Genomic DNA, 97,843 nt, shown 5'->3' with positions numbered 1-97,843 from the left:
GCCAGATCCTGCACGCCCCGCGCACCGGCACGGTCGTGCGGTACGAGTCGATGGACACCATCGGCGGACCGTTCATGTTCGGCGTCCGCGTCTGATCCCAGGGGCCGCGCAGCCGGTCCTCGGTGACACCGTGCGGTCTCCGGGCACCGCGCCCGAGAGGGGCGGATGCCCGGGGACGATCGGTCCCGGGGCCGGCGTCGTCCGCCGGGCGTCCGTCACCGCGGCGGGCCGCCGGGAGGGCCCCACGAGGGGGCCGTCCCGGCGCGGGGGTCAGCGCAGCCAGGCGTGGTCGCGGACGACGGGGAGGCGGGCCCACAGCCTGCCGAGGCCCCAGGTGGTGCCCGCGCCCGCCGCGGCCACCGCGATCAGCGCCGACGCGTAGATCACGTGGTAGTCGGCGAACGGATTGGTCGACATGCTCGGCGACCCGTCCGACAGCCGCTTGGCCGGGGGCCACTCGGCCAGCCACATCAGCGCCATCATCGCCGACCCGGCCAGCGCGGCCGGCCGCAGCGCCACACCCGCCATGACGGCCGCCCCGATACCCAGCAGACCGAGCATGAACAGCCAGTCCGCCCAGCCCGCCCCGGCCCACGCGTGGAACGTCGACTCCATCGGCCCCGCGGCCACGGAACCGAGGAAGCCCTTCGTCGGTGACCCGCCGTCGGTCCAGCCCCGGCCGGAGGCGGTGGCGTAACCGAGCCCGAAGGTCTTGTCCAGGAACGCCCAGAGGAAGACGAACCCGGTGAGCAGCCGCAGCGAGGCCAGGGCGTGGTCCCGCGCGGTGTGCGTGACGAGGCCCGCCGGGGCGGCGACCGCAGGGCGGGTCCGGGGGCCGCGGGAGAACAGGTGGAAGCCCGCGGTGCGGTGAGAGTGCTCGTGCACGGCCATGACGGCGTTCCCTTCCGGGAGTTGAGGTCTTCGTCCGCTTGACGCCTCTCACTCTCGCGGCGTGCCTCGGCCCGCACCCGGTGCCGAAGGGCTCCGGCACCGGGGCTGAACGTCCCTGTCCCCCGGGCCTGTCGGCGGAAGGATGCCCCGGCCACCGTGCGCGGCCGGGGCACCGCCACCGCGTCAGCCGCCGGCGCGCTTCTGGCGGCCCGTCACCTGGGTGGCGATCACGGCGGCCTGGACGCGGCGCTCCACGCCGAGTTTGGCGAGCAGCCGGGAGATGTGGTTCTTCACCGTCTTCTCGGCGAGGTAGAGCCGCTGCCCGATCTGGCGGTTCGTCAGCCCTTCGCCGATCAGAGCCAGGATCTCCCGTTCGCGGTCGGTCAGGCCGGGCAGCTCGTCCGGCTCCTCCTCCGGCTCCTGGTCGCCCCGCAGCCGGGCCATCAGCCTGGCGGTGGCGCTCGGGTCGAGCAGCGACTGGCCGCGGGCCACGGTGCGTACGGCGGACACCAGGTCCGAGCCGCGGATCTGCTTGAGGACGTAGCCGGAGGCGCCCGCCATGATGGCGTCCAGCAGCGCCTCCTCGTCGTCGAACGAGGTCAGCATGAGGCAGGCCAGCTCGGGCATGCGCGAGCGCAGTTCCCGGCACACGCTCACGCCGTCACCGTCGGGCAGCCGGACGTCCAGCACCGCCACCCGGGGACGCAGGGCGGGGACCCGTACCAGGGCCTGCTCCGCCGTACCGGCCTCGCCGACGACCTCGATGTCCGGCTCGTCGTTCAGCAGGTCGCGCACACCGCGCCGTACCACCTCGTGGTCGTCCATCAGGAAGACCCGGATCGGGTCGCCGGGGCCCTGCCGCTCGCTGTCCGCCATCGATCGCCTCCTGTTGCCGCGCGGTAGCTCTTCCGTGCGGGCCGGAACCGGCAGGCCCTGACCCTCCCCCAGTCTCCCGCACCCGGCCCGGCCGAGGCGGCGACCCGCTTCTCCCGACCGAGGGGCGCGGGCGGGGCCGCCCGGAGGCCGAGAGGCCTTCGGCGCCCGGCGCGACCCCGACCGGGGACGCGTCACCGGAGGTCTCGGCCGGACGGGGATCCGGCCGTGCCGGCGGCGCGCGGCCGGCCGGCACAACGGCCCCGGCCCCGGGGTACCTCAGGGACGCGGTGGGTCCGGCAGGACGTACCGCCCGTCGCCGCGGTCCGGCACGGTCGGCCGGCGGTGCGCGGTGCCGGGCGGCCGGGTCAGCCCCCCTGGCCGGTGGCGTCGCGGGCCGGCAGCGGCACCGTCCACTCCAGGCGCGTACCGGCCGGGTCGCGGCGGGCGACGCCGAAGGTGCCGCCGAGTTCCTCGGCGCGGCTGCGCAGGTTCGCCAGGCCGCTGCGGCGGGTGACGGCCGGGTCGATGCCCCGGCCGTTGTCGGCGACGGTCAGCCGCAGCGTCCGGCCGGCGGCCTCGGCGGTCACCTCCACCGCGGTGGCCCCGGCGTGCCGGGCCGTGTTGGACAGGGCTTCGCGGAGCACGGCGAGGGCGTGACCGGCGTGCGTGCCGGGCACTTCGGTGTCCAGCAGACCGGTCATGCGCAGCGCCGGGGCGAAGCCGAGGCTCTGGGTGGCCTCGTCGGTGACGACCAGCAACTGGGCGCGCAGACCGCCGGTCCGCTGCTGCCGGTCGCGGTGCTGGAGGCCGAAGACGGTCGAGCGGATGATCTTGATGGTGTCGTCCAGGTCGTCGACGACCCGGGCGATGCGCTCGGACACGGTGGGCAGGTCGCGGACGTGGCCGAGCACCGCCTGCAGGGCCAGTCCGTCGGCGAACAGGCGCTGGATGACCTGGTCGTGGAGGTCACGGGCGATGCGGTCGCGGTCGCCGAAGAGGGTGAGCTGCTCGGTCTCCTGGCGGTGCTCGGCGATCTTCAGCGCCAGGGCCGCCTGGTCGGCGAAGGTGTAGACCATGTCGAGGACGGATTCGCCGAACGGCGGTCTGCCGGGCAGGTTGGCCACCTGAAGCACCCCGCGCACGCGTTCGCTGTCGCCCACGGGCACGAAGAAGGCGGGGCCCAGACGCACCACGGAGGCACTGCCGCCGGATCCCCGGGCGTCGTCGCTGAGGGCCTCGCTGGTGATGGGCTCGCCGGTGGCGAAGACCTTCGCCGCCAGGGCGGTCGTCGGCAGCGCCAGACCGAGCACCTTGTCGGCCGCCTCACCGGCCGCGGCCTCCACGATCAGGTCGGGTCCGGCCCCCACGGGCAGGGCCAGCGTGACGAGATCGGTGCCGGTCATCCGCCGTACGGTGTCGGCCAGTGAGCGCAGGATCTCCTCGGGCGGCTCTCCCGAGAGCAGGGAGCGGATGACGTCCGCGCCGGCGGACAGGCGGCGCTCGCGGTGCCGGCTGTCCCCGTACAGCCGGGCGTTGTCGATGGCCACGCCCGCGGCGGCGGCCAGGCTCCGCAGCACCACCTCGTCGTCGGCGTCGAACGGCTGCCCGTCGCGCTTGTCCGTCAGGTAGAGGTTGCCGAAGACCTTGTCGCGCACCTGCACCGGGGCACCGAGGAAGGTACGCATGGGCGGGTGACCGGGCGGGAACCCCACCGCGTCCGGGTGATCGCCCAGGTCGTCCGTGCGCAGCGGACGGGGGTCGCGGATGAGCAGACCGAGCATGCCCCGGCCCTGGGGGTGGTGCCCGATCCGCGCGATGGTCCCCTCGTCCATGCCGACGGTGATGAACTGACGGATCGTGCCCTCTTCGCCCAGCACGCCCAGGGCGCCGTAGCCGGCGTCCACCAGGTCGACGGCGGACTGCACGATACGGCGCAGCAGGTCCTCCAGGTCGAGGTCGCTGCCGATCGCCATCACCGCGTCGAGCAGCGTCTGCATGCGGTCCCGGCCGCCGCGCACCCGCTCCACGTGTTCCTGAAGCTCGCTCAGCAGCGCGTCCATGCGCAGCGGTACGACCGGGCCGGAACCCCCCTCCGCCGACCGCTCCTCCATGCCGGTGCCCCCGTCCTCTCCTGCGACCTCGGGAGACAGGATGCCCCAACGGCCCTGTCGGAGAACAGCGTGGCCTGATACGCGGGACCGCGTGGACGAGACGGCGCGACCCGGTGGCGGATCATTGCTTATGGGCGTGACATACCATTAGATTTCGGGCATTCGTTTTGAGATGCGACCGGCAGGACGGGGCCCAGGGGGCGATCCCGCACCACCCCTGACCCCGGGCCCCTGGCACCGGCCTCAGACACCGGGAAGGACCACCCCGTCGATGACCGATCTCACGACGGCCTCACGGACCGCGATCCGGGGCTTCCGCGCCGGCGACGGACCACCGCTGGTGGAGGCCTGGCGCCGGAGCGCGCCCGCCGACGCCGTCACCGCGGACCGCTTCCGCTCCCTGGTGCTGCTCGACCCCAACTTCGACCCCGAGGGCCTCCGGGTCGCCGTCGACGGCGGCCGTGTCGTGGGCGCCGCCTACGCGGTGCGCAGGCTGACGCCGCTGGCCGGCACCGACCTGGAGCCGGAGCAGGGCTGGATTCCGTTCTTCTTCACCGACCCGGACGCCCGCGGCCGGGGCCTGGGCCGCCGGCTGCTGACCGAGGCCCTGGACTGGCTGCACGGTCATGGCCGCACCCGGGTGGACTTCTCCTCGTACACCCCCGACTACGTCCTGCCCGGCCTGGACGCCGAGGCCTACCCGGAGGCCGCCGCACTGCTCGGGTCCCTGGGGTTCCGCACGCTGTACGAGGCGACGGCGATGCACCGCGGCCTGGTCGGCTACCGCCTCCCCGACGACGTCGCGCGCCGGCTGGGCGGACTGACCGCCCGCGGCCACCGGTTCACCACTCCGTCCGACGACGACCTGGTGGACCTCCTCGCGCTCGCCGGCGGCCACTTCGGCCCGGACTGGGCGTGCACCATCCGGGCGTGTCTGACCGCGGGCACACCGCTCGACCGGATCGTCGTCGTCCGGGACCCCGCGGGCCGCCTGTCCGGCTGGGCGATGCACGGGGCGTTCGACGGGGTGGACGAGCGTTTCGGCCCGATCGGGGTCCGGGAGGAGATGCGCGGCACCGGACTCGGCGAGGTCCTGCTGCACCTGGTCCTGGAGCGGATGCGGGCGCGGCGCGCGCACTCCGCGTGGTTCCTGTGGACCGGCGCCCGGTCCCCGGCGGGCCACATGTACCGCAAGGCCGGCTTCAGCGACACCCGGGTGTTCCGGGTGCTGCGCCGGGAGGCCGCTCTATGACACCCGGCCGCCGGCCCGGGGCGGCGGGCCGGCTGAGCCGCCGTCACTTCGCCCTCGCCCTGCCCTCGGCGCTGCTCGCCTCCGGGTGCGCCGCCCCGCACCGGGGCACCGGCCGGCCCGGGGACCCGATCGAGCTCACCCTGCTCTCCCACTACGCGAGCGGGGAGCTGAAGCAGGCCCTGCAGGGTCCGGTCGACGAGTGGAACGCCACGCACGACCGGGTCAAGATCCGTACGAAGGCGGTGGAGTTCACCGATCTGCTGACCACGTTCATGGTCCGGCAGGCGGCGGGCCAGGGCGCCGACATCCTGCACCCGTACTGCCTGTGGAACGGCCAGCTCGTCCGGGCCGGCGTCCTGCGGCCCGCGCCGCCCGAGCACGCCGAGGAGATCGGCCGGGGCTACGGCGCGGCGGCGGTCCGCGCGGCCTCCGTGGGCGGCCGGGTGTACGGCTATCCCACCGAGGCGCAGACCTACGCGCTCTACTACAACAAGCGGCTGCTGCGCGCGGCCGGCCTCGACGGACCGCCGCGCACCTGGCGGGAGCTGGAGGAGGCGGCCCGCCGCACCGCCCGGCGGGACCGGTACGGCAACACGCTGGTGCAGGGGTTCGGCCTGTCGGTCTACGACGACTCCACCACCGTCGGCCAGACCCTGGCCCTGCTCAACGCCGCCGGCGGCAGGTTCGTCTCCGCGGACGGCCGGCGCACCGCCATCGACTCGGCGGCCGGCCGGGCCGTGTTCGGCCTGGAGCACCGGCTGGTGGTGACCGGCGCCAGCGCGCCAGGCGTCAACGTCTACAAGGCGTTCCCGTCCGGGCAGGTGGCCATGGTGATCAGTGCCGGCTGGTGGACCGGGAGCCTGAAGGAGCTGATGGGCGCGGGCTACCGGGACGTCGGCGTCGCGCCGGTGCCGGTGCCCGAGGCGGACGGCAGGCGCGCCACCCTCTCCACCGGCTTCATGCTGGGGGTCAACGCGGCCAGCGAACACCCGCGCGAGGCATGGGAGTTCCTGCGCTGGCTCAACACCGAGAAGGTGGGCGTGAAGGGCGCCGGGCGGGGTGCGACGGCGACCCGGATGAGTGCCCTCCAGGTCTCGGTCGGCTCCCTGACCGGCCGGGCCGACGACATGCGGAACCTGCTGAGCGGGGGCGGCGATCCGAATCTGCGCCCGTTCCTGGACGCGCTGGCCTACGCGGTGCCCGAGCCGAACGTACCGGGCGCACAGCAGGCCAAGTCGCTGCTGCGCAAGAACATCGAGGCGCTGTGGACCGGTCAGCGGTCGGTCGACGAGGCGCTGCGCAGCACCCGCCGGCAGGTCGACCAGGAGGTGGCGCGCTCATGGTGAACACCCTGGCGCCGGAGACGGCCGGCCAGGCGGACCTGGGTACCCGGCACGCCGGTCCTCCCGCCGCCGGACGCCGCGGGCGGGCCCGCCGCCGCCAGACCGCCGTCGCCTATCTCTTCCTGGCCCCGACGCTGCTGTTCTTCGCGGTCTTCCTCCTCCTTCCTCTCGGTTTCGCGCTGCTGCTGTCGATGTCCCGCTGGACCGGGTTCGACCTCGGCGACATCGATCCGGTCGGCCTGGACAACTTCGCCGGCCTCCTCGCGGACGGGTCGACGTTCCTGACGCCGGTCCTCACCAACACGCTGCTGTACGCGCTGGGCACCGTGGCCCTCGCGCTCACCGGCTCCGTGCTCGTCGCCACCTGCATCGACAAGCTGCGGTTCCAGGGGCTGTGGCGCACCCTGTACTTCCTGCCGATCGTCACGACCGTGGTCGCCGTCGGCAACGTGTGGAAGTACATGTACGAGCCGGGCGGGCTGGTCAACGGCGTGCTCAACGCCATCGGGCTCGACTCGGTGGCGTTCCTGCAGGACCCCGGCACCGCGCTGCCGTCGGTCGTGGTCGTCCAGGCCTGGGCGTCGGTCGGTACCGCGATCCTCGTCCTGACCGCCGGCCTGAAGTCCGTCCCCGGGTCTTACTACGAGGCCGCGGCGCTCGACGGCGCCGGGCCCGTCACCGTATTCCTGCGGATCACCCTGCCGCTGCTGCGGCCGTCCCTGCTGTTCGTGTGCGTGACCCAGTTCCTGACCGGGCTGCAGTCGTTCGCGCTGATCATCGTGATGACGAAGGGCGGGCCGGGCGACGCGACCGCGGTCGCCGCGCTGGAGATGTACCGGCAGGCCTTCAGCTACGGCGACTGGGGCACCGCGAGCGCCGCCGCCTTCGTGCTGTTCCTGGTGGTCCTCGTGGTCACCCTGCTGCAGTTGCTGCTCTTCCGGCGCAAGGGGGAGGACGCGTGATCCGCCGCCGTTTCCCGTGGCTGTCGTACCTGCTGGTGGTGAGCGGCGCCGTGCTCACCATGGTGCCGTTCCTGGACATGGTGATGACGTCCTTCAAGGGACCGGGCGAGTCCGGCACCCTCCCGTACCGCTTCCTGCCGAAGGCGTTCGACCTGTCCAACTACCGGGCGGCCGTCGAGCAGCTCGACCTGCCGGTGCTCTTCCGCAACAGTGTGGTCGCCACCGCCGTGATCACCGCATCGGTGCTGGTGACCTCGTCGCTCGCCGGGTACGCGCTCGCCAAACTCCGCTTTCCCGGACGGGACTTCGTCTTCCGCCTGGTGCTGTCGACGATGATGTTCCCGCCGTTCCTCTTCTTCATCCCGCACTTCCTGATCCTGGTGCACTGGCCACTGGCGGGCGGGAACGACGTGTTCGGGCGCGGCGGCGCCGGCCTGACCGTCAGCATCGTGGCGCTCACCATGCCGTTCCTCGTGAACGGGTTCGGGATCTTCCTGATGCGCCAGTTCATGGTGTCGATCCCGGACGAGGTGCTGGAGGCCGCGCGCATCGACGGGGCCGGCGAGTTCGCCGTGTGGTGGCGGATCGTGGTGCCGCAGACCAAACCGGTCGTGGTGACGCTCGGGCTGCTGACCTTCGTGGACGCCTGGAACGAGTACATCTGGGCGCTGCTCGTCTCGACCGCCGACCCGGACGTGATGACCCTGCCCGTCGGCATCCAGCTCCTGCAGGACTACGTGGACCCGTCCCGCACGATGCCCATCGTCATGGCCGGCCTGGTGCTGAGCATCCTGCCGGTGCTGATCGTCTTCCTGCTGCTGCAGAAGTACTACATCCGCGGGGTCATGCTCAGCGGCCTCAAGTGACCGGTCTCCCGACAGGCCGTCCGCCGGGAGTGGGCACACACTGGATCCGTGCGGAGGCGGGCCGCCGGAGGCAGAGCCGCGCCCGCGTTCACGAGGGAGGCCGGAATCATGGTCCAGACATCTTGGACGACGCAGGGCGTCTTCACGGGGCCGGGAGGCGTCCGTACCGACGAGGCCGGGATCGTCACCGGCGACCTGACCGTGCACACCACCTGGGACGCCAGGCAGGCGGTCGTGCGGGTCCAGTACACCGGCACCTCCCTGTGGTACACGCTGACCGGCAGTCCCGTGCCCTGCTCCTCGCAGCCCGAGAGCCGGGACCTGCACCAGGCGGTGGTCGAGGCCGTCCGGGCCGGCGGCGGCGCCACGGTCCCGCGCTACGACCGGCAGTGGGCCCGTCCCTGACCGGCGGGGACCGTGCCCGCCGCACGGGTGTCCGCCGCCGGGAACCCCTGCGACGACCGGTCCGGCGGTCGCCTGCACCCGACCCCGAGTTAGTGGAATATTGAACTATCGCCTTCCGTTGTGGCCTCCCGAAGGAGGTCATCAGTGGAGACGCGAGTGGAGACCACGTACTACGACCAGGGCACCCCGGCCGAGCGCTGGGAGCGCGCGGGGCTGTTCTTCGACGCCGAGGACTACGCCGGCGCCGCGCGGGTGCTGGCGCGGCTGGTCGAGGAGGTGCCGGAGCAGACCGGGCCGCGGCTGCTGCTGGCCCGCGCCTACTACCACTCGGCCCAGCTGCGCCGCGCGGAGGCCGAGCTGCGGATCATCGTGGAGCGGGACCCGGTGGAGCACTACGCCCGGCTGATGCTGGGCCGTACGCTCCAGCGGCAGGCCCGGCACGACGAGGCGGCCCCGCACCTGCGGATCGCCGCGGCGCTCGCGGGCGACTTCCCCGAGGAGTGAGCAGCGCCGGTTTGGGGCCCGGTTCCGTACGGGAACCGGGCCCTTCGCGCTATCTCGCGCCGGGCGCGCTCCGGTACGTGCGCCGCCCCCGCCGGTACGCGATCTCACCGAGGACCACGTCCACGGCGACGAAGGCGGCCAGAGGGATGCCGAGCAGCGGCACGAACCAGCCGAGGACCGCGATCGCGGCCAGCGCGGGGACGACGACGTACGGCGACACCTGGGCCCAGGCGCCGCGCGGGACCGGGCGGCCGAACGCGGAGCCCCGGCCCCGCTGCCACCACATGCGGTAGCCCCACACGATCAGCAGGACCAGGGAGAGGGCGAGCAGGGCGAGCGCGATCTGGTTGGCGAGTCCGAAGAGGACCCCGGTGTGCAGGTCGATCCCCCAGCGGGTCAGCTTGGCGAGCACGGGGTAGTCGGCGAAGCGCAGTTCGCCGGTGATCTCACCGGTGGCCGGGTCGACGGCGACGGCGTCCTGCTTCCCGGGCCAGTCGCGCCGCACCTGCTTGACGACGTACGCGCCGCCTTCGCCGGCGGGCGGGACGATCTCCACCGGGCCGTCCAGTCCCTCGGTCCGGGCCGCCGCGAGCACCCGGTCCAGGCCCACGCCGTGCTCGGCGGTGCCCCCGGCGCCGGCCGCCGCGCCGTGGCCCGCGTGCTCGCCCCCGCTCACGGCCGCCGACAGCGTGGGCGTCGCCTGGCCGAGCGTGGTGCGCAGGTCGCCGATGTGGCCGCCGGCGTACGTCGACCAGGTGAGGCCGGTCGCCGAGAGGAACAGGAATCCCGCGGCGGTCCAGGCGCCGACCGTGCCGTGCAGGCCGAGGGTGCGGCGCCGGCCGCCGGTGCCGCGCAGCCTGCGCAGCGCCCGCCGCCGGGAGAACCACAGCGCCAGTCCGCCGCCCGCTGTCACCCACAGCCAGCTCGCCGCGAGTTCGCTGTAGAGCCGGCCGGTGTCGCCCAGGTGCAGGTCGCGGTGGAGCTCGTCGATCCAGGTGCGCAGCGGGAGGGCGCCGGTCGAGCCGTACTGTTCGAGCGCGCCGCGGATCTCCCCGGTGTACGGGTTCACGAACACGGCGAGGGTGTGATCGGCGTCCACTCCCTCGACGCCGGAGAGCAGCACCCGGGTGGTCGATCCCGCCCCGGGTGCGGGCCGGACGGCCGCGACGGTGCCCTCGGGATGGGCCACGCGGGCGGCGGCGACCTGGGCGGAGACGGGCAGTTCCCGCTCACCGGCCGGCACCGTCAGCTCATGGCGGTACACGATCTTCTCGGCCTGGAAGGAGCCCGCGTAGAGCAGTCCGGTGACGGCGGCGACCAGCAGGAACGGGGCGACGAGCAGTCCGGCGTAGAAGTGCAGGCGCAGGACGAGGGGACGCAGCGGGGCCCAGTGGCCCGGGGCGGGAGCCGGGGCGGGGGCCTCGTCCCGGGTGGGCGAGGGAGCGGTGGACATCGGCGGGCTTCTTTCGGGGAGCGGTTCTCCAGCGGTGACGGTCCAGTAGTCGGGCCGGAAGAGCGCCGAGTTCCCCGGGGTGTTGGTGACCTGTGCCACATGGAATCCGGGCGGGCGTGGCATTCTGACGCGATGGCACCTCCCAGTGATCAGGCACCGCTCGCCGAGCGTGTCGAGGAACTCCTCGCCGCCGGCGGCCCCTTGCCCATCGTCGCGGCCGGACGGCCGGTTCTCAGGCGCGGCACCGAGCCCTACGAGGGCCAGCTCGGGCCCGCCCTGCTGGCCCGCTTCGTCGAGGCGCTGCGCCTGACCATGCACGCGGCGCCCGGTGTGGGCCTGGCCGCCCCGCAGGTCGGGATCGCGCTGCGGATCGCCGTCATCGAGGATCCGGCGCCGGTGCCGGAGGAGGTGGCGCGGATCCGGGGCCGGGTGCCGCAGCCGTTCCGCGTCCTGGTCAACCCGTCGTACGAGCCCGTGGGCGCCGCCCGCGCCGCGTTCTTCGAGGGCTGCCTGAGTGTGCCGGGCTGGCAGGCCGTGGTGGCCCGGCACGCCGAGGTGCGGCTGCGCGGGGAGGACGAGCACGGCTCCGCGCTGGAGGAGGTGTTCACCGGCTGGCCCGCCCGCATCGTCCAGCACGAGACGGACCACCTCGACGGCGTCCTCTACCTCGACCGTGCGCAGCCGCGCTCGCTGTCCACGAACGAGGCGGTGGCGGCCCTGTGGGCCCAGCCGGCACCGCTGGCGGCGGCCGAGGCGCTCGGCTTCGAACTGCCGTAACGCGCCTCTCAGTTGTCCCGGTAGGCCTCCAGCAGCCGCAGCCACACCTCGCTCAGCGTCGGATACGACGGGACGGCGTGCCAGAGCCGGCCGACCGGGACCCGGCCGGCGACCGCGACGGTCGCGGAGTGGATGAGCTCGCCGACGCCGGGGCCGACGAAGGTGACCCCGCGCAGGATCTCCTCCTCCAGGTCGACGACCATGCGGGCGCGGCCCTTGTAGCCGTCGCCGTACAGGCCGGCGCCCGCGACCGAGGAGAACTCGACGTCGACCGCGCGGACCCGGTGCCCCGCCTGCTCGGCCTCGGCCAGGGACAGCCCGACGGCGGCGGCCTCCGGGTCGGTGAAGACGACCTGGGGTACGGCGTGGTGGTCGGCGGTGGCCGCGTGGGCGCCCCAGGGCTCGTCGGACGGTTCGGCGCCGGTGGCGCGCGCGGCGATCGCGGCACCCGCGATCCGGGCCTGGTACTTGCCCTGGTGGGTGAGGAGTGCGCGGTGGTTGACGTCACCGACCGCGTACAGCCAGTCGACGCCCTCGACCCGGAGGCTGTCGTCCACGTCGAGCCAGGAGCCGGGTTCCAGGCCGACGGTCTCCAGGCCGATGTCCCCGGTCCGCGGGGCCCGGCCGGTGGCGAAGAGGATCTCGTCGGCCTCGACGCGGTCCCCGGCGCCGGTGACGACCACGACGGTGCCGTTCTCCCGGGAGACGGACTCGACGGACGTCCCCGTGCGGACGTCCACGCCCGCCTCGGCGAGCGCGTCGGCGACCAGTTCCCCGGCGAACGGCTCCATGCGGCTCAGCAGGCCCTTGCCCCGCACCAGCAGGGTGACCCGGGAGCCGAGGGCCTGCCAGGCGGTGGCCATCTCGGTGGCGACGACCCCGCCGCCGACGACGACCAGCCGGCCGGGGGCCGCCTTGGCGCTGGTGGCCTCGCGGCTGGTCCAGGGCTTGACGCCGTTGAGGCCCGGCAGGCGGGGCAGCCGGGCGCTGGTGCCGGTGCAGACCGCGACGGCGTGCCGGGCGGTGAGGGTGGTGACCGTGCCGTCGGGGCCGGTCACGGTGACCGTGCGGGGACCGGCGAGCCGTCCCTGGCCGCGGTGGAGGTCGGCTCCGACGCCCTCCAGCCAGCCGACCTGGCCGTCGTCGTGCCAGTGCGAGGTGTAGTCGTCCCGCCGGGCGAGGACCGCGGGGGTGTCTAGGGAGCCCCGAACCGCCTGTTCCAGGCCGGGCAGGCGACGCGCGTCCGCCTGGGCGATCACCGGCCTCAGCAGTGCCTTGCTGGGCATGCAGGCCCAGTACGAGCACTCGCCGCCGACCAGCTCGCTCTCCACGACCGCGGTGGTGAGGCCGGCCGCACGGGTGCGGTCGGCGACGTTCTCCCCCACGGGCCCGGCCCCGAGCACCACGACGTCGTACGCGATGGATTCCGTTTCCGTCATGGGGTCAGTCTGCTGGGTGGTTGGCACGCAGGCCACACGGGTAGGCGCGCGGGACACGCGCGTGCCCGAGCGGAACACTCGTGGAATAGGCGGGCGGGCCATCGTGTTCTCGCCGTCGGCACACCCCACACCAGGAAGAGGGAATCAGGCCATGAGCAGCACTGTGGAGCTGACCAAGGAGAACTTCGACCAGACCGTCACCGAGAACGAGTTCGTCCTCATCGACTTCTGGGCGTCCTGGTGCGGGCCGTGCCGTCAGTTCGCGCCGGTCTACGAGAAGGCCGCCGAGGAGAACCCCGACCTGGTCTTCGGCAAGGTGGACACGGAGGCCCAGCCCGAGCTGGCACAGGCGTTCGGCATCCAGTCGATCCCGACACTGATGATCGTCCGGGACCAGGTCGCGGTCTTCGCCCAGCCGGGCGCCCTGCCGGAGGCCGCCCTGACGGACGTCATCGGGCAGGCCCGGAAGCTGGACATGGACGAGGTCCGCAAGAGCATCGCGGCCCAGGAGCAGCAGGGCGAGTAGCCCCCCCCCCGGCGGCCGGTTCCGGTACGGCCCGTGGCGCGTGTCGTGCCACGGGCCGTACGCGTACCCGCGGGCGGGCGGCCGGGCCGGTGGCGCGGTCAGCCGGACTCGCGGGGGACGAGGGAGGCGCCCAGCACCCGGTGCACCTCGGGCTCGGCGCCGGGTTCGCGGACCGCGCGGTCGACGAGTCCGGCCAGGTCCCGCCCGGAGGGCAGCTCGACATGGACGGTGCTGAGCCGCGGGCGCAGCAGCCGGCCGAGCATCAGGTCGTCGGCGCCGACCACGGCCACGTCCTCGGGGATGCGGACGCCCTCGTCCTGGAGGGCGCGCATCAGCAGCATGGCGTACTCGTCGTTGTAGGCGAACACGGCGTCGAGGCCCGACTCGCGCCACCGGGCGGCCAGTTGTGCGGCGGCCTGCTCCGTGTACGCGAGCGGCAGCGCGGTCACGGTCGCGTCCGTGCCGCGCAGTGCCCGGCGGACGCCGGCGAGCCGGGGCCGGGAGAACGCCTCCAGGCCGGGTTCCTCCGGGACGATCACGCCGATCCGGCGGCGGCCGCGGGCGCGCAGACGGGCGCCGGCGCAGTGGCCGACGGCCTCGTGGTCCATCAGCAGGGCGTGGGCGCCCTCGACCCGCTCGGGACCGAGGGTCACCACGGCCCGGGCACCGGAGCGTCTGAGGACGGCGACGCCCCGCGGGCCGAGCCCCGCGCCGGGGACCAGGACCGCGACGGGACGCAACTCGGCCCAGGCGCGGGCGGCTTCGTCGCCCTGGAGGCCGACCGAGCCGTACTGGACGACCGTGTAGTCGAGGCGGCCGAGGGCGGACTGCAGTTCGGTGAGGAAGCGGCTGTAGAGGGGGCCCGCCGGGATCGCCGGGGCGGGCATGAGGACCGTCCGGCTGTGCCCGGCCCGCAGACTGCGGGCGGCGGCGTGGGGCACGTACCCCAGCTCCCGGGCGGCCTCGTGGACGCGACGGCGGGTCGGTTCGCTGATCCGGACGGCACTGGTGTTGTTGAGGACGTAGGAGACGGTCGCGCGCGAGACGCCCGCCAGCCGGGCCACGTCGGCACTCGTCGGGACGGAGTGCGCAGCGGGCACCGCGGACGGCGGCGTGTTCGGTATCTGCACCATGACAGACCGCATCTTGGCAGAGGCGTCCGGACGGGGGTGGAGCGGGGGAACGTCGTTCATCGTTCGACGAACAGGCGGCACGACGGGTGCACGTCCGAGAGGGTGAACGAACATGTTCGCTACGAACTTGTTCGTCCCGAACATGTTCGTTACTCTGGCGGCATGACAGAAACCCCCCGCTCCCGCCGTGAACGCCCCGCCAAGCCGGCGCTCAGCCGGGAGGGCATCGTCGCGGCCGCGGTCGCGGTCCTGCGGGCCGAAGGACTGCGGAAGGTGACCATGCGACGGCTGGCCCAGGAGCTCGACACCGGTCCCGCCTCGCTGTACGTCTACGTCCGCAACACCGACGAGCTGCACGCGGCCGTCCTCGACGAGCTGCTCGGCACCGTCGCTCCCGCCCCGGCCGGTGGCGACTGGCGGGAGCGGCTGGAGCAGGTCCTCACCGACTGCACGCTGATGCTCCTGGACCATCCGGACCTCGCCCGCTCGGCGCTCACCGCCCGGCCGAGCGGCCCGCACTACCTGGACCTGATCGAGACGCTGCTCGCCCTGCTCGCCGAGGGCGGGGTGCCGCGCGACCGGGCCGCGTGGGGCGTCGACCTGCTCCTCCAGCACGCCACCGCGACCGCCGCGGAGCACGCGGGCGAGAAGTCCCCCGGCGACTGGCAGGCGCTGGACAGCGCGCTGCGCGGGGCGTCGGAGGACACGCATCCGCACATCGCCGCCTCCGCCGGCGAGCTGCTGTCCGGCGCCCCGCGGGCCCGGATGTCCTGGGCCTTCCGGGCACTGATCGAAGGCATCGAGCGCACCGCCGTACCCGACTGACCCGAGCCCCTGAGGAGACCACCATGACCATCCCCCACCACCCCGTCGCCGTCGTCGGCGCCGGACTCGGCGGACTCGCGCTCGCCCGGGTGCTGCACGTGCACGGCATCGAGGCGACCGTGTTCGACGCGGACGCCTCACCGGCCGCACGCACGCAGGGCGGCATGCTCGACATCCACGACGACTCCGGCCAGGAGGCGCTGCGCGCGGCCGGGCTGCACGAGGCGTTCCTGACGCGGGTGCACCCCGGCGGTCAGGCGCTGCGGGTCCTCGACCGGGACGGCACCGTCCACCTGGCGGAGACCGACGACGGCACCGGAGGGCGCCCCGAGATCGACCGCGGCGAGCTGCGCGACCTGCTGCTGGCCTCCCTGCCGGAGGGCACCGTCCGCTGGGGCGCGAAGGTGACCGGCGCCCGCCCGCTCGGCGACGGCCGGCACGAGGTGGCGCTCGCGGACGGCGGCGCCTTCACCACCGCCCTGCTGGTCGGCGCGGACGGCGCCTGGTCCCGCGTCCGCCCTCTGCTCTCCCCCGCACGGCCCGCGTACACGGGTGTGTCGTTCGTCGAGGCGGACCTGCTGGACGCCGATGTCCGGCATCCGCGGGCCGCCGAGGTGGTCGGCGGCGGCATGCTCTTCGCGCTGGGCGCGGGGCGGGGCTTCCTCGGGCACCGCGAGAGCGACGGCAGCCTGCACGTGTACGCCGCCGTCGAGGCGCCGGAGGACTGGCTCGACGGGATCGACTTCACCGACACGGAGACGGCGAAGGCGAGCGTGCTGAAGGAGTTCGACGGCTGGCACGAGAGCCTGCGGGCGCTGGTGGCGGAGGCGGACGGGGCGCTGGTGCCGCGGCGGATCCACGCCCTGCCGGCCGGCCACCGCTGGGACCGGACGCCGGGGGTCACCCTGCTCGGCGACGCCGCGCACCTGATGTCGCCGTTCGCCGGCGAGGGCGCCAACCTCGCGCTGCTCGACGGCGCGGAGCTGGGCCTGGCGCTGGCCGCGCGCCCCGGGGACACCGAGGCCGCGCTCGCCGCCTACGAGGAGCGGATGTTCCCGCGCGCCGAGGCGTCGGCGGCGGAGTCGGCGCGCGGCGGCGAGACGCTGTTCCGGGCCGACGCCCCGCACGGGCTGCTGGAGATGTTCGCCGGCCACGACGGCTGATCCGATCCCGGCCGGCAGGGCCACGGCCGGGTACGTCTCAGGCGGGCGGCTCCGTGCCCGTCACCCGGGCCACGAGATCGGTCCAGCCGGCCTCCAGCCGCTCCATCGGCATCCCGCACTGCCGGGTCAGATGGTGGATCTGGGCGGGGTCGAGGTACGCCAGCAGGGTCAGGCAGAGCAGATCGCAGTCGGCGCCCGGCACGAGTTGCCGCAGCAGCATCGTGACGTGCGTGCGCAGCGCCTGGACCGCGGGGTGGGAGAACCGGCGGTCCGGCTCCGGCTGGGCGGCGAGCTGGAGGTCGAGCTGCTCGGCCGAGCGGTACAGCACCGCCACGCCGAACGCCCGCAGCCGGTCGAGGGGCGGCGCGCCGGGGCCGAGCGGCGGGGGTCCGCAGAGGAAGTCGGCCTGCAGCCGCCTGCCCGAGTGGTCGAGCAGGGCCGTGAGCAGCCCCGTGCGGTCGCCGAAGCGGCGGAACACCGTGCCCTTGCCCACCTGCGCCGCCGCCGCCACGGCCTCCATGGTCACGCCCGCCACCCCGTGCTCGGCGATCAGCCGGGCGGCGGCCTCCAGCAGCCGGGCCCGGTTGCGGGCGGCGTCGGCGCGCAGGCAGGGCTCGCCGGGGCCGGACTCGACCTCCAGCAGTTGAGGCGTGTCGTAGGGCTCCTGGGGCTGCGGGAAGGGGGGCAGGGCGGCGGACATGAAGCAAGCGTAAAGCATCGGGAACAAAACTGGACCGCGGTCCGGTTAGCCTGGTAGAAAAGCTAAGCGGACCTCGGTCCGGATCTTACGGCGACGTTTCAGCCCCCCATTGGAGTACTCATGTCTGTTCGCATCCTCGCGCTCGTCGGCAGCCTTCGCGCCGGTTCGCACAACCGCCAGCTCGCCGAGGCGGCCGTCAAGCTCGCCCCCGAGGGCGCCGAGGTCGTGCTCTTCGAGGGCCTGGCCGACGTCCCCTTCTACAACGAGGACCTCGACGTGGCGGGCAGCGTGCCGGCGGCCGCCGCCGCTCTGCGTGAGGCGGCCGGCGGCGCCGACGCCTTCCTGCTCTTCTCCCCCGAGTACAACGGCACGATGCCGGCCGTCCTGAAGAACGCCATCGACTGGCTGTCCCGCCCGTACGGCGCCGGCGCCTTCGGCGGCAAGCCCGTCGCCGTGATCGGCACGGCGTTCGGCCAGTACGGCGGCGTGTGGGCGCAGGACGACACCCGCAAGGCCGTGGGCATCGCCGGCGGCAAGGTGATCGAGGACATCAAGCTGTCCATCCCCGGTTCCGTGACCCGCTTCGCCGAGACCCACCCGGTCGACGACGCCGAGGTGGCCGAGCAGCTCACCGAGGTCGTCGCCCGCCTGCACGGCAACGTGGGCGAGGTCGCGGCCGCCTGAGCCGCACGCACCCGCGAAGGGGCCGGAACCGCCGGGTTCCGGCCCCTTCGGCATGACCGGGAGGCCCGGGAGGGGGACCCGCCGTCCGGTGGACACCCAGGACTCGAAGCAGGCGTACGGGTCATACGTGTCGCAGGGGCGCGCAGCACGCGTCCCGCCGTGTCAGGTGAGGAGAAGTCATGCCCCCGGTCCAGTCCCCGTCCCCGCCGCCCCCGTTCGATCCGGAGCTCGCCGCCGTACTGGAGCCGGCCGGTGACGCGGTCCCGCCCGGCCTCACGCCGGACGAGATCCCGACCGCCAGGCGGGGCGCGAGCAAGGAGCTGGCCGAGCTGTTCGACGTCACGATGGACGGCGCCTTCGAGGTGGAGGAGCGCCCGGTGCCGGGTCCGGGCGGCGCGCCGGACGTCTCGCTCCTCATCTGCCGTCCCGCCACCGCCCCCGCCACTCCGCTGCCGGTGATCTACCACGTGCACGGCGGAGGCATGATCCTCGGCCACAACCGGGCCGGGGTGGAGGCCCCGCTGAGCTGGGCGCTCGAACTGGGCGCCGTCGTCGTCTCGGTCGAGTACCGCCTGGCGCCCGAGAACCCGCACCCGGCTCCGGTCGAGGACGTGTACGCGGGCCTGCTCTGGACGGCCGGGCACGCCAAGGAGATCGGCGGCGACCCGGACCGGATCGTGATCGCCGGGGCCAGCGCGGGCGGCGGCCTGACCGCCGCGCTCGCCCTGCTGCTGCGCGACCGCCAGGGCCCGCCGGTCATCGGCCAGCTCCTGATGTACCCGATGCTCGACGACCGCAACGACACCGTCTCGAGCCACCAGATGGCGGGCGTCGGCGTCTGGGACCGCACCGCCAACGACACCGCCTGGACGGCGCTGCTCGGCGAGCGCCGCGGTGGCCCCGATGTCTCTCCCTACGCCGCCCCCGCGCGCGCGGCCGACCTGTCCGGCCTGCCCCCGGCCTTCCTCGACGTCGGCTCCGCGGAGACCTTCCGCGACGAGGTGGTCGACTACGCCTCCCGCATCTGGGGCTGCGGCGGCGTGGCCGAACTCCACGTCTGGCCCGGCGGCTTCCACGGCTTCGACGGAGTCGCCCCACAGGCGGCCCTGTCCCGGGCGGCGCGGGCGGCCCGGCTGGTGTGGCTGCGCAGACTGCTGGCCGGATGAGGCCGCGCCCGCCGTGCGCGGGCGGGTCCCGCTCCGAACATGACCGGATGTCATCTGCGCGAAAGCTGTACGGCCGCCCGGGTGCTGAGGTTACCGTTCGGTAGACATCGTGTCCGGAGGCTCCCGGAGGTGCCCCGCAATGACGCCCGACCGTGCCGCAGGACTCGCGGAGTCCGCCCGCGCGCTGGCCGCCGGGGAGGTGACCTCGCGCGCGCTGGTGGAGCGGGCCCTGGCCCGGATCGAGGCCACCCGGCCGACCCTGAACGCCTTCCGGGTGGTGCGCGCCGAGGCCGCGCTCGCCGAGGCGGACGCCGCCGACCGGGAGCTGGCGGCCGGAGTGCGCCGCCCGCTGCTCGGGGTGCCGGTGGCGGTCAAGGACGACATGGACGTGGCGGGCGAGCCGACCGCCTTCGGCTGCCGGGGCGAGTTCCCGCCGGCCGCGGAGGACGGCGAGGCGGTCCGGCGGCTGCGGGCCGCCGGCGCGGTGATCGTCGGCAAGACCAACACCTGCGAGCTTGGGCAGTGGCCGTTCACCGAGGGGCCGGCGTTCGGCGAGACCCGCAACCCGTGGCACACCGGTCACACACCCGGCGGCTCGTCGGGCGGTTCGGCGGCGGCGGTGGCCGCCGGTCTGGTCCCCGCCGCGCTCGGCTCGGACGGCGCGGGCTCGGTGCGGATCCCGGCCTCCTGGACCCATCTCATCGGGATCAAGCCACAGCGCGGGCGCATCTCGACCTGGCCGCGCGGCGAGGCCTTCCACGGCATCACGGTGAACGGCACGCTGGCCCGCACCGTCGCCGACGCGGCCCTGCTGCTGGACGCGGCCGGCGGGAACCACGCCCGGGACCCGCACCGCCCGCCCAGGCTCACGGTGTCCGAGGCGGTCGGCCGCGACCCCGGCCGGCTGCGCATCGCCCTGTCGCTGAAGCCCCCGTTCACCGCCGTACCCGCCCGCCTGCGCCCCGAGGTCCGCGACCGCGTCCTCGGGCTCGCCGAGAGACTGGCCGCGCTGGGGCACACCGTGGAGGAGGCCGACCCGCCCTACGGGCAGATCGGGCTGACCTTCGTGCCGCGGGCCACCGCCGGTATCGCCGACTACGTCCGCGAGGCCCCCGACCTGGCGCTGCTCGATCCCCGCACCCGGGGCGCGGCCCGGCTGGGCCGCCTGCTCGGCGGCGCCCCGCTGCGGGCCGCCCGGCGCGCGGAGGCGGTCCTGCACCGGCGGATCGGCGCGTTCTTCGACTCGTACGACGTGCTGCTCACCCCGACCACCGCCGCTCCCCCGCCCGCGATCGGCGCCCTGTCCGGGCTCGGCGGGCTGGCCACGGACCGCGCCATGATCGCCGCCTGCCCGTACGCCTGGCCGTGGAACGTCCTCGGCTGGCCCGGGGTCAACGTGCCCGCCGGGTTCGTCGGTGACGGCCTGCCCGTGGGCGCCCAGCTGCTCGGGCCCGCGGCCAGTGAGCCGCTGCTGGTCTCCGTGGCCGCCCAGCTGGAGTCGGAGCTGCGCTGGCACGATTCGTGGCCGCCGGTGGCGGAGCCGGACGCCCGGGTGGCCTGACGGCTTCGTGCGCGTGCGCGGTTGGGGCGGACGGCCCCCAACCGCCAGGAGGCGAGGGCGTGTTCCGGCCGTACCCTGTGGCCATGGACGATGCGTCGATGGTCGGGCTCATGGGACGGGTGACGGGGACGATCGGGCCCGGCCTGGTCGGTGAGGTGATCGTCCGGGTGCGGGGCGGCGCGGAGCACTTCCTCGCGTACGCCGCCGACGGCACGGGCCGCCTGGAGCGGGGCACGGTCGTGATGGTGGTGGAGCACCTGCCGCCGAGGACGGTCTACGTCACCGCCGCGTACGACAGTTGAGCGCACAGCGCCCCAGGTGAGGGGCTTGTGCGTCAAGATTGCGACAAGGACGCGCCGAGGTCTTCTCGGCGCGTCGCGGCGGGCGCACACTCCCTTCGTTCGGTGCCGAAAGGGCACCATGCAAAGGGGGCGAATGCCGATGGTCGTCGGCGTCGTGGCGGGGGCGGTCGTCGTTGCCGTTCTCGTGCTGATCGGGTTGTTCAAGATGATGTGGCGGGTCGCCGAGCCCAACGAGGCGCTCATCATCTCCGGGTCCAAGCACCGCACCGAGGGGCTCGAGGAGGGCATGGGATTCCGCATCGTCACCGGGCGGGGCACGCTGGTGCTGCCGGGTGTGCAGGCGGTGCGCAAGCTCTCCCTGGATCTGAACGAGACCGAGCTGCAGGTGGACTGCGTGACCCACCAGGGCATCCCGCTGAAGGTGCGGGGCGTGGTCATCTTCAAGGTGGGCGACGACTTCGTGTCGATCGCGAACGCGGCCCGCCGGTTCCTGGACCAGCAGAGGCTGATGTCGGAGCGGGTGCACAACGTCTTCGCCGGCCATCTGCGGTCCATCGTGGGCGGGTTGACGGTCGAGGACATGATCCGCGACCGGGAGAAGCTGACCGGCCAGACCCGGGCGGCGTGCGGTACGGAGATGGAGAAGCTCGGCCTGATCGTCGACTCGCTGCAGATCCACGAGATCGAGGACCCGACCGGGTACATCCAGAACCTGGCCATGCCGCACGCGGCGGCCGTGCAGCGGGACGCGCGCATCGCGCAGGCCGAGGCCAACCGGCTGGCCACCGAGGCGGAGCAGCAGTCGTTCGCCCGGATGGCGGAGGCCACCCGGGACAGCGAGATCCTGCAGGCCGGCTACCAGGCCGAGCGGGACAAGGCGGGGGCGAAGGCCCAGCAGGCCGGACCGCTCGCCGCGGCCGCCGCCCGGCAGGAGGTCGTCGTCCAGGAGACCCGGGTCGCCGAGCTCGAGGCGCACCGGCGTGAGCAGCAGCTCCAGGCGGACGTCCGCAAGCCGGCCGACGCGCAGGCCTACGAGAAGCGGACGCTGGCCGAGGCCGAGCGCGACGCGCGGATCTCGGCGGCCCAGGCCAAGGCGAAGGAGACGGAACTCGCGGCGGCCGCCGAGGCCACCCGGGTCAAGGCGGCCGCGGGTGCCGAGGCCGAGGCCACCAAGACCCGGGGCGCGGCCTCGGCCTCGGCGACCCGGGCCACCGGTGAGGCGGAGGCGGCCGCCGCTCAGGCCAGGGGTCTCGCCGAGGCGGAGGCGACCAAGGCGAAGGGCCTCGCCGAGGCGGAGGCCATCAAGGCGCGGGCGGCCGCCCTGGCGGAGAACCAGGAGGCCGTCGTCGCTCAGCAACTCGCGGAGAACTGGCCGGAGATCGTCCAGGCGGGCGCGTCCGCGTTCGGCAATGTGGACAACATGGTGCTGCTCAACGGTGCCGACGGCATGGCCGAGTTGTTCGCGAAGGCGCTCACCATGGGCGGCACCGGCCTCGGCCTCGCCCGTCAGCTCCTGTCCTCGATGAACCACAACGGCTCCACCGAGCCGGGCACTTCGCCGTCGCTCAACGGGGCGGTGCCGCCCGCACCGCAGAAGGTGCCGGTGGAGCGGGAGGGTTAGCGGTCCGGCTCCAGCCGGTGGCGCGGCCGGGGTCCCTCACCAGGGGCCCCGGCCGCCACGTCGTCGGCCTCCGGCCCGCGGCGCCGCCCCCCTGCCGCCCCCGTCATCCCCTGAGCAGCGCGACGCCCAGGGCGAACAGGGTCACGACCTTCGCCAGTTCCAGCGCCACGTACCAGAGGTGGCCGCGGGAGCGGGGCAGGTCCTCGCCCGCGAGCACCCGGTCGGACCTGCGGTTGAGGCGCGGCCGTACGACGGCGAGCTGGGCCGCGAGCAGGACGGCGGCGGCCGCCGTCAGTCCCCGGGTACCGGCCGGGGCGCCGCCCATCGCGACGGCGGCGATCACCACGACGGCGAGGACGGTCTCGACGGCGTTCAGGGCCCGGAAGACGAGCCGGCCTATGCCCAGGCCGATGGGTATGGTCACGCCCGGTGCGCGGAACTTCAGCGGCGCCTCCAGGAAGGAGATCGCCGGCACCATTCCGCGCCAGACGAAGACCACCGCACTCACGGTGGCGGCCGACGGGGTGTTCATCGGGGGGTTGCCTCTTTCCGCTCCGCGGCGGCCGTCTCGCCCAGGTGGGCGAGGCAGGAGTCGGGTTCGGCGAACGGTTCCAGGCCGGTGGCGGTCAGCGGCGCGCCGAGCCCCGCCAACGCGCCCCGCATCAGGCCGAGATGGAGCGGGCACACCAAGCGGCCGTACTCCTCGGCGAGTTCCAGGAAGGGACAGTGCCGCAACCTGAGCCGGGCCGGCGACCCGTCCGGTCCAGGCGTTCCCTCCACGCTCGGGGCGAAGCCCAGGTCGTCCAGCAGGCCGACGAGCCGGGCCGCCGAGCGCCCGCCGGTCGGCTGCTCGAAGGGCGGCAGCGGGTCCACCAGGAACCGGCCCCAGGCGCGGCCGGTCTCCTCCGCCTCCGCGCGTGCCTCGGCGGGATCGGCGGACGCCCAGCGGCTGAGCAGCATCCGCGCCAGCAGCGGGTAGCCGCGCGCGCCGCCGCGGTCCATGCCGGGCCGCGCGCTGTAGGCGGCACGGGGCCGGCCGGGCCCGGAGGACGCCTCGGTGCGGCTCTCGACCAGCCCGTCGGCCACCAGCGCGTCCAAGTGGAGACGCACGGTGTTGGGGTGGACGCCCATCCGCTCGGCGACCGCCGCCACCCCGAGCGGCGCCGGGGCGGCCCGCAGCACGTCCAGCACCTCCCGGCGGCGCGGGCTCTGCCGTGCGGCCATGGCCTTCACCCGCTTCCACCTGCGTGTATTTTTCACAAGACCGATGTGGAGTAATTGTAGGATGGGTCGCGGAGAGCGATGGAGCGAGGGGTGCGCATGACGCCGACGCCCGAGGCCGGGACCGGCTGGGACGCGGGGCCGGACCCGCGCGTCCTGTGCGACGCCGGCGCCCTGGCCGCCGATCCGCCGGTTCCGTCGGGGGTGCTCTGGAAGCTGGCCGAGGGCGGACGCCAGCTCGACGCCAACGTCGTCCGGCTGGCCCCCGGCTCGCGCGTCGACACGCACACCGAGCCGAACCTGGACGTGCTGGTCCTGGTCGTCTCGGGGGACGGCGTGCTCGGCAAGGGCGCCCGGGACGAGGCCGAGCCGCTCACCGAGGGAGCCCTGCTGTGGCTGCCGCACGGCTCCACGCGCAGCATCACCGCCGGCGCCTCGGGCCTCGCCTACCTGACCGTGCACCGCCGCCGGCCCGGCATGCAGATCCAGTCGCGCGGCGGCGTACCCGTGTGACGGGCCGGAGGCGGCCTGTCATGCCCTCCGCCGCGGCCCGGGCGCGGAACAGGCCCGTCGCGCAACGCCGTTCGCCGCGGCCCGCCGTCCGCCCGGCGCGGCCCCCGCGCTCCCGACGTGCCCACGTCAGGCCCTAGGGTGCTCTTCCGTGAGCACGCCTACCGATGAGAACGTCCCGGGCCGCTTCGGCCCCCACGCCACCACCGAGGCCGACCCGCGCGGGGCCGGCCGGGTGCGTACCGAGTACTCCCCCGCCCACGACGGCGACCCCGACCCGGGCGAGATCGTGTGGACCTGGGTGCCGTTCGAGGAGAACGACGGCCGCGGCAAGGACCGGCCGGTGCTGGTGGTCGCCCGGGAGGCGGCGGGCACCTTCCTCGCCGTGCAGTTGTCCAGCAAGCGGCACGACGGCGACCGCGAGTGGGTGGCGATAGGCAGCGGCCCGTGGGACCGGTCGGGCCGCGACTCCTGGGTGGACGTGGACCGCGTGCTGAGGCTGCACGAGGACGGCATGCGCCGGGAGGCCTGCGCGCTGGACCGGATGCGCTTCAATCTCGTCCGGCAGCGGCTGCACGAGCGCTACGGCTGGACCTGACGGTTCCCGGCCGGCGGCCGGGGACCGTCAGGTCGCCGGCCGGTGACCGGACGCGCGCGGTCGGGGAACCGCCGCGCGAAGGCCTCCCGGACGCTCGTCCCCGGAGTGCGGTCCAGGACGCCGAACACCACGTGCTCGAACCTGCCGGCGAACCGTCCACCGGGTCCGAGCAGCGCCCCGAAGGCCTCGGCGACCTGCGCCGGGTCGTTCTGGAACACGCCGCAGCCCCAGGCGCCGAGCACCAGCCGCCGGTAGCCCTCGGCGGCCGCGGTCTCCAGGACCCGCTCGGCCCGCCGGGCCAGGGCGGCCGGCAGTTCACCGGCCCGCTCGGGTGCCGTACGCCGTACGACACCCGCGTTCGGAGCCGCCGCCGTGAGGAACCCCGCGAGGTACGGCCGGTCGAGAGTCGCGCCCCGGTCGTCGCGGAACACCGGCACGGCCGGGGAGTGAATCACCCGATCGGTGTAGAACGGGTCACGGTGTGCGCGGTGGTGGTCGTAGAAGGCGCGGGCTCGCAGCAGACAGGTGTACAGCGCCGAGGCACGGCACAGCGCCTCCTCCTGGGCCTGGGCGCCGTTCAGGTAGCCGCCGCCCGGATTGCGGGCCGAGGCGAAGTTCAGGACGGCGACCGGCGCGCCGGAGAGCCGGCGGGCGGCCTCGATGCTGCTCTCGCCCGTGACCTCGAGGACGGGCTCCACGTCCGGGACGTCGGGCACCGGAACCGGCTCGGGTCCGTACAGCCGGGTGCCCGCCCGGGCGGCCTCGACGGCGGCGGCCAGCGGCACCTCCCGGCCGCCGGGCGCGCGGTACCACCCCGCCGCGACGATCCGTTCGGTCTCCGCGGCCACACCGCGCAGGCGCGCGCTCACGGCGCCACCCCCGTGGGCGCCGCGACCGCGGCCCGCGCGGTCTCCCCCGTCGTGCTCACGCACGCATCCTGGGTGATGCTGGGATGCGGTGCAACGGAGTTTCCCGGGCCGCGAACGGCCGGGGGACCCGGAAGGAAACGGAGGTTACCGATCCGGAACGTCCCGATGGGCACCCTTGTGCGAATCGGCTCGAGGGTCTTGGGTGGACGGGTGCCTGTCCGGGCCCAGTGTGGGCCGGACCGGTGGCATGGTGGAATCTCAGGAGGATCCCTACATGTCCGACTCCAAGAGCGATCGCGGTGACTGTACGGAGCACCGCGACGCCGTCACCGAAGCCGAGGTGGAAGCCCTGGTCAGGGGCATCTGCTTCAAGACAGGACCGCCCCGTACCCTCGGGGTCGAAGTGGAATGGCTCGTCCACGAGCTGCACCGGCCGCAGCTCCCCGTCACACCCGAACGACTCGAAGCGGCCTACGCCACCCTGCGGACCGTGCCGCTGCGCTCGCCCCTCACCATCGAGCCCGGCGGCCAGCTGGAGTTGAGTTCGCCGCCCGCCGCCTCCCTGATGGAGTGCGTCGACACCGTCTCCGCCGACCTGGGGACCGTGCGCGCCGTCCTCGCGAAGGACGGACTCGGACTCCTGGGCGTCGGCCACGACCCCTGGCGCGCACCCCGGCGGTTCCTGCGCGAGCCCCGCTACGACGCCATGGAGGCCTGGCTCGACCGCACCGGCCCGGCGGGCCGGCACATGATGTGTGCCTCGGCCTCAGTCCAGGTGTGCGTGGACGCCGGGTACGAGGATCCGGGCGTCATGGGTCTCGAACAGCGCTGGTGGCTGGCCCACCAGCTCGGCGCGGTCCTGGTGGCCGCGTTCGCCAACTCCCCCCTGGTCGGCCGACGGCCCACCGGCTGGCGGTCCACCCGGCAGCTGCACTGGGCGGAGATCGGCGCGGGCCGTGCGGGCGCACCGCCGCCCGACGGGGAACCGAGGGACGCCTGGGCCCGGCACGTGCTGGACGCCCCGGTGATGTGCGTCCGCCGCGACAGCGGCCCCTGGCACGTACCCGAGGGCCTCACCTTCCGCGAGTGGACCCGCTCACGGAACCCCCGGCCGCCCACCCGGGCGGATCTCGACTACCACCTGACCACCCTGTTCCCGCCGGTACGGCCGCGCGGCCACCTGGAACTGCGCATGATCGACGCGCAGCCGGGTGACGACGGCTGGATCGTGCCGCTCGCGGTGACCGCGGCGCTGTTCGACGACCCGGAGGCCGCCGAGGCCGCGCACCAGGCCGTCAAGCCGCTGGCCGAGCGGGCCGTGAACCTGCCCGCCCCGCACAATCCGCTGTGGATCGACGCGGCGCGGCACGGGCTCACCGATCCCGAGCTGCGGGAGGCCGCCGTCGCCTGCTTCTCGGCGGCGCTCCTGGCCCTGCCCCGGCTCGGCGCCGCGCCCGCGGTCGTCGACGCCGTCGCCGCGTACCTGGACCGCCATGTCGCGCGGGGCCGCTGCCCGGCCGACGACCTGCTGGACAGTCTGCGCGGCACCGACCGCCGCGCGGCCCACGGGAGGAAGGACATCCGCACATGACCGCCCCCGAGACCGGGACGACGGCCACCGAGGCGGACACCGAGGCGCTGCGCGAGCGCGCGGTCGCCTCGCTGACCGCCGCCCGCGCCCGCACCGAGCTGCTGACGAACTGCGTCGAGGACCCCGACCTCACCACCCAGCACTCCCCGCTGATGTCGCCACTGGTGTGGGACCTCGCCCACATCGGCAACCAGGAAGAGCTGTGGCTGCTGCGGGCGGTGGGCGGCCGGGAGGCGCTGCGGCCCGAGATCGACGGGCTGTACGACGCCTTCGAGCACTCACGCGCCGAACGCCCCTCGCTGCCTCTGCTGCCGCCCGCCGAGGCCCGCGGCTACGCGTCCGACGTGCGCGGCCGCGCCCTCGACCTGCTGGAGGCCGCGGACTTCCACGGCAGCCGGCTGACCGAGGCCGGCTTCGCCTTCGGCATGATCGCGCAGCACGAACAGCAGCACGACGAGACCATGCTGATCACTCATCAGCTCCGCTCGGGCCCGCGGGTCCTGACCGCCCCCGATCCCGGACCGGCCCCGCTGTTCACCGGCCCGGCGGAAGTCCTGGTGCCCGGTGGCCCGTTCACCATGGGCACCTCAGCCGAACCCTGGGCACTGGACAACGAGCGCCCGGCGCACCCGGTGGACGTGGCGCCCTTCTGGATCGACACGACCCCGGTGACGAACGCGGCGTACCAGGCGTTCATCGAGGACGGCGGCTACCGCACCGAGCGCTGGTGGACCCCGGAGGGCTGGACGCACGTCCGCCAGCACGGCCTCAGCGCCCCGCTCTTCTGGCGGCGGGACGGCGGCCAGTGGCTGCGGCGGCGCTTCGGCGCCACCGAGGCGGTGCCCGCGGACGAACCGGTGCTGCACGTGTGCTGGTACGAGGCGGACGCCTACGCCCGCTGGGCCGGGCGCCGGCTGCCGACCGAGGCGGAGTGGGAGAAGGCCGCCCGCTTCGACCCGGCCACCGGCCGCTCCCGGCGCTACCCGTGGGGCGACGCCGACCCGGCCCCGGAGCACGCGAACCTCGGCCAGCGCCACCTCGCGCCCGCCCCCGCCGGCAGCTACCCGGACGGTGAGTCCCCGCTCGGCGTAAGGCAGTTGATCGGTGACGTGTGGGAGTGGACGTCGAGCGACTTCCTGCCGTACCCGGGCTTCACTGCGTTCCCGTACAAGGAGTACTCGGAGGTGTTCTTCGGCGCCGAGTACAAGGTGCTGCGCGGCGGCTCGTTCGCCGTGGACCAGGTGGCCTGCCGGGGCACGTTCCGCAACTGGGACTACCCGATCCGGCGGCAGATCTTCTCCGGGTTCCGCACCGCCCGTTCGGAGGCCGTCTGATGTGCCGCCACCTGGCCTACCTGGGGCCGGAGCAGCCGCTCGGACGCCTCCTGGTGGAGCCTCCGCACAGCCTGTACCGGCAGTCGTGGGAGCCCCGCCGGCAGCGGTACGGCACGGTCAACGCCGACGGTTTCGGGGTGGGCTGGTACGCCCCGGACGATCCCGCCCCGGCCCGCTACCGGCGGGCCGGGCCGATCTGGGCGGACCAGTCCTTCGCCGACCTGGCCCGGGTGGTGCGCGCCGGCGCGGTGCTCGCCGCCGTGCGCGACGCCACCCTCGCGGGCGCGGACGCCGAGGCGGCGGCCGCGCCCTTCGCCGCCGGACGCTGGCTGTTCAGCCACAACGGGGCGATCGCCGGCTGGCCGGACTCGGCGGCGCACCTGGTGCCCGGACTGCCTCCGGTCGAGCTGCTGTCACTGCAGGCGCGCACCGACTCGGCGTTCGTCTGGGCGCTGGTCCTGCACCGGCTGCGCTCCGGCGACGACCTCGCGGAGGCCCTCGGTGACACCGTCGGCCGGTTCGCCGCGGCGGCCCCCGCGTCCCGTCTCAACCTGCTGCTCACCGACGGCGAGACCATCGCCGCCACCGCCTGGGGCGACAGCCTCTGGTACCGCACGGAGCCCGGCCCGGGCACGGTCGTCGCGTCGGAGCCGTACGACGACGACCCGCTCTGGCAGGAGGTCCCCGACCGCACCGTGCTCACCGCGAGCCGCGCCGGCGTACTCCTCGCCCCACTCGAGGATCCGGCGTCATCCCCGAAGGAGCCCTGCCGTTGAGTCCCCTGCACGTCACCCGCACACTCCCCGAGGACGCGACCGGCGCCGCGCTGCGCGCCGACGTCCGGCACGGCCTCACCGCCACCCCCAAGTCGCTGCCGCCGAAGTGGTTCTACGACGCCCTGGGCAGCGAGCTGTTCGAGCGGATCACCGGTCTGCCCGAGTACTACCCCACGCGTGCCGAGCGCGAGATCCTCGTGGCCCGCAGCGGTGAGATCGCCGCCGCCAGCGGCGCCCGCACCCTGGTCGAACTGGGGTCCGGATCCTCCGAGAAGACCCGCCACCTCATCGACGCCCTCACGTCGCTGGAGGCGTACGTACCGGTCGACGTCAGCGAGAGCGCCCTCACCCAGGCCGGGCAGGCGCTCATCGCGGAGCGGCCGGGACTCGATGTGCACGCGCTGATCGCCGACTTCACCGCCCCGCTGGAACTGCCCGCGACACCCGGCCCCCGGCTCGTGGCCTTCCTCGGGGGCACCATCGGCAACCTGCTGCCCGCCGAGAGGGCGAAGTTCCTCGCCCTCGTCCGCTCCATGCTCGCCCCGGGCGACGGCCTGCTGCTCGGCACGGACCTGGTCAAGGACGAAGGGGTGCTGGTCCGGGCGTACGACGACGCGGCCGGGGTGACGGCGGCGTTCAACAAGAACGTCCTGGCGGTCGTCAACCGTGAACTGGGCGCCGACTTCGAGGCGGACGCCTTCGAGCACGTGGCCGTCTGGGACCCGGAACAGGAGTGGATCGAGATGCGGCTGCGCTCGCGCGCCGCGCAGACCGTCAAGGTGCCCGCGCTGGACCTGGCCGTGGACTTCGCGGCGGGCGAGGAGATGCGCACCGAGATCTCGGCGAAGTTCCGCCGGGACGGCGTCGCCGCCGAGCTGGCGGCCACCGGCCTCGAGCTGACCCACTGGTGGACGGATGCCGAGGACCGGTTCGCGCTGTCGCTGAGCGTGGTGCCGTAGGTCAGCCCAGGTTGGTGGCCAGGGCCTCGGTGATCCTGCGGTCGGCCCGGCGGGCCTCGCCCACCGGGTCGGCCCCGCCGAGCACCCGGGTCATGTACCCCTTGATCGGGTTGTCGGCCTCGACCGCGGCCCACTGGGGTGTGTTGGGGGTCGCCCGGCCGTGCGCGGCGCCCGCCGCCATGGCGGCGACCCCCTCCTCACCGGCCACCGCGTCCGCCAGGGTGGTCTTGTTGGGCACGTAGTTCATGGTGCGGGCGAGTTCGGTGTCCCACTTGGCGCCGGTGAGCGCGCCGACGACGGCGGTGGCGGCGAACTGGTCCCCGGTGTTGCGCGGTACGACGAGGTCGGAGCCGCCGGTGAAGACGACACCGGGCCGGTCGGCGGTCCTGCCGGGCACCGGGAAGAAGCCGAGCTTGCCCTTCAGGCCGGGGTTCTCCCGCACGATCGACTGCGCGAGTCCCGGCACCCCGATGATCTGGGCGACCTTGCCGCCCGCGAACACACCGGCCTGGGGCGGGTGTTCCTCGTCGGAGTCCACGGGCCCCTCGCCCAGCGCCTGGAGCCGGCGGTAGAAGTCCATGCCGCGCAGCGCCGCGGGCGTGTCCAGGGTGCCCCGCCAGTCGTAGTCCTTCTTCTCGGCCAGTTCGCCGCCCTCGTCCCAGATGAAGCCGGAGAGGGTGTACCAGTCCTGTCCGGCCAGGTAGATGCCCTGGTTCCCGGCCGAGTCGAGCCTGCGGGTGTCGGCGAGCCACTGGTCGCGGGTCTTCGGCGGGGCGGTGACGCCCGCCCGGTCGAAGAGGTCCTTGCGGTAGATGACCACCCGGTTGGCCGCGTACCAGGGCACGCCGTACTGGTTGGTGCCGTCCTTGCCGGGTTCGGCGAGGCCGGGCAGCCAGTGCTCCTTGCCCCAGTCGCGCATCGACTCCAGGGTCAGGTCGGTCAGCCGGCCGTCCTCGACGTAGAGCGGGACCTGGGTGTTGCCCACCTCGATGACGTCGGGGCCGTCCTCCGCGTCGTCCTTGAGCGCCTTGCGGACCTTCTCCACGATGCCGGTCCACTCCTGGATGCGGATGTCCAGCCGCAGGTCGTCGTGGGTGCGTTCGAAGTCCTCGGTGAAGCGCCGCAGGAAGTCCTCGGAGGCGCTGTCCTTCATCAGCCAGACGGTGACGGTCTGCCGGTCGTGCCCGGGCAGGACGCCGCAGGCGCTGACGAGGGAGCCGGTGACGCAGAGGAGGGCGAGCAGACGACGTCTCACGAGGGGTCCTGTTCTGTCTGGCCCGCGCGGTCGCGGACAGGGAAAGGGGCCCGACATGGGGGGACGAACGTACGCGTTCGCACGGGTGTGCTGGATTTTGGTATGGACCAATGCGTAGGTCAAGCGCTGCCGGGCGTGCGGAGGCGACGCCTCGCGCGCCGGGCGGGGATACGGCACGGTGGATTACGGCGTGACACACCGGTCGCGCCGGACGTGAGGCACGCCGCCGCGCGGCTCCTCACGGCGGAGAGGAGCCCCCCGTATGTCGAACCACACCTACCGGGTCACCGAGATCGTCGGGACCTCGCACGAGGGCCTCGACCAGGCCATCCGCAACGCCATCGCGCGCGCCGACCAGACCCTGCGCAACCTCGACTGGTTCGAGGTGACCCAGGTCCGCGGCCAGATCGAGAACGGGCGGGTCGAGCACTACCAGGTGGGCCTGAAGGTGGGCTTCCGCATCGAGGACGGCGCCGAATAGCCGCCCGGGACCCCGAACGGCCCCAGCGGCCCCTCAGGTACGCCCCTCGCGCTCCTGGGCGTCCTCCAGCGCCGCGGACCGGTCGGCCCAGCGGGCGCGTACGACGGTGAAGCCGGCGCGCTCCGCGTCGGCGCACACCAGCTCGTCGTCGTCGACGAGGACTTGGACCCGCCGGTCCCGGGCGAGCCGGCGCAGGGTCTCCAGCTTGGTGAACCGGGCGGGCCTGCGGTCGGCGTCGCCCCGCATGTGCACGCGGCCCTCGGGCAGACCGTGGGCCGCGAGCCAGTCCAGGGTGTCGCGCCGGCACCGCTCGGGCCGCCCGGTGAGATAGACGATCTCGCAGTCGCGGGCCGTCTCCAGCGCGAGCGTCACCCCCTCGGCGAGCGGCGGGTCCGCGGGCGCCGCGGCGAAGAAGGCGTTCCAGTCGCGCGGACGGCTCTCCAGGAAGTGCTGGCGGTGGGCGGTGTCGGCCAGGGTGTTGTCGAGGTCGAACACGGCGACCGGGCGCGCGCTGCTGTCTGTCACCGGGTCACCTTAGCCACCCCCGGCGTCAACTGCCGTGGACCCGGGGCCGCATGCTTCCTCCATGCCTTCCGTGCCCCGCTTCCTCGCCCGTCCCTGCACCGTCGTCGTCTGCCGGGGCTGCTGCTGCGGCGATCCGGCCAAGCAGCCGGGCACCGATCCGGCCGGTCAGCTCGACCGGTTGCGGGCGGCCGCCGCCGAGGGCGGCTTCGAGGTGCGCACGAGCGACTGCCTCGGGCCGTGCGACCAGGCGAACGTCCTGGTCGTGCGGCCGTCGGCGGAGGGCCGGCGGGCCGGTGGCGCACCGGTGTGGATCGGCTTCGCCCTGGACGACGACTGCACGGCCGAGGTCGCCGAGTGGGCCCGGGCGGGCGGCCCCGGCGCCGCCGAACCGCCGCTCACCCTGGAGTTGCAGATGATCCGCGCCCCACGCGGCGCGCGGCGCCGGTCGGGGCGGTGAGCGCCGGACCGGGAATCCTGGCGCCCAGCCGGTGTTGAACCCCTCGTGAGTGCAGTGATCGCCCGGACCGGGTTCTCCGTCCTCGACCGCTCCCGTACCCGCGCGGGGCGTCCGCCCGCAGAGGCGCTGCGGGACACCGTCGCGCTGGCGCGGGAGGCGGAGGCGCTCGGCTACCACCGCTTCTGGGTGTCGGAGCACCATGGCGTGCCCGGGGTCGCGGGCTCCGCGCCGACCGTGCTCGCCGCCGCGGTGGCCGCCGCGACGCGTACCGTCCGGGTCGGCACCGGCGGGGTGATGCTGCCCAATCACCGGCCCCTCGTCGTGGCCGAGCAGTTCGGCGTGCTGGAGGCGCTGTTCCCGGGCCGGATCGACATGGGGCTCGGCCGTTCCGTCGGCTTCACGGACGGGGTCCGCCGGGCACTCGGCCGGGACAAGGAGGCCGCCGGGGACTTCGCGGCCCAGCTCGGCGAACTGCTCGGCTGGTTCGCCGGGACCTCCCCCACGGGGGTGCACGCCCGCCCGGCCGAGGGCCTGAGGGTCCCGCCGTTCGTGCTGGCCATGGGCGAGGGCGCCCGGATCGCGGCCCGCGCCGGGCTGCCCATGGTCATCGGGGACCTGCGGCACCGCGAGCGGATGATGCGCGGCATCGACGAGTACCGCTCGCTGTTCCGCCCCTCGCCCTGGGCGGCCGAGCCCCATGTCGTGATCTCCGGGACGGTGGCGGTCGCTGGGACCGCCGAGGAGGCGCGGCGGCTGCTGGTGCCGGAGGCCTGGGCCGCGGCGTACTCCCGGACCCACGGCACCTTCCCGCCGCTGGCCCCGGCCGAGGAGACAGAGGCGCGCGTGATGACCGCGAAGGAGCGGGACCTCTACGAGTCCGCGCTCGCCGGCCACCTGGCCGGCACCGCCGACCAGGTCTCCGACGGGCTGGAGACGGTCCTGAAGGAGACGGGCGCCGCCGAGGTCCTCGTCACCACGAGCACGTACGACCGTGCCGCGCTGCTGGACTCCTACCGGCGGCTCGCCGCCCTGTTCGCACCGGGCCGCTGAGGGCTCACTCCCCCACTTGCGCCGCCCGCTGCGGGCGGATCACCACCTCGCCGTCGGCCGCGTCCACCACCGCCCGGTCGCCCTCGGTCAGCCCGCCGGAGAGCAGCAGGTCGGCGAGCCGGTCGTCCACCTGGCGCTGGATGGTGCGGCGCAGCGGGCGGGCGCCGAAGTCCGGCTGGTACCCGAGGTTCGCCAGCAGCTCCGCGGCCGCGTCGGTGACCTCCATGGTGACGTCCTGGGCGCGCAGCCGGCGCCGGGTGTGCTCCAGCATCAGGTCCACGACCTGGCGCAGCTCGGTGCGCTCCAGGCCGCGGAAGACGATGATCTCGTCGATGCGGTTGAGGAACTCGGGCCGGAAGTGCTGCTGGAGCACCGGCATGACCGCCTCGCGCACCTTGGTGTAGTCCTCGGTGCCTGCGGCCAGGATGCGGTCGGCGCCGATGTTCGACGTCATGATGACCACGGTGTTCTTGAAGTCGACGGTGCGGCCCTGGGAGTCGGTGAGCCGGCCGTCGTCCAGGAGCTGAAGCAGGGTGTTGAAGACGTCGGGGTGCGCCTTCTCCACCTCGTCCAGCAGCAGCACGGCGTACGGCTGCCTGCGCACGGCCTCGGTGAGCTGGCCGGCCTCCTCGTGGCCGACGTATCCGGGAGGGGCGCCGACCAGCCGGGAGACGGTGTGCCGCTCCTGGAACTCGCTCATGTCGAGGCGGATCATGCGGCCCTCGTCGCCGAACAGGGCGGCGGCGAGGGCGCGGGCCAGCTCCGTCTTGCCGACGCCGGTCGGGCCGAGGAAGAGGAAGCTGCCGACGGGGCGGTTCGGGTCGCTCATGCCGGCCCGGGCCCGCCGGACGGCGCGGGCGACGGCGGTTATCGCCTCGTCCTGGCCGACGACCCGCTCGTGCAGGTGCTCCTCCAGCTTCATCAGCCGCTCCCGCTCCTCCTCGGTGAGCTGGGCGACCGGGATGCCGGTGGAGCGCGAGACGACCTGGGCGATGTCCTCCGCGGTGACCTTCGGGGCCTGCTCCTGCGCCTTGTTCGCCTCGGCCAGCTCGGCCTCGGTCTCCTTGATCCGGTCGCGCAGGTCCTTGGCCCGCTCGTACTCCTCGTCCGCGACCGCCTGGTCCTTCTCCCGGTTCAGGGCCGCGAGCCTGTCCTCGGCCTCCCGGGTGTCCGCGAGCGGGGTTCTGGCGCGCAGCCGGACCCGCGCGGCCGCCTGGTCCATCAGGTCGATGGCCTTGTCGGGCAGGAAGCGGGAGGTGATGTAGCGGTCGGACAGCTCGGCCGCCGCGACGACCGCCTCGTCGGTGATGCGCACCTGGTGGTGGGCCTCGTAGCGGTCGCGCAGTCCGCGCAGGATCTCGATGGTGTCGTCGACGCTGGGCTCACCGACCAGGATGGGGGCGAAGCGGCGCTCCAGCGCGGCGTCCTTCTCGATGTGCCTGCGGTACTCGTCCACGGTGGTCGCGCCGATCAGGTGCAACTCCCCGCGTGCCAGCGCCGGTTTCAGCATGTTCCCGGCGTCCATGGCACCCTCGCCCCCGCCGCCCGCCCCGACGACGGTGTGCAACTCGTCCAGGAACAGCACCAGTTCGTCGCTGTGCCGGCTGACCTCCTCCAGGAGCTTCTTCAGCCGTTCCTCGAACTCGCCCCGGTACTTGGTGCCGGCCACCATGCCGGCCAGGTCCAGCGAGACCAGCCGCTTGCCCGCGAGGGTCTTCGGCACGTCACCGGCGACGATGCGCTGCGCGATGCCCTCGACCACCGCGGTCTTGCCGACGCCGGGGTCACCGATCAGGACCGGGTTGTTCTTGCTGCGGCGGGAGAGCACCTCGATCGTCTGCTCGACCTCCTCGTCCCGTCCGATGACCGGGTCGAGGCGGCCGTCGCGGGCGTCCTCGGTGAGGTCCCGGCCGTACTCGTCGACGGTGGGCGTACTGCTCGGCTCCTTGCGCTCGGCCACGTTCTCGGCGGGCACCCGGGCCGGCTCCCAGCCGCCCTCGCCGAGGGCCTGTCCGGCCGCCGACTCCGGGTTGGCGGCGAGGGCGCGCAGCAGGTGCTCGGGGCCGATGTAGGAGGCGCCCTCGGCCCGCGAGACACGGTAGGCGTCGAGCAGGGCGCGTTTGGCGGCCGGGGTGAGTGCGGTGGGCTCGCTCTTCGCGCCCGCGGCGGGGGCGGTGAGCCGTTCACGGATGCGGTCGGGGTCGGCGCCGGCGGCGGTCAGCAGCCGGCGGGTGGAGTCGTTCTCGGTGGCCGCGGCCAGCAGATGGCGGGCGTCGAGTTCCTCGGCGCCCTCGGCGGCGGCGATGTCCCGGGCCGCCGCCACCAGCTCCCGCGCCCGCTCGGACAGCAGACTGCCGATGTCGACCCGCTGGGGCCGGCGGGCGGACGCGGCCGGCCCGCCGGCCCCGCCGAAGAAGCGGGACATCAGCTCGTCGAACTCCTCGAACGGACTGCGTCCGAAACCGAAACCGGGGGTGCTCATGGGCGGCCCTTTCCACGACGGGCAGACATATGCCCCCAAGCTCGCACATACCCTCAAAGCGTGCACGGCACGAAGACGCCCCGAGATGCGTTACCGGGCCGGTCCGGTAAGGCTTGGGGAGGAAGCCTCGACGACAAGGAGCGCTGACATGTCCTTCATGGACAAGATCAAGGGGATGCTCAAGGGCCACGAGGACATGGCCGACAAGGGCATCGACAAGGGCGGCGACCACATCGACCAGCGGACCGGGAACAAGTACCAGTCGCAGGTCGACACGGGCCAGGACAAGTTGCGCGACGAGTTCGGCAAGCCGCAGGACCGGCCGCCGCAGACCTGACGACCGGGGCGGACTACCATCGCCCCGATGCACAGCCCTCATGATCCCCACGTCCGCGTCCGCGGTGCCCGCGAGCACAACCTCAAGGGTGTCGACGTGGACATCCCGCGGGACGTGCTGGCGGTGTTCACCGGCGTGTCCGGCTCGGGCAAGTCGTCCCTGGCGTTCGGCACCGTCTATGCCGAGGCGCAGCGGCGCTACTTCGAGTCGGTCGCGCCCTACGCACGGCGACTGATCCACCAGGTCGGGGCGCCCCGGGTCGCCGAGATCACGGGGCTGCCGCCGGCGGTCTCGCTCCAGCAGCGCCGCTCGGCCCCGTCCTCGCGCTCCTCCGTGGGCACCGTGACCAACCTGTCCAACTCCCTGCGCATGCTGTTCTCGCGCGCCGGGGAGTACCCGCCCGGCGCCGAGCGGCTCGACTCCGACGCCTTCTCGCCCAACACGGCGGCGGGCGCCTGCCCGGAGTGCCACGGCCTCGGCCGGGTGCACCGCACCACCGAGGAGCTGCTGGTCCCCGATCCCTCGCTGTCCATCCGCGAGGGCGCGATCGCCGCCTGGCCGGGCGCCTGGCAGGGCAAGAACCTGCGCGACATCCTCGACGCCCTCGGGTACGACGTCGGCCGGCCCTGGCGCGAGCTGCCCGCCGGGGAACGCGAGTGGATCCTGTTCACCGACGAGCAGCCGGTCGTCACCGTCCACCCGGTGCGGGACGCCGACCGGATCCAGCGGCCGTACCAGGGCACGTACACCAGCGCGCGGCGGTACGTCATGAAGACGTTCGCCGACACCAGGTCCGCGACCCTGCGGGCCAAGGCGGAGCGGTTCCTGACCAGCGCCCCCTGCCCGGCGTGCGGAGGCAGCAGGCTGCGGCCCGAGGCGCTGGCGGTGACCTTCGCCGGCCGGACCATCGCGGAGCTGGCGGCGCTGCCGCTGACCGACCTGGCCGGGCTGCCGCACGACGGCACCGAGACCGCCCGCGTGCTCACCGAGGACCTGGACGCGCGGATCGCGCCGGTCGTCGAGCTGGGCCTCGGCTACCTCAGTCTGGACCGGGCCACACCCACCCTCTCCGCGGGCGAGCTGCAGCGGCTCCGGCTGGCCACCCAGCTCCGGTCCGGGCTGTTCGGCGTGGTGTACGTACTGGACGAGCCCTCGGCCGGGCTGCACCCGGCGGACACCGAGGCGCTGATCACGGTGCTGGAGCGGCTCAAGGCGGCCGGGAACTCGGTGTTCGTGGTGGAGCATCACCTGGAGGTGGTGCGGGGCGCCGACTGGCTGGTGGACGTGGGCCCCGGCGCGGGCGAGCACGGCGGGCGGGTGCTGTACAGCGGGCCGGTGGCGGGCCTCGCCCCGGTGGCCGACTCGGCGACGGCCCGCTACCTGTTCGCCGGGCCGCCCGGTCCGGCGCGCGCGGTCCGCGAGCCGCGCGGCTGGCTGACCCTCGGCCCCGTGACCCGGCACAACCTGCGCGGCGTGACGGCCGACTTCCCGCTCGGCGCGTTCACCGCCGTCACCGGGGTCTCGGGTTCCGGGAAGTCGACGCTCGTCGGCGAGTTCACGGAGGAACCGGAGGCGGTCGGCAGGCTCGTCCGGGTCGACCAGAAGCCGATCGGGCGCACTCCGCGTTCCAACCTGGCCACGTACACGGGCCTGTTCGACGTCGTGCGCAAGGTGTTCGCCGCCACGGACGAGGCGCGGGCCCGCGGGTACGGGGTGGGCCGGTTCTCGTTCAACGTGGCCGGGGGACGCTGCGAGACCTGCCAGGGCGAGGGCTTCGTCAGTGTCGAGCTGCTGTTCCTGCCGAGCACGTACGCGCCCTGCCCGGACTGCGGGGGCGCCCGCTACGACCCGGAGACACTGCAAGTCGCCTACCGGGGGCGGAACATCGCCGAGGTGCTGGACCTGACGGTGGAGGGCGCGGCGGAGTTCTTCGCGGACGTCCCGGCGGCCGCCCGCAGTCTCGGGACGCTGCTCGACGTGGGCCTCGGCTATGTGCGACTGGGGCAGCCGGCCACGGAGCTGTCCGGCGGGGAGGCCCAGCGGATCAAGCTGGCGAGCGAGCTGCAGCGCGGCCGCCGCGCCCACACCCTGTACCTCCTGGACGAGCCGACGACCGGGCTGCACCCGGCCGACGTCGAGGTGCTGATGAACCGGCTGCAGGGGCTCGTCGACGCGGGTCACACGGTGGTCGTGGTGGAGCACGACATGACGGTCGTCGCGGCCGCCGACTGGGTGGTCGACCTCGGACCGGGCGGCGGCGACCGGGGCGGGCGCGTCGTGGCGGCCGGGACGCCGGCCGAGGTGGCGCGGACCGAGGGCAGCGCGACGGCCGCCCATCTGGCCCGGGCGCTGAGCGGGGCCGCCGGGCCCTGAGCGGCCGGTCGCCGGACGTCGGGGCCGGGCGGCCGAGGGCGGGACGTCAGGTGCTGAGCAGCCGGTTGAAGAAGGAGCGGTAGCGGCGCAGCGCTCCGCGCAGTTCCTCGGTGTCCACCCGTTCACCCTGGCCCCACTGGCCTTCCAGGTCCTTCTTGTGCTGGTCGAAGGTGGTGGCCAGGGTCCGCATGACGTCCGCCACCAGGGCGTCGGCGTCGTGCACGGCCTCCCTGGGGTCGTCCACGAACCTGCCCTGGATCTGCTGCCAGCGGTCGCGGAAGCCCTGTTCCTCCCCGTCGGTCAGCAGTTGAGGCGTCTCGTCTTCGGACGTACCGGGACCGCGGTCGGACCGGTCCGGAGCCGGGGCGCCGGCCTCGGGGCCCTGGGCTTCGGACTCGCCGCCCGGCGCTTCGCTCTCGCCGCCCGGTGGCCGGTTCCCGGTCTGCCCGGTGCTCTCGCCGGGGTAGACGGGAGCACGCGTCGCGGTCGCATCCGCCTCGTCCCCGGGGCCGGGTCCGGTGGGCCGGGCAAGGTCACTGGTGGACAAGCCGCCCGTGGTGCGGCGTGTTTCCTCGTTGCTGTGCACGGTGTTCCTCCATGCGGGTCGTGCGGGGCGTCAGGTCCGGGCGTGGGCCCGGCCGCCGCCGTCGGAGAGCAGCTCGTCGAACAGGGCGCGGTAGTGCACCATGGCACCCCGCAGCTGCTCGGTCGTCGCCTGGCGTTGTGTGCTGAGGGACTCCACCTCGTGCGCGGCGCGGTAGTGCTCCAGCGTGCGGCCGTGCTCCACCGAGAGGTCCCTGGTCTGCTGCTCGAAGTCCTCGGTCGGATAGCCCCGCTCACGCATCAGCGAGGTCACCAGGCGGTCGGCGTCGTGCACCGCGTCCTGCGGCCGGTCCACGAACTCCTGCTGGACGTCGTTCCACTCGCGTGAGTAGCGCTCGCGGGAGACGGGGGGCAGCGGCCTGATCTCCAGGGAGTCGTGGCGCCGCTCACGGTCCCTGAGCTCCCGTTCGGCGGTGCGCCGGTCGCCGGACCCCTCGACGGTGCGCTCGTATTCCGGGCCGAAGCGCTCACGGAGGCGCTTGCTCCGCATCCGGGAGACCGCCATGGCCATCAGCGCGACCAGCGCGATCACCACGACGATCGGGATGATGATCGCCAGCAGGGTTCCGGTGGACATGGCCAGAAGCGTTCCCGTGTACATGGGCACACGCTCCTCGGAGAGTAGTGATGTGCGTGTCCCGGGTTCCCATTCGGGACGTATATACCCATCCCGTCCGATACATGGCGGCCCGGGCGAGCGTCCGCCGGTCCTGGTGGCGGCCGTCCGGGATGAGCGGGCGCACCTCCACCTCGGCCACCAGGCCGCGCGCGGAGGCCACCCGCCACAGCGAGGCGAACAGGGTGTCCTCCCCGACGAACGCGGCCGCCGCGGCCACTTCTCCCCCGGCGCCGCGATAGCTCAGACGCACCGGCTGCACGGGTACCCGAGCGTCGAGCGCGGCCTGGAAGACGGCCCGGCGGAAGTGCCCCCGGCCGCGGCCGCACCAGGTGCTGCCCTCCGGGAACACCGCGACGGCCCCACCGGCCCGCAGCGCCGCGCCGATCCGGGCGACGGTCTCCGGCAGGGCGCGCAGCCGGTCCCGTTCGATGAACAGCACTCCGGCCCCCGCGGCCAGCCGGCCCGCCACGGGCCACCGCCGTATCTCGGACTTGGCGAGCATCCGCGCCGGCCGGACCGCCGCGAGCAGTGGGATGTCCAGCCAGGAGATGTGGTTGGCGACCAGCAGGAGGCCGCCCTCGGCGGGCGCGGAGCCGGTGAGCCGGACCCGGACGCCCGCGGCCCTCACGACAGCCCGGCACCAGCACCGGACCCAGCCGGCCGGGAGCCGGCCGCCGAGCGGGGACAGCGCGGTCCCCGTGAACACCAGGGCGGCGAGCGCGGCGAGCCGCAGCACGGCCCGGGGCGCGGCCACGGTGGGCCCGGCCGGTTCCAGGCAGGCGGCCGGGTTGCAGGGCGCCGTGGGCAGCCAGACGCTCATCAGGCCGGCACGAGCGAGAGGAAGTGCCGCAGATAGCGCGGGTTGACCCGGCGCATCGGCAGCAGGACGTACAGATCGGCGACCCCGAAGTCGGGGTCGTGCGCGGGTTCCCCGCACACCCAGGCGCCGAGCCGCAGGTAGCCGCGCAGCAGGGCGGGCAGTTCACCGCGGCCGGCCGGCACCGCGGCGGAGGGCACCCACGGCAGCAGCGGGCGCACCCGGTACTCCTCGGGAGCCAGGTGCTTGGCGCGCACCCGCTCCCAGGTGGCGGCGGCCCGCGTGCCACCGTCGGTAAGCGGTACCGAGCAGCAGCCCGCCAGCCACTCGTGGCCCCGGTCGACCATGTAGCGGGCTATCCCGGCCCAGATCAGTCCGATGACCGTTCCGTCGCGGTGGTCGGGGTGCACACAGGAGCGGCCGACCTCCACCAGCCCGGGCCGCAGTCCGTCGAGCGCGGTCAGGTCGAACTCGCTCTCCGAGTAGAGCCGTCCGGCGACCGCGGCCCGTTGCGGCGGCAGCAGACGGTAGGTCCCGACGACCTGGCCGGTGACCGTGTCGTTGACGAGGAGGTGGTCGCAGTACGCGTCGAACGGGTCGACGTCGAGGCCCGGTTGCGGGGTGCTCAGCAGGGCGCCGAGCTCCCCGGCGAACACGTCGTGCCGCAGCCGCTGGGCGGCGCGGACGTCGTCCTCGTCGCGGGCGAGGGTGACGGTGTAGCGGGTGGGGGCCGCGGGCTGCGAAGGACGGTCGAGCGTGGTGACGCCGGTCATGGCTCACTCCCTGGTCACGGGCCGGGTCGGCAGCGGGGCGGCCCGGCGTTCCGGGCCGCCGCTCCTGTTCTTCCGATGCCGGTTGGCGTGTGTGTGACCGGTGGCGGGAGCGCGGGTGTGGGGTTGTTGAACGGCATGGGCGCGCGTCGGGCCGGGAAAGCCAGACGGGGCCGGGATGAGCACCGTCCCCGGCCCCGCCCGTCCGCCCCTGTACGGCGAACGTCCCGTGGTCCGCGCTACCGCTTGGCCGCCTTGCGCGTGGCGCGCAGCCACTCCTTGTTCATGCCGGTGATGGACATCAGCGGAATGCCCTTCGGGCAGGCCGTCGCGCACTCCCCGGTGAGCGTGCAGCCGCCGAAGCCCTCCGCGTCCATCTGCGCCACCATGTCCAGCACCCGGGTCTCCCGCTCGGGCGCGCCCTGCGGCAGGACGCCCAGGTGGTTGACCTTGGCGGAGGTGAACAGCATCGCCGCGCCGTTGGGGCACGCGGCCACGCAGGCCCCGCAGCCGATGCACTCCGCGTGCTCGAAGGCGAGGTCGGCGTCCGGCTTGGGCACCGGGGTGGCGTGGGCCTCCGGCGCCGAGCCCGTCGGTACCGTGACGTAGCCGCCGGCCTGGATGATCCGGTCGAACGCGGACCGGTCGACGACCAGGTCCTTGACCACCGGGAAGGCCGAGGCGCGCCAGGGTTCCACGTCGATCACGTCGCCGTCCGCGAAGGAGCGCATGTGGAGCTGGCAGGTGGTGGTGCGCTCCGGGCCGTGCGCGTCGCCGTTGATGACGAGCGAGCAGGCGCCGCAGATGCCCTCGCGGCAGTCGTGGTCGAAGGCGACCGGGTCCTCGCCCTTGAGGATGAGCTCCTCGTTGAGGGTGTCGAGCATCTCCAGGAAGGACATGTCCGGGGAGATGCCGTCCACCTCGTACGTGGACATCGCGCCGTCGGCGTCGGCGTTCTTCTGCCGCCAGACGCGCAGGGTGAGCTTCATGCGTAGCTCCGCTGGGTGGGGTGGACGTACTCGAAGACCAGGTCTTCCTTGTGCAGGACGGGAGCCGAGCCGGTGCCCGTGAACTCCCAGGCGGCCGCGTAGCCGAACTCGTCGTCCCTGCGTGCCGCTTCGCCTTCGGGGGTCTGCGACTCCTCGCGGAAGTGGCCGCCGCAGGACTCGGCGCGGTGCAGCGCGTCGAGGCACATCAGCTCGGCCAGCTCCAGGTAGTCGACGATCCGGTTGGCCTTCTCCAGCGACTGGTTGAACTCCTCCCCGGTGCCGGGCACCTTGATGCGCCGCCAGAACTCGTCGCGGATCTGCGGAATGCGTTCCAGGGCCTTGCGCAGCCCGGAGTCGGTGCGGGCCATGCCGCAGAACTCCCACATCAGTTCGCCGAGTTCGCGGTGGAAGGAGTCGGGGGTGCGGTCGCCGCCGACGGCGAGGAGCAGGTTGAGCCGGTCCTCGGTCTCGGCCAGCACCTCCTGGACCACCGGGTGTTCTCCGGTCACCGGCTCCTGGTGCGGGTTGCGCGCCAGGTAGTCGTTGATGGTGGCCGGGAGCACGAAGTAGCCGTCGGCCAGGCCCTGCATCAGCGCGGAGGCGCCGAGCCGGTTGGCACCGTGGTCGGAGAAGTTGGCCTCGCCGACGGCGAACAGGCCGGAGACGGTGGTCTGCAGGTCGTAGTCGACCCAGAGACCGCCCATCGTGTAGTGCACGGCCGGGTAGATGCGCATGGGCACCTCGTACGGATCCTCGTCGGTGATCCGCTGGTACATGTCGAAGAGGTTGCCGTACTTGGCCTCGACGGCCTTGCGGCCCATCCGCCGGATCGCGTCCGCGAAGTCGAGGTAGACGCCCTGCCCTCCGGGGCCCACTCCCCTGCCCTCGTCGCAGACGTTCTTCGCGGCGCGGGAGGCGATGTCGCGCGGGACCAGGTTGCCGAAGGACGGGTAGATGCGCTCGAGGTAGTAGTCGCGCTCGTCCTCGGGAATCCGGTTCGCGGGACGGTCGTCGCCCTTGGCCTTCGGCACCCAGATGCGGCCGTCGTTGCGCAGCGACTCGCTCATCAGCGTCAGCTTGGACTGGTGGTCGCCGGTGCGCGGGATGCAGGTGGGGTGGATCTGGGTGAAACAGGGGTTGGCGAAGTGGGCGCCGCGCCGGTGGGCCCGCCAGATCGCGGTGGCGTTGGAGTTCATGGCGTTCGTCGACAGGTAGAAGACGTTGCCGTAGCCGCCGCTCGCCAGGACGACGGCGTCCGCGAAGTAGGTGGAGATCCTTCCGGTGATCAGGTCCCGGGCGACGATGCCCCGGGCCCGACCGTCGACGACGATCAGGTCGAGCATCTCGGTGCGCGGGTGCATCTCCACGTTCCCGGCCGCGATCTGCCGGGACAGCGCCTGGTAGGCGCCCAGCAGCAGTTGCTGGCCCGTCTGACCGCGGGCGTAGAAGGTCCGGGACACCTGCACGCCGCCGAACGAACGGGTGTCCAGCAGGCCGCCGTACTCGCGGGCGAACGGCACGCCCTGGGCCACGCACTGGTCGATGATCTCGACGGAGACCTGGGCGAGGCGGTGCACGTTGGACTCGCGGGCCCGGAAGTCGCCGCCCTTGACCGTGTCGTAGAACAGGCGGTGGACCGAGTCGCCGTCGTTGCGGTAGTTCTTCGCCGCGTTGATGCCGCCCTGCGCGGCGATGGAGTGGGCGCGGCGCGGAGAGTCCTGGTAGCAGAACTGGACCACGTGGTAGCCCTGTTCGGCGAGGGTGGCGCCCGCGGAGCCGCCGGCCAGACCGGTGCCCACGACGATGACCGTGTGCTTGCGCCGGTTGGCGGGGTTGACCAGCTTGGCCTCGAAGCGGCGCTTGTCCCACCGTTCGTGGATGGGGCCGGCGGGCGCCTTGGTGTCGACGGCCGGTTCACCGGTCGTGTAGTCGGTGTACGAGGTCATGATCAGCTCACCACTCCGGTCATCACGCCCACGGGTACGGCGACGAAGCCGGCCGTGAGCAGCAGCGCGAGGACGTTCGCGAGGGTCTTCAGGGCGCGGTCGCGGGAGCGGCTGCCGACGCCGAGGGTCTGGGCCGCGCTCCAGAAGCCGTGCCGGATGTGCAGGCCGAGCGCGAGCATCGCGACGATGTAGACGACGTTGCCGTACCAGGTGGAGAAGGTGTCCACCACGTTCTGGTACGGGTGCCCCTGCTGGAAGCCGCCGGAGTGCACGGTGCCGGTGGTCAGGTCCAGCAGGTGCCAGACGATGAACAGGCCGAGGATGATCCCGCCCCACCGCATCGTGCGGGTGGCGTAGCCGGCCCGCGGCCTGCTGTGCACGTACTTCACGGGCCGCGCCCCGATGTCGCGGCGGCTGAGCTGGTAGGCGGACGTGGCATGGGCGATCACGGCGGCTACCAGGACGACGCGGACGAGCCAGAGCGTCCACTCGTAGTGCATGAAGGGCTCGCCGATGGTGCGCAGCCAGTGGGCGTAGTGGTTGAACTCGCCCGCCCCGAAGTAGATCTTCAGGTTCCCGATCATGTGCGCGACCAGGTAGAGCAGCATGATCAGACCACTGACGGCCATGACCGTCTTCTTGCCGACCGTGCTGTCCCACATCGTGCGCGCCATGGACGGTCGTCGGTCCGTCCGCGTTGCCAGAGCCATGTTCACAAACGCTAGGGCCGAAGGGACCGATCGGTCCAAGACATGGTCCGGCTTGATTCCATAGGCAGCGGCTATTCTGGCTGCATGCAGTTCCAGCAGCTCCAGTACTTCGTGGCCGTCGCCGAGACCCGGCACTTCACCCGGGCCGCGGAACTGGTCCACGTCGCGCAGCCGTCGCTGTCCCAGCAGATCAAGGCGCTGGAGCGGGAGCTGGGCGCGGATCTGTTCCTGCGCGCCCGGGGCAACATCACGCTGACCGACGCCGGCGAGGCGCTGCTGCCGCTGGCCCGGCGGATCCTCGCCGACGCGGACACGGCCCGGCACGAGGTGCAGGAGCTGGTGCAGCTGCGCAGGGGGCGGGTACGGCTGGGCGCGACGCCGAGCCTGTGCACCGGACTGCTGCCGGACGTGCTGCGCGCCTTCCACGACCGGTATCCCGGGATTCGGCTGCTGATCGAGGAGGGTGGCTCGCACGACCTGGTGCGGCAGCTGGCCCGTGGCGCCCTGGACCTCGCCCTGGTCGTGCTGCCGCTGCCCACGCCGTCGCCCGCCCTGACCACGGTGGAGCTGCTGCGGGAGGACCTGGTGGTGGTGTCGTCGCCGGACGCGCGGGCGCCCGGCGGGGGCGGGCGGGTCGTCGACATCGCCGGCCTGGAGGGCGAGCGGCTGGTGATGTTCCGGCACGGGTACGACCTGCGGGAGCTGACCGTCGCGGCGTGCCGCTCCGCCGGGTTCGAGCCCGACTTCGCCGTGGAGGGCGGCGAGATGGACGCGGTCCTGGGATTCGTGCGGGCCGGACTGGGGGTGGCCGTGGTGCCGCGGATGGTCGCCACCCGGGCCGGACGGGGGCTGCGGGTCACCCCGCTGGCCCGGCCCGGCCTGCACCGGACCATCGCACTGGCCCACCGCAGCGACGTCGCACCGCCCCGGGCGGCCCGGGAACTCCAGCGGATGCTGCTGGAGCGGTGAGCGGCGCGGCGGGCGGGCCGGGGTGCCGGTGACCGGGTGCCGGTGGCGCCGGCGCCCCGGTGGCCGCCGTGCGCGAGCGGACGCTCGGGCCCCCGGAATGCGGACGGCCGCGCGGCGGGCCGGGGCGGCCGGGCAGGCGGCGCGGACGGTGGGCCGGGCCCGGTCCAGGGCGTCGGCCGAGGCGGTCTGCCCGCGCCCCGGACCGCGGGACAGGCGCCCCGCGTCACGGACCTCGCCGCCTTGCTGTGCGCCGGCATACTCGCGGGCCCTCGCCGGACCGGGCCGGGCCGCCGTGGTCTCCAGCCCCTGCCCCCCCCCGACCCGCCTCCGGTTCGGCCGTCGGAAGGCGCCGTTCGTTCACCGGGCGATCCATCGTCCGGTCCTCCGTCGTCGGAGTGCACGACGCGACGGCGGGCACGGTCGAGGCGCACCCGTCATGGTCGTCGTCGTACCCGGCGGGTGGCCGTCAGCCGGTCGCGTCCACGAGCGCCAGCTCGTGCAGCCTCTCCGGCGGACCCGGCCTGGCGTAGTACCAGCCCTGGGCCGTGTCGCAGCCCAGGATGCGCAGTTGCTCGGCCTGGGCGCCGGTCTCCACGCCCTCGACGGTGACCGCGAGGTCGAGGCTGTGGGCCAGGGAGACGATGCCCTCGACGATCTTCAGATCGACCGGGTCGGCCGGGAACTGCTGCATGCCCCGGGTGAAGGAGCGGTCCAGTTTCAGGACGCTCACCGGCAGCCGGCGCAGGTTGGCGAGGTTGGAGTAGCCGGTGCCGAAGTCGTCCAGGGCGATGTCGACGCCCATCTCGGCGAGCCGGCGCAGCGGCTTGAGGAGGTCGTCGTCGGCGCCGATCAGAGCCGACTCGGTGACCTCCAGGCAGAGGGCGTCCGGGGTGACGCCCGCGCGTTCGAGGATGTCGACCGTGTCCTGGACCAGGCCCGGGTGGCCGAGCTGGCACGGGGAGAGGTTGACGTTGATGCGCAGCGGGCCCGCGGCGCCCTGGCCGGCGTACCGTTCCCGCCATTCGCGGGCCTGCCGGATCGACTCCTCCAGCACCCAGCGGCCGAGCGGCACGATCAGGCCGGTGTGCTCGGCGAGCGGGATGAAGCGGTCGGGGCCGAGCACGCCGTGCTGCGGGTGCAGCCAGCGGACCAGCGCCTCGGCGCCGCGGACGCTGCCGTCTCCGAGGTGGACCAGCGGCTGGTACTCGATGAAGAACTCGCCGCGCTCCAGGGCCGTCGGCAGGGCGGTGGTGAGACCGTGCCGGGTGATGGCGCGGGCGTCCGCCTCCGGGTCGGCCAGTTCGGAGCGGTTGCCGCCCGCCGACTTGGCCCGGTACATGGTGATGTCCGCGCTGCGCAGCACCTCCGCCGCGGTGCGCTCGCCCGCCGGACCCTCCACGATGCCGAGGCTGCCGCGCACCAGCAGGTCCCGGCCGTCGATGCTGACGGGCGTGACCAGGGCGCTCATGATGCGCTCGGCGAGCTCGTCGACCTCGCGCTCGGTGTCCATGCCGGTGGTCAGCGCCACGAACTCGTCGCCGCCGAGCCGGGCGACCATCTCGCCGGGCGCCGTGGCGCAGGACTGGAGCCGGTCGGCGACCTCCACCAGCAGCCGGTCGCCGGCCGCGTGGCCGAGGCTGTCGTTGATGGTCTTGAAGCCGTCCAGGTCGAGGTAGCACAGGCCGAAGCGCTGGCCCTCGCCCGCACCGAGGGCCTTCTCCAGGCGCTCGAAGAACAGCGTGCGGTTGGGCAGGCCGGTGAGGGCGTCGTGCGTGGCCTCGTAGCGCAGCCGGAGGTTGAGCAGGCGGCGCTCGGTGGTGTCCTCCATGAGGGCGAGCTGGTACTGCGGGTTGCCGTCGGCGTCGCGGAGCAGGGAGACCGTCAGGTTGGTCCACAGAGCCGTTCCGTCCGGCCGGTTGAAGGCCTTCTCGACGTGGTAGTGCTCGCGCTCGCCGCGGACCAGTTCCTCGTACAGCTTCCAGGTCTGCGGCGCGTCCTCCGGGTGGGTCCACTCCAGCACCCGGCGGCCGCGCAGGCCCGCTTCGGGGAGGCCGAACATGCGCAGCAGCGCCTTGTTGACCTGCAGGACGTTGCCGTCCAGGTCGGCGATCCCGATACCTATGGCCGCGCCCTCGAACACGGCGCGGAACCGGGCCTCGCTCGCGTGCAGCGCCTGGGCGACCACGCCCTGGGCCCGCAGCGCGGCCTGGGCGATGGCCTCCTGTTCGGCGAGGGTGCGCTCCCGCAGCGCCTGCGCGTATCCGGCGGCCATCGCGTGCTGCAACCGCGAGGAGCGCGCGCGCAGTTCGTCCTGCGGGCTGTCGTCGCCGCAGTAGAGCACCAGGTAGGCGTCGACGCAGTCCAGGGTGCGGGCGAGTGTCTCGGGGTCGGTGCAGTGCGCCCCGACCAGCGCGGAGCCGATGGACTTCGCCTCCTCGGCGGCGAAGCCCCGGGTGTGCAGCAGGTCGCGCAGCCGGCCCGCGAGGGGCAGGAGCAGCTGTTCGAACTCCGCGCGGGTCAGCGAGGTGGAGGTGACGGGGAAGACCGCCCGGCTCCAGATCGTCGCGAACCGGCGCAGTCTGTCCTCCGGCCCGTCCGGCTCCGCGCTCACGCCTTGCGTCCCACGCCGGCGAACCCGGAGAAGGCGTAGGGATCCTCGTCCTCCGGCGCCGACTCCGGCCGCCAGTGCGGCATCGGCACCACTCCGGGTTCCACCATGTCGTACCCCTCGAAGAACCGCGCGATGTCGTCGTGCGAGCGCATGATCAGCGGGTTGCGAATGTCCCTGTACACGTCCACCGTGCCCTCGGCCCGCTCCGCCGTCAGCGGTATCCCCTCGTACGAGGCATGGGTGAGGATCAGCAGGCTGCCCGGCGCGAGTGCGTCGCGCAGCTCGGCCACCGCACCGTAGGGGTCGTCCACGTCTTCCACGAAGTGAAGTATCGCAACGAGAAGCAGCGCCACTGGCCGATTCAGGTCGATGAGACGGCCCAGTTGGGGGCTCGCGAGTATTTCCCGGGGCTTTCGCAGGTCGGCGGCGATCACGTCGGTGCCGTCGTCACCCTGGAGCACGGCCTGGCTGTGCGCCACGGCGACGGGGTCGTGGTCGACGTACACCACCCGGGCGTCCGGGGCCGCGGACCGGGCCACCTCGTGGACGTTGCCGTGGGTCGGGATGCCGGAGCCGATGTCGAGGAACTGGGTGATGCCCTCGCCCGCCGCGAAGCGCACCGCGCGGCGCATGAACGCCCGGTTGGCCTGCATGATCTTCGGCAGCCCCGGCATGAACTCCATCGCCCTGCGGGCCGCTTCCCGGTCGACCTCGAAGTTGTGCGATCCGCCCAGGTAGAAGTCGTAGATACGCGAAACGCTCGGCACCGAGATGTCGATGCTCCGGGGGGCCCAGGCGGGACGCTCCATGTATCTCTCCCAGGGGTGGCTTACGGGGAAGGCGATCCGGTGTTCGAGCAGAGGCTACTGATCGCCCGCCAACGGAGCGACCAGAACCGGAAATTGACCATCCGTTCCCGGTCACTGCCTGCGGCAAGTACCCGTGCGACCCCGCTGTGTCACCGCGCCCTGGCCGGCGCCGGCGATTCGTACGGCATGCGAACGGTCCGCCCCCTCCGTGCGGTGCGGAGGGGGCGGACCTTCGGTCAGGCGCCGGCGGGCGGGGCGATCGACCCTGGGGAGGTGATCCTTACTTGCCGGGCGCGCCGACCGGCTTGCCGTCGGGCGAGACGGCGTACCACGTGCCGCCCACGCCCTGACCGTTGGTGTCTCCGGGGGCCTTGTCACCGGAGAAGGTGTAGATCGGCCAGCAGTTGACCGACATCTGCTTGACGCCGTCGGGCCGGGTGAAGGGCATGAGCCCCTTCTTCTTCACGCCCTCGGTGTCGTCCGCCTTCACGGGGCCGACGGCCGGCCACTTCTCCAGGCAGGCGCCGGTGCAGTTCGAGACGGACTTCGGCCAGGCCTGGTCCTTCAGGAAGCGGTAGACCGTCATGCCGTTCTTGTCCACGACGATGTCGCCCAGTTTGGGGTCCTTGTGCACGGACAGACCCGGCAGGTCGGACACCTTGGCCTTCTTGCCGTCGGGGGCCAGCGCGAACCACTTGCCGCCCACACCCTGGCCGTTGACGTCGCCGGAGTTGACGTCCTTGGCGTAGCGGTAGGCGGGCCAGCCGCCCACCGTGAGCTGCTTGCTGCCGTCGGCCCGGGTGACCTCGCCCAGCAGCGCCTTGTCGATCCCGGCTCCGGCGGTGGCGTCGTCCGCGGGCACCGGCGGCCACGTGGTGGCGCAGTCGCCGGAGCAGTTCGACTTGGGCGGGTTGGCGGTGTCCTTGTCGAAGCGGTAGAGGGTGAGGCCGGAGCCGTCCGTCAGCACGTTGCCCAGGTCGGGGTTGGCGGCCACGGTCAGCTTGCCCGCGGGGGCCGCCGGACTCGGGGAGCTGGAGCTCTGGTTGCCGTCGGCGCCGTAGCCGTTGCCGGCGCCCGTTCCCGTACCGGCCGGGCTGCCGTAGTCGCCCGCCGCCGCTGTGGCACCCACGTTCTGGGCCGCCGACGCGGGGGTCGTGGTGTTGTCCTGACCGCACGCCGTCGTCAGTGCCAGCACCGAAGCGGCCGTAGCCACCAGCGAGGCGGTCCGCCAGGAGGTCCTCATCGTCAACTCCCATAATTCGCCTGGATATTGCAGCGCTCTGCTGCGCCGCCGCACGGCCATGGGTACGCGGCGCGGGGGTGGGAGCGTTCAATCCGGGCCCGAAATTCTTTTCGCCTCCTGTGACGCGGCACCGGGAAGCGGGGTCACAAAGCGGCCCGAACAAGCCAGTTGAGGCGTTTCACCCGGTCAAACCATTCATGGCGGTTTGTCATCCCTTCGGATCAATCCCCGGGCAGCGCGGACCACAGCCCCGCCCGGCGCCTCATGATCTTCGTCGTGCAAGGACCCGAAGCGACCCGATGCGCGCCCGTCACACGGGCGTTGGCCCTGGTGGCACTGACCTGGACCCTGGTGGGCTGCCCCGCAGGGGCCGCGTCGGCCGACGCCTGTGCGTACGCCTCGACGGGCCCGGACGGCACGGTGGCGGTGGCCGTGGCGGGCGGGCACCACTGGCCCCCCGTACCGCCGTGCCCGGAACCGACGCCCCCGTGCCCGCCGACCCCCACCCCGACGCCGACCCCCACCCCGACGCCCACGCCCACCCCCACGCCGACCCCGCCGCCGAAGCCCACGCCCGAACCGAGGCCGACACCGGTGCCCGATCCCCCGCCGAAGCCGCGGCCGCCCGTCCGGCCCGCCCCGGCGGCGCCCGCTCCCCCGCCCAGGGCCAGGCCCGCGCCCCCGCCCGCCCCGCCACCTGCATCGAAGCCCGCCCCGCCGCCCGAGCCCGCCCCACGGCCCTCCGCGACCCCGGTGAGCTACCCGGCGTACCGCCCGCGGCCGGCCCACCACACCGCCCCTTCCCCCACCTCACCGGTCACCTACGTCCTGCTCATCACCGTGCCCGCGATCGTCGCCGTCGCGGCGCTGCGCCCGCGCTGAAGCGCCGGCCGCCCACCTCTGGAGGCACCGTTGTCGGATTGGCTTGTTCTCGTCCTCGCCATGCTGGGGGCCTGTGCGGTCGTGGTGGTCATCACCCTCGTACGGCACAAGAGGGCTCCCGAGGACGAGGACCCCAGTGAGACCCCGGACGTCATCGAGTACATGACGATGTGGATCGGGGTGGTGTACGCCATCGTCCTGGGTCTGGCCATCGCGGGCGTGTGGGAGGCGCGCAGCGCCGCGCAGGACCATGTGCAGGCCGAGGCCCAGGCGCTGCACGAGATCTCCGAACGGGTCCGGGTCTACCCGCCGGACGTCCGTGACCGCATCCGGAGCGACGTCGACGCGTACGCCCGGTACGTGGTGACCACCGAGTGGAGGTCGATGACGGAGCACGGCCAGGTCACCGGACGCGGCGGCGCACTGCTGGCGCGGGTCCGCCACGACGTGACCGACTACAGGCCCGGGAACGACTTCGAGGCGCAGGCGTACCAGCCGGTGCTGGACCAGATGGCCACCGCCGACCAGGCGCGCAACGCGCGCGCCGACTCGACCGGCCCGACCATGCCGCCCGTGGTGTGGTGGGGGCTGCTGAGCGGGGCGGTGATCACCATCGGGATGGTCTTCGCCCTGCAGATCCGGCGCACCACGCGGGAACTGGTGCTGGCCGGGCTGTTCTCCGCGACCATCGCCTTCATGCTCTTCCTCATCTGGGACTTCGACGCCCCCTACAGCCGGGGCATCGCGGCCACCGCCGAGCCGTTCCTCACCCTGATCCCGGGCGCCGGGAACTAGGGGGCTTCTCCCCGGTCTTCGCGGGTCCGCGACGCCCGGGGAGACGCCCCCGAGGGCCCCGCGTCCGGGCCGGGCGTGCGACGGACTTCGCCCCGGTCCCGTCACGGGACCGGGGCGAGGCGGGGACGGTCCGGGGGCCGGGCTCCGGTGGAACGGGAGCCGGGGCCGGTCAGACGCGCTTGCCGGGCCGGCGGCGCAGCCAGAACGTACCGCCCCCGAACACGGTGGCGGCGGCCACCAGTCCGCCGCCGATGGCCACGTCGGTCGGCGTGGCGCCGGCGGACCGGCTGCCGCCGAGGCCGCCCTTGACGCCGCCGAGCACGGTGAAGGCCGCCTGGCGGCTCACGGTGCGGCCGTTGCAGTCGACCCTGACCTCGTACCGTCCGGGCCGGGCGTCGCGGTCGACGTGGGCGACGCCGCGCGAGATGCTGTCGCGGACCCGGGTGAGTCGGACGGGGCGGAAGGCGCGCGAGGACGCGATGCCACCGCGGCAGCCGTTCACCGTGACGGTGAGCCGGCCGCCGGCCGGGAGGACGTCGGGCGAGACGATGATGTTGCGGTGGTTGCCGTCTCCCTGGCCGCCGAAGTCGCCGCCCTGGCCGAAGTCGTCGCCGAAGTTCCCGTCGCCCCCGAAGTTGTCGTTCCCGAAGTTGTCGCCGCGGCCGTTGCCGAAGTCGTCGCCCCGGCCGTTGCCGAAGTTCTCGTTCCCGCGCCCGTTGTCGAAGTTGCCGTTGCCCCGGCCGTTGTTGTCGTTGCCCCGGCCGTTGTCGTTGCCCCGGCCGCCGCCGATGTTGCCGTTGATGTGGCCGTTGAAGTTGCCGTTGATGTTGCCGTTGAAATTGGCGTTCCCGTTCCCGGGGAAGTTGCCGGGGAAGTTGCCGTTCCCGGGGAAGTTGCCGGGGAAGTTCCCGTTCCCGGGAAGGAGTCCGTTCCCGGGGAGAATTCCGTTGAAGTTTCCGTTGCCGGTTCCGGGGATCACCACCGCCCCGGTGTTCCCGGTCCCGGTGGTGTCCGACGGGCCGCCCCCGTTGCCCATGCCGTCAGCGACGGCCACGGGGGCGGTGGCAAGCCCCAGTACGGCGACCGCAGCGCACGCGGCCCCCAGGGCACGTTGGTTTCGCATGTGATCCTCCGCGGGAGGCACCCCGGGTCCGGTTCCCGGGCGATCGGCGAGAAAGCACCTCCCGATCAGACCCTCAGGCGCCCGGAACACGCCCGCACATCGAGAATGGTCCGTTCTGGTGAGCGGACACGCCGACGGAAAACCACACAATCAGATATTCTTGCAGGTCACGGCCCATCAGAAAAATCCTTTCCGCTGCAACTCGGATGGCGCACCGACGAGGTGACGGGCCACCCGTTCGCCCGTCGCCCCGTCGCCCGCCCCTCGCACGGGACTTAGCGTTTTCCCATGCGCGAAGGCGTGGTGACCGCCGCGTCGAGAGGGGATGGCGAATGTCTGCGTCCGAGCTGGCCGAACTGGCCGAAGAGGAGGAGCGGCGGCGCAAGCGTGCCCCCTGGGGCGTGATAGCGCTTGTTCTGCTGACCGGTCTGGCGCTCATCCGCAATGGCTCGGGTGAGTTCGACGTCGGACCGCCGCAGCCCGCGTCGGCGGCGGCCGCGGACAGCCGTGCCACGCCGGAGCAGGACCCGGCCGCGGTGGCCGCCCCCGTCACCCCGCTGGCGTTCTCGCCGGTCGAGCAGGTCCGGATCCCGGCGATCCACGTCGACGCGCCCGTCCAGCCCGTGGGCCTGGACACCCAGGGCTGGGTCGGTGCTCCGCCGCCCGAGGACCCCAACCTGGCGGGCTGGTTCACCGGTGCCGTGTCCCCCGGGGAGAAGGGCACCGCGGTGATCGTCGGGCACGTCGACAACCAGCGGGGCCCCGCCGTGTTCTACGGGCTCGGGGCCCTGAAGAAGGGCAACCGGATCGAGGTCCGGCGCCAGGACGGCAAGACCCCCGTGTTCGAGATCTACGGCGTGGAGGTCTTCGCGAAGAGCAGCTTCCCCGGCAACCGGGTGTACGGCTCGAAGGGCACCCCGGAGCTGCGGGTGATCACCTGTGGCGGCGGTTTCACCAAGCAGCACGGCTACGACGGCAACGTCGTCGTCTTCGCCCGCCTGGTCGCGGTGCGGTGAGCCGCGGCCGGGCGGGCGGACGCCGCCTCAGGTGAGGCGCCGGGGCGGCACGGTGAGGTGGTAACCGGAGTCGAGCAGATGCGGCAGGTACTCCCGGATCGCCTTGACGCTCTGCGAACGGTCGCCCCCGGCGTCGTGGGAGAGCACCACGACGCCGGGGGCGGCGCCGTCCTCCACCCGGTCGATGATGGTTCCGGTGCCGGGGGTCATCCAGTCGGTCGTGTCGACCGTCCAGGCCATCGGCTCCATGCCCAGGTCGGAGCCGATCTGGAAGGCGGCGCGGTTCCAGGCGCCGTAGGGCGCGCGGAACCACTGGGGACGCTCGCCGTAGCTGTCCTCGATGACGTCGCTGGTCCGCTCCATCTCGGAGCGGATCTCCTTGCGGTTGAGGCTGGTCAGCAGGGGATGCGTCCAGGTGTGGTTGCCGACGACATGCCCCTCGTCGGCCATCCGGGCCAGCAGTTCCCGGTTGTCCACGACGCACTCTCCGCAGACGAAGAACATCGCCCGTACGTCGTACTTGGCGAGGGTGTCCAGGATGTGCGGCGTGTAGGCCGGGTTGGGGCCGTCGTCGAACGTCAGCATCATCTGCCGGCCGCGTCCGGAGATGCGCAGAATGGGCTCGTGCCGGACCTTGGGCTTGCGGGGCGCGGCGCGCGGCGGGCCGTACCCGGTGAGCGGCTGGAGCCGGAAGGCCGAGGACTTGAGCTGCTGGCGGGCCTGCGGTCCGGCGACGGGGGCGGCGGTGCGGGCCGGCTCCCCGCCGCCGGCCAGGACGATTCCCGCGGTGCCCGCGGCGCCCAGCGCGGCGGTCCCGGCGAGCAGCATGCGGCGCCGTGTGAACAACTGATCCTTCTGCATGACTCATCAGTCGCCCGGCACCCCTCCGGCGCACCACAACGACACCGTTGCGGCGGCGGTAATGCACCCGTACGGCGCAACGCCGGACGCCCCGGGAACGATCTTCAGGAGGGGCGCCGTCCGCGGCGCACCAGCGGGAAGGGCAGGGTCTCGCGGATCGTCAGGCCGGTGAGGAACATGACGAGCCGGTCGACGCCGATGCCGAGGCCTCCGGTGGGCGGCATCGCGTACTCGAGGGCGTCGAGGAAGTCCTCGTCGAGTTCCATCGCCTCGGGGTCTCCCCCGGCGGCCAGCAGGGACTGCGCGGTGAGCCGGCGGCGCTGCTCGACGGGGTCGGTCAGCTCGGAGTAGGCGGTACCGAGTTCGGTGCCGAAGGCGACCAGGTCCCAGCGCTCGGCGAGCCGGGGGTCGGTCCGGTGCTGCCGGGTGAGCGGGGAGACGTCGGTCGGGAAGTCCTTGTAGAAGGTGGGCAGCAGGGTGCGTTCCTCGACGAGCCGTTCGTACATCTCCAGGACGACGTCACCCGGGCCGTCGTCGGCGGTGTACGGCACGCCGGCGCGGTCGCAGAGCCGGTGCAGCCGCAGGAGTTCGGTACCGGGGCCGATCTCCTCGTCCAGAACCTCGGAGAGCGCGCCGTACACCGTCCTGACCGGCCACTCCCCGGAGATGTCGTACGCGCGCCCGTCCTTGTGCGCGACCGGCGAGCCGAAGGCGGCGGTCGCCGCGCCCTGGATCAGTTCCCGCGCCAGGTCGAGCATCACGTCGTAGTCGGCGTGCGCCTGATAGGCCTCCAGCATCGTGAACTCGGGGTTGTGCTTGTAGGAGACGCCCTCGTTGCGGAAGGTGCGGCCCAGCTCGAACACCTTCTCCAGGCCGCCCACGCACAGCCGCTTCAGGTACAGCTCGGGGGCGATGCGCAGGTACAGGTCGAGGTCGTAGGCGTTGATGTGGGTGGTGAAGGGGCGGGCGTTGGCGCCGCCGTGGATCTGCTGGAGCATCGGCGTCTCGACCTCGAGGTAGCCGCGGTCCAGCAGGCCCTGGCGCAGCGCCTGTACGGCGGCGGAGCGGGCGCGGACCACCCGGCGGGCGTCGGGGCTCGTGAGCAGGTCGAGATGCCGGCGGCGGACCCTGGCCTCGGGGTCGGTGAGGCCGTGCCGCTTGTCGGGCAGCGGGTGCAGGCACTTCCCGGTGAGCTGCCAGGAGCGTACGAAGACGGTGGGTTCGCCCTTGTCGCTGCGCCCCGCGTGCCCGGTGACGGTGATGTGGTCGCCGATGTCGGTGTCGGCCCGGAAGCGGTCGAGCGCGGGCCCGCAGCGGTCCCGGGTGAGGGCGAGCTGGTGGTCCCCAGACCAGTCGCGCAGCACCGCGAAGACGATGCCGCCGAAGTCGCGGACCAGCATGACGCGGCCGGCGACCGTGACGTCCTGTCCCTGCGGGACGTCGGCGAGGGCGTGCGTGGGCCGGGGGGTGCCGACGGGGTACGGGTCGGTGCCGGTGGCGCGCAAGCGGTCGAGGGTGTGGTGCCGGACGCGGACCTGGTCGGGCAGGCCCGCGTCCGGAGCGGCGGCTCCGGCTTCGTCCCCTCCGTCGAGGCCGAGCGCCGTCGAGGACGGCGGCCCCTCGGTGGTGGCGGGCCGCCGCCCTGTCTTCGGGTGCCCCTTTCGGCGGAGTTTGCGCAAGGAAGGTACGGAGACGAATCCTTCGGCGATACCGGAGGCGAGGCCGATGCGGGCGAGCGAGGCGGCGTCGCCGTAGCAGATGAAGCGCGGGTACCACTGCGGGTGGTACTTGGCGTTGGAGCGGTACAGGGCCTCCAGTTGCCACCACCGGGAGAAGAACAGCAGCAGCCGGCGCCAGAGCCGCAGGACCGGTCCGGCGCCGATGCGGGCGCCCTCCTCGAAGACGGACCGGAAGACGGCGAAGTTGAGCGAGATCCGGTGCACTCCCAGCTTGGGCGCGACCGCGCAGAGTTCGGTGACCATGAACTCCATCACGCCGTTGGGCGCGGCGCGGTCACGGCGCATCAGGTCCAGCGAGACGCCGTCGCGGCCCCAGGGCACGAAGGACAGCAGCGCGAGGAGGCGGCCGTCGTCACCGAGGGCCTCCACCAGCAGGCAGTCGCCGTCGGCGGCGTCGCCGAGCCGGTCCAGGGCCATGGAGAAGCCGCGCTCGGTCTCGGTGTCCCGCCACGCGTCGGCCTTCGCGACGATCTCCTCCGTCTCCCGGTCGGTGAGCTGGGCGTGGCGGCGGACCCGGCAGGTGGCGCCGGTGCGGCGGACGCGGTGCACGGCCTGCCGGGTGACGCGCATGTCCCGGCCGTTCAGGTCGAAGCCGGGGACGTGCAGGATCGCCTCGTCGCCGAGCTGGAGGGCGCCGAGCCCGGCCCGGGCGTAGGCGCGGGCGCCGTCCTCGGAGGCACCCATCACGGCGGGCGCCCAGGCGTGCCGGCGGGCCACGTCCAGCCAGGCGGCGATGGCGTGCGGCCAGGCCTCGGGGTCGCCGACCGGGTCGCCGCTGGCCAGGCAGACGCCCACCTCGACGCGGTAGGTGACGGCGGCCTTGCCGCTGGTGGAGAACACGACGGCCTTGTCCCGGCGGGTGGCGAAGTAGCCGAGCGAGTCGCGGTCGCCGTACGCCTTCAGCAGCGCGCGGACGCGGTCCTCCTCGTCTCCGTGCAGGGCCGCCTCCAGGCGCTGCGAACGGAACAGCGTGGCCGCCGCGTTCAGGAGGGCGAGCGCGCCGAGCAGACCGAGCACGAAGGTGACGCGGCGCGGCGGGCGGCCGTCGTAGGCGCTGTTGGAGACGAGCCCGCCGCACACCCGGTCCGCCGCCCAGGCCAGGTGCTGGCCCTGCGGAAGGGTGCCGGGGAACAGCGAGACCAGGCCCCAGCCGAGCAGGATCGCCACCGCGAGGCCGCCCAGCAGCACGCCCAGGGCCCGCCACACGGCTCCGCGGCGGGAGGCGGCACAGAACTCCCCCCGGGCGGCCACCAGCACGAGCAGCAGCAGGGCGCACAGCACCAGGGACGGCAGCGACTGGCGGTACAGACCGAGGGCCAGCCCGAGGGCGTCGCTGAGGACCAGCAGGCCCAGGTAGACGACGACCAGCCACCAGGCGACCTTCTTGCGGGCCGCGGTGGCGCCGGCCAGCAGGAACAGGAAGACGGCGTAGGCGAGGTTGGCGCTGATCGGGACCAGGAGCAGATCGAGGGCCCGGACGACCGGGCGCAGGACGCGGCGCAGCGGGGCGACGAACGCGAGCAGGGCGCACAGCAGGCCGAGCGCGGCGAAGAAGGCCCCGAAGGCTTCGGGCACCCGCCCGAGGTGCCCGCCGGCGGACGGGGCACCCGTCCCTCCGGCGGCCCTCCGTGCGGCCGGTCCGGCGGTGGCAGTCATGGTTCCGACTGTAGGAAGACCCCGGTCGGGCCGCCCGTCGAGCGCCCGGCCTCGCACGCCCCGCGTGGCCGGTGCCCGCGCGGGGCGTCGCGGGGGGGGCGTGGCCCGGCCCGAACCTGCGGACCGCCGCACAGCCACGTAGCCGGTGTCCGTCTCGGTGTCCGTCGCAGGGGCCGTGGCGCGGCCCGAACGTACGGCGTCGATCGGCTCCGTGAACCCGTGCCTGGGACGGAGGGGGTGCTTCCGATAGCCTCGGGCCGTGACGGAACAGCACGAACAGCACGCGCACCGGTTCGAGCGTGGTACCGACGGGCCCAAGGTCATCCTGGTCGGGGTGGACGGCTCCGACTCCTCGCTGCGCGCCGCCGCGTACGCGGGCGGTCTGGCCCGCCGGCAGCGCGCGCTGCTGGCCGTCGTGTACGTGCAGCCGGTGCTCGCGGCCGGGGCCGCGCTCGGGGCGCCGGTGGCGGAGACGACCGACGAGATCGCCGAGGACCTGGTCGCCTACATCCGGGAGGCCGCCGAGCGGGTCCGGGGGATATTCGACATCCGGTGGGAGTTCCACACCTTCCGCGGCGACCCCTACAACGGCCTGGTGAAGGCGGCCGACGAACTCAAGGCGGACGCGGTCGTGGTCGGCGCCTCGGAGCAGGCCGGGCACCGCATCATCGGCTCGGTGGCGGTGCGGCTGGTGAAGGCCGGGCGCTGGCCGGTGACGGTCGTTCCGTAGCCGGCTGCCGCAGCAGCAGCGGGGTCGCGAGGAGCAGCACACCCGCCGCGGCGATGGCCGCGCGGGGGCCGGTGAGCGTCGCCAGCAGTCCCCAGAGGGCGGTCAGGGCGGCCGTGGTGGCCTTGCCGGTGATCGACCAGGCGGAGAGGGTACGGGCGACCCGGTCGTTCGGTGTGCACTCCAGACGCCGGGTGGCGTACACGGGGCTGTAGACGCTCGAGCAGGTGATCACGCCGAGCTCCAGGGCCATCACCAGCAGCAGCCCGGGCAGCCCGGGCCCGACGAACGCGAGCCCCACCGGCCAGACGGCGCGCAGGACGGTCGCGCCGCGCAGGACGCGCCACTGCCCGTACCGGGTGACCAGCGGCCGGGCCAGCCGGGAGCCGAGGAGGCCGCCCAGGCAGGGCACGGCGAAGGCGAGGCCGTACTGCCAGGGGGAGAAGCCGAGCGGGCCCAGCATCAGGACGGCCAGCGGCGGTACGGCGACCATGATCAGGGCGTTGGCCGCGAGGTTGTTGAAGAACAGCGGCCGCAGTTCCGGGGTGGACAGGATGTGCCGCCAGCCGTCGAGCAGGTCGCCTGCCCGCAGGCGTTCCGTCTTCCCGCGCTGGGGGCGGGGCTCACCGGCGCCGACGGCCCGGATGCCCAGCGCCGACAGCAGGAAGCTGACCGCGTTCGCCACGACCGTGACGACCGGGCCGAACAGGCCGATCGCGGCGCCGCCGAGCGGCGGCCCGAGGACGAGGGCGGTCCAGTTGGCCGACTCGAAGCGGGCGTTCGCGCCGAGCAGCCGGTCGGCCGGGAGGAGCGTCTTGAGGAAGGCGCCGGAGGCCGCGTTGAAGGTGATGTCGGCCGCCGCCACGACGACCGAGACGAGCAGCATCTGGCCGATCCCGAGGCCGCCGAGCGCGTAGGCGGCGGGGATGGTGAGCAGCGCCGCGAACCTGATCAGGTCCATTGCGATCATCACCGGCCGCTTGAGCCGGAGATCGACCCACGGTCCGAGCGGCACCGCCGCCACGGCGCCCACGGCCGGCCCGGTCGCGGCGAGCAGCGCCACCTCGGCGGGCCCGGCGTGCAGCGCGAGGACCGCGATCACCGAGAACGCGTCGAAAGCCAGATAGGTGCCCAGCGCGCTCACCGTGTACGCGGCCCACAGCCACCCGAACCGCCGCCCCATGCGGAACCTCCCGTCGGTCCCCGCCATCAAAGCGAACGCGGGCCCCCGGAATCAAAACCCGGCCCCGGCCCGGGCCGGACCGCCCGTGCGTGGCGTCTTCCGTAAGGAGCGCCGCTGAGCCATCATGATCCGCCGTCAGCCGTTTGCCGTCGGCGAAGAGGTGGAACCTGTGGCCAAGCTCCGAATGGGCGAAGGAATTCTCCGCCGCAAACCCATCGAGCACATCGAGGAGACCGAGGTCGGCGAGGGCGGCGGGCTGGAGCGGTCGCTCGGCCTGTGGCAGCTCACCGCGATCGGTGTGGGCGGCATCATCGGTGCGGGCATCTTCACGCTGGCCGGCACGGTGGCCAACGAGACGGCCGGTCCCGCGGTGCTGGTGTCGTTCCTCATCGCCGGTCTCGCCAGCGCCTGCGCCGCTCTGTCGTACGCCGAGTTCGCGGGCATGATCCCGAAGGCGGGTTCGGCGTACACCTACGGGTACGCGGTGCTCGGCGAGTTCGCGGGCTGGTTCATCGGCTGGGACCTGCTGCTGGAGTACACGGCCATCGTGGCGGTGGTCGCCATCGGCATCTCCGGCTACTTCGGCTTCCTGGTCGGGGAGATGGGCGCCGATCTGCCCGCCTGGATGCTGGGCGCGCCGGGCACCGGTCACGGCCACCGGGTGGACCTTTTCGCGGCCGTGCTGTGCCTGCTGATCGCCTGGCTGCTCACCCAGGGCATCCGCAGCGCGGCCCGGTTCGAGACGTTCGTGGTCGCGCTGAAGGTGCTGGTGGTGCTGCTGGTGATCGGGGTGGGCGTGTTCCACATCACCTCGTCGAACTACCACCCGTTCTTCCCGTTCGGCCTCAGCGGCGCCTTCACGGGCGCCGCGACGGTGTTCTTCGCGGTGTTCGGCTACGACGCCATGTCGACCGCCGCCGAGGAGTCCAAGGACGCCCAGCGGCACATGCCCAAGGCGATCATCTACTCGCTGGCGATCTCGATGGTGCTCTACGTCGCGGCCTGCCTGGTGCTGACCGGTATGCAGAACTACAAGGACATCGACCCGGAGAGCGGCTTCTCCACGGCGTTCAAGTCGGTCGGGCTGAGCGGGCTGGCCGACGTGATCGCGGTCGGCGCGATCATCGGCATCCTCACCGTCATGTTCACGTTCATGCTGGGCGTGACCCGTGTGTGGTTCTCGATGTCCCGGGACGGGCTGCTGCCCCGGTGGTTCGCCAAGACCCACCCGACCCGGCACGTGCCGACCCGGGTGACCTGGATCGTCGGCGGGGCGTCGGCGCTCATCGCCGGGTTCATCCCGATCGGCGAGGCGGCCGAGCTGACCAACATCGGCATCCTGCTGGCGTTCGTGGTGGTGTGCACGGCGGTCATCGTGCTGCGCTACCGGCAGCCGGACCTCCCGCGCGGCTTCCGCACCCCGTGGATGCCGTTCGTGCCGGCGCTCGGGGTCGTCTTCTCCATCTGGCTGATCACGTTCCTGCAGTGGCAGACGTGGGTGCGCTTCGCGGTGTGGTTCCTGATCGGCTGCGTGATCTACTTCGGCTACTCCTACCGGCGCTCGGTGCTGGCCGGGCGCCGGCCGGCCGACTGATCAGTCCGCCATGACCAGGCCGTCCCCGGCGGCTCCGCGGCTGAGGACCACGTCCCGGATGCGGTCGCGCACCCCGTCCAGCTCGGCGCCGCCGGCGATGGCCCGGTTGAGGTCGAGAACCCGCCCGGCGTCGACGTCGTACATCTGCGGGACGAACTCGGCCTTGGTGACCCGCCAGCGGTCGCCGGGGACGGCGGGCGGGGCGAAGGTGAAGCGGGCGGTGGTGGACTCGTTGCCCCGCGAGTCCCGGACGCCTCTGTCGTTGAACATCTCGCCGGCGATCTGGTCGCCGAGGCCGTAGACCACCCAGGTGCCGTTGACCTTCTGGTAGGCCTGCGGGACGTGGGCGTGGGTGCCGAGGAGCAGGTCGATGTCCCGGCGGCCGCCGGTCTTCGCGGCCGTCAGGGCCGTCGCCAGGGCGAGCTGGGCCCGGTCCGGGGCGTCCTGCCACTGGGTGCCCCAGTGCACGGAGACGACGACCAGGTCGGCGCCCGCCACCCGGGCGGCGCGGGCGTCGGAGACGATCCGGTCGGCGTCGAGCGGGTTGACGGCCCAGGGCTGCCCGGACGGGAGCGGCCGGCCGTCGGTGCCGTAGGTGTACGACAGGTGCGCGATCCTGGCCAGGCCCGCCCGGTACAGGGTGACCGAGCGGGACTCGGCCTCGGTGCGGGCGGTCCCGGTGTGCCGCAGGCCGGCCCGGTCCAGGGTGTCCAGGGTGCGCCGGATGCCCGCGGCGCCGTCGTCCAGGGCGCGCTCGGAGGCGGTGGCGCAGCCGTCGTAACCGGTCGCGGCGAGGCCGGCGGCGAGCTGCGGCGGGGAGACGGCGTCCGCGGTGCCGTCGCCGGTGACGGTCTCCAGGTGGCACAGCGCCAGATCGGCCCCGTGCACGAGGGCTTCCACCTCCGAGAGCATCGGGCGGTAGTCGTGGCCGTGGCCGCCGGCGTCGTAGGCCGCCCGGTCGGCTACGGAGCGGTCCGGGAGCACGTCGCCGGAGGCGACGAGCGTGACCGCGCGGGCGACCGGCGGTGCCGGTGCCGGGCGGCCCGCCGCGACGGGCTCCTGCCGCTCCTGGTTCAGGCAGGCGGCCCCGGCGGCGAGCAGGGCGGTCAGCGCCAGCGCCACCTGATGCCTGCGTGCGATCATCGCTTCACCCCAGCGTCGTCGTCATTGCGGACGTCTCGTTCACCGACAAGTCTTTGACGGCATATGGGTATGAATCCGGCTCCCGGCGCAAACAAACGCGCCACCGGAATTAGGCCATCCGGTGCCACCCGCGCCGGTGCGCGCACCGCTCGCGCGACCGCTCACCGACGCGATCGGACCGTCCGTCGCAGAGCGGCGCGCGCCCCCTGTCCTCCGGCGGCGCCGTGCGCTGCCATACCGCCATGACGGCCGGAACCTCACTTCCCCACCGGACGACGACCGCCGAGCACGAGCTCGCCGCACTCCAGCGCGAGCACGGCGGCCCCCTCTTCGCGCTGCTGCTGAGGCTGAGCGACGGAGACCGGCAGCGCGCCGAGGACCTGGTGCAGGAGACCCTGGTGCGCGCCTGGCAGCATCCGGAGGCCCTGCACGCGGCCGACTTCGACTCGGTACGGCCCTGGCTGCTGACCGTCGCCCGCCGGCTCGCCATCGACGCGCGGCGGGCCCGCCGGGCGCGGCCGCCCGAGGTCGGCGACGAGGTGCCGGAGAACGCCCGGGTGACCGCGGACCACGCCGAGCGGGCCGCCGCGACGCTGGACGTCCGGGAGGCTGTGAAGACACTCACGCCGGCCCACCGTGACGTACTGGTGCTCGTGTATTTCCGCGGGGCCAGTGTGGCGGAGGCCGCGCGGACCCTGGGCATTCCACCCGGTACCGTGAAGTCCCGCGCGTATTACGCGTTGCGCGCCCTGCGCGGGGTCCTTCCGGGTTATGCGGCCGACCTGCGGTGAAACCGGCCGCCGGGTCAAACCTCGGTAAAGCGCCTTGCTGAGAACCCCGTTGGGGCAATCAGCTGTCCTCATCCGGGTTTCCGGACGGGGGCCGGGCCCATGGGCGGGCCCGGAGGTTCCGGCGAGGCGCGCGCACCGGAGGAAGGCGGGAAGGGATGCCGCACAGAGGTCATGGGAGCACCGACGGCAGCGACGGCGTAGGCGGTGAACTGGCCGTCCCGATGGCCTGGTTGTACGCCGAGTACATCGCCGACGAGCTGCTGCGCACCGGCGATCTGATGCCGCCGACGTCCTTCGAGTTCCGGGCCGGGCGGGACGCCCTGGCGCTGACGGTCTTCCTCTCCGACACCGACGGCGAGCTCTCCGGCATCCGGGTGATCTCGCAGCTGGAGAACTGGCTGTCGCTGACGGCGTACGACCAGCAGTGGCAGGAGTGGGTGGGTCTGCGGATGGCCGAGCTGGCCGCCGAGGAGTCGCCGGCCGCCGCCCCCTCGCCCGACCTCGCGCTGGCCGCCGACGCCTGGCGCTGGCTGGAGGAGACCGAGCTGCTCGCGCCCGATCTGGACGCGGTGCCGGGCGGTGGCACGCTGTTCGGCGAGGACGACGGGCCCAAGGTGTGGACTCCCGCCTGGCGGCTCGGGCTGCCCCTCGGCCATCTCGCCATCCACCTGTTCTGAGGCCCGGGGACCGGGCCCGGCCTGCCGATGGCGAGTTCCTGAGGTTTTCTGGAAATCGCACCAATCCGCGGGGCGGACCGCTCCGAATCTCTTGGTCACGATTCGGTGTGCGCCTTGAGTGATTCGGTTGTCGGGTGCGTACGGATGGGAGCACGGAGTAACCCCACCCGCACCCATCGGCACGAGGATTCGGCATGAGGTCCCTGGAAAGGCATCGCGACGTCGGCGCGTACGCGCTCGGCGTGCTGGACGAGGCGGAGGCCTTCCGCTTCGAGGACCACCTCATGGAGTGCCCCCGGTGCGCGGCACAGGTGACCGAATTCGGTCCCGCCGCACGGCAGTTGATGCTGTACCGCCGGGCCACCCCGCGCTTCGTGAACCCCGTGGCCCAGCCCGGTGCCCGGCTGCTGGACCGGCTGCTGGGCGAACTGGCGCTCCGGCACCGCGGCCGGCGCCGCCGCTTCCTGTACGGCCTGGCCGCCTCGGTCGTGCTGGCCGTGGCCGGAACGGGGGTCGTGCTGCACTCCGCGCACGGGGATACGGCCGCCCGGGTGACCGCGGCGACCGATCCGGGCACCGGGGTGTGGGCGCAGGTGACCACGGAGGACGGAGACCTCGGCAGCCGGATGCGGCTGGACGTGAAGGACGGCTCCGGGCCGCACTCCTGCCGGCTCGTGGTCGTCGGGCGCGACGGCTCGGAGCAGACGGTGTCCGGCTGGACGGTGGGCCCCCACGACAGCGGGACGACCACGACCATGGCCGGCTCCTCGATGCATCCGGACCAGATCGCCCGCTACGACGTGCGCACCACGGACGGACATCCGCTGGTGTCGCTCACGCCCCGCTAGGGGCGTCCCGGCGGGGCCGGGTCCTTCCCCGGCCGGGCGGGCCGCCTCACTTCAGCAGCCGGGAGAGTCTGCGGTCGGCCAGCGGCTTGCCGCCCGTCTGGCAGGTCGGGCAGTACTGGAGCGAGGAGTCGGCGAAGGAGACCTCTCGAATGGTGTCGCCGCACACCGGGCAGGGTTCCCCGGTGCGGCCGTGGACCCGCAGGCCGCTCTTCTTCTCCGCCTTCAGCCGTCCGGCGGCAAGGCCGCGCGAGCGCTCGACCGCCTCGGTGAGGGTGGCGCGCAGTGCCTCGTGGAGCCGCCCGGTCTCCTGCGGGGTCAGGGACGCGGCGAGCTTGAACGGCGACATCCTCGCGGCGTGCAGGATCTCGTCGCTGTAGGCGTTGCCGACGCCCGCGATCAGGGACTGGTCGCGCAGCGCGCCCTTGAGCTGCCGTCTCTCGTCCTTCAGCAGGGCGGCGAGGCGGTCCGCGTCGAAGTCCGCGGCGAGCGGGTCGGGGCCGAGCCGGGCGACGCCCGGGACCTCCTCCGGATCGCGGACCACGTACACCGCGAGCCGCTTCTGGGTGCCGGCCTCGGTGAGGTCGAAGCCCTCGCCCGTCTCCAGCGCGACGCGCAGCGCGAGCGGGCCCTTGCCGGGCCGGGGCGGGCCGTCGGGCAGCCGGTCCCGCCACTGGAGCCAGCCCGCGCGGGCCAGGTGGGTCACCAGGTGCAGCCCGTCGCCCGTCGCCAGGTCGAGGAACTTGCCGTACCGGCGCACGGCGGTGACCTCGCTGTTCTCGATCGCGGTGACCGAGGGGTCGTACGTCTTCAGGACGCTGACGGCGACCGGCAGCACCCGCACCACCCGTCGGCCGACCAGGTGCTCGGTGAGGAAGTCCTTCAGCGCTTCTACCTCGGGCAGTTCCGGCATGGTTCCAGAGTGCCATCCGGTGCCGACAACGCCTCGCCGGTCACGCGGCGGAGCGCTTCGGCACCCGGAACTCGCTCCACACGGCCTTGCCGCCGCCGCGCGCCTCCACGCCCCACACGTCGGCGAGCCGGTCCACGAGGAGCAGCCCGCGGCCGGAGACACCGTTCTCCCCCGCGTCGCGGCGGCGCGGCAGCGCGCTGGAGGAGTCCTCGACCTCGACCCGCAGCCGCCGGTCGCTGCCCTCGAGGACCCGCAGGGTGACGATCGCGGCGCCCTCGGTGTGCATCAGCGCGTTGGTGATCAGCTCGTCGGCGACCAGTTCGATCTCGTCGGCCCGGTCCCGGGCGCCCCAGCCCCGGACGGCGGCGCGGATCAGGTGCCGGGCCTGGCGGAGCGCCTCGGGGTCGCCCGGTGCCACGTGCTGCTGGAACCGGCCCCCGGCCCGCGGGGTCTCCAGGGCGCGGCGGCGCAGCAGGAGCAGTGCCACGTCGTCGTCGCCGCCGCGTTCCTCGGCCGCCTCTATCAGCCGGTTGGCCAGCGCGCGCACGTCCTCCGGACCCTCGGCGATGAGGTCCGTCAGGGCGCGTACGCCGTCGTCGAGATCGGCGCCGGGCTGCTCGACGAGCCCGTCGGTGCACAGCAGGAGCGTGTCGCCGGGATCGAGTTCGAGGGTGGAGACGGGGTACTCCAGCCGGCCGAACTCGGCGGACAGCCCGAGCGGCAGACCGCCCTCGACCGGGACGCGGCGGCAGGTGCCGTCCGCGTACCGGACCAGCGGGTCGATGTGCCCGGCCCGGACCACCTGGACGACCCCGGTGGACAGGTCGGCCTCGGCGTACAGGCAGGTGGCGAAGCGGTCGGTGTCGAGTTCGCGCAGGAAGACGGAGGCGCGGGCCATGACGGTGGCCGGGGTGTGGCCCTCGGCTGCGTAGGCGCGCAGCACGATCCGCAGCTGGCCCATCACGGCGGCCGCGTGGGTGTCATGGCCCTGCACGTCGCCGATGACCGCGCCGACGCGGCCGCCCGCGGAGCGGGTGCCCCCGGGCAGCGGGATCAGGTCGTACCAGTCGCCGCCGATGTCCCGGCCGAGGGTGCCGCCGACGGCGGCGGCGCGGTAGCGGACGGCGACGTCGGCGCCGTGCACGCTGGGGATGGTGCGGGGCAGCATGGCCTGCTGCAGGCTCTGGGCCAGGTCCTTCTCCTGCTCGTAGAGCATGGCCCGCTGCAGGCTCTGCGCGATGCTGCTGCCGAGGGCGACGAGTACGTTGCGGTCCTCGGGGGAGAACCCGCGCCGGTCGTCGTAGAGCAGGCCCATCGCGCCGATCGGGCGGGCCTGGGCGATCAGCGGCAGATAGGCGGCCGAGGTGATCCGCAGGCCGGTGATGTGCGGCCACAGCAGCGGGAAGCGCTCGGCGAACTCCTGCGGTGACTCGATGAAGCACGGGCTGAGGGTCCGCACCGCCTCGCTCATGGGGTACGGCTCGTCTATCCGGGTGACCCGGGTGCCGGGTACGAAGCTGCCCGCGGGGCCCTCGGCGACCAGCCGGATGCGGCCCGCCTCGACCAGGCCGAGGACCAGGCTCCTGGAGCCGAGCAGGGTCAGCCCGTGGGTGTCGGTGACGACGTCGATGACGTCCTGCACGGTGCGGGCGTGGGCGAGCGCGGCGGTGGCGATCTGGACCACGTTGGTCTGCTCGCGCCGCGCGGCGTCCAGGGCCGCGGCGTCCTGGCGGTTCGCGCTCTCGATGAGCTCCTCGGTGGCGTCCCGGACGATCCCGATGATCCGGCGCGGCCGTCCGGTCACGTCCCGCCGTATGTAGCCCTGGGTGTGGGTCCACCGCAGGCTGCCGTCGCGGCGGCGGACGCGGAAGTAGGCGCCGTAGTTCTCCCGGCCGTCCTTGATGGCGAGGGCCACCAGCGTGTCCAGGCGGTGCGCCTCGGCGGGCGGCACCCGTACGGCGAGGGTCTCGGGGCGGCCGTCGTACTCGTCGGGGTGCATGTCGAAGATCTCGTGGGCCTGGGCGTCCATGCTGAACAGACCGGTGTCCAGGTCCCAGTCGAAGCTGCCCATGTTGTTGAGCGCCAGGATCGGGTCCGGGTGGGCGGGCCAGTCCTCCGGGAGAGACAGGGCGCTCGCTCCCCGATCAGCCATGGGCCCACCTTGCCAGCATTCGCCCGATTCTTCGAGTGGGGGTCCGCCTCCGCCTCACCCGCCCGTGTTACGCAGGCGGAGGCGTGCGGTACACGGTGTGACGGGCCTCCCCGCGCCATCGGGCGCCTTCGCCGCGGTGGCCTCGACCCTGGCAGGAGCGCAGTTGTGGACTGGTTCACCGCATCCGACTACTGGCTGAGCAGGCTGGTTTTCCAGCGGGGCCTGGCCGCCGTGTACCTGGTCGCGTTCCTGGTGGCCGCCCTGCAGTTCCGGCCCCTGCTGGGTGAGCGCGGCATGCTGCCGGTTCCCCGGTTCACCGCGCGGGTGCCGTTCCGGCGGGCGCCCAGCCTGTTCCATCTGCGCTACTCGGACCGTCTCTTCGCGGCCGTCGCCTGGGCGGGCTGCGCGGTGTCGGCGGCCCTGCTCGCCGGGGTGGACTCGGCCCTGCCGCTGTGGGGCGGCATCCTGCTGTGGCTGGTGCCGTGGGCGCTGTACCTGTCGGTCGTGAACGTGGGGCAGACCTGGTACTCGTTCGGCTGGGAGTCGCTGCTGCTGGAGACCGGCTTCCTCGCCGCCTTCCTCGGCAACGACGAGGTCGCGCCCCCCGTGGTGGTGCTGTTCCTGCTGCGCTGGATCCTGTTCCGGGTGGAGTTCGGGGCCGGGCTGATCAAGATCCGGGGCGACGCGTGCTGGCGCAAGCTGACCTGTCTGGACTACCACCACGAGACCCAGCCGATGCCGGGCCCGCTGAGCTGGTTCTTCCACCATCTGCCGAAGCCGCTGCACCGGGTGGAGGTGGCCGCCAACCACTTCACCCAGCTCGTGGTGCCCTTCCTGCTCCTCACCCCCCAGCCGGTCGCCTCGGCCGCCGCCGCGCTGATGATCGTCACCCAGCTCTGGCTGGTGCTGTCCGGGAACTTCGCCTGGCTGAACTGGATCGCCATCGTCCTGGCGCTGTCCGCGCTGCGGCTTCCGGCGACGGCGCCGTCCGTGCCCCCGGCCCCGCTCTGGTACGAGGTCCTGGTCCTGGCCGTCGCCGCGCTGCTGCTGTTCCTCAGCTACCACCCGGTGGTGAACATGATCTCCCGGCGTCAGGTCATGAACCGGTCCTTCGACCCGCTGCACCTGGTGAACACCTACGGCGCGTTCGGCAGCGTCAGCAGGGTCCGGTACGAGGTGGTGATCGAGGGCACGCTGGACGACGTGCCGAGGGAGGACTCCGAGTGGCGGGAGTACGAGTTCCGGGGCAAGCCCGGTGACCCGCGGCACTGGCCGCGCCCCTTCGCGCCCTACCATCTGCGCCTGGACTGGCTGATGTGGTTCGCCGCGCTGTCCCCGGGCTACGCCGGCGACTGGTTCGGCCGGCTGGTGGAAAGGCTGCTGGAGAACGACCGTGACACCCTGCGGCTGCTGCGCCGCTCCCCCTTCCCCCGGGACACCCCGCCCCGGTTCGTCCGGGCCCGCCTCTTCCGGTACCGCTACACCACCTGGCGGGAGCTTCGGGCGACCGGGGCGTGCTGGGAGCGGACGTTCGTCCGGGAGTACCTGCCCCCGACACGGCTCGCGCGGGCGGCACACGGATCCCGGGGGTGACTCTCGCGGAGGCGGCGGGCAACGGGACGATGGCCGCGACACCGGAGGGGCTGCCCTCCCGCACCTTCCGGGCGCGTGCCCGGCGCGGCTGCCGGGAAGAGGGCGTCGTCGTCCCCACCCGCCGCGGACACGGGGCCGTCCACCGCGCCCCGGCCGCCCGCGCGACCCGGAGGCCGCCCGCGCGGCGGCGGCCGCGCACGTGGGCGAGATCGGGAAGTGGGCACGGCCCGACTCGTGAGCCGGCGGCCTCGGGTCGGCGCCCGTCGCGCCGCGCCGGCCCGAGGCGCCCGGTCAGCGCCTGCTCAGCCGCAGGGTCATCAGCTCGAACGGCCGCAGCCGCACGGTGATCCGGTCGCCGTCCCGGTCCGGGGCGGGGCCCTCGGCGGTCGGACGTTCCAGGAGGTCCGTCACCATGACGCCGGTGACCTCGAAGCCGGCCGTGAGCGTGGCGCGGGCCCGGCCCCCGTAGGCCTCGTGGAAGCGGACCACGACGTCGCCGCTGCCGTCGTCGGCCAGCTTCAGGGCGGTGACCACGACCGCGTCGTCGTCCACCGCGACCAGCGGGGCGACCTCGTGGGCGCCGCTGACGCGCCGCTCCGGCAGGTTGATCCGCCAGCCCTCGCGCACCGCGTCCGCGATCCCGGCACCGGGGACCAGGGCGTGCCGGAACCGGTGGACCCCCTGGTCGGTCTCGGGGTCGGGGAAGCGCGGAGCGCGCAGGAGGGAGGCGCGGACCGTGGTCGTCGTACCGCGGTCGCCGTCGGTGCGGACCGTGCGGGTCACGTCGTGGCCGTACGTCGAGTCGTTCACCAGCGCCACGCCCCAGCCGGGTTCCTCCAGGTGGACGAAGCGGTGGTTGCAGGCCTCGAACTTGGCCGCCTCCCACGAGGTGTTGGTGTGCGTGGGCCGGTGGACGTGCCCGAACTGGGTCTCGGACGCGTACCGTTCGGCGTGCAGATCGAGCGGGAAGGCCAGCTTCAGGAACTTCTCCGTCTCGTGCCAGTCGGCCTCGGTGTCGATCAGCAGCCGGCGCTCCCCCGGCGCCAGGGACAGCACCTGCGTGACCCGCGAGGCCCCGAAGGAGCGCACGACCCGCACCGAGGCGCCGTCCTCGCCCGCCGTCACCGCGTCGGCGTCCGTGAGGTCCGTGACCGTGTTCCGGTAGAACTCGTCGACGTCCCAGGCGTCCCACATGTTCGGGAAGTCGGGGTGCAGCTGGAGCAGGTTCGCCGCGCGGCCGGGGGCCACGGCCTCGCGGTCGGCCCCGATGTCGTACGCGGAGACGACCAGTCCGCGGGCGTCGATCCCGATCCGCAGCAGGCCGTTGTCCAGCACGTGCCCGCCGTCCGGGCGCGGCGCGAGTGTCGTGGCGCCCCGCGTCGTGGCGGCCGCCGCCCCCGCGGCCGGGACGCCGGCGCGGGCGTGCGGGGCGGCGTTGAACACCAGCGGCGTCGTCCCCTCGCCCGCCAGCGCGCGCTGCGCGGCCTCGACGATCCCGGTCAGCTCGGCGGCGACCCGCTCGTACGTCGCCCGGGCCTCGCGGTGCACCCAGGCGATGGACGAGCCCGGCAGGATGTCGTGGAACTGGTGCAGCAGGACCGTCTTCCAGATCCGGTCCAGCTCTTCGTACGGGTAGGGGAATCCGGTGCGGACCGCCGCGGTGGCCGCCCACAGTTCGGCCTCGCGCAGCAGGTGCTCGCTGCGGCGGTTGCCCTGTTTGGTCATGGCCTGGCTGGTCAGGGTGGCGCGGTGCAGTTCGAGGTAGAGCTCGCCGACCCAGACGGGCGCGTCGGGGTACTCGGCCTCGGCCTTCTCGAAGAACGCCCGGGGCGTCTCCCAGACGACGGTCGCGGAGCCCTCCAGGTCGCGCAGCCGGGCCGCCTTGGCGACCATCTCGCGGGTGGTGCCGCCGCCTCCGTCGCCCCAGCCGGTGGGCGCCAGGGAGTGCCGGGCCCGGCCCTTCTCCTTGAAGTTCCGTGCCGCGTGGGCGATCTCGGCGCCCCGCATGGAGCAGTTGTAGGTGTCGACCGGCGGGAAGTGCGTGAAGATCCTGGTGCCGTCGATGCCCTCCCAGTGGAAGGTGTGGTGCGGGAACTTGTTCGTCCGCGACCAGGAGATCTTCTGGGTCAGCAGCCACTTGGACCCGGCCGCCCGGATGATCTGCGGGAGCCCGGCGGCGAAGCCGAAGGTGTCGGGCAGCCAGGCCTCCTCGTTCTCGATGCCGAACTCGTCGAGGAAGAACCTCTTGCCGTGCACGAACTGCCGGGCCATCGCCTCCGATCCGGGCATGTTGGTGTCCGACTCGACCCACATCCCGCCGGCCGGCACGAACCTCCCCTCCGCCACGGCCTTGCGCACCCGCGCCCACACCTCCGGCCGGTGCTCCTTCACCCACGCCCACTGCTGGGCCTGGGACATGGCGAAGACGAACTCCGGCTCGTCCTCGATCAGCGCGGTCATGTTGGCGGTCGTACGGGCCACCTTGCGCACGGTCTCGCGCAGCGGCCACAGCCACGCCGAGTCGATGTGCGCGTGCCCGACGGCGCTGATCCGGTGGGCGGAGGGCACGGCCGGGGCGGCCAGCACGCCGGCCAGCCGGGCTCGCGCGCGCTCCGCGGTGCCGTTCACGTCCTGGAGGTCGACGAGGTCCAGGGCTCCGTCGACGGCGCGCAGGACGTCGTGGCGGCGGGCGGAGTCCTCCGGCAGCTCGGCCATCAGCTCGCCCAGCACCTCCAGGTCCTGCACCAGCCGCCACACGGCCTCGTCGAACACGGCGAGGTCCATGCGGGTGAGCGTGTACTGCGGCTCGTGCCCGGCGGTGTCCTTGTCGCCGAGCGCGGTGGGCCGGAAGGGGTGGTAGTCGAGAATGACCGGGTTGGAGGCGGCCTCGATGTGCAGGCGCACCTGCTCCCCGCCCTCGGCGGGGGCGCCGATCCGGACCCACTGGTTGCGCGGGTTGAGGCCCTTCACCGGGGTGCCGTCAGGCCGGTAGACCAGGCCCTCGCACTGGAAGCCGGGCATGTTCTCGTCGAAGCCGAGATCGAGCAGGGCCTCGACGGTCCGGCCCGCCCAGGCCTCGGGGACGGTCCCGGTCACCCGGAACCAGCTCGTGCCCCAGGGGGCGCCCCACCGGGCGCCCACCTCGATCGGCTCGGGCTCGGCCGCGAGGCCCTCCGCCACCGGTACGGGCTCTCCGGGCGCGTGCCACACGTGAACCCGCAGCGGCACGGACTCGGGGTGGACGGCGGGGCGGACGCGTTCGTCGAGGACGCGCCGGAGACGGGCTTCGACCAGGCTGCGGTCGTCATGCATGCGGGGTGCTCCCTGCTGGGTTCCGGGTGCGGGACACGGGCGGGCTACCAGGTGTGGGTGACGGTGACGGGGGCGGACGCGTCGTACAGCTCCCCCACCGCCCGCAGTTCGAACCGTGCGGCCGTCTCTCCCGGCTCCGGCCGCAGGCCGGGGACGAAGTGGGCGCGCTGGCAGGTGCCGCCGAGGAAGCGGCGGGTGCCGTCGGGCAGGAGACGGTGCAGTTCGTAGTGGCGGACCGGGATCCGGTGGGGCGTGGCGTGCCAGGCGAAGCGCAGGTCGCCTCCGGTGGCGGCGGTGATCCGCAGGCCGGCGGGTGCGGCGGGCGCCCCGGTGGTGTCGCGGACGGCGACGCGGCCGAGCCGCCAGCCCACGGGGCCGCCGCCGGGCGCGGTCAGGCGTACCCCCAGGGCGTGGACCGTGCCGGACAGCCCGGTCAGCCGCACGGTGGAGGTCACCCAGGCGTCGGCGGCGTCGACCCGGTTCACCGGCAGGAAGGCGTACGGCGGTGGCGCACCGGGGCCGTCCGGTTCCCTCGTCGCGACGGCCAGCTCGACTTCCACGTTCCCAGCGTCCGCCCGGTGGGTCAGCTCGACAACCGTGCCGGCGGTGACGGGCAGCCGGGTCGCGTACAGGTCCAGCACCGCCGGCGCGTCGAGCTCGCCCGCCACCAGTACGCTGCTGCCGCCCCGCCACGCGTCGCCGAAGTCGAGCGAGACGGCCGGGCGCCGCCCCGCCGTCCGCACCACCCACCGCCGGGACGGCAGCCGGTCCTGCAGCCCGAGGTGGTTCCAGGGCGCGTCCGACGTGACGGCGCCCTCCTCGTACCAGCGCAGCCCGTGCCCGGTGTTGAACACGCTCGCGAACGGCACCGAGGTCACCGTCGACCGGTCCGCCACCGACACGGCCGGCGCCCGCCAGGGATCGGTGCCGTCGGGCCGCGCGGGGTCCAGCGACCGGCCGGTCCAGAACCGGTCGTCGGCCGCGTGGAAGTCCTCGGGGGTGCGCCGGTCGGCGGGCAGGTGGTTGCGGGTCCACTCGGGCCGGTACAAGCCGATCGAGGTGGTGTGCGCCTTCGCCGTCGGCACGATCGCGTCCCAGTTCACGGTCGAGTCGGACCCGTTCGACTCGACGTCGACACCGGCCCACAGCTCGTAGGGATCGCGGCCCAGTCGCGCGGCTCGGGCGGCGGAGGCGGCCAGCGAGCCCGCGCTCCAGCGGAAGTCGACGAACATGTCGTCGGCGGCCCGGAAGAAGGCCTGGTTGCGGTCGTTCAGGGCTCCCTGCCAGCTCACCGTCCCGTCCACGGTCATCGCGTCGTACCAGGTCACCCGCTGTCCCTTCGCCGCCGCGAGCGCCCTCAGCTCGGTCACGAAGTCCAGTACTGCGGTGCCGAGGGCGGTGTTCCCGCCGCCCGTCTCGGCGTTCAGGAACCAGCCGTCGAAGCCGTACGCCGCCGCCACCGCGACGAGTTGCGCGGCGAGCGGATGACGCCCCGCGGCGTCCTTCTGGACCAGGTCGCGGGTCCAGCGGAGCTGCCCGCCGTAGGCGGTGGGCGGCAGGAAGACGTTGCCGAGGACCGGCACGCCGTGCCGGTGGGCGGCGTCCACGACCGGCGCGTTCGGCGCCAGGATCAGTCCCTCCCCCGCCGAGCCGCCCCAGAACACCAGCTCGTCCAGATAGGCCCAGTGGGTGAGGGCGTAGTAGTCGGCGGTGGGCGACCCCTGCGAGGGGTTGGCGGAGGTGGGCCCGAAGGAGACCAGGGCCTGGACGCGGGCCTGGCCGGAGCGGGCGGTGGTGTTGGCCGGGGTGGGTGTGAAGCGGGCGGCGAGCGGCACGGACGCCGCGTTGAAGGCGAGGTCGGGGTCGTCGGCGGCGCGCCAGGCCTTCAGGCTGCGCCAGGTGACGCCGCTGCCCGGGCTGCCGTCGGGCAGGGAGTCCGGGTACCAGTAGGAGGCGTACGGCGCGGCGGCGGCTCTGGTTCGCGGGGCGGCGAGGGCGGGGGCCGCCGGGAGCAGGGCAGCGGCGGCGCCGGCGATCAGGACCGCGCGTCTGGTGGGCTTCACGGGCGAGGGCCTCCTGGTGGGGTGGGGAGTACCTGGTCGGGCGTGACGACTTCGGTGATGCCGCGGGCGGCGAGGTGTTCCTTGTCGTCCGCCCGGGTGTCGAGGACGGTGGTGGGGCGGGCGCCGTCGGCGACGAGCCGGAAGAAGGCGTCGAAGACGGGACCGCCGGGTGCGCAGCGGGAACGGCGGCCGGGGTCGGCGGGTACGGCGAGGGCCGTGGTGCGCACCGCCGGGGCGGTGCGGGGCCCGCGGGCGGCGCCGGCCAGCACGCGGGCGATGTCCTTGGGTCTGCGGTCGTTGGTGAACAGGCCCAGCCCGTATTCGAGTTCGGGGAAGTCGGCGAGGTCGCGCGAGACGTCGTACGCGCACCACCAGGTGATGCCCCACAGGTCCGGGCAGTCCAGCGCGCCGGCCACGGTGGCCTCGGTGAAGGCTGCCGCGTGTTCGGCGGGCACCAGGGGCGCCGGCGCCCCGACCTCCTGCAGCCAGACCGGCCGGTGCGGCTCCTCGGCCCAGGCCTTGCTCAGCTCGACCAGGTAGGCGGCGTGGTGCTCGGCCGGTACGGAGGTGCGGCCGTGGCGCTGTGCGGTGCCGTTGAACACCCAGGAGTGGACGGCGGTGACGGCACCGAGCCGGGCCGAGTGCCCGGGTGTGAAGGGCTGGTCGTCCTGGTACCAGGCGGCGTCGTAGGAGGCGTGCAGATGGAGCCGGCCGGGGGCGCCCTCGGCGCAGGCGGCGAGCAGGGTGCCCAGCCACCGCTCGGCCTGCTCCGCCGTGATCCGGTCGGGGTCGGGGTGGGGTCCGGCGGCGAACTGGTTGACCTCGTTGCCGATGGTCATGCCGATGAAGTTGGGCCGGCCGGCCAGGGCGGTGGCGAGGGTGCGCAGGTAGTCGGCCTGGCCGTCGACCACGTCCGGGTCGGTGAAGAGGTTGCGCCGGTGCCAGGTGCGGGTCCAGGCGGGGAGGAAGTCGAAGCTGCTCAAGTGGCCCTGCAGACCGTCCACGTTGACGTCCAGGCCGCGTTCGGCGGCGGCGTCGGCGAGCGCCACCAGCTGGGCCACGGCGCGGGGGCGGATCAGGGTGCGGTTGGGCTGGAAGTAGGGCCACAGCGGGAAGACGCGGATGTGGTCGAGGCCGAGGGCCGCGATCGCGTCCAGGTCGGCGCGCACGGCGTCCAGGTCGAAGTCGAGCCAGTGGTGGAACCAGCCTTCGCTCGGGGTGTAGTTGACGCCGAAGCGCACGGCAGGGGGCATACGGTGTCCTTGGCGGGGAGTACGGGGGCGGGCGGCCTTCGGCGGTGCGGTCAGCCCTTGACTGCGCCCTCGCCGACCCCGCGGAAGAAGTACCGCTGCAGGCAGGCGAAGAGGGCGATGAGCGGGGCGACGGCGATGACGGTGCCGGCGGCGACCAGCCGTTCGTCGTTCGCGAAGGTGCCGTGCAGATAGTTGAGGCCGATGGTCAGGGTGAACCTGTCGGGGTCGCTGAGGACGACGAGCGGCCACAGGAAGTCGTCCCAGGCGCCCATGAAGGCGAAGATCGCGACGACGGCGAGGGTGCCCTTCACCGCCGGCAGCGCGATGCGCCAGAACCGCTGCCAGACGTTCGCGCCGTCGACGTAGGCGGCCTCCTCGATCTCGTACGGCAGGTTGCGGAAGGCGTTGCGCATCAGCAGCACGTTCATCGCCGCGACCGAACCGGGCAGTACGACACCGATGAGGGTGTTGTTGAGGCCGAGTTCCCGCATGGTGGTGAACTGGGCGATGATGATGCCCTCCACGGGCACCAGCATCGCCAGCACGAAGGCCAGGGTCGCCGCCTCGCGGCCGCGGTAGCGCAGACGGGCCAGGGCGTACCCGGCGAGGGCCGACCCGGCGCAGTTGGTCACGACGCTCGCGGCGGCGACCTTCAGCGAGTTGAGGGCGTAGTCCCAGACGGGGACGGTGTCCGCGACCCTCGCGTAGTTGTGCAGGGTGGGATGCGCGGGCAGGAACGTCGGCGGTGAGCCGAAGATGTCCTCGGTGGGGCCCTTGAGGGATGTGGAGAGCTGCCACAGGAAGGGTCCGACGGTGAGGGCGAGGACGGCGAGCAGCAATGTGTAGCGCAGGACCAGTTCGGCGGGCCGGACCCGGCGGCCGTGCTCGTCGGTGATCCGCGGTGCCCGGGTGGGGGCCGGTCCGGCCGGCCGGTCCGTGCGGTCCGTGCGCGCCGTCTCCTCCAGGACGCTCATGTCTCCTCCCTCCGGTCGGCGCGCAGCACGAGGAGCATCAGCACGACGGTGACGGCGAACACCACGACGGAGATGGCGGAGGCGTAGCCGACCCGGCCGGTCAGCCCGGTGCCGGTGCGCTGGACGAGCATGACGAGGGTGGTGTCCTCGCCGGCCGGGCCGCCGCTGGGGCCGGCCATCAGGTACACCTCGGAGAAGACCTTGAACGCGGCGACCGAGGAGAGCGCGGCGACCAGCACCATGGTGGAACGCACGGCGGGCACCGTGACGTCGAGGAAGCGGCGGACCGCTCCGGCGCCGTCCACGGCGGCGGCCTCGTGCAGTTCACGCGGGACGTTCGCGAGCGCCGCCAGATAGATGATCATGTAGTAGCCGAGGCCCTTCCACACCGTCACCGCCATGGCGCTGAGCAGGAGCAGCCACTGGTCGCTGAGGAAGCCGACCCGCCCGACGCCGACGGTCTCCAGCAGGGAGTTGACCAGGCCGCGTTCGTCCAGCAGCCACACCCAGATCAGGCCGACGACCACGATGGAGGCGACCACGGGCGTGTAGAAGGCGGCCCGGAAGAAGGTGATGCCGGGGATGTTGCGCTGCACCAGCAGCGCGAGCAGCAGCGGCAGCACCACCAGGGCGGGTACGACACCGGCGATGTACAGGAAGCTGTTGCGCAGCCCGGTCCAGAACATGTCGTCGTGGAGGAGTTCGCGGAAGTTGGCGAGGCCCACGAAGTGCCCCGGGATCAGGGTGCGGCGGTCGGTGAAGGAGTTCACGACGGTCGACGCGAACGGGTAGAGCACGAAGGCGCCGGCGACGAGCAGTCCGGGGGCGGCGAACAGCCACGGACTGCTGGGCAGTTGCCGCCGGATCCGGGAGGTGGCGGGTGCGGCCATACTGCTCAGCCCTGCTGCTTCAGGAGCTGGTCGCAGGCCCTGACAGCGTTGTCGAGAGCTGCCTTCGGGCTCTCCTTGCCCTGGAGCGCCTTGGCCACCTCGTTGCGCAGCGCGGTCTTCATCTGCTCGCTGAACAGCACCGGCGTGTAGTTGACGGCGGTCTTCAGCGACTTGGCGGCGGCGACGCGCACCCGGGTCTCGTCGGTGCCGTCCTCCTTGGTGAAGTACGGGTCGTCGAGGGAGCCGGCGGTGCTCGGGAAGATGGCGACCTTCTTGGCGAAGGACATCTGGTTGCGCGCGTCGGTGACGAAGTGCGCGAACGCGACGGCGGCCGGGGTGTGCTTGGCACGGGAGTTGACCATCACGCCCATCACGTACATGTTGGCGTGCCCGGTGCTGGTGATCTGGTCGGTGATCCCGATGTTCTTGTAGAGGCCGGGCGCCTGCTTCCTGAAGTTGCCGAGGTCCAGGGCGCTGCCGGGGTTCATGGCGACGGCCTGGGTGAGGAACTTCCTGCCGGAGGACTCCGGGGTGGCGGTCAGCGCCTGCGGATCGAGCGCCTTGGCGTCGTAGAGCCGCTTGTACTCGGTGAGGAGTTCGACGCCCTTGGCGTCGTCGAAGGCGAAGCCGGTCCCCTCCTTGTTCATGAGCGGCACGCCGTACCGGCCGAAGTCCTCGATGGTGGGCACGTTGGCGAGCGTGGCGACCTTGCCGCCGGTCTTCTCGGCGATCCGGCGGGCGTCGGTGAAGAGGTCGCCGTAGGTCTTCGGCGGTGCGCCGGGGTCGAGTCCGGCCTTGCTGAACAAGGCCTTGTTGTAGAAGAGCGGCCCGGTGTTCAGGTACCAGGGGAATGCGTACGTTCCGCCGAGGCCCGGTACCTGATGGCCGGCCCAGGCCCCCGGCAGGTACTCGGACTTGTACCCGGCCGCGGACTTGTCGAGGTCGAGGGCGAGCCCGGCCTTGGCGAGCGGGGCGACCAGGTCCGGGGAGACGTTGACGACGTCGGGCAGGGTGCCGCCCGCGGCGTCGGCGCTGATCTTGTCGGCGTAACCCTCGGCCGGCTGGTCGATCCACTTCACACGGGTGCCGGGGTGCCGCTTCTCGAAGTCCGCGATCAGGCCCTCGAAGTACGGCTTGAAGTTGGCGCGCAGGTTCCAGGTCTGGAAGGTGATGTCGCCCTCCACCTTGCCGGAGGCGTCGGTCGAGCCGCCCTCGTCCCCGCCCGAGCCGCAGGCACTCAGCGGCAGGAGGAGGGCGACGGCGGCGGCGGCGAAGGTTCTGCGGGAGATGCGCACGGCGGCTGGGCTCCTTTGCAGGGGGGATGTGGCAGAAGGTGCCGGGCCAGACTGTGCACAGCGTTTGCGGGACGCGTCAATGGATTCAGCCCCGCTAAAGACATTAGTGACTCAAAACCCCTGTTCAGAGCGGTGCTTGTAACCCATTGCCGTGGATCACTAATGCGCTTTAGGGTAAGTGGACTCAAGCGCATTAGCAGTTGGCCGGTACCGGGCCGTCGAGGGAAGGGGCACAGCGTTGCCGGACAAGCGATCACCCGCGCGCCGGCCGACGATGAAGGACATCGCGCGCCGCGCCGGAGTCTCCGAGAGCGCGGTCTCGTTCGCCCTCAACGGCCGCCCGGGAGTCTCGGAGAGCACGCGCGCCCGGGTCCGCCGGGTCGCCGAGCAACTGGGCTGGCGTCCCAGCACGGCGGCCCGCGCCCTCTCCGGCGAGGGGGTGGCGACGGTCGGTTTCGTGCTGGCCCGGCCCGCGGACACGCTGGGCGTCGACTCCTTCTTCCTGCACCTCGTGTCCGGCATCCAGGAGGTGCTGGCCGAGCGTCACCTGGGCCTGCTCTTCCAGGTGGCCCGGGACGTGGCCGACGAGTGCGCGGTGTACCGGCGCTGGTGGGCGGAGCACCGGGTGGACGGCGTCCTGGTGGTCGACCCGCGGGCCGAGGACCCGCGCCCCGGCCTCCTGGACGAACTCGGTCTGCCCGCCGTGGTCATCGGCGGCGCGCCCGGCGGCCGGCATCCCGGTCTTTCCACGGTCTGGGCGGACGACGCCGGCGCGATGGCGTCGGTGGTGGACGAGCTGGCGGCGCTGGGGCACCGCCGGATCGTGCACATCGCGGGGCTGCCCGGGCTGGCCCACACCCAGCGCCGGATCGCGACCCTGCGCGCGGAGGCGGAGCGCCGTGGCCTCACCGGGGTCCGTTCGGTGACCACCGACTACTCCGACGCGGAGGGCGCCGCGGTGACCCGCAGGGTCCTCGGCGGGTCACCGCCCCCGACCGCCCTGATCTACGACAACGACGTGATGGCGGTGGCGGGTCTGGCCGCGGCGGCCGAACTCGGCTTCCGGGTGCCGCGGGACGTCTCGGTGGTGTCGTGGGAGGACTCCGCCCTGTGCCGCATGGTCACGCCGCGGCTGTCCGCCCTGTCCCGCGACAGCGCCGAGTTCGGCCGGACCGCGGCGCGGGAGCTGATGGCGCTGCTGGACGGCGGGGCGGCGCGGTCGGTGGGAGTGCCGGTGCCCCGGCTCACCGGACGCGGCAGTACGGCGTCGGCGTCCACCTCCCCGGTCGGCGGGCACGGCGCGCCCCCGGCGGCGGCGGGGGGCCGGTGACGCCCCTGACGGGGTAGGCGACGCCGTCGTCACGATCCCCGGCGTGAGCGGCATCCGGGCCGCCGGCGCCCCGGAGACCCTCGACGAGCAGCGGCCGCGTCCCGGCCGCTCCCGGCCGCCGGGGCGACGGCCCCGTCCGGCCTCTCGACGCACCGCGCCCGAGCGTGCACAGTTCTCCCTGCGCGCTTGATTCATACCGACGAGTAGCCAGGGAGTGCCCGTGACCAGCTGGGCCGGCCGGACCGCCGCCGACATCGCCGCGGCCGTACACGCGAAGGACGTCACGCCGCGGCAGGTGGTGGCGGAGCATCTCGCGCGGATCGAGCGGCTCGACGGCCGGATCGGGGCCTTCCGCACCGTGCGGGCCGAGGCGGCACTGGCGGAGGCGGACGAGGTGGGGGCGCGGGCCGGCCTGGCCGGTCTGCCGCTCGCCGGGGTGCCGGTGGCGGTGAAGGACAACCTGGCGGTGCGCGGCGAGTCGCACCGCAACGGCTCCGCCGCGACACCGGACGAACCGGCCGCCGAGGACCATGTGACGGTGGCCCGTCTGCGGGCGGCCGGCGCCGTGGTCGTGGGCCTGACGAACGTGCCCGAGCTGTGCGTCTTCGGCACCACCGAGGGCGTCCACGGCACCGCCCGCAACCCCTGGGACCTCGCCCGCACGGCGGGCGGCTCCTCCGGCGGCAGCGCGGCGGCCGTGGCCGCGGGCCTGGTACCGCTGGCGCTCGGCAACGACGGCATGGGCTCGCTGCGCATTCCGGCGGCCAACTGCGGGCTGGTCACCCTGAAGGCGGGGCACGGGGTGGTGCCGGCCGGGATCGGCAACGGCGACTGGTTCGGCATGTCGGAGAACGGCCCGCTGGCCACCACGGTCGGGGACCTGCGGCTGATGCTGTCGGTCCTCGCGGACGACGGGCCCGCCGGTGACGGGCCCGCCGGGCGTACGGAGCGTACGCCGCTCCGTATCGCCGTCGCCCTGCGCAGCCCGCTCGCGGGGGTGAGCGTGAGCCGGCCGTACACGATGGCGGTCCGGGAGGCGGCCGGGGCGCTGGCCGGGGCCGGACACCGGGTCCGGCGCGCGGAGCCGCCCTATCCGCTCTCCCTCGGCGTGACCTCGCTGCGGCACTGGACGGCGGGTACGGCGGTGGACGCGGAAGGCCTCGACCCGGCGCTGCTGGCCCGGCGGACCCGGGTGCACGCGGCCGTGGGCCGCCGCTTCGTCGGGTCGGTCCGCTCCGGGGACGAGCGGGAGCGCCTGCGCGCCCGGCTGACCCCGTTCCTCACCGAGCACGACGTGCTGCTGACCCCGGCCCTCGCCCGCCGCTCCCCCCGGGCCGCCCCGTGGCACGAGCGCGGCTGGCTGCGCAACATCCTGGCGAACACCGCCTACTCGCCGTTCACCCCGCCGTGGAACCTGACCGGGTGGCCGGCGATGTCGGTACCCTTCGGCACGCTGCCCTCGGGCGCCCCCTGCGCCGTACAGCTCGTGGCGCGGCCCGGCCGGGAGGCGGATCTGCTGGCACTGGCGGAGGAGCTGGAGACACTGCGCCCGTGGTCCCGTACGGCACCGCTGCCGGACCCGGCGGACGGGGTCTGATCCAGCCGGAAAGCCGGCCCCGGGGCCGGCTTTTCCGGTGTCGCTGTGGGCGTGACCCTGTCACGCCCACAGCTGCGATTGCCTTCGGTGGCCTGGCCCGGCGGTCAGTCCACGCTGGGCAGGATGTGGGGTTCGGCGAGGTCTTCCTCGTACCCCGCGAGACGGATGGGCGCGGACCGGGCCCACACGTCGAGGCTGCCGAGTTCACCGGCGCGCCGGCCGGCGCGCTCGCCGCGTTCCTTGGGGCGTTCGTCGAGATTCGTCGTCTCCGGTGTCACCGCGCACTCCTTATGTGTCGGGCTCACCCTCGGGGCATACCGCACAGCTGCGCTCCGGCACTCGTGCCCGCTCGGGTCTGGATGGAAGGCCAGTTCGGACGCGGTGGCGCCGGTACGGACGATGGGTGTGGGTGGGACCCGGTACTGCTGTCCGCGCCGTCCAGATTAACCAAATGAGCGGACTGCCGCTCGATAGGGAGTGCAAACAAGGTGTAACTATCGGGAGTCGTCCGACCCCCCAATGCCTCTCAATATGCGGCTATCTGCCACAAACCGCATCACTCGCCGCCCCGAACGAATCACCCACTCGGCCTACCGGGCGAACATGCCTTCGAGTCCGAGTGGGTGCATTCGGTCGCCGCGCGCGCGGGCTCACCACTTGCCGGGCGCGTAGTCCTTCATGAAGACGCCGTACAGGTCCTCGCCCGCCTCACCGCGCACGATCGGGTCGTACACCCGGGCCGCGCCGTCGACCAGGTCCAGGGGCGCGTGGAAGCCGGCCTCGGCCAGCCGCAGCTTCTCGTAGTGCGGACGCTCGTCGGTGATCCAGCCGGTGTCGACGGCGGTCATCAGGATGCCGTCCGTGTCGAACATCTCCTGGGCGCTGGTCCGCGTCACCATGTTCATGGCCGCCTTCGCGGCGTTGGTGTTCGGGTGCCCGGCGCCCTTGTAGCCGCGGCTGAAGACGCCCTCCATCGCGGAGACGTTGACGACGTAGGCGCGCCCGCGTCCCGCCCGCCGCGCCGCCTCGGCCATGGCCGGGCGCAGCTTGCTGATCAGGATGAACGGCGCCGTGTAGTTGCAGAGCTGGGTCTCCAGCAGTTCCACCGGGGAGATCTGCTCGATGGTCTGCACCCAGGTGTTGGTGTCGACCACGTCGGGGACGAGGCCGCCCGCGTCGATGGCGGTGCCGTCGAGGTGGCGGGCCACGCTGGCGTTGCCCGCCACCAGGGCGAGGTCCGCGACCTTCTGCGCGTCCAGGCCACTGGTGCCGACGGGCAGCGCGGCTATGCCGTCGACGGCGCCGGAGTTGAAGGCTCCGATGACGTGGTGGGAGGGCAGTTCACCGGCGGGCAGCGGCGCGCTCTCGCCGTCCACCAGGGCGGCGTACGCGGACGGCAGGCGGCGCACGGTCTGCGTGGCGTTGTTGATCAGGATGTCGAGCGGGCCCGCCTCGGCGACCTGCTCGGCCAGGGCCACGGCCTGCGCCGGGTCGCGCAGGTCGATGCCGACGACCTCCAGACGGTGCAGCCAGTCCGCCGAGTCCTCCATCGCCTTGAAGCGGCGGATGGCGTCCTTGGGGAAGCGGGTGGTGACGGTCGTGTGCGCGCCGTCCCGCAGCAGCCGGAGCGCGATGTACATGCCGATCTTGGCCCGGCCGCCGGTGAGCAGGGCGCGCTTGCCGGTGAGGTCGGCGCGGGCGTCCCGCTTGGCCCGGTTCTCGTCGGCGCACCTCTGGCAGAGCTGGTGGTAGAAGTAGTCGACCTCGGTGTACCGCTGCTTGCAGACGTAGCAGGAGCGGGGGCGCTGGAGGATGCCCGCGATCCGGCCCTCGTCGGTCTTGGAGGAGGGCAGGATGCCCTCGGTCTCGTCGTCGATCCGCTCGGCGGAACCGGTGGCGGTGGCCTCGGTGACCGCGCGGTCGTGCGCGGTCTTGGCGGCGCGGCGCTCCTGGCGGCGGCGCTGCTTGACCGTGCGGTAGATGTGCGAGGTGGCCCGGCGCACCGTTATCGCGTCGGGGTGGTCGACGTCGAGCCGGTCGAGCTCCTCGAGCACGCTCAGGCAGACGGCCAGCCGCTCGGGGTCGATACCGGGTCCGTGGACCACCTCTTCCATGGATGCGTCCGTGGGGACGGCCATGGCTGCCTCCATGGACACGGAACCGTCCTCTGTCACCGTCATCGCGCTGCCGCTTCCCTGATCACCCGCGCAGCGCTCCGACTCGCGCCCGCTTTCGAACGGGGAATTTTACGTAGCGGCACACCCTACGGCCAAACCGCTCCCCCGGGCCCGTCCCTCGGCGGCCGTCCCACCCCGCTGAACTGCGACGACGCCGGCCGCTCGCCCCGTCGCCCGGCAGCGTCCCGCCCCGGGGCCGCCGCCGGGCCCGGGGCGGGGCTCGGCCCCGGGCCTCAGGCGTCGCACACCGTGAGCAGGTCGCGCACCTCCTCCGACACCGCGCGGGCGAACACGTCCAGGTCGGGCACGGCCCGGGCGTCGGCGACCAGGCCGTAGTGCACGTGCCCCCGGTAGGTCGAGATCGCCACCGCCAGCGACTGCCCGGGCGCGAGCGGGGCCAGCGGATACACCTCGGTCAGCTCGTGGCCGCCCAGCCGCAGCCCCAGCCCCGGCAGCGGCACGCTGGTGACCAGGATGTCGAACCACAGCCGCGCGGCCTGGCCGACCAGCGGCCCGGCGAGCCGGTGACCGAGGGCCGGTACGTGGTCGGCGAGCAGCGCGACCGCGCCGGCGCCCCGGTTCGGCCCCGCGTCCTTGTTGCGGACCATCGCCGTGCGAACGGTGTCGAGCCGGCGCAGCGGATCGGGGTCGTCGACCGGAAGCCGTATCAGGTACCCGGAGAGCCGGTTGCCCTGTGGGTGCGCGGTGCGCGGGCGCCGCCGGGAGACCGGGATGAGGGCGCGGGGCGCCACTTTGCCGGTGTCCTCGCCGCGCGCGTCCAGCCAGCGGCGCAGCGCACCGGCGACGACGGCGATGAGCACGTCGTTGACGGTGCCGCCGGCGCTCTTGCGGACCCGGTGCACGTCGTCGATGTCGAGGACCACCCCGGCCGTGCGGCGGGTGCCGCTGGGTGCCGAGGTCAGCGCGGACGACGGGCGCATGCCGAGGGTGGAGCGGGCGAGCGAGGCGCCGATGTCCAGGGCCCGGCCCACGTCGGACAGCGCGCCCCGGACCAGACCGGGCATCAGGCCGGGAAGTCTGCGCACGTCGGACAGGACGTCGGAGAGCGGGCCGCGCGCCGGTTCGACGGCCCGCGGCGCGCGCTCGGGCAGGTCGACCGGGTCCAGCACGCCGGCGGCCAGCTTCAGCGCGCGCAGCCCGTCGGCGAGGGCGTGGTGGAACTTGAACAGCACGGCGAAGGAGACGCCGTCCTCGCCGGGCAGCACGTGCGCCTCCCACGGCGGGCGCTCTCGCTCCAGCGGACGTTCCATCAGCCCGCCCGCGACCGCGTGGAAGTCGGCGGTCGGCGCGTGCAGGCGCACGTGGTCCAGCGGGTCGAAGTCCGGGACGGGTTCGCGGGTGGCGCCGCCGAACGCGAGCGGCTGCCAGGTGTCCCGGATGCGCATGCGCAGACCGGGCACGGCGGCGGCGCGGGCGGCCAGCAGGTCGGCCGCGTGGGCGCCCGCGGTGGGCGAGTGCGCGGCGAACACGCCGAGCGCGCCCAGGTGCATCGGGTGCCGATCGGACTCGATGTTCCAGAAGGCCAGGTCGAGGGGAGCGAGCGGGTCGGAGGTCAAGGGTTGCCTCGCACGTCGACGACGGGGTGAACCAGAAGTCAATCCCCGAGGAGCGATTACGGTCAAGTACGACCGTGCTACGGACAGTTAACTGCAGATTAAGTCCCGCCCCGCGGAGAGGGGCGGGACTCGTGAGACGGCCGAGGTCGGCCGAGGTCACCTCAGGACGGGGGGCGCGGCCGAGGGCGCCGTACCCCACTCCGACGGGCGCGGGCCGACCGTGAACGCGAGCGTGCGCAGGGAGCGCAGCGCGTCCGTGCGCAGATAGGTCCGCGCGTGCGGGGTCCCGTCGGTGCGGACGCCCTGGATGTAGCGCTCGGCGGCCGAGGTGCCGGGGGCGGTCACGGTGAGCCGTCCACCGGGCCAGTAGCGGCGGTCCAGGGTGAGGTCGACCCGGTCGAACACCGGCGTGGACAGGCCCCAGGTGTCGTAGCCGGGCTGGATCGGGAAGAGCCCGATGGAGGACAGGACGTTCCAGGCGGACATGGTCCCCAGGTCGTCGTTGCCGGTCATGCCGGTGGGCCCGTCGGTGAACAGGGTGAGCGCCGCGTGCACGACGTCCGTGGTCTTCCACGGCTGGCCGGTGGACAGGTACGTGTAGGGCGCGACGAGGTCGGGCTCGTTCATCGGGTTGTACTTGTCGGCGTTGTAGTAGGCGTACGCGTCGCCGTGCACCCACACCTCGCGGGCGGTGCGCCCGGGGTCGGCCAGCAGCCGGTCGTAGGCGAAGAAGCTGTCCAGGCGGTCGTTGGCCGCGCGTTCGCCGCCGATCAGGCGGACCACGCCGGGCAGGTCGTGCGGGACCAGCCACTGGTACTGCCAGGCCGTGCCCTCGTGGAAGCCCGGGGCGCGGGCCGGGTCGAGCGTGCCGGTGAAGGCTCCGGAGGCGTCGCGTGGGCGGAAGAAGCCGGTCGCGGGGTCGAAGACGGTCCGGTAGTTGCGGGCGCGGGCGGCGTAGCGGTCGGCGTCCGCGCGGTGCCCGAGGCCGCGGGCCATCTGGGCGAGCACGGCGTCGGCGAGGGCGTACTCCAGGGTGACGGAGGCGCCGTGGTGGTAGTCGGAGTCGCCCATCTTGGCGAGCGGGCGGTTCCACACGTAGGGCGCGAACCCTCGTGCGATGTACTCGGCGTTGGCCTCCCGGCCGATGCCCGGGTAACCGGCGGGCGGCACGCCGTCGGCGTTCTTCCTGAGCGCCCGGTAGGCCCGCTCCTCGAAGCCCTTGAGCAGGCCCATCTGGTAGGCGGTGGTCAGGAACGGGGTGACGGGGTCACCGCTCATGACGTTCGTCTCGACCGGCCCGTAGCCCCACTTCGGCAGCCAGCCCCCGTCCTCGTCCACCTGCACCACCGACCGGGCCATGTCCCGGGCCTCGTGGGGCGCGAGCAGGGCGAGGAGTTGGGCCTGGGTGCGGTAGGTGTCCCACAGGGACCAGTTCTGGTAGTAGGTGAAGCCCCGCGCGCGGTGGGCCCGGCGGTCCCAGCCGAGGTAGCGGCCGTCGGCGTCGCTGCCGACGTTCGGAGCGAGGAACGCACGGTAGAGCGAGGAGTAGAAGGTGCGGCGCGGGGCGGGGGCGCCGCCCTGGACGCGGACGGTGGCGAGCCGCCGCTCCCATTCCCCGCGGGCCCGTCGCCGCACGGCGTCGAAGGAGCGGCCGCCCTCGGCCCGCAGGTTGGCGGCGGCTCCGTCCGCGTCCACGTAGGACAGGGCGGTGGTCGCCTCGACGGTGCGGTCCCGCGTCGTGTCGAAGCGGACGTAGGCGCCGCCGCCGCCGGTGCGCGCGCCGTGGGTGACCGTCGGTCCGTCCCAGGTGCCGTAGGCGGTGAACGGGCGGCTGAAGCGGGTGACGGTGTGCACGGTGTAGGGGCCGGTGTCCCGGCAGAACCCGTGGCCGGTGATCTCCGTGCGCACCGTGCGGTCGTCGAGGATCTCGACCTTGCTGCCGCCCGGGCGGTGCAGCGCCTGGGCGGCGTTCAGCAGGACGTTGGCCCGGCCGGTGGCGGGGAAGGTGTAGCGCTGCACGCCGGTGCGCGCGGTCGCGGTGAGTTCGGCGCGGATGCCGGAGTCGAGGCCGACGCGGTAGTAGCCGGGGCTCGCCACCTCGTCCGCGTGCCGGAACCCCGCGGCGTACTTGGCGTAGTCCGTCTGTGTGACGTCTCCGGTGGTCGGCAGTACGGGCAGGTCTCCGCCGATGCGGCAGCCGACGCCGGACAGATGGACCAGCGAGAAGCCACGGACGCGGTTCTGCGTGTAGTCGTAGCCCGTGTTGTGCCCGGTGTCCGGGGAGAGCTGCACCATGCCGAAGGGCACGGCGGCGCCGGGGAAGGTGTTGCCCTCGTCCTGGGTCCCGATGAAGGGGTTGACCAGGTCGGTGAGGTGGCCGTCGGTCCGCTCGTCGGCACGTGCGGCGGGGGTGGCGACCAGCGCGGACGCTGCCATCACCCCGGCCAGGCACAGCCGTGTGCGCCGGGTCCCTCTCATGTCGGATGACCTCCGATGGTTCGACATCGTTGCCTGCATCGTGGCGGGCGAACGAGGCGAACCCGGGCATTCCAGGAGGATGACGCCGAACGCGTCGCGGGGAGGGACCGGCTGACGGGACGTCGGTCAGTCCACCCGCTGCCCCTTGCCCAGGGCGATCACGCCGCCCTGGGAGACGGTGTACAGCTCGGCGTCCCGCTCGGGGTTCACCCCGATCGTCGCGCCGGGCGGGACCTCGACGTTCTTGTCGAGGACGGCGCCGCGCACCACCGCGCCCCGGCCGATGCGCACGTTGTCGTGCAGCACCGAGCCCTGGACGACCGCTCCCGGGTCGACGCGCACCCCGGGCGACAGCACGGAGCGGGTGACCTGGCCGCGGATCAGGCAGCCGGCGCTGATGATGGACTCGCTCGCGATGCCGCCCGCGTTGAAGCGCGCCGGGGAGAGCTGGCCCGAGTGGGTGTAGACGGGCCACTGGCGGTTGTACAGGTTGAAGGCGGGGCGCTCGGCTATCAGGTCCATGTGCGCCTCGTAGTAGGCGTCGAGGGTGCCGACGTCCCGCCAGTAGCCCTGGTCCCGGGTGGTCTCGCCGGGTACGTGGTTCTCGCTGAAGTCGTAGAGCTGCGCCTCGCCGCGGACGGTGAGCTGGGGCAGGATCGAGCCGCCCATGTCGTGCACGGACTGGCCGTCCTCGGCGTCCCGCTGCAGCGCCTCGATGAGGGCCTTGGTGGTGAAGACGTAGTTGCCCATGGAGGCGAAGACGCACTCGGGGTCGTCCGCGAGGCCGGGAGGATCGGCCGGCTTCTCCAGGAAGCGCCGCACGGTACGGCCGTCCGAGCCGGGTGTGATCACCCCGAAGGAGGAGGACTCCGAGCGCGGCACCCGGATGCCGGCCACGGTCACGCCCGCGCCCCCCTCGATGTGCTGGCGGAGCATCTGCCGCGGGTCCATCCGGTAGACGTGGTCGGCGCCGAACACGGCCACGTACTCGGGCTGTTCGTCGTACACGAGGTTCAGCGACTGCAGGATCGCGTCGGCGCTGCCCAGGTACCAGCGCGGGCCGAGGCGCTGCTGGGCGGGGACCGGGGTGACGTAGTTGCCGAGCAGGCTGGACATCCGCCAGGTGGTGGTGATGTGCCGGTCCAGCGAGTGCGACTTGTACTGGGTCAGTACACAGATGCGCAGGACGTCGGCGTTGACGAGGTTGGACAGGACGAAGTCGACGAGCCGGTAGGTGCCGCCGAAGGTGACCGCCGGTTTGGCGCGGTCGGCGGTGAGCGGCATCAGGCGTTTGCCCTCCCCGCCCGCCAGCACGATCCCGAGTACCGAAGGCCCTCCACGCCGCATCACGGCTCCCCTCACCCTGGTTCCACCATGGATGCCCCGAGCGGGCCGGACTAAGCCTGCTTGAGGATCTCCTCGTAGAGTCCGGCGGTCCGCCTGGCCACCGCGTCCCAGCCGAACTCGTCCACGGCGCGCAGCCGTCCTGCCTCTCCCATCCGCTCGGCGGCCTCCGCGTCGCCGAGCACGGTGTCCAGCGCCCGGGCGAGGTTCGCCTCGAAGTCGTCGTCCACGTCGACCAGCAGTCCGGTGCGGCCGTCGTCCACGACCTCGGGGATGCCGCCGACCCGGGAGGCCACGACCGGCGTCCCGCAGGCCATCGCCTCCAGGTTGACGATGCCGAGCGGCTCGTACACCGAGGGGCAGACGAACACCGATGCCCGTGTGAGGAGCTGGATGACCTCGGGGCGCGGCAGCATCTGCGGGATCCAGAGGACGCCCGCGCGGACCCGGCTCAGCTCCTCGTACAGGTCGCGGAACTCCCGGTCGATCTCCGGGGTGTCGGGTGCGCCCGCGCACAGCACCACCTGGGTGCCGGGGTCGATGTCCCGTACCGCGCGCAGCAGGTGGGGCACGCCCTTCTGGCGGGTGATCCGGCCGACGAACAGGACGTACGGGCGGGTGGGGTCGACGCCGTGCCGGAGCAGGGCGTCGATGCCGTGGTCCGGTCGGTACAGGGCGGTGTCGATGCCGTTGTGCACGATGTGCACGCGGGCCGGGTCGAGCGCCGGGTAGCAGGTGAGGATGTCCTCGCGCATGGCTCCGGACACCGCGATCACCGCGTCGGCGGCTTCGATCGCGGTGCGCTCGGTCCAGCTCGACAGCGCGTACCCGCCGCCCAGTTGCTCGGCCTTCCAGGGGCGCAGGGGCTCCAGCGAATGGGCGGTGACCACGTGCGGGACACCGTACTGGAGCTTGGCCAGGTGCCCGGCGAGATTGGCGTACCAGGTGTGGGAGTGGACGAGTTCGCGGCTCCCGAGGGCGGCGGCGATGGAGAGGTCCACGGAGAAGGTGCGCAGCGCGTCGTTGGAGCCGTCGAGCGCGGACCAGGGACGGTGCCGGACGACGCCCACACCGCGGCCCTCGCCCCAGCAGTGCACCTCGAGGTCCACCAGCGAGGCCAGTTCACGGGCGAGGAACTCCACATGGACGCCCGCGCCGCCGTACACGTCCGGGGGGTACTCCCGGGTCAGCAGTCCCACTCGCACCCGACAACCCCCTGGCCTCGTCCGTACGTTGCCCTTCATGGTCACCCAGATACGGCACGCGGGGAAGAGCGCGGCGGCCGGGTGAAGCAGCAGTCGCCGCAGACTCCGCCGCCGGGCACCCGGTAGTACAGGCAGCAGCTCCGGCGGCGGAAGGCCGTCGCCGCACGGGTGCCGGTGCCGCGCAGCAGCGGATGCGCGAAGAGCTCGTCCGTGAGGGCGCGGGCCCGCTCCGCCACGTCGGTGCGGCCGTCCGCGCGGGCCCGGCGGTCCAGTTCGCGTGCCGCGCCGGCGAGCGCCGAGCCGGCGTTGCCCCGCAGCAGTCCGGCCGAGATCCCGTAACGGGCCCTCAGGGCCACCCCTAGGGGTTCCAGATGGCCGTGCAGCACGGTGTCCGCGAGCGTGGCCGCGTCCCCGGGCAGCGGGCGCACCTCGGTCAGCCACAGGTCGTCGGGGGCGGTCGCGGCGGGGTCCCAGAGCAGGTGCCGCGGGTCGAGGCCGGGCAGCCGGCCGTACAGCGCGGCACAGGCCAGGGCCACGGACCACAGCCGGGCGGCGAGGCCCTGCTGGCTGATGGAGGCGGAAACCCGCGGCTCAGCGGCGCGCAGCCGGCCGGCGACGGTCGCGACGCGGTGCGCCAGCGCGTCGCGCCCGGCCCCCGGTGCCGCCGCCGCGTACGTCTCCGCGAGGGTGGCGAGGTCTCCCGGTGCCGGCCCGGCCGGGTCCGCCCGGGTGCGCAGGACGAAGAAGCCGCCCAGCGGGCGGAGCGCGGCGAGATCGGCGTCGAGGTCCACGGGCAGCACTACTACCAGCCCCGGGCGGCGCGCCGGAGGCCGGGTCCGGCCCTTGTCCACACCCGTCTTGGGGATGATCGGGGCGGTGGTGTACTCCATCGGCAGTAGGACCCATTGCGTGCTCAGGTACGACGACGGGAACGGGCCGGGGCGGGCAGAGTGTTCGCCATGACCGCCGACCGTACGCCGCGCCGGGCCCAGGGGGCCCGCCCCGCGCGAAGGAGCCGCAGATGAGCGCCCTCGCGCTGTCCGTGCTGCTGTCGTTCGTCTCCGCCGTCGCGTACGCGGGCGGAGCCATCGTGCAGGAGCAGGTCGCGGTCTCGTGCCCCGACGGCTCGTACATGCCGCTGCGCCGGGCCGGCTGGTGGGCGGCGCTGGCGCTGAACGGCCTCGGCGGTCTGCTGCACGTCGTGGCGCTGGCCTGCGGTCCGCTGAGCCTGGTGCAGCCGCTGGGCGCGCTGACCATCGTCTTCGCCCTGCCCATGGCGGCGCTGTTCGTCGGCCGCCGGGCCGGGGCGGCCGCCTGGCGTGGCGCGGTCATGGCGACGGTGGGCCTGGCGGGCCTGCTGTCCCTGGTCGGCTCGGCCGACGCGCGCTCCCTCGACTCGGCCCAGCGGGTGGCCGTCGCGCTGGTCACCGGCGGGGCGGTCGTCGCGCTGACGTGCGCGGGACTGGCCGCGCACCGGCACCCGGCCGTGCGCAGCGTGCTGCTCGCCACCGCCTCCGGCACGGCGTTCGGGATGTCGTCGGTGTTCACCAAGACCGTCGCGGTCGACTGGAGTGACGGGATCGTCCTCGGCGACCTGCCCTCCCTCGCGGTGATCGGGGCGTTCGCGACCGCCGGGGTCCTGCTGTCCCAGGCCTCCTACCGGGGCGGTGGCCTCGCCGCGCCGCTGGCCACGGCCACCGTGGTGAATCCGGTGCTGGCCGCGGCGGTCGGCATCCTGATGTTCGGTGAGACGTTCCGCCACGGCGGCACCGGCACCGTGCTGGCGCTCGGCTGCGCGGCGGTGGCCGCGGGTGGCCTGATCCTGCTCACCACCGAACGGCTGGAGCAGGACCCGGCGTCCGCCGGCGCCGGACCGGCACCGGCGGGCCGGGACGAGGAGGGCCCGACGCGGGCAGGGACGGTCCCGGAGGTTCCGGCGCCGGCGGGCCCGGCTCACCCGGAGTCCGCCAGGGCGGGGCTGCCGGAGTCCGGCCTGACGCCGGCCGCGCCGGCGGACGTACGGGTGCCCGACGGCCCCGCCTACTACGACACGCCGTACGTCCCGCTGTGCGCGAACATCTACGCCCCGCTGCCCGTCCTGAACGCGCACCGCTCGCGGGTCAGATCCTGACCCCGCCGGCCCGGAGATAGGCGATCGGGTCGATGTCGGAGCCGAAGCCGGGCCCGGTCCGCACCTCGAAGTGCAGATGCGGGCCCGTGACGTTCCCGGTGGACCCGGACCGGCCGAGGCGCTGCCCCACGGCGACGCTCTGCCCGGCCCGCACGGAGATCGCCGACAGATGGGCGTACTGGGTGTAGTGCCCGCCGGCGTGCCGGATCACCACCTGGTAGCCGTAGGAGCCGCCCCAGCCCGCGGACACCACCTGCCCGGCGCCCGCCGCCTCGACGCTGGTACCGGTCGGCACCAGGAAGTCGACGCCCGTGTGGTAGCCCTTCGACCAGTGCGACCCCGCCACGTGGTAGCCGGTGCCGATGCCCGCGTGCACCGGGGCGACGAGCGCGTGGCCGCCGGACGGTGCCGGATGCCTCGGGGTCCTCTGCTCGGTGTGCCGGGACTCGCCCGGGTGCTCCCGCCGCTCGGCGGGCTTCTTCTCCGCGGGTCTCTTCCTCGAAGGTTCCTTCTTCTTCGGGGACTTCGGCTTCGGCTTGGAGGCGGTGTCGCTGTGCGGGCGCGCGTCGGACGCCGGCGGGGCGGTGGCGCGCAGGCCCAGCCGCTGGCCCGGCAGGATCAGGTCGGGGTCGGAGCCGATGACGGCCCGGTTGCCCTCGTACAGCTCCCGCCAGCCGCCCCGCACGTGCTGCTCGCCCGCGATGCCGGACAGGGTGTCGCCCCGCACCACGGTGTACATCTCGGCCCGGCCCGCGCGGGACTGCGGTGTCGTCTGCGGCTTCACGTCCCGGACGTCGTGCCCGCCCCGCGGGTCCCGCGTCGGCCCGGTCTTCGCCGGGCGGCTCGCGGCACCGTCCGTGTGCACGTCCGGGGCCGCGCCGCCCCGGGCGAGCCCGGCCCGCACCGAGCACGCCGGCCAGGCGCCCGGCCCCTGGCCGTCGAGGACGTGTTCGGCGACGGCGATCTGCTGGTCCCGGGTGGCGAGGTCGGCGCGCGGCGCGTACCGGGCGCCGCCGTAGGCCTCCCAGGTGGACTGGGTGAACTGCAGCCCGCCGTAGTAGCCGTTGCCGGTGTTGACGTGCCAGTTCCCGCTGGACTCGCAGGCGGCGACCTTGTTCCAGGTGGCCGCGTCCGCCGCGTCGGCGGTACCCGCGGCGACCAGCGGGATCGCGAGTCCGGCGCCGCCCGCCGTGACGGTGAGTGAGGCGCGGTTGATCCTGTTCGGCTGGTACCGGCGATGCCGGCCGCGTACGGCCATGTCCGAATTCCCCTCGGCCTGCGTCAGGAGCGGCAAAAGTAAGCGCCGCGAACAGGCCATGACAAGACGGGAAATCGGCCTCGTGTCCGGCTCAAGTGGCCGGGAACGGACCCTCCTTGAGGGCATGGGCGGCCGCGGTGAGCCGACTGACGCGTTCCCTGCGTAAACAAGCGTGGCGGGTCGGATGTGCGCTCGCCGTAGCGGCACGTCAGGATGGGCGAGGGTCCGCACGACGGAGCCGTAGTCACGAGGCAGCTAGGGAGCAGGCGGTATGAGCACTTCAGCGCAGATCGGCGTCACCGGGCTCGCGGTCATGGGCCGCAATCTCGCCCGGAACTTCGCGCGCAACGGCTACACGGTCGCCGTGCACAACCGTACGGCGTCGCGGACGCACGCGCTGGTGGAGGAGTTCGGGAGCGAGGGCGACTTCATCGCGGCCGAGACCGCCAAGGAGTTCGTGGCGGCGCTGGAGCGCCCGCGCCGGCTGGTGGTGATGGTCAAGGCCGGTGAGCCGACGGACGCGGTGATCGAGGAGTTCGCGCCGCTGCTGGAGCCCGGTGACATGATCATCGACGGGGGGAACGCGCACTTCGCGGACACCCGCCGCCGCGAGAAGGCGCTGCGCGAGCAGGGCATCCACTTCGTGGGCATGGGCGTCTCCGGCGGCGAGGAGGGCGCGCTGCACGGGCCGAGCATCATGCCGGGCGGCCCGAAGGAGTCCTACGACTCGCTGGGCCCGATGCTGGAGAAGATCTCCGCGAAGGCGAAGGACGGGTCGCCCTGTGTGACGCACGTCGGCCCCGACGGCGCCGGTCACTTCGTGAAGATGGTGCACAACGGCATCGAGTACGCCGACATGCAGCTCATCGGCGAGGCCTACCAGCTCCTGCGCGACGTCGCCGGGTACTCCCCCGCGCAGATCGCGGAGATCTTCCGCACCTGGAACACCGGGCGCCTGGACTCGTACCTGATCGAGATCACGGCCGAGGTGCTGTCCCACGTGGACGCGGCCACCGGCAAGCCGTTCGTGGACGTGGTGGTGGACCAGGCCGAGCAGAAGGGCACCGGCCGCTGGACCGTGCAGATCGCGCTGGACCTGGGCGTGCCGGTGTCGGGCATCGCCGAGGCGGTGTTCGCCCGGTCCCTGTCGGGTCACGCGGCGCTGCGCGAGGCGTCCCGGGACCTCGCCGGGCCGAAGCCGTCGCCGCTCGGCGAGGCGGAGGCCGCCGCCTTCGCGGACCGGGTGGAGCAGGCGCTGTACGCGTCCAAGATCGTGTCGTACACGCAGGGCTTCCACGAGATCGCGGCGGGCAGCGAGGAGTACGACTGGGACATCGACCTCGGCGCGGTATCGGCGATCTGGCGCGGCGGCTGCATCATCCGCGCGGCCTTCCTCGACCGCATCCGCGCCGCGTACGACGCCCGGCCGGACCTGCCCAGCCTGCTGTCGGACAAGACGTTCGCGCAGGAGATCGCCGCGGCCCAGGACGACTGGCGCGAGGTGATCATCGCGGCCACCCGGCAGGGCGTGCCGACGCCCGGCTTCGCGGCGGCGCTCGCCTACTACGACGCGCTGCGCGCCGAGCGCCTGCCGGCGGCCCTGACGCAGGGCCAGCGGGACTTCTTCGGGGCGCACACGTACCGGCGGGTCGACCAGGACGGGTCGTTCCACACGCTGTGGGGCGGGGACCGGTCGGAGGTCGGCGCGTAGCGCCGGGCGCACACGGGGCGGGGACGGCGGGGGCCAGTTCGCACCCGCGACCCGCCCCCCGTGAGGGGCCTAGATGGCGTGCAGAGCTCCGGGG

Annotated in this window: 84 protein-coding genes and 1 pseudogene; 41 read left to right on the top strand and 44 right to left on the bottom strand. The window is 73.4% G+C overall.

Going from position 1 to position 97,843, the window contains the following annotated elements:
• Positions 1 to 270: 270 nt before the first annotated feature.
• The 3 genes from ACWCPN_RS32670 to ACWCPN_RS32660 form a co-directional block, all read right to left on the bottom strand.
• On the bottom strand, positions 271 to 891 hold the full coding sequence (locus tag ACWCPN_RS32670; protein WP_451213712.1) for a hypothetical protein: 621 nt from the start codon (positions 889 to 891) through the stop codon (positions 271 to 273).
• 183 nt (positions 892 to 1,074) lie between these two features.
• Positions 1,075 to 1,767, bottom strand: a complete 693-nt coding sequence (locus ACWCPN_RS32665) for a response regulator (RefSeq protein ID WP_451213709.1) — start codon at positions 1,765 to 1,767, stop codon at positions 1,075 to 1,077.
• A gap of 365 nt (positions 1,768 to 2,132) precedes the next feature.
• The gene (locus ACWCPN_RS32660) at positions 2,133 to 3,878 is read right to left on the bottom strand and encodes a GAF domain-containing protein (RefSeq protein WP_451213706.1); all 1,746 of its coding nucleotides are present in this window, start codon (positions 3,876 to 3,878) and stop codon (positions 2,133 to 2,135) included.
• Between the two features lie 271 nt (positions 3,879 to 4,149).
• Between ACWCPN_RS32660 and ACWCPN_RS32655 the strand changes: the two genes are divergently transcribed.
• The 6 genes from ACWCPN_RS32655 to ACWCPN_RS32630 all read left to right on the top strand — a co-directional run bounded on the left by ACWCPN_RS32655 (position 4,150) and on the right by ACWCPN_RS32630 (position 9,210).
• A complete protein-coding gene (locus ACWCPN_RS32655; protein WP_451213703.1) occupies positions 4,150 to 5,130 on the top strand; it encodes a GNAT family N-acetyltransferase in 981 nt (326 codons plus the stop codon).
• Positions 5,127 to 6,476, top strand: a complete 1,350-nt coding sequence (locus tag ACWCPN_RS32650) for an ABC transporter substrate-binding protein (protein ID WP_451213701.1) — start codon at positions 5,127 to 5,129, stop codon at positions 6,474 to 6,476. Before ACWCPN_RS32655 ends, ACWCPN_RS32650 begins: the two co-directional genes overlap by 4 nt.
• Positions 6,470 to 7,435: a carbohydrate ABC transporter permease gene (locus tag ACWCPN_RS32645; protein ID WP_451213698.1), complete on the top strand. Its 966-nt coding sequence runs from the start codon at positions 6,470 to 6,472 to the stop codon at positions 7,433 to 7,435. Before ACWCPN_RS32650 ends, ACWCPN_RS32645 begins: the two co-directional genes overlap by 7 nt.
• Entirely contained in the window at positions 7,432 to 8,301 is an 870-nt protein-coding gene (locus ACWCPN_RS32640) for a carbohydrate ABC transporter permease (RefSeq protein ID WP_451213695.1), read from the top strand. The genes ACWCPN_RS32645 and ACWCPN_RS32640 overlap by 4 nt, the downstream gene beginning before the upstream one ends.
• A 108-nt stretch (positions 8,302 to 8,409) precedes the next feature.
• Positions 8,410 to 8,706 (top strand): hypothetical protein, encoded by a 297-nt coding sequence (locus ACWCPN_RS32635; RefSeq protein ID WP_199212972.1) that lies wholly within the window; start codon positions 8,410 to 8,412, stop codon positions 8,704 to 8,706.
• Between the two features lie 156 nt (positions 8,707 to 8,862).
• Positions 8,863 to 9,210 (top strand): tetratricopeptide repeat protein, encoded by a 348-nt coding sequence (locus ACWCPN_RS32630; protein WP_199213743.1) that lies wholly within the window; start codon positions 8,863 to 8,865, stop codon positions 9,208 to 9,210.
• A gap of 49 nt (positions 9,211 to 9,259) precedes the next feature.
• Here ACWCPN_RS32630 and ACWCPN_RS32625 read toward each other — a convergent pair whose 3' ends face one another.
• Positions 9,260 to 10,663, bottom strand: coding sequence for a PepSY-associated TM helix domain-containing protein (locus ACWCPN_RS32625; protein ID WP_451213692.1), 1,404 nt, complete (start codon positions 10,661 to 10,663; stop codon positions 9,260 to 9,262).
• 132 nt (positions 10,664 to 10,795) lie between these two features.
• On the opposite strand from ACWCPN_RS32625, the gene ACWCPN_RS32620 reads away from it, so the two are divergent.
• Positions 10,796 to 11,440 (top strand): peptide deformylase, encoded by a 645-nt coding sequence (locus ACWCPN_RS32620; protein ID WP_451213689.1) that lies wholly within the window; start codon positions 10,796 to 10,798, stop codon positions 11,438 to 11,440.
• 8 nt (positions 11,441 to 11,448) lie between these two features.
• Here ACWCPN_RS32620 and ACWCPN_RS32615 read toward each other — a convergent pair whose 3' ends face one another.
• Entirely contained in the window at positions 11,449 to 12,879 is a 1,431-nt protein-coding gene (locus ACWCPN_RS32615) for a dihydrolipoyl dehydrogenase family protein (protein ID WP_451213686.1), read from the bottom strand.
• A 151-nt stretch (positions 12,880 to 13,030) separates the two neighbouring features.
• On the opposite strand from ACWCPN_RS32615, the gene trxA reads away from it, so the two are divergent.
• Positions 13,031 to 13,405 carry a thioredoxin gene (gene trxA, locus ACWCPN_RS32610; RefSeq protein ID WP_351667863.1) on the top strand — a complete coding sequence of 125 codons (375 nt, stop codon included), beginning with the start codon at positions 13,031 to 13,033 and terminating at the stop codon, positions 13,403 to 13,405.
• A gap of 98 nt (positions 13,406 to 13,503) precedes the next feature.
• On the opposite strand, the gene ACWCPN_RS32605 is transcribed toward trxA, so the two are convergent.
• The gene (locus tag ACWCPN_RS32605; protein ID WP_451213683.1) at positions 13,504 to 14,550 is read right to left on the bottom strand and encodes a LacI family DNA-binding transcriptional regulator; all 1,047 of its coding nucleotides are present in this window, start codon (positions 14,548 to 14,550) and stop codon (positions 13,504 to 13,506) included.
• A gap of 150 nt (positions 14,551 to 14,700) precedes the next feature.
• Between ACWCPN_RS32605 and ACWCPN_RS32600 the strand changes: the two genes are divergently transcribed.
• Both ACWCPN_RS32600 and ACWCPN_RS32595 read left to right on the top strand, forming a co-directional pair.
• Positions 14,701 to 15,363 (top strand): TetR/AcrR family transcriptional regulator, encoded by a 663-nt coding sequence (locus tag ACWCPN_RS32600; RefSeq protein WP_451213680.1) that lies wholly within the window; start codon positions 14,701 to 14,703, stop codon positions 15,361 to 15,363.
• Positions 15,364 to 15,386: 23 nt separating this feature from the next.
• On the top strand, positions 15,387 to 16,526 hold the full coding sequence (locus ACWCPN_RS32595) for an FAD-dependent oxidoreductase (protein ID WP_451213677.1): 1,140 nt from the start codon (positions 15,387 to 15,389) through the stop codon (positions 16,524 to 16,526).
• Positions 16,527 to 16,563: 37 nt separating this feature from the next.
• On the opposite strand, the gene ACWCPN_RS32590 is transcribed toward ACWCPN_RS32595, so the two are convergent.
• Positions 16,564 to 17,244, bottom strand: a complete 681-nt coding sequence (locus tag ACWCPN_RS32590; protein ID WP_365124812.1) for a TetR/AcrR family transcriptional regulator — start codon at positions 17,242 to 17,244, stop codon at positions 16,564 to 16,566.
• A 102-nt stretch (positions 17,245 to 17,346) separates the two neighbouring features.
• On the opposite strand from ACWCPN_RS32590, the gene ACWCPN_RS32585 reads away from it, so the two are divergent.
• The 5 genes from ACWCPN_RS32585 to ACWCPN_RS32565 all read left to right on the top strand — a co-directional run bounded on the left by ACWCPN_RS32585 (position 17,347) and on the right by ACWCPN_RS32565 (position 22,560).
• Positions 17,347 to 17,910, top strand: coding sequence for an NAD(P)H-dependent oxidoreductase (locus tag ACWCPN_RS32585; protein WP_451213674.1), 564 nt, complete (start codon positions 17,347 to 17,349; stop codon positions 17,908 to 17,910).
• Between the two features lie 179 nt (positions 17,911 to 18,089).
• On the top strand, positions 18,090 to 19,076 hold the full coding sequence (locus ACWCPN_RS32580) for an alpha/beta hydrolase (protein ID WP_199212966.1): 987 nt from the start codon (positions 18,090 to 18,092) through the stop codon (positions 19,074 to 19,076).
• A 139-nt stretch (positions 19,077 to 19,215) separates the two neighbouring features.
• Positions 19,216 to 20,637 (top strand): amidase, encoded by a 1,422-nt coding sequence (locus tag ACWCPN_RS32575; protein WP_451213671.1) that lies wholly within the window; start codon positions 19,216 to 19,218, stop codon positions 20,635 to 20,637.
• A gap of 83 nt (positions 20,638 to 20,720) precedes the next feature.
• Complete coding sequence (locus ACWCPN_RS32570; RefSeq protein WP_199212964.1) at positions 20,721 to 20,939, top strand: hypothetical protein; 219 nt, start codon at positions 20,721 to 20,723, stop codon at positions 20,937 to 20,939.
• Positions 20,940 to 21,072: 133 nt separating this feature from the next.
• Positions 21,073 to 22,560, top strand: coding sequence for an SPFH domain-containing protein (locus tag ACWCPN_RS32565; RefSeq protein WP_451213668.1), 1,488 nt, complete (start codon positions 21,073 to 21,075; stop codon positions 22,558 to 22,560).
• Between the two features lie 103 nt (positions 22,561 to 22,663).
• On the opposite strand, the gene ACWCPN_RS32560 is transcribed toward ACWCPN_RS32565, so the two are convergent.
• Positions 22,664 to 23,092: a hypothetical protein gene (locus ACWCPN_RS32560; protein ID WP_451213665.1), complete on the bottom strand. Its 429-nt coding sequence runs from the start codon at positions 23,090 to 23,092 to the stop codon at positions 22,664 to 22,666.
• Positions 23,089 to 23,784: a helix-turn-helix transcriptional regulator gene (locus tag ACWCPN_RS32555; protein ID WP_451213662.1), complete on the bottom strand. Its 696-nt coding sequence runs from the start codon at positions 23,782 to 23,784 to the stop codon at positions 23,089 to 23,091. Before ACWCPN_RS32555 ends, ACWCPN_RS32560 begins: the two co-directional genes overlap by 4 nt.
• A gap of 96 nt (positions 23,785 to 23,880) precedes the next feature.
• Here ACWCPN_RS32555 and ACWCPN_RS32550 point away from each other — a divergent pair, with 96 nt between their 5' ends.
• Entirely contained in the window at positions 23,881 to 24,294 is a 414-nt protein-coding gene (locus ACWCPN_RS32550; RefSeq protein ID WP_451213659.1) for a hypothetical protein, read from the top strand.
• Positions 24,295 to 24,442: 148 nt separating this feature from the next.
• The gene (locus ACWCPN_RS32545; RefSeq protein ID WP_199212961.1) at positions 24,443 to 24,889 is read left to right on the top strand and encodes a type II toxin-antitoxin system PemK/MazF family toxin; all 447 of its coding nucleotides are present in this window, start codon (positions 24,443 to 24,445) and stop codon (positions 24,887 to 24,889) included.
• On the opposite strand, the gene ACWCPN_RS32540 is transcribed toward ACWCPN_RS32545, so the two are convergent.
• Positions 24,874 to 25,758 carry a TIGR02452 family protein gene (locus ACWCPN_RS32540; RefSeq protein WP_451213656.1) on the bottom strand — a complete coding sequence of 295 codons (885 nt, stop codon included), beginning with the start codon at positions 25,756 to 25,758 and terminating at the stop codon, positions 24,874 to 24,876. The two genes, ACWCPN_RS32545 and ACWCPN_RS32540, sit on opposite strands and share 16 nt — an antisense overlap.
• A gap of 274 nt (positions 25,759 to 26,032) precedes the next feature.
• On the opposite strand from ACWCPN_RS32540, the gene egtA reads away from it, so the two are divergent.
• Genes egtA through egtD form a run of 4 tightly spaced genes read left to right on the top strand, consistent with a single transcriptional unit; the run spans position 26,033 to position 30,418 of the window.
• Positions 26,033 to 27,349, top strand: coding sequence for an ergothioneine biosynthesis glutamate--cysteine ligase EgtA (egtA, locus tag ACWCPN_RS32535; RefSeq protein WP_451213653.1), 1,317 nt, complete (start codon positions 26,033 to 26,035; stop codon positions 27,347 to 27,349).
• On the top strand, positions 27,346 to 28,683 hold the full coding sequence (gene egtB / locus ACWCPN_RS32530; RefSeq protein WP_451213650.1) for an ergothioneine biosynthesis protein EgtB: 1,338 nt from the start codon (positions 27,346 to 27,348) through the stop codon (positions 28,681 to 28,683). Before egtA ends, egtB begins: the two co-directional genes overlap by 4 nt.
• Complete coding sequence (gene egtC / locus ACWCPN_RS32525) at positions 28,683 to 29,459, top strand: ergothioneine biosynthesis protein EgtC (RefSeq protein ID WP_199212958.1); 777 nt, start codon at positions 28,683 to 28,685, stop codon at positions 29,457 to 29,459. The genes egtB and egtC overlap by 1 nt, the downstream gene beginning before the upstream one ends.
• On the top strand, positions 29,456 to 30,418 hold the full coding sequence (gene egtD / locus ACWCPN_RS32520; RefSeq protein ID WP_392292770.1) for an L-histidine N(alpha)-methyltransferase: 963 nt from the start codon (positions 29,456 to 29,458) through the stop codon (positions 30,416 to 30,418). Before egtC ends, egtD begins: the two co-directional genes overlap by 4 nt.
• A gap of 1 nt (position 30,419) precedes the next feature.
• Here the strand turns inward: egtD and ACWCPN_RS32515 are convergent, their stop codons facing one another.
• Complete coding sequence (locus tag ACWCPN_RS32515; protein WP_451213646.1) at positions 30,420 to 31,673, bottom strand: extracellular solute-binding protein; 1,254 nt, start codon at positions 31,671 to 31,673, stop codon at positions 30,420 to 30,422.
• A gap of 262 nt (positions 31,674 to 31,935) precedes the next feature.
• Here ACWCPN_RS32515 and ACWCPN_RS32510 point away from each other — a divergent pair, with 262 nt between their 5' ends.
• Positions 31,936 to 32,154: a dodecin gene (locus tag ACWCPN_RS32510; RefSeq protein ID WP_365124794.1), complete on the top strand. Its 219-nt coding sequence runs from the start codon at positions 31,936 to 31,938 to the stop codon at positions 32,152 to 32,154.
• Between the two features lie 33 nt (positions 32,155 to 32,187).
• Here ACWCPN_RS32510 and ACWCPN_RS32505 read toward each other — a convergent pair whose 3' ends face one another.
• Positions 32,188 to 32,679 carry a phosphatase domain-containing protein gene (locus ACWCPN_RS32505; protein WP_451213643.1) on the bottom strand — a complete coding sequence of 164 codons (492 nt, stop codon included), beginning with the start codon at positions 32,677 to 32,679 and terminating at the stop codon, positions 32,188 to 32,190.
• A gap of 61 nt (positions 32,680 to 32,740) precedes the next feature.
• Here ACWCPN_RS32505 and ACWCPN_RS32500 point away from each other — a divergent pair, with 61 nt between their 5' ends.
• Positions 32,741 to 33,136, top strand: a complete 396-nt coding sequence (locus ACWCPN_RS32500; protein ID WP_365124792.1) for a (2Fe-2S) ferredoxin domain-containing protein — start codon at positions 32,741 to 32,743, stop codon at positions 33,134 to 33,136.
• A gap of 45 nt (positions 33,137 to 33,181) precedes the next feature.
• Positions 33,182 to 34,186 carry an MsnO8 family LLM class oxidoreductase gene (locus ACWCPN_RS32495; RefSeq protein ID WP_451213640.1) on the top strand — a complete coding sequence of 335 codons (1,005 nt, stop codon included), beginning with the start codon at positions 33,182 to 33,184 and terminating at the stop codon, positions 34,184 to 34,186.
• A gap of 4 nt (positions 34,187 to 34,190) precedes the next feature.
• Here the strand turns inward: ACWCPN_RS32495 and ACWCPN_RS32490 are convergent, their stop codons facing one another.
• The gene (locus tag ACWCPN_RS32490; protein ID WP_451213637.1) at positions 34,191 to 36,668 is read right to left on the bottom strand and encodes an ATP-dependent Clp protease ATP-binding subunit; all 2,478 of its coding nucleotides are present in this window, start codon (positions 36,666 to 36,668) and stop codon (positions 34,191 to 34,193) included.
• A gap of 148 nt (positions 36,669 to 36,816) precedes the next feature.
• On the opposite strand from ACWCPN_RS32490, the gene ACWCPN_RS32485 reads away from it, so the two are divergent.
• Together ACWCPN_RS32485 and ACWCPN_RS32480 are read left to right on the top strand one after the other, a co-directional pair.
• Positions 36,817 to 37,005: an antitoxin gene (locus ACWCPN_RS32485; RefSeq protein ID WP_451213634.1), complete on the top strand. Its 189-nt coding sequence runs from the start codon at positions 36,817 to 36,819 to the stop codon at positions 37,003 to 37,005.
• A gap of 27 nt (positions 37,006 to 37,032) precedes the next feature.
• Entirely contained in the window at positions 37,033 to 39,378 is a 2,346-nt protein-coding gene (locus ACWCPN_RS32480) for an ATP-binding cassette domain-containing protein (RefSeq protein ID WP_451213632.1), read from the top strand.
• A 46-nt stretch (positions 39,379 to 39,424) separates the two neighbouring features.
• Here the strand turns inward: ACWCPN_RS32480 and ACWCPN_RS32475 are convergent, their stop codons facing one another.
• From ACWCPN_RS32475 to ACWCPN_RS32445, 7 genes are all read right to left on the bottom strand, one after another.
• The gene (locus ACWCPN_RS32475) at positions 39,425 to 39,964 is read right to left on the bottom strand and encodes a hypothetical protein (RefSeq protein ID WP_451213629.1); all 540 of its coding nucleotides are present in this window, start codon (positions 39,962 to 39,964) and stop codon (positions 39,425 to 39,427) included.
• A gap of 30 nt (positions 39,965 to 39,994) precedes the next feature.
• On the bottom strand, positions 39,995 to 40,558 hold the full coding sequence (locus ACWCPN_RS32470) for a hypothetical protein (RefSeq protein ID WP_451213626.1): 564 nt from the start codon (positions 40,556 to 40,558) through the stop codon (positions 39,995 to 39,997).
• Positions 40,449 to 41,420 carry a lysophospholipid acyltransferase family protein gene (locus ACWCPN_RS32465; protein ID WP_451213623.1) on the bottom strand — a complete coding sequence of 324 codons (972 nt, stop codon included), beginning with the start codon at positions 41,418 to 41,420 and terminating at the stop codon, positions 40,449 to 40,451. Before ACWCPN_RS32465 ends, ACWCPN_RS32470 begins: the two co-directional genes overlap by 110 nt.
• Positions 41,420 to 42,190 (bottom strand): GNAT family N-acetyltransferase, encoded by a 771-nt coding sequence (locus ACWCPN_RS32460; RefSeq protein WP_451213620.1) that lies wholly within the window; start codon positions 42,188 to 42,190, stop codon positions 41,420 to 41,422. The genes ACWCPN_RS32465 and ACWCPN_RS32460 overlap by 1 nt, the downstream gene beginning before the upstream one ends.
• A gap of 236 nt (positions 42,191 to 42,426) precedes the next feature.
• A complete protein-coding gene (locus ACWCPN_RS32455; RefSeq protein WP_365124776.1) occupies positions 42,427 to 43,176 on the bottom strand; it encodes a succinate dehydrogenase/fumarate reductase iron-sulfur subunit in 750 nt (249 codons plus the stop codon).
• Positions 43,173 to 45,122 (bottom strand): fumarate reductase/succinate dehydrogenase flavoprotein subunit, encoded by a 1,950-nt coding sequence (locus tag ACWCPN_RS32450; RefSeq protein WP_451213617.1) that lies wholly within the window; start codon positions 45,120 to 45,122, stop codon positions 43,173 to 43,175. Before ACWCPN_RS32450 ends, ACWCPN_RS32455 begins: the two co-directional genes overlap by 4 nt.
• Before the next feature lie 2 nt (positions 45,123 to 45,124).
• Positions 45,125 to 45,796 carry a succinate dehydrogenase gene (locus ACWCPN_RS32445; protein ID WP_451213718.1) on the bottom strand — a complete coding sequence of 224 codons (672 nt, stop codon included), beginning with the start codon at positions 45,794 to 45,796 and terminating at the stop codon, positions 45,125 to 45,127.
• Between the two features lie 120 nt (positions 45,797 to 45,916).
• Between ACWCPN_RS32445 and ACWCPN_RS32440 the strand changes: the two genes are divergently transcribed.
• Positions 45,917 to 46,801 (top strand): LysR family transcriptional regulator, encoded by an 885-nt coding sequence (locus tag ACWCPN_RS32440; protein WP_451213614.1) that lies wholly within the window; start codon positions 45,917 to 45,919, stop codon positions 46,799 to 46,801.
• Between the two features lie 466 nt (positions 46,802 to 47,267).
• Here the strand turns inward: ACWCPN_RS32440 and ACWCPN_RS32435 are convergent, their stop codons facing one another.
• The 3 genes from ACWCPN_RS32435 to ACWCPN_RS32425 form a co-directional block, all read right to left on the bottom strand.
• Positions 47,268 to 49,412, bottom strand: a complete 2,145-nt coding sequence (locus ACWCPN_RS32435; RefSeq protein WP_451213611.1) for a putative bifunctional diguanylate cyclase/phosphodiesterase — start codon at positions 49,410 to 49,412, stop codon at positions 47,268 to 47,270.
• Positions 49,409 to 50,221, bottom strand: a complete 813-nt coding sequence (locus tag ACWCPN_RS32430) for an SAM-dependent methyltransferase (protein WP_451213608.1) — start codon at positions 50,219 to 50,221, stop codon at positions 49,409 to 49,411. Before ACWCPN_RS32430 ends, ACWCPN_RS32435 begins: the two co-directional genes overlap by 4 nt.
• Before the next feature lie 280 nt (positions 50,222 to 50,501).
• Positions 50,502 to 51,464, bottom strand: a complete 963-nt coding sequence (locus tag ACWCPN_RS32425) for an SCO0930 family lipoprotein (protein WP_451213605.1) — start codon at positions 51,462 to 51,464, stop codon at positions 50,502 to 50,504.
• 753 nt (positions 51,465 to 52,217) lie between these two features.
• Here ACWCPN_RS32425 and ACWCPN_RS32420 point away from each other — a divergent pair.
• Together ACWCPN_RS32420 and ACWCPN_RS32415 are read left to right on the top strand one after the other, a co-directional pair.
• Positions 52,218 to 52,346 (top strand): hypothetical protein, encoded by a 129-nt coding sequence (locus ACWCPN_RS32420; RefSeq protein WP_365124768.1) that lies wholly within the window; start codon positions 52,218 to 52,220, stop codon positions 52,344 to 52,346.
• A gap of 30 nt (positions 52,347 to 52,376) precedes the next feature.
• On the top strand, positions 52,377 to 53,141 hold the full coding sequence (locus ACWCPN_RS32415; protein ID WP_451213602.1) for a bestrophin-like domain: 765 nt from the start codon (positions 52,377 to 52,379) through the stop codon (positions 53,139 to 53,141).
• Positions 53,142 to 53,310: 169 nt separating this feature from the next.
• Here ACWCPN_RS32415 and ACWCPN_RS32410 read toward each other — a convergent pair whose 3' ends face one another.
• Positions 53,311 to 54,264, bottom strand: a complete 954-nt coding sequence (locus tag ACWCPN_RS32410; protein WP_451213600.1) for a hypothetical protein — start codon at positions 54,262 to 54,264, stop codon at positions 53,311 to 53,313.
• 332 nt (positions 54,265 to 54,596) lie between these two features.
• On the opposite strand from ACWCPN_RS32410, the gene ACWCPN_RS32405 reads away from it, so the two are divergent.
• Positions 54,597 to 55,280: a class F sortase gene (locus tag ACWCPN_RS32405; RefSeq protein WP_451213597.1), complete on the top strand. Its 684-nt coding sequence runs from the start codon at positions 54,597 to 54,599 to the stop codon at positions 55,278 to 55,280.
• Positions 55,281 to 55,307: 27 nt separating this feature from the next.
• Here the strand turns inward: ACWCPN_RS32405 and ACWCPN_RS32400 are convergent, their stop codons facing one another.
• Both ACWCPN_RS32400 and lysX read right to left on the bottom strand, forming a co-directional pair.
• The gene (locus ACWCPN_RS32400) at positions 55,308 to 56,141 is read right to left on the bottom strand and encodes a polysaccharide deacetylase family protein (RefSeq protein ID WP_365124762.1); all 834 of its coding nucleotides are present in this window, start codon (positions 56,139 to 56,141) and stop codon (positions 55,308 to 55,310) included.
• Positions 56,142 to 56,245: 104 nt separating this feature from the next.
• The gene (gene lysX, locus ACWCPN_RS32395) at positions 56,246 to 59,536 is read right to left on the bottom strand and encodes a bifunctional lysylphosphatidylglycerol synthetase/lysine--tRNA ligase LysX (RefSeq protein WP_451213594.1); all 3,291 of its coding nucleotides are present in this window, start codon (positions 59,534 to 59,536) and stop codon (positions 56,246 to 56,248) included.
• 259 nt (positions 59,537 to 59,795) lie between these two features.
• On the opposite strand from lysX, the gene ACWCPN_RS32390 reads away from it, so the two are divergent.
• A complete protein-coding gene (locus tag ACWCPN_RS32390; protein ID WP_451213592.1) occupies positions 59,796 to 60,266 on the top strand; it encodes a universal stress protein in 471 nt (156 codons plus the stop codon).
• On the opposite strand, the gene ACWCPN_RS32385 is transcribed toward ACWCPN_RS32390, so the two are convergent.
• Positions 60,202 to 61,446 (bottom strand): MFS transporter, encoded by a 1,245-nt coding sequence (locus ACWCPN_RS32385; protein WP_451213589.1) that lies wholly within the window; start codon positions 61,444 to 61,446, stop codon positions 60,202 to 60,204. The genes ACWCPN_RS32390 and ACWCPN_RS32385 overlap by 65 nt on opposite strands.
• A gap of 169 nt (positions 61,447 to 61,615) precedes the next feature.
• On the opposite strand from ACWCPN_RS32385, the gene ACWCPN_RS32380 reads away from it, so the two are divergent.
• Entirely contained in the window at positions 61,616 to 63,040 is a 1,425-nt protein-coding gene (locus ACWCPN_RS32380; protein WP_451213586.1) for an amino acid permease, read from the top strand.
• Here the strand turns inward: ACWCPN_RS32380 and ACWCPN_RS32375 are convergent, their stop codons facing one another.
• A complete protein-coding gene (locus ACWCPN_RS32375) occupies positions 63,041 to 64,183 on the bottom strand; it encodes a CapA family protein (RefSeq protein WP_451213583.1) in 1,143 nt (380 codons plus the stop codon).
• A 242-nt stretch (positions 64,184 to 64,425) separates the two neighbouring features.
• Here ACWCPN_RS32375 and ACWCPN_RS32370 point away from each other — a divergent pair, with 242 nt between their 5' ends.
• From ACWCPN_RS32370 to ACWCPN_RS32360, 3 genes are all read left to right on the top strand, one after another.
• Positions 64,426 to 64,974 carry a sigma-70 family RNA polymerase sigma factor gene (locus ACWCPN_RS32370; protein ID WP_451213580.1) on the top strand — a complete coding sequence of 183 codons (549 nt, stop codon included), beginning with the start codon at positions 64,426 to 64,428 and terminating at the stop codon, positions 64,972 to 64,974.
• A 155-nt stretch (positions 64,975 to 65,129) separates the two neighbouring features.
• A complete protein-coding gene (locus ACWCPN_RS32365; protein ID WP_451213577.1) occupies positions 65,130 to 65,651 on the top strand; it encodes a hypothetical protein in 522 nt (173 codons plus the stop codon).
• 194 nt (positions 65,652 to 65,845) lie between these two features.
• Positions 65,846 to 66,499 carry a zf-HC2 domain-containing protein gene (locus ACWCPN_RS32360; protein WP_451213574.1) on the top strand — a complete coding sequence of 218 codons (654 nt, stop codon included), beginning with the start codon at positions 65,846 to 65,848 and terminating at the stop codon, positions 66,497 to 66,499.
• Positions 66,500 to 66,545: 46 nt separating this feature from the next.
• Here ACWCPN_RS32360 and ACWCPN_RS32355 read toward each other — a convergent pair whose 3' ends face one another.
• Together ACWCPN_RS32355 and ACWCPN_RS32350 are read right to left on the bottom strand one after the other, a co-directional pair.
• Positions 66,546 to 67,409 (bottom strand): Fpg/Nei family DNA glycosylase, encoded by an 864-nt coding sequence (locus tag ACWCPN_RS32355; protein ID WP_451213571.1) that lies wholly within the window; start codon positions 67,407 to 67,409, stop codon positions 66,546 to 66,548.
• Positions 67,410 to 67,449: 40 nt separating this feature from the next.
• On the bottom strand, positions 67,450 to 69,561 hold the full coding sequence (locus tag ACWCPN_RS32350; protein ID WP_451213568.1) for a SpoIIE family protein phosphatase: 2,112 nt from the start codon (positions 69,559 to 69,561) through the stop codon (positions 67,450 to 67,452).
• Positions 69,562 to 69,726: 165 nt separating this feature from the next.
• On the opposite strand from ACWCPN_RS32350, the gene ACWCPN_RS32345 reads away from it, so the two are divergent.
• On the top strand, positions 69,727 to 71,154 hold the full coding sequence (locus ACWCPN_RS32345) for a lipase maturation factor family protein (protein WP_451213565.1): 1,428 nt from the start codon (positions 69,727 to 69,729) through the stop codon (positions 71,152 to 71,154).
• A 2-nt stretch (positions 71,155 to 71,156) separates the two neighbouring features.
• Positions 71,157 to 71,392, top strand: a pseudogene (locus tag ACWCPN_RS32340) (FCD domain-containing protein); the annotation flags it as partial.
• Positions 71,393 to 71,445: 53 nt separating this feature from the next.
• Here the strand turns inward: ACWCPN_RS32340 and ACWCPN_RS32335 are convergent.
• The 6 genes from ACWCPN_RS32335 to ACWCPN_RS32310 are packed head-to-tail and all read right to left on the bottom strand — an operon-like array spanning position 71,446 to position 80,941.
• The gene (locus ACWCPN_RS32335) at positions 71,446 to 74,466 is read right to left on the bottom strand and encodes an alpha-mannosidase (protein ID WP_451213562.1); all 3,021 of its coding nucleotides are present in this window, start codon (positions 74,464 to 74,466) and stop codon (positions 71,446 to 71,448) included.
• Positions 74,467 to 74,510: 44 nt separating this feature from the next.
• Entirely contained in the window at positions 74,511 to 76,529 is a 2,019-nt protein-coding gene (locus ACWCPN_RS32330; protein WP_451213559.1) for an endo-beta-N-acetylglucosaminidase, read from the bottom strand.
• On the bottom strand, positions 76,526 to 77,782 hold the full coding sequence (locus ACWCPN_RS32325) for a glycosyl hydrolase (protein ID WP_199212944.1): 1,257 nt from the start codon (positions 77,780 to 77,782) through the stop codon (positions 76,526 to 76,528). The genes ACWCPN_RS32330 and ACWCPN_RS32325 overlap by 4 nt, the downstream gene beginning before the upstream one ends.
• A gap of 50 nt (positions 77,783 to 77,832) precedes the next feature.
• The gene (locus ACWCPN_RS32320; protein WP_451213555.1) at positions 77,833 to 78,756 is read right to left on the bottom strand and encodes a carbohydrate ABC transporter permease; all 924 of its coding nucleotides are present in this window, start codon (positions 78,754 to 78,756) and stop codon (positions 77,833 to 77,835) included.
• A complete protein-coding gene (locus ACWCPN_RS32315) occupies positions 78,753 to 79,646 on the bottom strand; it encodes a carbohydrate ABC transporter permease (protein WP_451213552.1) in 894 nt (297 codons plus the stop codon). Before ACWCPN_RS32315 ends, ACWCPN_RS32320 begins: the two co-directional genes overlap by 4 nt.
• Positions 79,647 to 79,651: 5 nt before the next feature.
• The gene (locus ACWCPN_RS32310; RefSeq protein WP_451213549.1) at positions 79,652 to 80,941 is read right to left on the bottom strand and encodes an ABC transporter substrate-binding protein; all 1,290 of its coding nucleotides are present in this window, start codon (positions 80,939 to 80,941) and stop codon (positions 79,652 to 79,654) included.
• Between the two features lie 238 nt (positions 80,942 to 81,179).
• On the opposite strand from ACWCPN_RS32310, the gene ACWCPN_RS32305 reads away from it, so the two are divergent.
• Positions 81,180 to 82,271, top strand: a complete 1,092-nt coding sequence (locus tag ACWCPN_RS32305) for a LacI family DNA-binding transcriptional regulator (protein ID WP_451213546.1) — start codon at positions 81,180 to 81,182, stop codon at positions 82,269 to 82,271.
• A 220-nt stretch (positions 82,272 to 82,491) separates the two neighbouring features.
• Entirely contained in the window at positions 82,492 to 83,868 is a 1,377-nt protein-coding gene (locus tag ACWCPN_RS32300; protein ID WP_451213543.1) for an amidase, read from the top strand.
• Positions 83,869 to 83,972: 104 nt separating this feature from the next.
• On the opposite strand, the gene ACWCPN_RS32295 is transcribed toward ACWCPN_RS32300, so the two are convergent.
• From ACWCPN_RS32295 to ACWCPN_RS32265, 7 genes are all read right to left on the bottom strand, one after another.
• The gene (locus ACWCPN_RS32295; RefSeq protein ID WP_199212942.1) at positions 83,973 to 84,146 is read right to left on the bottom strand and encodes a hypothetical protein; all 174 of its coding nucleotides are present in this window, start codon (positions 84,144 to 84,146) and stop codon (positions 83,973 to 83,975) included.
• A 372-nt stretch (positions 84,147 to 84,518) separates the two neighbouring features.
• A complete protein-coding gene (locus ACWCPN_RS32290) occupies positions 84,519 to 86,048 on the bottom strand; it encodes an SDR family NAD(P)-dependent oxidoreductase (RefSeq protein WP_392292740.1) in 1,530 nt (509 codons plus the stop codon).
• Positions 86,049 to 86,278: 230 nt separating this feature from the next.
• A complete protein-coding gene (locus ACWCPN_RS32285) occupies positions 86,279 to 87,622 on the bottom strand; it encodes a wax ester/triacylglycerol synthase family O-acyltransferase (RefSeq protein ID WP_451213539.1) in 1,344 nt (447 codons plus the stop codon).
• A 156-nt stretch (positions 87,623 to 87,778) separates the two neighbouring features.
• Positions 87,779 to 90,100, bottom strand: coding sequence for a GH92 family glycosyl hydrolase (locus ACWCPN_RS32280; RefSeq protein WP_451213536.1), 2,322 nt, complete (start codon positions 90,098 to 90,100; stop codon positions 87,779 to 87,781).
• Between the two features lie 126 nt (positions 90,101 to 90,226).
• The gene (gene glgC / locus ACWCPN_RS32275) at positions 90,227 to 91,447 is read right to left on the bottom strand and encodes a glucose-1-phosphate adenylyltransferase (RefSeq protein WP_451213533.1); all 1,221 of its coding nucleotides are present in this window, start codon (positions 91,445 to 91,447) and stop codon (positions 90,227 to 90,229) included.
• A 50-nt stretch (positions 91,448 to 91,497) separates the two neighbouring features.
• Positions 91,498 to 92,649: a glycogen synthase gene (gene glgA / locus ACWCPN_RS32270; RefSeq protein ID WP_451213530.1), complete on the bottom strand. Its 1,152-nt coding sequence runs from the start codon at positions 92,647 to 92,649 to the stop codon at positions 91,498 to 91,500.
• A gap of 41 nt (positions 92,650 to 92,690) precedes the next feature.
• Positions 92,691 to 93,440: a (2Fe-2S)-binding protein gene (locus ACWCPN_RS32265; RefSeq protein WP_451213715.1), complete on the bottom strand. Its 750-nt coding sequence runs from the start codon at positions 93,438 to 93,440 to the stop codon at positions 92,691 to 92,693.
• Between the two features lie 230 nt (positions 93,441 to 93,670).
• Between ACWCPN_RS32265 and ACWCPN_RS32260 the strand changes: the two genes are divergently transcribed.
• On the top strand, positions 93,671 to 94,780 hold the full coding sequence (locus ACWCPN_RS32260; protein WP_451213527.1) for a DMT family transporter: 1,110 nt from the start codon (positions 93,671 to 93,673) through the stop codon (positions 94,778 to 94,780).
• Here ACWCPN_RS32260 and ACWCPN_RS32255 read toward each other — a convergent pair.
• The gene (locus tag ACWCPN_RS32255; RefSeq protein ID WP_451213524.1) at positions 94,770 to 96,038 is read right to left on the bottom strand and encodes a transglycosylase family protein; all 1,269 of its coding nucleotides are present in this window, start codon (positions 96,036 to 96,038) and stop codon (positions 94,770 to 94,772) included. The two genes, ACWCPN_RS32260 and ACWCPN_RS32255, sit on opposite strands and share 11 nt — an antisense overlap.
• A gap of 271 nt (positions 96,039 to 96,309) precedes the next feature.
• Here ACWCPN_RS32255 and gndA point away from each other — a divergent pair, with 271 nt between their 5' ends.
• Positions 96,310 to 97,749, top strand: coding sequence for an NADP-dependent phosphogluconate dehydrogenase (gene gndA / locus ACWCPN_RS32250; RefSeq protein ID WP_451213521.1), 1,440 nt, complete (start codon positions 96,310 to 96,312; stop codon positions 97,747 to 97,749).
• The last annotated feature ends 94 nt before the right edge of the window (positions 97,750 to 97,843 follow it).

The sequence above is a fragment of the Streptomyces sp. NPDC002386 genome (assembly GCF_053593175.1).
The sequence above is the reverse complement of the archived record's forward strand: the minus strand, read 5'-3'. Positions and strand labels throughout refer to the sequence as shown.

Excerpts from the sequence above, each read along its gene's own strand:
- glgC (WP_451213533.1), bottom strand. The coding sequence starts at position 91,447 with ATGCGGCGTGGAGGGCCTTCGGTACTCGGGATCGTGCTGGCGGGCGGG.
- ACWCPN_RS32360 (WP_451213574.1), top strand. The coding sequence starts at position 65,846 with ATGAGGTCCCTGGAAAGGCATCGCGACGTCGGCGCGTACGCGCTCGGC.
- ACWCPN_RS32600 (WP_451213680.1), top strand. The coding sequence starts at position 14,701 with ATGACAGAAACCCCCCGCTCCCGCCGTGAACGCCCCGCCAAGCCGGCG.
- ACWCPN_RS32595 (WP_451213677.1), top strand. The coding sequence starts at position 15,387 with ATGACCATCCCCCACCACCCCGTCGCCGTCGTCGGCGCCGGACTCGGC.
- ACWCPN_RS32320 (WP_451213555.1), bottom strand. The coding sequence starts at position 78,756 with ATGAGCGTCCTGGAGGAGACGGCGCGCACGGACCGCACGGACCGGCCG.
- ACWCPN_RS32510 (WP_365124794.1), top strand. The coding sequence starts at position 31,936 with ATGTCGAACCACACCTACCGGGTCACCGAGATCGTCGGGACCTCGCAC.
- ACWCPN_RS32480 (WP_451213632.1), top strand. The coding sequence starts at position 37,033 with ATGCACAGCCCTCATGATCCCCACGTCCGCGTCCGCGGTGCCCGCGAG.
- ACWCPN_RS32350 (WP_451213568.1), bottom strand. The coding sequence starts at position 69,561 with ATGGCTGATCGGGGAGCGAGCGCCCTGTCTCTCCCGGAGGACTGGCCC.
- trxA (WP_351667863.1), top strand. The coding sequence starts at position 13,031 with ATGAGCAGCACTGTGGAGCTGACCAAGGAGAACTTCGACCAGACCGTC.
- ACWCPN_RS32670 (WP_451213712.1), bottom strand. The coding sequence starts at position 891 with ATGGCCGTGCACGAGCACTCTCACCGCACCGCGGGCTTCCACCTGTTC.
- ACWCPN_RS32590 (WP_365124812.1), bottom strand. The coding sequence starts at position 17,244 with ATGCTTTACGCTTGCTTCATGTCCGCCGCCCTGCCCCCCTTCCCGCAG.
- ACWCPN_RS32615 (WP_451213686.1), bottom strand. The coding sequence starts at position 12,879 with ATGACGGAAACGGAATCCATCGCGTACGACGTCGTGGTGCTCGGGGCC.
- ACWCPN_RS32660 (WP_451213706.1), bottom strand. The coding sequence starts at position 3,878 with ATGGAGGAGCGGTCGGCGGAGGGGGGTTCCGGCCCGGTCGTACCGCTG.
- ACWCPN_RS32375 (WP_451213583.1), bottom strand. The coding sequence starts at position 64,183 with ATGATCGCACGCAGGCATCAGGTGGCGCTGGCGCTGACCGCCCTGCTC.
- ACWCPN_RS32645 (WP_451213698.1), top strand. The coding sequence starts at position 6,470 with ATGGTGAACACCCTGGCGCCGGAGACGGCCGGCCAGGCGGACCTGGGT.
- ACWCPN_RS32565 (WP_451213668.1), top strand. The coding sequence starts at position 21,073 with ATGCCGATGGTCGTCGGCGTCGTGGCGGGGGCGGTCGTCGTTGCCGTT.
- ACWCPN_RS32440 (WP_451213614.1), top strand. The coding sequence starts at position 45,917 with ATGCAGTTCCAGCAGCTCCAGTACTTCGTGGCCGTCGCCGAGACCCGG.
- ACWCPN_RS32370 (WP_451213580.1), top strand. The coding sequence starts at position 64,426 with ATGACGGCCGGAACCTCACTTCCCCACCGGACGACGACCGCCGAGCAC.
- gndA (WP_451213521.1), top strand. The coding sequence starts at position 96,310 with ATGAGCACTTCAGCGCAGATCGGCGTCACCGGGCTCGCGGTCATGGGC.
- ACWCPN_RS32655 (WP_451213703.1), top strand. The coding sequence starts at position 4,150 with ATGACCGATCTCACGACGGCCTCACGGACCGCGATCCGGGGCTTCCGC.
- ACWCPN_RS32450 (WP_451213617.1), bottom strand. The coding sequence starts at position 45,122 with ATGACCTCGTACACCGACTACACGACCGGTGAACCGGCCGTCGACACC.
- ACWCPN_RS32400 (WP_365124762.1), bottom strand. The coding sequence starts at position 56,141 with ATGCAGAAGGATCAGTTGTTCACACGGCGCCGCATGCTGCTCGCCGGG.
- ACWCPN_RS32355 (WP_451213571.1), bottom strand. The coding sequence starts at position 67,409 with ATGCCGGAACTGCCCGAGGTAGAAGCGCTGAAGGACTTCCTCACCGAG.
- egtA (WP_451213653.1), top strand. The coding sequence starts at position 26,033 with ATGTCCGACTCCAAGAGCGATCGCGGTGACTGTACGGAGCACCGCGAC.
- lysX (WP_451213594.1), bottom strand. The coding sequence starts at position 59,536 with ATGACTGCCACCGCCGGACCGGCCGCACGGAGGGCCGCCGGAGGGACG.
- ACWCPN_RS32470 (WP_451213626.1), bottom strand. The coding sequence starts at position 40,558 with ATGTCCACCGGAACCCTGCTGGCGATCATCATCCCGATCGTCGTGGTG.
- ACWCPN_RS32425 (WP_451213605.1), bottom strand. The coding sequence starts at position 51,464 with ATGAGGACCTCCTGGCGGACCGCCTCGCTGGTGGCTACGGCCGCTTCG.
- ACWCPN_RS32385 (WP_451213589.1), bottom strand. The coding sequence starts at position 61,446 with ATGGGGCGGCGGTTCGGGTGGCTGTGGGCCGCGTACACGGTGAGCGCG.
- ACWCPN_RS32410 (WP_451213600.1), bottom strand. The coding sequence starts at position 54,264 with ATGCGAAACCAACGTGCCCTGGGGGCCGCGTGCGCTGCGGTCGCCGTA.
- ACWCPN_RS32290 (WP_392292740.1), bottom strand. The coding sequence starts at position 86,048 with ATGACGGTGACAGAGGACGGTTCCGTGTCCATGGAGGCAGCCATGGCC.
- ACWCPN_RS32405 (WP_451213597.1), top strand. The coding sequence starts at position 54,597 with ATGTCTGCGTCCGAGCTGGCCGAACTGGCCGAAGAGGAGGAGCGGCGG.
- ACWCPN_RS32325 (WP_199212944.1), bottom strand. The coding sequence starts at position 77,782 with ATGCCCCCTGCCGTGCGCTTCGGCGTCAACTACACCCCGAGCGAAGGC.
- ACWCPN_RS32365 (WP_451213577.1), top strand. The coding sequence starts at position 65,130 with ATGCCGCACAGAGGTCATGGGAGCACCGACGGCAGCGACGGCGTAGGC.
- ACWCPN_RS32580 (WP_199212966.1), top strand. The coding sequence starts at position 18,090 with ATGCCCCCGGTCCAGTCCCCGTCCCCGCCGCCCCCGTTCGATCCGGAG.
- ACWCPN_RS32255 (WP_451213524.1), bottom strand. The coding sequence starts at position 96,038 with ATGGCCGTACGCGGCCGGCATCGCCGGTACCAGCCGAACAGGATCAAC.
- ACWCPN_RS32635 (WP_199212972.1), top strand. The coding sequence starts at position 8,410 with ATGGTCCAGACATCTTGGACGACGCAGGGCGTCTTCACGGGGCCGGGA.
- ACWCPN_RS32315 (WP_451213552.1), bottom strand. The coding sequence starts at position 79,646 with ATGGCCGCACCCGCCACCTCCCGGATCCGGCGGCAACTGCCCAGCAGT.
- ACWCPN_RS32665 (WP_451213709.1), bottom strand. The coding sequence starts at position 1,767 with ATGGCGGACAGCGAGCGGCAGGGCCCCGGCGACCCGATCCGGGTCTTC.
- ACWCPN_RS32620 (WP_451213689.1), top strand. The coding sequence starts at position 10,796 with ATGGCACCTCCCAGTGATCAGGCACCGCTCGCCGAGCGTGTCGAGGAA.
- ACWCPN_RS32490 (WP_451213637.1), bottom strand. The coding sequence starts at position 36,668 with ATGAGCACCCCCGGTTTCGGTTTCGGACGCAGTCCGTTCGAGGAGTTC.
- ACWCPN_RS32585 (WP_451213674.1), top strand. The coding sequence starts at position 17,347 with ATGTCTGTTCGCATCCTCGCGCTCGTCGGCAGCCTTCGCGCCGGTTCG.
- ACWCPN_RS32455 (WP_365124776.1), bottom strand. The coding sequence starts at position 43,176 with ATGAAGCTCACCCTGCGCGTCTGGCGGCAGAAGAACGCCGACGCCGAC.
- ACWCPN_RS32445 (WP_451213718.1), bottom strand. The coding sequence starts at position 45,796 with ATGGCGCGCACGATGTGGGACAGCACGGTCGGCAAGAAGACGGTCATG.
- ACWCPN_RS32570 (WP_199212964.1), top strand. The coding sequence starts at position 20,721 with ATGGACGATGCGTCGATGGTCGGGCTCATGGGACGGGTGACGGGGACG.
- ACWCPN_RS32605 (WP_451213683.1), bottom strand. The coding sequence starts at position 14,550 with ATGCGGTCTGTCATGGTGCAGATACCGAACACGCCGCCGTCCGCGGTG.
- ACWCPN_RS32430 (WP_451213608.1), bottom strand. The coding sequence starts at position 50,221 with ATGGAGCGTCCCGCCTGGGCCCCCCGGAGCATCGACATCTCGGTGCCG.
- egtC (WP_199212958.1), top strand. The coding sequence starts at position 28,683 with ATGTGCCGCCACCTGGCCTACCTGGGGCCGGAGCAGCCGCTCGGACGC.
- ACWCPN_RS32555 (WP_451213662.1), bottom strand. The coding sequence starts at position 23,784 with ATGGCCGCACGGCAGAGCCCGCGCCGCCGGGAGGTGCTGGACGTGCTG.
- ACWCPN_RS32460 (WP_451213620.1), bottom strand. The coding sequence starts at position 42,190 with ATGACCGGCGTCACCACGCTCGACCGTCCTTCGCAGCCCGCGGCCCCC.
- ACWCPN_RS32625 (WP_451213692.1), bottom strand. The coding sequence starts at position 10,663 with ATGTCCACCGCTCCCTCGCCCACCCGGGACGAGGCCCCCGCCCCGGCT.
- ACWCPN_RS32260 (WP_451213527.1), top strand. The coding sequence starts at position 93,671 with ATGAGCGCCCTCGCGCTGTCCGTGCTGCTGTCGTTCGTCTCCGCCGTC.
- ACWCPN_RS32335 (WP_451213562.1), bottom strand. The coding sequence starts at position 74,466 with ATGCATGACGACCGCAGCCTGGTCGAAGCCCGTCTCCGGCGCGTCCTC.
- ACWCPN_RS32575 (WP_451213671.1), top strand. The coding sequence starts at position 19,216 with ATGACGCCCGACCGTGCCGCAGGACTCGCGGAGTCCGCCCGCGCGCTG.
- ACWCPN_RS32280 (WP_451213536.1), bottom strand. The coding sequence starts at position 90,100 with ATGAGAGGGACCCGGCGCACACGGCTGTGCCTGGCCGGGGTGATGGCA.
- ACWCPN_RS32560 (WP_451213665.1), bottom strand. The coding sequence starts at position 23,092 with ATGAACACCCCGTCGGCCGCCACCGTGAGTGCGGTGGTCTTCGTCTGG.
- ACWCPN_RS32500 (WP_365124792.1), top strand. The coding sequence starts at position 32,741 with ATGCCTTCCGTGCCCCGCTTCCTCGCCCGTCCCTGCACCGTCGTCGTC.
- ACWCPN_RS32485 (WP_451213634.1), top strand. The coding sequence starts at position 36,817 with ATGTCCTTCATGGACAAGATCAAGGGGATGCTCAAGGGCCACGAGGAC.
- ACWCPN_RS32550 (WP_451213659.1), top strand. The coding sequence starts at position 23,881 with ATGACGCCGACGCCCGAGGCCGGGACCGGCTGGGACGCGGGGCCGGAC.
- egtB (WP_451213650.1), top strand. The coding sequence starts at position 27,346 with ATGACCGCCCCCGAGACCGGGACGACGGCCACCGAGGCGGACACCGAG.
- ACWCPN_RS32465 (WP_451213623.1), bottom strand. The coding sequence starts at position 41,420 with ATGAGCGTCTGGCTGCCCACGGCGCCCTGCAACCCGGCCGCCTGCCTG.
- ACWCPN_RS32650 (WP_451213701.1), top strand. The coding sequence starts at position 5,127 with ATGACACCCGGCCGCCGGCCCGGGGCGGCGGGCCGGCTGAGCCGCCGT.